The sequence below is a fragment of the Intestinibacillus sp. Marseille-P6563 genome (genome assembly GCF_900604335.1).
In the GTDB taxonomy this organism is placed as follows: Bacteria; Bacillota; Clostridia; order Oscillospirales; family Butyricicoccaceae; genus Butyricicoccus_B.
This window is the reverse complement of sequence record NZ_UWOD01000001.1, coordinates 1,105,245-1,215,337: the sequence shown is the minus strand read 5'-3', so window position 1 is coordinate 1,215,337 and position 110,093 is coordinate 1,105,245. Positions and strand designations below refer to the sequence as shown.

Below are 110,093 nucleotides of genomic sequence, written 5' to 3'. Positions count from 1 at the left end.
GGTGGCGATGAACGTCAGGCCGCGCGGACAATAATAGATGTACTTGCCATCCCAGCGTTCGGCTTCATACGCACCGTACAGATGGGTGTTGTAGGCGCTGCAGCCGGACGGAGTGAGACTGCAATCGAGATGAAAGGGCGGCATACAAAATTCCTGTTTGCCGATATCAAGCAGCGTGGTATGGACGCCGGTCAGGGTTTGGATATGCCGGCACAGATGCAGGCAGCGATCGTATAGTTCCATAAGAGGGGCCTCGCTTGGTCCAGAGATGAGAAAGAAAGCGGCATGACGCACAGGCATCATGCCGCCATGGTCCAAAGGCTTTTACTTGTGATAGAGTTTTTTGGTCTGGTGCACGGGCGAACAGGTCAGGTTCATGCCCAGCTTTTTAAACACACCGTCATCGACCTGGGCCAGAATGACCGAAGAATGCACTTCGGAGCCCTTGAGCGCGCTGAGCTGCTGGATAGCCAGGTCAGCCGCCGGGTTGGTGGCCGCCGAGATGGACAGGGCAATGAGCACTTCGTCGGTGTGCAGGCGGGGGTTATGGTTGCCCAGACCGCGGGTTTTCAGCCGCTGGATGGGTTCGATGATGAGCGGCGGCAGCAGATGCAGTTCATCGGGCAGACCAGCCAGATGCTTGAGGGCGTTGAGCAGCGCCGCTGCCGACGCACCCAGCAGCGACGAGGTGCGGCCGGTGACGATCGTGCCGTCGGGCAGTTCGATGGCCGCCGCCGGGCTGCCGGTCTCCTCGGCCTTCTTTTCAGCCACGGCGATGACCGGACGGTCGGCCGGTGTGATCTTGGCCTGGTTCATGAGCAGTTCGATCTTATGCGCACAGCTTTCATCGGCACGGCCCATGCGGGCATCGCACCGGGCCTGGTAATAGCGGCGGATGATCTCCTGGCAGGAGGCCGCGCGGCAGATCTCATCGTCAAAGATGCACTTGCCCGCCATGTTGACGCCCATATCGGTCGGCGAATGGTAGGGGCTTTTGCCCGCGATCTTTTCAAAGATGGCATTGACCACCGGGAAAATCTCAACGTCGCGGTTGTAGTTGACCGTTGTGATGCCGTAGGTCTCCAGATGGAAGGGGTCGATCATGTTGACGTCGTTGAGGTCCGCCGTGGCCGCTTCATAGGCCAGGTTGACCGGATGCTTTAAAGGCAGGTTCCAGATCGGGAAGGTCTCGAACTTGGCGTAACCAGCCGAAACGCCGCGCTTATATTCATGGTAGAGCTGGGACAGGCAGGTCGCCATTTTGCCCGAGCCCGGACCGGGTGCGGTGACCACCACGAGCGGGCGGGTGGTTTCAATGTATTCGTTGCGGCCATAACCCTCGTCGGATACGATCAGGGGGACATTGCTCGGATACCCGGCGATCGGATAATGGGTGTAGACCGGCACGCCCAGTGCGGTCAGCCGCTTTTTGAAAGCATCGGCGGCAGCCTGTCCAGAGTACTGGGTGATGGCTACACTGCCGACATACAGCCCGATGCCGCGGAAAGCGTCGATCAGGCGCAGTACGTCCATGTCGTAGGTGATGCCGATGTCGGCGCGCACCTTGTTCTTTTCGATGTCGCCCGCCGAAATGACGATGACGATTTCGGCGTCGTCTTTGAGCTGGGTCAGCATGCGCACCTTGCTGTCGGGTGCAAAGCCGGGCAGCACGCGGGAAGCATGATAATCGTCAAACAGCTTGCCGCCAAACTCCAGATAAAGTTTGCCGCCAAACTGCGCGATGCGCTCCTTGATGTGCGCCGACTGCATGGCGAGGTATTTGTCATTATCAAAACCGATTTGTTTCATACGCGTTCCCCCTGCGGTCTTCAAATTTATTCTCACCTTCTATTGTAATGAAATTTGTGTCCAAAGACAATGACCCGTGTAAAATTTTTATGTCCTTTGCAGGATTTCGTGGAACATGACAAAAGCCGCCCCCAAATGGAAGCGGCTCTTGCGCAAGAAATAAAGAGATAGAGAAAGAACGAATCCGTCGAAGTTTTATCGATCCTTACGGGATTATTATAGGTCTTTCTCCGATTTTCCGCCACTCGAATCTTGCGAAGTTTATGGGTAATTTCCGCCGATATAGGATACTTTGTGGGCGGAGGCTTGTTATATCTTGTTACTCTTTGCCGTAATCGGGATGAGGCGGCATGATCCAGCCTTCGTGATCGGTATGCAGCAGGTGCTCGGCCCGTTCGGACAGAGGCTGACCCAGATACTCTTCATACAGGGCGCCGACCGCCGGGTTTTCATGCGAGAAACGTAGTTCGGAAACCTTGTCCAGCCCATAGAGGACCTGACCGCGGACCAGCGCGCGCTCTTCGCCGTCGTGGATGGGCTGTCCGCCGCCGCCGGCGCAGCCGCCGCGGCAGGCCATGATCTCGACGAAATCATACTGCTTTTCGCCCGACAAGATCGCCTTGCACAGCGCGCGGGCATTGCCGAGTCCGCTGGCGACCGCGACACGCACCGGGGTGTCCTTGAGGTCAAAGGTCGCCTCCCGCCAGCCGCGGCCCAGCGTATGCAGTCCCAGCACATCGTCGTTCATCACTTCGCGCACATCGTGGAAGGAGTTGACCGACGGATTGTGGCCGGTGACCAGATAATAAGCCGAACGCAGCGCGGCTTCCATTACGCCGCCGGTCGCGCCAAAGATGACGCCTGCGCCCGTGCCTTCGCCCAAGGGCGAGTCGAGCGGCTCGTCGGGCATGTTGGCCGGGTCCAGTTGGTCGGCGCGCAGCATGCGCGTGATCTCACGCACGGTGAGCACCAGGTCGACGTCTTGGCCATAGGCTTCGTCCTGCATGGTCGGCAGGTCGCATTCGGCCTTCTTGGCAAGACACGGCATGATCGAGATGCAGAACAGCTTTTTGGGGTCTAAGCCCATCTTTTCGGCAAACCAGGTCTTGGACACCGCGCCGAACATCTGCTGCGGGGACTTGGAGGTGGACAGCCAATGGGTCAGTTCGGGATACTGGCTCTTTAAGAACCGCACCCAACCCGGACAGCACGACGTGAACATCGGGTATTTTTGCAGATCGCCCTTTTGCAGGCGCTCCAAAAATTCCGAGCCTTCCTCCATGATGGTCAGGTCGGCCGAGAAGGTGGTGTCAAAGACATAGTCAAAGCCCATGCGGCGCAGCGCAGCCGCCAGACGGCCGACGGTCGCCTTTTCGGGCGGCAGGCCAAAGGCTTCGCCCCAGGCCGTGCGCACCGCAGGCGCGATTTGGACAACCGTGATCTTGTCCGGGTCGGACAGGGCCGAGAAGGCGCGGACGGTATCATCGCGTTCGCGCAGCGCGCCCACCGGACAATGGGTGATGCACTGGCCGCACAGAGCACAGTCGGCGTCCTTGATGCGGCGGTTGAAGGAAACGTCGATGGTCGAACGGCTGCCCGAGCTGGTCAGCTCCCAGATGCTCAGGCTCTGCACTTTATCGCACACCTGCACGCACCGCATGCACTTGATGCACTTGGCCGCGTCGCGGAACAGGGGGAAGGTGGTGGTCCACTTGCTCTTGATGCCGCGCGGCAGATCTTCCTGATAGGGATTGACCAGAATGCCCAGATCGTTGGACAGGGTCTGCAATTTGCAGTTGCCCGAGCGCACACAGGTCGCGCAATGGCAATCATGCTGCGACAGGATGAGTTCCACATTGACCCGCCGCGTTTCGCGGGCGCGGGGCGAATTGGTGTGGATGACCATGCCTTCCTGCACCGGGTTGTTGCACGAGGGCACCATGCGCTGTTCGCCTTCGATTTCGACACAGCACACCCGGCAGGCGCCAATTTCGTTTAAGTCTTTCAGATAACACAGCGAGGGGATCGTGATGCCCACGCTTTCCGCGGCCTGCTTGATGGTCGTACCGTTTGCGACACGGACCGCGATTCCGTCGATGGTTGCATTTACCATTTTTCCTGCCGCCCTCCTTTAAAGTTGCCGTAGCCGAAGTGATCGCACCGCAGGCAGCGGGACGATTCCTGCATGGCCTCGTTTTCGGTCATGCTGAGCGTGGCCAGCCCAAAATCGCATGCGCGTTCCTGCGCCGGACGGCTGCCCGGCGAAACGCGGCCGCAGGCCGGCGTGGTGGACAGGCGTGCAGGCGGGATGTAGACCCCGGACTTGATTTCGTGCGAGAAGCCCAGGAAGTTATCAATATTCGCCGCCGCGACCTTACCGGCCTGAATGGCGCGGATCACGGTCGCCGGACCGGTGACCGCGTCGCCGCCGGCAAAGACGTTGGGCTTTCCTTTGACGAACGAATCGGGCAGGGCCGAGATGGCGCCGCGCACGGTGGGTACGCCGGCTTCGGCAAAGGCCGACGAATCGATGCCCTGGCCGATGGCCACAATGACAATATCGCAGGGGGTGATGCGGTCGGGTTCGCCGTTGTTCTGCGGACGTGGGCGGCCGTCGCTGCCCACCGGACCGATCATCTGCGGGCGGGTGACGATGGCGGCAACCCGTCCGTTTTCGTCCGGCTGGATGGCAACCGGCGCTTGCAGCGGCATGATCTCGCATCCTTCGGCCGCTGCATCTTCGATTTCCTCGGCCAGCGCGGTCATATCCTCGACCCGGCGACGGTACATGCAGGTGACCGAAGCCGCGCCCAGGCGCTTGGCCGTGCGGGTGGCGTCCATGGATACGTTGCCGCCGCCGATGACGACCACGCGCTTGCCGGTAAAGTCGGGCTTGTGGCCGTCGCCCATGTCGCGCAGCAGCTCCACGGCGCTCATGACGCCCACGCTGTCCTCACCGGGGATACCGATCTTCTTGTCGTTGTGCGCGCCGATCGAAATGTAGATGGCGTCAAATTCTTTCTCGATGTCCTCAAACGGTACATCCTTGCCGATGGTCACGCCCATGCGGGTCTCGACACCCGTGGACAGGATGGCGTTGATGTCCTGGTCGAGGATCTCGGGCGGCAGACGGTAATCCGGGATGCCGTAACGCAGCATGCCGCCCAGTTTTTTCAGCCGGTCGAATACGACCACCTTGTGGCCCATGAGGCTCAGGTAATAGGCCGCCGACAGGCCGCCCGGGCCGCCGCCGATGACAGCGACACGCTTGCCGGTGGATTCGGCGCAGACCGGAGCGGGCACAACGCCCGCCTGCTCGACCGCATAGCGTTTCAGGCCGCAGATGTTGACCGCGTTGTCCACCATATTACGGCGGCAGCGCGCTTCACAGGGATGTTCGCAGACGAAGGCACAAGCCGAAGGGAAGGGATTGTCTTTGCGGATGAGACGGACCGCATCGGCGTATTTTTTGTCGTGGATCAGGGCAATGTAGCCGGGGATATCGACATGCGCCGGACACATGGACACACACGGCACCGGCTGGGTCAGCCCAGTGATGCAGCGGTGGTTGACAATATGTTCGACATAGTCGTCGCGGAAGCCGCGCACGCCGCGCAGCACCATGGCGGCCGCTTCGAAACCGATCGCGCAGTCCGCCGAATCAGCGATGACGCGGGCGGTCTTTTCGATGCGGTCCAGGGTACTCATGTCGGCCTCGTCGTCGAGCACGCGCTCGAGGAGGGTGGCCAGCTGTCCCAGACCGATGCGGCAGGGCACACATTTGCCGCAGGTCTGCGCGTGACACAGCTTGAGGAACGAGAGCGCCATGTCCACCGGACACAGCCCCGGAGGGCTGGCCGCAATACGCCGTTCCACATCCCGGTACAGGCCCTCAATGACCGTTTGGGCCTGACTGGGTGTTTCGATGTACAGTCTGCTCATTTTGCTACTTCCTTCCTTTCACGGAGCATGGGGCGACAGCCGCTCCGCTGTTGTTGCACCCGGCAAAAAGAAAGGTGCAGCGGCCCGAAAAGGGCCGGCCGCACGGGGTTTCCAGATGCCGGGAAAATCTTGTTCCTCTGATGGTAAAAGATTTCGAAGCCCTTGTCAAATGGTTAAAAAGGACCGCAAGATTCTAAAAAAACCGCATTCCCGGCGCAATATCACGAAAAGCGGACCGAATGGGATGAAAAAACGAAAAAATCAAGAAAAATGCACAAAAAAGCGATTTTTTACACAAAAATATGTTACATTCTTAACAAAGTTTGCGGCAGAAGTTTTGGGCGAACAACCAAGAAAATTTCGCAGGGAGCCTGTAAGCGGATGACAACTCCGAGCGATTTTGTTATAATACAGATAGCAAAACAAAAGAGGTGAAGCGGATGCGAAAAAAAGAAGCGATGCCTGAAGAAAGTACGGAAGAACGCATTTTGGATGCGGCGTTTGATGTGTTGCAGGAAAAGACCCTCAGCGGCGTGCGCATGGCGCTTGTCGCCGAAAAGGCCGGGCTGTTTCAGTCCAACATCCACTACTACTATAAATCCAAACACGAGTTGCTGCTGGCGGTGCAGAAAAAAGTCTTGCAGCACTGCATCGAACTGCGCCGCGCACTGGGCGGCGAGGGCGGCGCGCTAGAAAGCCAGCTCGAGGCTTTTTGGGGGCAGAAGAAGAACTTCATCCTAAAAGAGCCCAAATATGACTATGCCGAGATCGAGTTTTGGGCGCAGGCGCGCGTGGATGCCGCGATGCGGGATGAAATCCGCGCTTCGTTCCGCAACTGGCGCGAGGAAGTAGGCGCCATGCTGGACGCCTTTGCCGCCCATCTGACCGAGGACAAGCGGCGTCTGCTCGCCGCCGTCATGGTGTCCATGATGGAGGGAGCCAGCCTGCAATATCTGGTCGAACCGGCGGCTTTTGACTTGGATGCCTATTTTGATTACTGCACCGAACTGGTGCTGCGGGAGGTAAAGGCATGAAAGAGATCGAAACCATCCATGCAGTCGGCCACGTGCTGTGCCACGACCTGACCCAGATCATTCCGGGACAATACAAAGGCGCGCGCTTCCGTAAGGGGCATGTGGTCACCGAGGAGGACATCCCGGTGCTGCTGTCCATGGGCAAGGAGCATCTGTTCGTCTGGGAAAAGCCCGAAGGCTTCCTGCACGAGGACGAGGGCGCAGCGCGTCTGGCCGCTCTGTGCGAAAACGAACACATGACCAAAAGCGAAGCGCGCGAAGGCAAGATCGAGCTGTTCGCCGCGTGTGACGGCCTGTTCCAGGTGCGCTCGGATGCCCTCAAACGGGTCAATGCGCTGGGCGAAATCATGATTGCTACCCGCCACGGCAATACGCCGGTCAAAAAGGGCGACAAGCTGCTCGGCACGCGCGTCATCCCGCTGGTCATCGATGAAAAGAAGCTGGACGCGGCCGCCGAAGCCGCGGGCGGTCAGCCGCTGTGCGCGGTGCGTCCCTTTTTAAAGAAGCGTGCCGGCATTGTTGTCACCGGCAGCGAGGTCGAAAAGGGCCTCATCGAGGACAAATTCACCCCCGTGGTGCGGGATAAGTTCGCCGAATACGGGGCCGAGGTGCTGGGAGAAATCCGCGTTGGGGACGACCCAGCCCGCGGCACCAGGGCCATTTTGGACCTCATTGAACAGGGTGCAGACATCGTCGTATGCACGGGCGGTATGAGCGTGGACCCGGACGATAAAACCCCGCTGGCCATCAAGAACACCGGGGCGGACATTGTCAGCTACGGCGCGCCCGTGCTGCCCGGGGCTATGTTCCTGCTGGCCTACTACGGCGAGCAGCGGGTGCCGGTGTGCGGCCTGCCCGGCTGCGTGATGTATGCTGGACGCACGATTTTTGACCTTATTTTGCCGCACCTGATGGCCGATGACCCGGTCACGGCTGACGATTTGGCTGCGCTGGGTGAGGGCGGGCTGTGCCTGAACTGCCCGGTGTGCATTTACCCCAATTGCGGGTTCGGAAAGGGAAAATGATGGAACAAAAACTGACCCATTTTAATGCGGCAGGCGAAGCGCATATGGTCGATGTGGGCGGCAAGGCGGTCACCGGGCGGGAAGCCGTGGCCGAGGGCTGCATCCATTTGGGCGAGGACGCCTTTCGCGCCGTGGCCGCAGGCACCGCGAAAAAGGGCGACGTGCTGGGCGTGGCGCGCATTGCGGGCATTATGGCCGCCAAGCGCACGGCGGATATCATCCCGCTGTGCCACCCGATTGCGATGAGCCATTGCGCGGTCGAGTTTGCGCTCGACGAGCATACCCACACGGTGCGCTGCACCTGCACGACCCGCTGCGCCGGGCAAACCGGCGTGGAGATGGAAGCCCTGCACGGGGTGTCGGCTGCCCTGCTGACCATTTATGATATGTGCAAGGCCATCGACCGGGGCATGGAGATCACCGACATCCGGCTGCTGCATAAGGCGGGCGGCAAGTCAGGTGTGTGGAATCGCAAGGAGGAACTCACCAATGGGAACGATTGAAGCCGTTTGCATGAGCCCGGAACGGGGTACGCAAAAGACCTGCTATCCCCGGGCGTACTGCAAGGAAAACTGGGGGCTGGTGGGCGACGCCCACGCCGGGGACTGGCACCGGCAGGTCAGCCTGTTAAGCGCGGACAAAGTCGATGATTTCAATGCCCGTGGTGCGGGGGTCGAGGACGGCGCGTTTGGGGAAAACCTGCTCGTACGGGGTATCGACTTGGCGGCGCTGCCGGTCGGCTCGTGTCTCAAATGCGGGGATGCCCTGCTGGAGATCACCCAGATCGGCAAGGAATGCCACCACGGCTGTGCCATCCGTGAGCGGGTGGGTGACTGCATCATGCCGCGTGAGGGCGTGTTCGCCAAGGTGCTGCAAAGCGGCTGGGTGGAGCCGGGGATGGAGATTCGGCCGGTCTACCGGGTCGGCGTGCTGACCGCGAGCGACAAGGGCGCAGCCGGCGCCCGGGAGGACAAGAGCGGCCCGCGCATTGCCGAGCTGCTGCCGGATAGCTTCACGGTCACGAATTATCGGGTGCTGCCCGACGACAAAGACCGTTTGATGGAAGAACTGTGCTACCTGTGCGACCGGGCTGGATGTGATCTGGTGCTGACGACAGGCGGCACCGGGTTTTCGCCCCGCGATGTGACGCCCGAGGCGACGCTGGCCGTCGCCGAGCGGCAGGTGCCCGGCATTGCCGAGGCCATCCGTGCCGAAAGCCTGAAAATTACGCCCCGCGCCATGCTTAGCCGCGGCGTGAGTGTCATCCGCGGCAAAACCTTGATTGTCAACCTGCCCGGAAGCCTCAAGGCGGTCGAAGAAAGCTTGGCCGTGTTTGTGGACGTTATCGGCCATGGGCTCGATGTGCTGCGCGGCGTGGGCGGCGAATGCGCAAGATAAACGAAAAAGACTGGTGCCGAATGCACCAGTCTTTTTCTATATGTATGGAGAAGGAATTAGATGGGCGATTTACATGCTCTCGTGGAAAGTCCGGGAGATGACTTCTTCCTGCTGCTCGCGGGACAGGCGGTTGAAGTTGACCGCATAGCCGGATACGCGGATGGTCAGGGTCGGATACTTTTCCGGATGGTCCATGGCGTCGAGCAGGGTGTCGCGGTTCATGACATTGACGTTCAGATGGTGTGCACCCTGGCAGAAGTAACCGTCCAGAATGGCGACCAGATTGCGGGTGCGCTCGTCCGGGGTCTTGCCCAGCGCGTCGGGCACGATCGAAAAGGTGTTGGACACACCGTCCTGGCAGACATTACGGTAGGGGATCTTGGCGACCGAGTTGAGGGATGCCAGCGCGCCGTTCAAGTCGCGGCAGTGCATCGGGTTTGCGCCCGGCGCCAGCGGTTCGCCCGCCTTGCGGCCGTCCGGGGTGGTGCCGGTCTTTTTGCCGTACATGACGTTCGAGGTGATGGTCAGCGCCGACAGGGTGTGCTTGGCGCCGCGGTAGAACGGATGCTTTTTCAGTTCCCCCGAGAACTTGGTGACAATGTAGACCGCTTCGTCATCGGCACGGTCGTCGTCGTTGCCATACTTCGGGAAGTCGCCGATGGTCTCAAAGTCCACAGCCAGACCCTGCTCGTTGCGGATGGGTTTGACAGTAGCGTAGCGGATGGCCGAAAGCGAGTCGGCTGCCACCGATAGACCCGCGATGCCGTAAGCGGTCAGGCGCTCGACATGGGTGTCGTGCAGCGCCATCTGGCTGGCTTCGTAGGCGTATTTATCGTGCATGAAGTGGATGATGTTGAGTGTATCGGTGTAAAGTTCGGCGTTGTAGGCCAGCACCTTGTCGTAGTTGGCGCGCACCTTTTCGTAGTCGAGTACGTCGTCCGTGATCGGCTCGATGCCGGGCACGACCACGGTGCCCTTCTTTTCGTCCACGCCGCCGTTGATGGCGTACAGCAGGCTCTTGGCCATGTTGCAGCGTGCGCCGAAGAACTGCATCTGCTTGCCGACCTGCATGGCCGATACACAGCAGGCAATGGCGTAGTCGTCGCCGTAGATCGGGCGCATCACGTCGTCGTTTTCGTACTGGATGGAGTCGGTGTCGATCGACATCTGCGCGCAGTATGCCTTGAAGGTTTCGGGCAAATGTTCCGACCACAGAACGGTCAGGTTGGGTTCGGGCGCGGTGCCGAGGTTGGTCAGCGTGTGCAGGTAGCGGAACGAGTTCTTGGTGACGAGCGGGCGGCCGTGGATGTCCACACCGCCGATCGATTCGGTGACCCAGGTCGGGTCGCCGCCGAACAGTTCGTTGTATTCCGGGGTACGCAGATGGCGCACCAGACGCAGCTTGATGATGAACTGGTCGATCAGTTCCTGTGCGCCTTCTTCGTCCAGGATACCGGCGTCCAGGTCGCGCTGGATGTAGATGTCGAGGAAAGTCGAGGTGCGGCCGAGCGAGGTCGCGGCGCCGTTGTTTTCCTTGATACCGGCAAGGTAGGCCATATAGGTAAACTGAACGGCTTCGCGGGCGTCCTTGGCCGGGCGGGACAGATCGACACCGTATTTTGCGGCCATGGATTTGATTTCGCCGAGCGCGCGAATCTGCATGGAAACTTCCTCGCGCAGGCGGATGCGCTCCTCGTCCATCGGGCCGTCGATTTCGTCGAGGTCGGCCTTCTTAAACTCGATCAGCTGGTCGATGCCGTAGAGCGCCACGCGGCGATAGTCGCCGATGATGCGGCCGCGGCCATAGGCATCCGGCAGACCGGTCAGCAGGCCGGCCGAGCGCGCCAGACGGGTGCGCTTGGGGTAAGCGTCAAATACGCCTTCGTTGTGGGTCTTGCGGTACTCAGAAAAGTGACGGTCAATGGTCGGGTCGAGGGTGTAGCCGTACTGCTCGAGCGAGGACTTGGCCATGCGCAGGCCGCCGTAGAGGTTGACGATGCGCTTTAAGGGCGCGTCGGTCTGCAAGCCGACGATGACTTCGTTATCTTTGTCAATGTAGCCGGGCGCAAAATTGTCGATGCCCGAGATGATATGGGTTTCCACATCGAGGATGCCCTTTTTCAGTTCTTCGAGCAGCAGTTTTTCACACTTGGACCAGACGGCCTGGGTGCGGGCGGTCGGCCCGGCCAGGAAAGAGGCGTCGCCTTCGTAGAGGGTGTAGTTTTTCTGAATGAAGCTGCGCACGTCGATTTCGCGCTGCCAGTTGCCTTCGCGGAAGCCGTTCCATTCGGTATATTGCATCATGGTTATTCTCCTCCTAGATCTCCGAAAAATTCCTGTTGCAAAGACGCGCAGCGCGCCTTGTCCATCGGCGGGGTACCCGTCAGGGGATAGGGAATCCCCAGCACGTTATATTTGTTTTCGCCCAGTTTGTGATAGGGCAGCAATTCCACTTTGTGTACGTTCGGCAGCGTATCGACATAAGCGCGCAGCGCACGCAGATGGTCGGCGCTGTCGGTGCGTCCGGGGACGACCACATGCCGTACCCACATCGGCGTGCCGCTTTGGCGGACCGCTTCGACAAAGCGCAGCGTTTGGTCCATCGGCCGGCCGGTCAGGGCCTCATAGGACACCGGGTCGTGGTGCTTGACATCGTAGAGCACCAGGTCGGTATATTTGAGGATGTCCGCATAATCACCCCGCCCCACGCCCGCAGTGTCGATGCAGGTGTGGATGCCGGCGTCATGGCACAGCCGCAGGCAGTCGAGCAGGAAATCGGGCTGCATGAGCGGTTCGCCGCCCGAAAAGGTCACGCCGCCGCCCGATTTCTGATAGTAACTGCGAAAGCGGGACAGCTTGCGCACCAGCGCTTCGGGCTCGGTCGGCGTGCCGCCGGTCAGCCCCCAGGTGTCCGGGTTGTGACAGAAGGCGCAGCGCAGGCAGCAGCCTTGTAAAAATACAACCGAACGGATACCGGGGCCATCCACCAGCCCCATGGATTCGAAAGAATGGATGTATCCGACCGCCATTGGCAAAACCTCCTTTTGCAGGACATAAAAAGCCCCTGGATGGTGTCCAGGGGCAAAAAAATACGCCTGGGCACAAGAAAGACTTGCCCAGACGGCCGGCGCACTATTGGTCATACTCCATGTGGTATATCTCCACGGTTCCGTCAGTCATATGACCCTCTATCTTGGTTTCATCATACGGGCTTCCGCGCAAAAAGTCAACCGGTTTTTGCGGCAAATTTTCTTTTTCGGCACCCGGCACAATCCCGCGTGCATTCTGCTTAAACTTTTTGGCAAAAACCGCGCTTTGGGTACAAATGGTCTTGCAGGAAGCGGCACGCGGTTGACGGACGGGCTGTTTGCGCATATAATGAATAAGTATGTATCTGTGATTCTTTGGGATTGGAGTCGATTCCTATGATTTATAATAATATTCTGGACGCTATGGGACATACCCCCATGGTGCGTTTGAACCACATGGCGCCCGAAGGGGCAGCCGAAATTCTGGTCAAGTTCGAAGGCCTGAACGTCGGCGGGTCGATCAAAACGCGCACAGCGTATAACATGATCGCGGACGCCGAAGCGCGTGGCCTGCTGCACGACGATTCGATCATCGTCGAGCCGACCAGCGGCAACCAGGGCATCGGCCTGGCGCTCATTGGCGCGGTCAAGGGCTATAAGACCATCATCATCATGCCCGACTCGGTATCTGAGGAGCGGCGCAAGCTGGTGCGGCACTACGGCGCCGAAGTGATTTTGGTGCATGACGCGGGCGACATCGGCGCCTGCATCCAGGAATGCCTGGACACCGCTCTGAAAATGGCGGCCGAAGACCCCAAGGTGTTTGTGCCCCAGCAGTTTGAAAATCCGGCCAATCCGCTGGTGCATCGTTACCATACCGGCATTGAGGTCTTGTCTCAGGTGGAAGGACCTATCCATGGTTTCTGCTCGGGCATTGGCACCGGCGGCACGATCACCGGCATCGGCGGCGTGCTCAAGGCGCAGAACCCCGACATGACCATCTGGGCGGTCGAGCCCGAACACGCGGCCATTTTGTCGGGCGGCTCGATCGGTACCCACATCCAGATGGGCATTGGCGACGGCGTCATCCCGGCCATTCTGGACCGTGAGATTTACGACGACATCTATATCGTCACCGACGACGAAGCCTTGCAGACCGCCAAGGATTTGGCACGCAAGGAGGGCCTGATGTGCGGCATTTCGTCGGGCACCAACGTAGCGGCGGCCATCCAGCTGGCCAAGAAGCTGGGGCCGGGCAAGCGGGTCGTGACCGTCCTGCCGGATACGGCCGAGCGGTATTTCTCCACACCCCTGTTTGAAGACTAAAAAAAGCGTTCCCGTTTTTTCGGGAACGCTTTTTTCTTTAGCCGAGCGGATAGGAAGGGCAGATGGAGGCCAGGCAGCATTTTTCGCACTGGGCCGAGCGGGCGGTGCACACTTCGCGGCCATGCAGCACTAGCCGGTGGCAGAAGTCGGACGACTCAGCTGGAGGAATAAGCGCGCGCAGCGCGGTTTCCACCTTAACCGGGTCCTTGACGTTCTTGACAAACCCCAGCCGGTTGGACAGCCGGATGCAATGAGTGTCGGTGACAATGGCGGGCTGGCCGAAGATGTCGCCCAAAATGAGGTTAGCCGTTTTGCGGCCCACGCCGGGCAGGCGCAGAAGGTCAGCCATGTTGTCCGGTACCTTGCCGCCAAAGTCAGTCAGCAGCATCTGAGCGCAGGCCTTGAGGTCGCGCGCCTTGGTGCGGAACAGGCCGCAGGTCTTGATGCCGTCCTCAATGTCCTCCACCGGCGCTTCGGCAAAGCTTTCCAGCGTCGGAAAACGGATAAACAGGTCTTTGGTCACGATATTGACGCGCGCGTCGGTGCACTGGGCCGACAGGCGGGTGGCAAACAGAAGTTCATAATCGTGGGTGTATTGCAGCGCGCAGGTGGCGTCCGGATAGGCCTGCCGCAGCAGGTCCACGGCCGCTTTGGCGCGGTCTTTTTTTGTCATCAGTCGAAACCTCCCGGTTTTTTTCTATCATAGCACGCGCAGGGCGGGAAACACAAGATGCTTTTGCGGGTATCGGGGCAGCCCGATGCGGTTAAGATAACCGATAGCCAGACTGCTTCTGTGACCAGACCGGCGTTTCCACAAGACGACGCCAAATCTGGTAGAAATGATGAAAAAAGGATGCAGGATGGCAAAAGGAAAAGTATAGTGTGCTGAAAAATAAAAAAGTTCGGCTACAAGGTTGCAAAATCTTGAAAATGTGTTTTAATTTTAATAGAAGATTTTTTGCTTCATATTAGGAATTTTATCATAAGTGGGAGGGTTTTTGAATGATCGTTGGGGATGCAATGAATTTTGTCCGCCAATATGACCCGGAAGTCGGCGCAATGATCCGTCAGGAATACGACCGACAGTGCCGCAACATTGAGCTGATTGCGTCGGAAAATATCGTCAGCGAAGCGGTCATGGCTGCCATGGGCTCGGTCCTGACCAATAAATATGCAGAAGGGTATCCGGGCAAGCGCTATTATGGTGGCTGCGAATGTGTGGACGAAGTCGAGCGTCTGGCCATTGCCCGTGTCTGCAAGCTGTTTGGCGCAGAATATGCCAATGTACAGCCGCACTCGGGTGCACAGGCCAATATGGCGGTGTATCAGGCGCTGGTAAAGCCGGGCGATACCGTTTTGGGTATGAGCCTGGACAACGGCGGCCATCTGACCCATGGCTCTCCGGTCAATCAGTCGGGCCTTCTGTATCATATCGTACCCTATGGCGTGGATGAAAACGGCTACATCGATTACAATGCCGTCGAGGCGCTGGCCAAGAAGGAACAGCCCAAGATGATCATCGCCGGTGCATCGGCTTATCCGCGCGCCATCGATTTTGAAAAGTTCGCACAGATCGCGCACAGCGTGGGCGCATATCTGTTTGTCGATATGGCGCATATCGCAGGTCTGGTCGCTGCTGGTCTGCACATGAATCCGCTGCCGTATGCCGACGTTGTCACCACCACTACCCATAAGACCCTGCGTGGTCCCCGCGGCGGTGTGATCCTGACCAACAACGAGGAGATCGCCAAGAAGATGAACAAGGCCATCTTCCCGGGCACCCAGGGCGGTCCGCTCATGCACGTCATCGCAGCCAAGGCGGTTTGCTTTGGTGAAGCACTCAAGCCGGAGTTCAAGGCTTACCAGACCAATGTGGCACGCAATGCCAAGGTTCTGGCACAGGCCCTGCTGGACCAGGGCTTTGACCTGGTTTCGGGCGGCACCGACAACCATCTGATGCTGGTTGACCTGCGCAAGGCAGGCGTGACCGGTAAGGTGCTGCAAAACCGTCTGGACGAAGTCTATATCACGGCCAACAAGAACGCCATCCCCAACGATCCGGAAAGCCCGTTTGTCACCTCCGGCCTGCGTGTCGGCACCCCGGCGGTTACGACTCGCGGCTTTGGTGAACCCGAAATGCTGCGCATTGCCGGCTTTATCTGGCAGGCAGCAACCGATTTCGATGCAAAGGCAGACGAGATTCGTGCCAATGTGACCGAAATGTGCTCCCGTTTCCCGATTTATCGCTAAATTCCCACACAAGCTGCCCACGGGCAGCTTGTTTTTTGTCAAGATTCGTCGCATTGCTGGTCAGATGTCTCAAAATATGGTATACTATATCCAAAGCAGAGAAACCTTTGAAATGTGCCGTGCGGCCGCTTCAAAGACCTCCTGCTCGGGATTGAGAAAAACGAAGGATAAGGTGGTTAAAAAATGGCAATGGAATTGAAAACAACTGGATTGGCCGGGTTTGTAGAAGACTACGAAGTCAAACAAATGGCTCCCATGTTGCAGACGGCAGAGGGTATGCTCCAAGACCATACCGGCGCCGGAAACGACTATCATGGCTGGATCGATCTGCCGGTCAACTATGACAAGGAAGAGTTTGCACGCATCCAGGCGGCTGCCAAGCGCATCCAGGGCCACAGCGACGTGCTGGTTGTCATCGGCATTGGCGGCTCCTATCTGGGCGCCCGCGCGGCAATCGAATTCGTCAAGGGCCAGATGTATAACAACGTGCGTCCCGAAGGCATCCCGGAAGTATATTTTGTTGGCAACAACATTTCTTCGTCCTATATCAACGACATCATTCAAATCATCGGCGACCGTGACTTTAGCGTGAACGTCATCTCCAAGTCGGGCACTACGACCGAACCGGCGATTGCATTCCGCGTATTCCGCAAGCTCGCCGAGCAGAAATACGGCAAGGAAGGCGCCAAGGCGCATATCTTTGCTACGACCGACCGTGCCCGCGGCGCGCTCAAGCAGCTCGCAGATGACGAAGGCTACGAAACCTTTGTGGTACCGGACGATGTTGGCGGCCGTTTCTCGGTGCTGACTGCGGTTGGTCTGCTGCCCATGGCAGTTGCCGGTGTAGACATCGCCGAAGCCATGCGCGGCGCAGCCGAAGCACGTGCTGACTTCCAGAAGGACGACAACGCTTGCACGAAATATGCGACGCTGCGCAACCTGCTGTACCGCAAGGGCAAGGCGATTGAGATTCTGGTCAACTATGAGCCGTCCCTCGTCATGATGGGCGAGTGGTTCAAGCAGCTTTACAACGAATCCGAAGGCAAGGACCACAAGGGCATCTTTGCAACTTCGGCCAACTTCTCGACCGACCTGCACTCGATCGGTCAGTATATCCAGGACGGCACCCGCAACGTCTTTGAAACCGTGGTTTGGGTCAAGAAGCCGCGCAGCGAAAGCGTTATTGAAGCGTGGGAGGACGATATCGACGGCCTGAACTATCTGGCAGGCAAGAGCGTCCAGTTCGTCAACTCCAAGGCGTATGCTGGTACGCTGATCGCCCACATGGACGGCGGCACGCCCAACATCCTGCTCGAGATCGACGAAGCAGACGCATACCACTTCGGTTACCTGACCTATTTCTTTGAAAAGGCCTGCGGCCTGTCGGGGTACCTGCTGGGCGTCAATCCGTTTGACCAGCCGGGTGTGGAAGCGTACAAGAAGAACATGTTTGCCCTGCTGGGCAAGCCGGGGTTCGAAGAACGCCGCAAGAAGCTGGAAGAAAGACTGTAAAAAGAAAAAGGGCGGGAAAACCGCCCTTTTTTTTAAAAAGAGAGTTTATGGGGAAAAGAAAATTTATCGCCGGGTTCCTGTGCTTTCTGGCCTATTCGTTTTTGGGATGGTGCTATGAAGTGTTCCTGGAAACTGTGGTGTACCGCTGGGGATTTTCCAACCGGGGGTTTTTGTGGGGACCCTATCTGCCGGTGTATGGAGTAGGCGTGTTGCTGCTGCTCACCTGTCTGCGCGGATGGTCGCGCCGCAAGCTTTTGATCGGGCGGCTCAATCTGATGCCGGTGGTGGTATTTCTGGCTGTCGTCGTCTTGACCACAACGGTCGAACTAGCCGCCAGCTATATCCTGGAATGGAAAACCGGCGGCTGGCTGTGGGACTATACCCGGTATACTTACCAGTGGCAGGGGCGCATCTGTTTGAGCGCCAGTATGCGCTTTGGCCTGGGCGGCATGGTCATTTTGTATGGCTTGCAGCCGCTTTTGGAACGCAGCCTTATCTGGCTGGGGGAAAACCGGCAGAAGATGCTCTATATGATTTTGATGCCCCTGTTCTGCCTGGACCTGGTGATTCATGTCTGGATGGTATAAAATCGTATTTTTATAAAAATGCGGGCGGCCTGTAACAGGGCCGCCCGTTTGCTTTCCGGAATCCGGCGGGTTTCCGCAAAACCTGGCAGCCTTCGTGGGGCATAAGCCGGTCGGCGGTCGGCCACAATAAGTCCCGGTGATGTTTTATGAAAGGGATGCGGCAAACCGTTGGACTTTTTTTCCTCGGCGGCGCCGGTTATGCGGCGCTTGAAATTTTTTGGCGCGGTTATACCCATTGGACCATGGCGCTGACCGGGGGACTGGTGTTTGTCGGGCTGTGGCTGCTCGAAGGGCGTTTGTGCGGCCGGAGCACCAGCCTGCGCTGCCTGGCCGGAGCGGCCTGGGTGACCGGCGCCGAACTGCTGGTCGGGCTGAGCGTCAACCGTGGTTTTCAAATGAATGTGTGGGACTACTCGGCCGAGTGGGGCAATGTTTTGGGGCAGGTCTGTCCCAAGTATGTGGTGTTTTGGTTTCTTTTATGTGGCCTTGCCATGCCATTGGCACGAGTGAGCGCAAAACTGCTTGCAAACCCGCGCCGTAGGGAGTATAATGCAAAGGATGAACTGCCTGAAATGAGGTTTTTGGAATATGCTGCTTGCGCTCGACATTGGGAACAGTCACGTGCGGCTGGGCGGTTTCTGCGGGGACGACTTGCAATTTGTCGCCTCGATAGCAACCGACGACCGGCTGACTGCCGAACAATATGCCTGCCAGCTGCGCGACGTATGCGGCCTGTATGGGGTCGAACTGACGCACATGGAAGGCGTAGTGTTCTGTTCGGTGGTCCCAGCGGTGACCCCAATCGTCCAGCGGGCAGTCCAGATGCTTACCGGCTGCACGGCCCTGGGTGTGGGCTCGGGTGTACGGACTGGGCTCAATCTCAAGATTGACCAGCCGCGCGCACTGGGCAGCGACCTGGTCGCCAATGCAGTCTGGGCCGCCCAGCGGGGCAAATTGCCCTGCGTGGTGGTGGATATGGGCACGGTGACGACGTTTACCGTGCTCAGCCGGGACGGCGTGCTGATCGGCACGGCCATTGCGCCCGGCGTGAAGGCTTCGCTCGATATGCTCAAGAGTGTGGCGGCGCAGCTTCCGTCGATTCGAATGGAAGCGCCCACCCGCAGCGTTTTGGGCCGTAACACCGTGGACGCCATGAAGGCCGGCACCATGTTTGGGGCGGCTGCCATGGTGGATGGGATGCTGGCACGCATCGCGGCCGAACTGGGCGAAGCGCCGCAGGTTTTGCTCACCGGCGGCACAGGCGCCCTGATCGCGCCCCATCTGACCACCCCGGTGGAATACGACCCCTGTGTGACCCTGCGGGGCCTGGTGACCATCTGGAATCGAAATCGAAAAAACGGGTAAGGCATCACAATAATTGCGCTGTACTTCCAAGGAAGACGGCAGCAGGAGGTAAAACTACATATGAAACAGAAGAAAATGGACGTGCGCTATATGGCGCAGCTCGCACTCATGGCAGCTATTGTCATCCTGCTCGCAAACACGCCGCTCGGGATGATTCAACTGCCCATCATCAAGGCGACCACCGTGCACATCCCGGTCATCCTGGGCGCTATCCTGCTCGGACCCATGGCTGGCGGCATTTTGGGCGCAGTATTCGGCATCTGTTCGCTGGTGTCCAATACCCTGGCCCCGACGCTGCTCTCGTTTGCATTCTCTCCGTTCTTGAGCACCACCGGCCTGCCCGGTGCGGTCAAGGCGGTTTGGATCAGCGTGGGCTGCCGTGTGCTGATCGGCGTGGCCGCTGGCTGGCTGTGGATCTTGCTCAGCAAGCTACAGGTTCCGTCGCTCGTAGCGCTGCCGATCACCGGTTTTGTGGGCGCGATGGTCAATACCGTGACCGTTATGGGCAGCATCTATCTGCTGTTTGCCCAGCAGTATGCGGAGGCGCAGAACGTGGCGCTGACTGCGGTCTTTGGTCTGGTCATGGGTACGGTTACCGCATCCGGTATCCCGGAAGCCATTGCAGCTGCTGTGCTGGTCGCTGTAATCGGCAAAGCCCTGCTGCTCGCCCTGCGCAAGCAGTTTGTGAAGGCACAAGGATAATCCATTTTTGTGATAGACCGAAACCGGCCTGCTTTTTAAAAGCAGGCCGGTTTTTTGGCATCTTTTGTGTAAATATGCCAAAAATATATTTGCAAGCATCCAATAAGGTGATATAATGACGGTGCCGGTTGCAATCTACAAGAATCGACAGCCGAACGGAGGAACAATGTGAAAAAAACAAGAATCTTGGCGTTTTTTGTAAGCCTGACCCTGCTGCTGGCTTCGTGTGGCCAATCGGAACCCGAGGCTCCGGCCGAGACCGAGTGGAAGCCCGAAAGCGATGCCGTGGTTTCCGAGGCAGCGCCTGAGCCCATTACAGCCACGTTGGCCGTCTGTGGCGATACGATGAGCCATATGCCCCAGACCAACGACGCTTGGGACGAAGCACAGGGCAAATATGACTATGCGCCTATGTTATCCGGCGCACGGGCCTGGACCGAAGCGGCCGATTTTGCGGTGGCCAATCTGGAAACCACCTTTGCAGGCGGCCCGGATTATTCGGGTTATCCGGCCTTTAACACACCAGATGACCTGGCCGATAACCTCAAGGAAATGGGATTTGACCTGCTGCTGACCGCCAACAATCACTGCATGGACCGTGGGTATGACGGTCTGGTGCGCACGCTTGACGTGCTGGACGAACGCGGCTTCCAGCATGTGGGCACCTACCGTACCCAGGAGGAACGCGACCAGAACAGCGGCATCGTGGTCGCTGACGTCGGCGGCATTTCGGTGGCCTTTTTGGGATATACCTATGGCACCAACGGCATCCCGGTCGCGTCCGACCGCAGCTATTCGGTCAATCTGTTCAACACCGATTATATGGATGCCTGCTCGACGCCGGACACCGCACGCATTGAGGCCGACATGGCCGCCGCCCGCGAACTGGACGCCGACCTGATCGCCGTCATGATTCACTGGGGTATCGAATACCAGACCCAGCAAAACGATTATCAGGAGCAGATCGCTCAGTTATTCTTTGACCAGGGCGCGGATATTATTCTGGGCGGCCATCCGCATGTCTTGCAGCCCATGGAACTGCGCACCCTGACCGATGAAGAAGGCAACACCAAGCAGGGCTTTGTCTGCTATTCGCTCGGCAATTTTATCTCCGCGCAGAATGACCAGTACACCGATACGACTGTGGTGCTCAATTTACAGCTGACCAAGGACCCGGAGACCGGCAAAACCGAGGTCAGCGGCTACAATTACGTACCGCTGCTCATGCTCGACCGGGAAAAGGGGGCCGATGTACGGTTTGAACTGCTGGACGCCTATCAGACCTTGGCCGATGGTACGGCTCCGGAAGACGTGGCTGCCAAGCTTCAGCAGGCCATCGCCGACTGCCATACCATTCTGGGTTCGGAAGGCGACCTCAAGGCCGCAGCCTAAGAAAAAAGCAGCATCGTTTGGATGCTGCTTTTCTTTAATCGCGGTTAAACAGGCGCAGGATGTAAAGGAACAGGTTGATAAAGTCCAGATACAGCTGCAACGCAGCGAAGATGGACACCCGCGCCAGCATGGACGGGTCATGGCTGTACGCTGCATGCAGCGCCTTGATCTTCTGGGTATCATACGCCGTAAAGCCCAGGAACAGGGCGACGCCGGCAAAGCACAGCAGGCGTTCCATGCCGCCAAAGCCGAAGAAGATGCCCAGAACATTCAGGACAATAATCAAAATCAGGCCGCCGATCAGCAGGGGCTGCAAGCGGGACAGATCGACTTTGGTAAAGTAACCCACGCCAGCCATCACGCCAAAGTATAGCGATGTCACGCCAAAGGCGAGCATGAGCGAAGAAACGTGGAAATATAGGAAATAGGTCGAAAAGACCAGCCCGTTCAAGATCGCATAGAAGAAGAACAGGGCGCGCGAAGCGCCGACCGACATTTTCCCCACACGTGCCGAAAGCACGATGACCGTGCCCAGTTCAGCAGCTGCCAGAATGAACAGCACCGGAGTGGACATCATGAAGAAGACCGCGCCCGAATAATAGGTGGCCATCATCACGCCAAAGGTCACGGCGAGTCCCAGGAACATCCATCCGAACGTCTTGGCGGTATACCGCTTGAGCGATTCAGCCTGTGCCACAGGTTCAAAGTTGAACATCATAATACAATCACCTCCAGCGTCATTGTAGCACGGAAGGATGGCGGCTGTCTAGCAAATTGGTGTGAAAAAAAGTAAATTCGCACAGAACGATGCAACAAGGATGCATGGAAGGGCGCAGATGCCGATAAATTTAAACCGTTTGTTAATTTTGGACCGGATTCGCGACGCTGGCACGGTTTTGTGGTATGATAGAGGCAGACAGGAATTTGATCGGGAAGGGTTGATGGTATGAATATCAAATGTACCCAAAATATGTTTAAAAGTGCAAACGGCGTTTCCCAGATCACTTATTATATCCTGGCGCCCGAGGGCGTGGAACCGCGCGGCATCGTGCAGATCGCACACGGCATGTGCGAATACTTTTCGCGCTATACCGTGTTTGCCAAATATCTTTGCAGCCTGGGCTTTATCGTCTGCGGCAATGACCACCTGGGGCATGGCGCCTCAGTGTCCCGTGAAAACGAACTCGGATTTTTTGCGCCCCAAAACGGCTGGGAGTATCTGATTCAGGATGTCAAACAACTGACCGATATTATGCGCAAGCGCTATCCCGACCTGCCGTATTTTATGTTTGGACATTCCATGGGTTCGCTGCTCGCCCGGCTGTACCTGCCGTCGTACGGCGCCGAACTGGATGGATGTATCCTGTGCGGCACGGTCGGTCCGACCCCCTTTGCACGCACCGGCGTACGGCTGGCCGATTCGGTCGCCCATACCCGCGGCATGACCTATCGTTCGGCGATGCTGTCGCGTTTGGCCTTTAACAATTTTAATCGTAAGATCGCAGGCCCGCATTCCATGTTCGCCTGGCTCACTCGCGATGAACACATCGTCGAACTGTTCCAGTCGGATAATAAATGCAACTTTGTCTTTACCGCCACCGGTTTCCGCGATTTGTTCACCCTGGTTCATCGGGCCAACCATGTCCGCTGTTTCCGGACCACACCCCATGATCTGCCGATTCTGCTCATCGCTGGGGATAAGGACCCGGTGGGCGGCTATGGCGACGGGGTGCGCAGTGTGGCGCGTATGTATCAGGCAGCTGGACAAAAGGATGTGGATGTGATCTTTTATAAGGATGGCCGGCATGAGATCCTGAACGAACTCAACCACTTGGATGTATTTGGTGATGTATCCCGCTGGCTGGAAGCCCACCTGTCGAAAAAGCAGCCGGGAGAAAGTGCATAAAATGCAGAGCTGTCCGAAAGATTTTTTCGGACGGCTTTTCTTTTGAAAGGCTTTGCGTTTTTCAACCAGATATTGTATGATAGTTTACAAACCAGACAAAACCGTTTGGCCGCAAGGCCATGGACCATAGAAGGAGGAGCTTGGATGAAACAGACAAAGCGTATGCTGATGCGGGGCAGTGCCTTTGCGGCGGGGCTCTTGGCCGCTGTCACGGTATGGCAGAATGTCCGAGTGAAAACCACCCGCTACCGGCTGATTGCTGACCATCTGCCGAGCAGCTTTTATGGATTTCGTATCGCGCTGTTATCCGATATCCACAGCCGGAATTTTGGCGAAAAGCAGGAGCAGCTTTTGCGGCGTGTGCGTGCCATCAAGCCGGATTTGATTTTGATTGCTGGTGACTGGGTGGATGCCAAGCACGGCAATCTGGAGGATTGCCTGGAACAGGCGCGGCTGCTGCGCCGCATCGCACCGGTCTGCGGCGTGTATGGAAACCATGAGCGGCGGCGCATTCAGCGGGAAGGCCGAGATCTGCTGGCAGCGGCTTTTGCCAAGGCAGGGGTGCAGATGCTGCATACCTCGGGCACGCGGGTCGAAAAAGACGGCATGTACATCAACCTCATTGGAGTCGAAGACCCGGCCACCTTGCCGGAAAAGCCCAGCCGCAAGCAGATAGTGCAGGCCATGGAAGAAATGCTTGCACGCGTGACGCATGGCATTGGCCCGGATGAGTTTACCATTTTGGTGTCCCACCGGCCGGAATTTTTGACCGTATACGCCAACTATCCGATCGACCTGGTCGTCGCCGGGCATGCCCATGGCGGACAGGTGCGTCTGCCGGGCGTGGGCGGTCTGTTTGCCCCCGGACAGGGCTTGTTCCCCAAATACACCGGCGGGCGGTATGATGAACAGGATACAGCCATGATCGTCAGCCGCGGGCTGGGCGGTCATGCGCCGGTGCGGATTTTTAACATGCCCGAACTGGTGGTCATCACCCTGGGACCAGCCCAAAAGAGACAAAAAAAGTGACAGCCTTTGGCTGCCACTTTTTTTAATTTTCTTAGTATGCAATTCCCTGCCACAGCATAGCATCGCAAACCTTTTCGAAGCCGCCGATGTTGGCACCAGCGACCAGGTTGCCGTCCATGCCGTAACGAGCAGCCGAATCCTTGCAGCACTTGTAGATGTTTACCATGATCTGGTGCAGCTTAGCATCGACTTCCTCGAAGGTCCAGCTCAGACGCTGGCTGTTCTGGCTCATTTCCAGACCAGAGGTTGCAACGCCGCCTGCGTTTGCAGCCTTGGCCGGGCCAAAGGCAACACCAGCTGCCTGGAATGCTTCCACAGCTTCCGGGGTGCAGGGCATGTTCGCGCCTTCTGCAACTGCCTTACAGCCGTTGGCGATCAGGGTCTTAGCTTCTTCGCCATTGAGTTCGTTCTGTGTTGCGCACGGCAGAGCGATGTCACACGGTACGCTCCAGATGCCGCGGCAGCCTTCTACATACTTTGCGCTCGGCACATAGTCCAGATAGGTCTTGATGCGGGCACGCTTGACTTCCTTGATTTCCTTCATGAGCTTGAAATCAATGCCGTTTTCGTCCACGATATAGCCGTTGGAGTCGCTCATGGCAATGACCTTGCCGCCCAGCTGGGTTGCCTTCTGGTTTGCATAGATCGCAACATTACCCGAACCGGAAATGACAACGCGCTTGCCTTCGAACGAGGTGTTCATATCCTTGAGCATTTCGTTCATGAAGTAGCATACGCCGTAGCCGGTTGCTTCGGTACGAGCCAGCGAACCGCCGTAGGACAGGCCCTTACCGGTCAGTACGCCGGTGAACTCGTTGCGCAGGCGCTTGTACTGGCCAAACATATAACCGATCTCACGTGCGCCGGTGCCGATGTCGCCAGCCGGTACGTCGGTGTCTGCGCCGATGTGACGCTGCAGCTCGGTCATAAAGGACTGGCAGAAACGCATGATTTCGTTATCGCTCTTGCCCTTGGGGTCAAAGTCGGAACCGCCCTTGCCGCCGCCCATGGGCAGGCCGGTCAGGCTGTTCTTGAAGATCTGCTCAAAGCCGAGGAACTTGATGATCGACTGGTTAACCGACGGATGCAGACGCAGGCCGCCCTTGTAGGGGCCGATCGCCGAGTTGAACTGGATACGCCAGCCGCGGTTGACCTGCACCTTGCCAGCGTCGTCCATCCACGAAACGCGGAAATTGACGATGCGCTCGGGCTCTACGATGCGCTCCATGATACCGTTGGCTTCGATCTCCGGACGAGCGTTTACAACCGGCTCGAGAGATTCGAAAACTTCCAAAACTGCCTGCAGAAATTCAGGCTCGTGTGCGTTGCGCTGCTGGAGTCCCGCGTAAACGCGCTTGAGATACTCATTTTTCAGTTCCATTGGTGAAATCTTCCCTTCATCACAACAAAGATAGGTGCACACGGCACACAATCCATGAATTATTTGAACGCGTATATTTTACCATCAATTTTTCAGGATTGCAAGCAGGTGTCGTATATAAATTCATAGAAAATTTGTCCGCCACACAAGGAAAATTGTCTTTTTCGACAGGTCAATAAATTGCAGAACTTAAATTAAAACATAAATAAATAGGGCAATGCAGGAAGAAATGCAGGATAAGTGCCGAATACATGGGAGAATGCGCAAAAACTAGTGATTTAGTAGGTGAACATCTGCGTCCAGTAGGTCACGCCGTTTTTGACTGTATAACCAACGCCGATCTTTGTATATTTATTACTCAGGATGTTGGCGCGATGGCCGGAGGAATTCATCCAGGCCTGCATGACAGCCTCGGGAGAACGCTGCCCGTACGCGATATTTTCGCCTGCGCCGGAATACGAAGCGCCCGCTTCACGCAGCGCCGTAAAGCACGAACGTCCATCCGGACGGGTGTGAGAGAAGGACTGATACAGTTCCCCAGCGCGCACCTGCGCGGCCGCAGTGACCGAACTGTCCATGGTCAAAGCCGACAGACCATATTTTGCGCGTTCTGCATTGACCAGCGAGACGACCTGCGCGGCATACGATGTCTGGGACGAGCCACTGCCTGAACCAGAGCCGGGGTTCTGGGACGAGCCACCGCCCGAGCCGGAATCCGGGGTTTCGGACGAGCCGCCACCCGAACCAGAGCCGGGATTCTGGGACGAACCGCCGCCGGTGCCCGGTTTTTGCACAGGCGAATCATTCCCGATGGAAATATCAAATTTTTCGAATAAGTACTGCAAGATCTCATCTTTATTCATGCCTTGCACTTCCGAGGAAGAGATCCAACCTTTCATATTTGCCGAAGCTGGCTGCACAGCTGCACCAGCTGTCATACCCATTGCTAACATCGAGGCAAGAGAAAAACTCACCAAACGTTTCATTTTTTTCACACTCCTTCGTCATTTTACCCCGGCGGCAAGCTCTGCCACACCGGGTAAACCCAGTATATCGATTTTGTTCCCTTTTGCACAGTGGTATATGCTGCGCATCCACCCAAATAACGCTAAAAAGCAGGTGGTTTTTGTAAAAACCACCTGCTTTTCCGAAAATTAAACCACCTTTTTGATGGCATATTGACTGCACAGCACCATCCAAAGCTGTGGAAAATACCGCATGATGTTCCACACACCGATGCCGCGCAGTCCAAATTCCCGCGCAAGATTGAGTTTGGCCTGGATGCTCCGCGCGTCTTCAAACCACACCTCATGCTGTACGCGATCCCGATAATATTGGTAATGAGGCGTTTGGGCAGTCTCGTCGTATTCGATGTCTGCGCCCTGGTTGATGGCCTGCTCTACGGCTTCCACATTGCCGATGGTCCGTGCCACCGATTGGCCGGGCACATGGGGAAGGGTCCAGTCATAGCCATAATTCGGAATGCCAAGGAAGATCTTATCGGTGGGGATGACCGAGGCAGCATACCGCACCACGGCACGCACCTGGTCGAGCGGCGCTACGGCCATGGGCTCCGAGCGCGAGTATCCCCATTCGTAAGTCATTGTATTTTATATATCTATCTGCCTATCTGCGGATTAGGAATTAGAGGAACAAGGTCTAAGTCCAAACAAAATTTACGTTTTCCATCGCTTTCTTGTGGAAATTTTCGATAGTTAATTCTTTGCAACACACTGCGTAGTAAATGGTTCTTTTCTTCGGCGCTGCGAGCAGATGGATAGGCTCGAAGTACAGCTTCGATGCGGGGGATTAAACTTTCGTGCATTGTGTAGGTCGCGCGGTACTCTTGCAAAGCCTGCTCTTGGATAGCCACTTGGGTGGTAAGTTCCTTTTTTCGACTGGTCAATACTCTTTGACGATCGACAAATTGTTCTGGTGTATAGATGCCCTGCTCGACCAAGTCAAAAGCACGCTGAAGCTGATCGTCCATACGTTCCAGTTCTTTGTGAAGCAAGATAACCGACTCTTGCAGTTCAGTTTCTTTGTTGTCCTCGGGTGGGCCTTTGGATATCCTGGTTTTATAATTTTCCAGCCAAGTGCATAAAGCGGCCTGCACCGCTTGCTCTAGTGCTGGAAGGCGGGAGGATACTACATTGCAATGCGGCCAGGGGCACATCATGCCATAATTGGGCTTTCCGTCGCGTGTTGTTGTGTTTAATGTCATGGCGTGACCACACTCTGCGCAATAAAGCAAGCCAATAAACGGATTGCGCATGGTGTAATCGGTGCGGATTTTAAAGCCAGGGGTTGTTTTTAGTCTGTGCTGCACGGCATCCCAATCTTCCTCAGGTATGATGGCTTCATGACGGCCACGTACCTTGATGTAATTCTCGGAAAAGTAACGCTTTTTGGTGACCCGGCCTGCGTCAACCGTTTTTTTTGTGGTTTTATGGCCCCATGTCACATATCCGCAGTAAAGAGGATTTCGCAGCAGCGCAGAGATGCTGGCCATGCTCCAATCTTGTCCAACGCGCGTTTTGGAGCCAATGACTTTCAGGTGCTTTGCAATGGTGCGTGTACTTTCTCCATTCAGATACCAGTAAAAAATCTTTCGGACGATTTCGGCCTGTTCGGGTACAATAGCAAGCGTCCAGCCCTTTTCGTTCTCAAGTTTGACGCGACGGTAGCCGAAGGGGTCGACCTTTCCCATATATTTGCCCTCTTTAACCGATGCAATACGTCCGGCGATCATGCGGCGTTTGATGGTTTGATATTCACGGCGGCTCATAAAAAGGCCAAATTCCAAATATTCCTCGTCGAACTCGTTCGATGGGTCGTAGGTTTTTAACGGCGTTATGATTTTCGTGCCGGAAAATTTAAACGCTTGGGACACGATGCCCTGATCAATGCTGTCACCGCGGGCCAGGCGTTCGACTTCCATGACCAGCACGCCTTGCCATCGGCCTTCCCCGACTTCGGACAAGAGCTTTTGCATCTGCGGCCGGGCGGCAATCGTTTCACCGGATACGATTTCTTCATAGATGGCCCCGACCTCCAGGTGCTGCCGTTTGGCCAGTTCGAGCAGCGTGCGCCGGTGGCGGGACAAGGTTTCCCCCACACCGGAAGCCTCGGCTTCCAGATCAGCTTGGGATTTTCTCAAATAGATGGCGTAGGACATCATGCACCTCGGTTTCTGTCGATTTAGAACTAATGTTCGGTTATGAGCGTGAAATTTTTCCCGCCCATGAATCGGGCGGGATTTTTGTTGTCGAAGGTGGAGATATGAATATTAGACAAACCTTAGGCAGAATGGATTGTTTCAAAGATACGGTCAATATTTACAGAATAGGGTGGAATATCTCCAGCCGCATATCGGTCCAAATACGCCTGGCATTCCTGAACGATTTGTTTCTGATTCTGCGAAATAATGTTTTGATACAAAACATAGGATTTGTTTTCTCCCACCCAAAATTTTTGCTGATAATCCTTGGTGATGGGAAACATTTTTATGTAATGCAACCCATGGCGGTGCTTCGGCTTGGTTGTTGCCCGCGGAGGAAGAGGAAAATACTCTGTTCTGGGCGCAGATGGCGGGATGTTGGAACGGAGTGGAACAGCAAAATTTGCGCGCTTCCCTTTGTAGGTCAGGGACAGGACGAGCACATGCGGCCTTCGATTGCCCTTCTGCAAAAGTTCAGAGTCGCTGCATTTTTCATAAAACGCGGACGATATAGTAACAAATTTCATTTATCTTTATCCCCTAAAATAGAAGCGCCCGCATTGCAAAATCAGCAATGCGGGCCTTACGAATGGATGATATTCTACGCTGACGCACCCCGTCATCCACGGAAGTAAAACATACGAATGAAAGATATTCTGCCCGTCTTTCTCGGCGAAGGAATTCCCTTCACCTTTAGTATATGCAGTTTTTTTTTAAATGTCAATGGAATATACTTGAAATCATAAACCACAAGTCACCAAAGCAAAGAGTTTGTATGTCCTCATCGGTTATTATTTTGGATAGCGCCCTCCCGGTAACTCATAGATTGCACAAGTTATTACAGCACTGGTGAACTGATACTTATCTATCCGGGGATCGTTCTCATCCAGATCCCAACCTCCTACCTGAATGTATGTTGTATGGTCAAGGCGTGCCAAGACTTCCATCCCATGACAGAGACGTTTAAAAATCATTTGTTTTGCTTTACTTTCATCAAGGGAAATATTGCTTTGGGGTAACCAACCAATATATTGTCCATTATAAAGAACCTTGACAGCTGTCTCATCATACTTATTTTTGGAATCGGCTTGCAAAGTAAGCCATTGTCCTTTCATGCCTGGTTTGATAACTTTTTGCGGGTCAGAGCCATCGTGTTTATGGTTTACTCCAGATAGTGTAAAGGTAACCGTTTTCATGATTTTTGTACCATCTTTCCCGATAGGCGGAAACTCTGGAAGATGACTTGCAAGTCTGGATTTTGTGCTATTTCCTTTGCCTTCAGCTTCTTGGGAAGAACGAAAAATACCGCTGAAAATAGACTTGAACATTGTATTCCCTCCTGTGTCCAAATTGAACACGAAAATTTTCTAATCGCTTGAATTGTTTGACTTGACAAAATGGAAAAACCGCCCTATTATTTTAGATACAACGCAGAACGCATGTTCGACAAATAAGGGGCGGTGCATATGAATTACGAGAAAGCGTTATTGGAATTCATCGAGAGTTTGGGGGGGCCCAAAGCGCTGGTCGAAGCGCTTATTCTCCGCGCCGCTGAGATGCAAGGTATTTGCCATACCGATACAGTTCTTCCTGCTGCTGCGGAGAAAGCGCCTTAACAAGCTCCCGCAATTTTTGCAGTTCTTCTTCGCTTGCCCGATCGGGGGCAGGCGAATTTTTTTTGTCTGGAAGTCCGAGCAGGTAGTCCAAAGATACATTGAAAAGTTTTGCAAGCTCGATTTGCTTATCGAAGTCGGGCTTTGTTTTCCCAGTTTCCCAATAACTTACACTTGTTTGGTCAACAAAAAGTTTTTCTGCCAGTTGTTTTTGGGTCATTTTAGAGGCTTTTCTCAATTCTTTTAATCTTTCGGGAAACATGTTCTCACCTACCTATTTTCTATTATATGAATATAGTTCATAAATGTAAAGAAACAAAAAAGAAAAATGATAAACTTTCATAAAAGTTCTTGACAAATAATTTAAACTCATATAATATATGAATATAACTCATATATAAGAAATACTCATAAAAGGAGGAACGAACATGAAGCGGATTAAAGCGTTGCGCGAATTACGTGGGCTATCCCAAGGGGATATTGCAAAAGAAGTAAATGTAAGCCAAAGCTGTGTTGCCAAATGGGAATCTGGCGGCGTTTACCCGCGTGCGCAGCTTCTGCCCAAGTTGGCGAAATCCCTTGGCTGCACAATCGACCAGCTGTTCGAAGATGAAGTAACCCTATTGTCCGATGCAATGTAGAAAAGAGGTGCACGCTTCGATGGGAATAGCGATGTTTTTCCTTGCACTATCCAATTTGTATTATATTGCATGGAAAATAACGAATAGTAAAGCATTCCTTTGGCGGGTCAAGTTTTACACCGTCTTGGCTGGTATTTGCATCTTACTCCAAATATTCATCAAGTACATCGTGAACTAACAAAGGGGGCAGCAATGGATGCAGCTACTGAAATTACAATGCATTTTGAGCATAGGCGGCTGGTTGAAGTTCTCATCAACAGCGAAAAGCTTCCGAGCCTGAAAACCTTTTCGGTGGAGGGCCGAGCCGGAGAACCTGCAATCTGTCATGCGACGTTTTTTGTCGGCAGTATGTTCCCTGAAAGATAGCAAGCAATAACAAGGAAGTGAAAAAGGACAACTCAACCTCGCATAGATTGGAAAAGAGGTGATTGCAATGGCAGTATTATTAACACTCAAGTACAAATGCGGCAACATGGATGTCACCGCTCGATTCCATGATGACGCCTTGGTTGGGGTTCCGCAAGACGAGATCAATCGACGCATCGCGCATATGAAAGAAGTGGCGAGGCGGATTTTGGTCAATGCTGAACTACGCAAGTTAAAAGAAGAAAGCCTTGCGTCTGAATCTAAGTTATCACAAAAAAAGGAGGTTTACCAGGATGCAATCTGCCCGGAATATCTACCAGACCAGCCGGGAGCAGGCCGGTTTGACCCAGGAAGCGGCTGCCGAACGGCTCAGCCTGTCGGTCGAGAGCCTGCGGCGATATGAAACCGGTCGCACCCGGCCATCGGATGAAACCGTGCTTCGGATGGTGCAGGTTTATAACGACCGCTATTTGGGGTACCGGCATTTGCAGCAAAGTCCACTGGCCGGATGTCTGCCAGCTATACCGCTCACCGGCATCCAGCAGGCAGCTATGCGCATTGTGCGGCTGATCGGGAAATTTGTCCGTGACCAAAGGGTCGAGCAGCTTCTGGATATTGCCGAGGACGGCGTGATCGATGAAAATGAACAACCGGTCTTTCGGGAGATCATGAACGAGCTGCGCCAGATCGCGCAGTCGGTACTCACACTAGGCTTTTGCGAAAAAGAAAAAACGCCCGGATGTGCGGCTACACATTCGAGCGTCAGACGTTAGACTTTTCGCCTGTCTACGTCTATTCTAACGCAATTTTGCAGAATGTCAACACTATTTTGCACAGGCTGGGGAAACTTTCCCGGCTGGTCGCGGCGTGCCCAATTTGGACACGGGAAAGGACGTTTATGAAACAGAAATTTTATGCCCTGGGGGCGGTCGTGTGCTTTATGATGCTGCTTGGCACCGCCGGACAGGCCGATGCGTTTGCGCTGAATGGACGGGCGCTGGTGGAGCAGGCCGCCTTGCAGGTGGTCGGCTTTTGCGCCTGCATCCGCGGCGCAGGGGGGTGAAATCATGGAAAATCCGAGTTATTGGGCGGTCGTTCCCGCGTCGGTGCGATATGATAAAAAACTGCGCGCCAATGCAAAACTGCTCTATGCCGAGATCACGGCGCTCTGCAACAAGCAGGGCTATTGCTCAGCCAGCAATGAGTATTTTGCGGGTCTGTATGACCTGTCCAAAAAGACGATCGGGGAGCTGATCAGCCAGCTTGCCCGGTGCGGTTATGTGCGGCTCGACATTGTGCGGGATGAGCGCCAGGTGGTCGTGGAACGGCGCATCTGGTGCGCCATCGAAAGCCCATTTTTACCGGCTGACCCTCCCCCGAAAAATCAGGGTACCTCCCCCGAAAATTCCGGGGACCCTCCCCCGAAAAATCGGGAGTATATAAAGGAGAATAAGACAAGTATAAATAATACCCCCTTACCCCCAACGGGGGCAGGCATATTTGCCGCTTACGCGGGAGAACATGCTGGGCTGCTGGAAGCCTTGCAGGGCTTTGAAGAAATGCGCAAGGCAAAGCGCAAACCCATGACCGACCGGGCGCGCGGTATGCTGCTGCGGCGTCTGCAAGACTTGGCGCCGAATGACCCGGCCATGCAGGTGCGGATTTTAGACCAGTCGACCTTCAAATGCTGGCTCACGGTCTTTCCGCTGGACACGGACAAGCCCGCAGCCCCCAACCCTCAAAACGACAGGAGGCAAGTGACCAATGGGTGGATTGATTGACGAACGGCCGGTGTATCTGGAAGCCGAATGGGGCGTGCTGGGCGCGCTGATCGTGGACGCAGCCTATTGCGCAGCCGAGATTTTTCTGGATGTCCGGGCGGATGAATTTTTACATAGCGACTGCCGGACGGTGTTCGAGGCCGCAGCGGGTCTGTACCATGAGGGCGCACCCATCACCCGCCTGACCCTGTGCACCAAGTTGGGCGAAGAATACCGGGATTTTGTCGAGCAGCTCGAACAGGTCACGCCGACCGCGACCACGTTTCGCGCGTCGGTGTCTGCCCTCAAGCGCGAAGCGCGCCGCATCCAGGCTTTTGAACTTGCGCAATCGATCGCCGATGCGCTGCGGTTTGGCGGCGACCCGGACGAAACCCAGCCGGATGCCGAAAAGCTGCTGGAGGTGCTCAGCAAGACCGGACAAGCCCGCGGCACCAGCATCCAGAACATGGCGGTGCGGTACTTTTCCGGCATGGGCGAAAAGAAGGTCTTTTTCGATTGGGGCTTTGACAAGTTTAACCGCATCCTGCTGTGCCGCAAGGGGACAAACGTCATTTTGGCGGCCCGGCCATCGGTCGGCAAGACCGCTCTGGCCTTGCAGCTGGCTTTGCATTTTGCCAAAAAACATCGGGTCGCGTTTTACTCGTTTGAGATGGGCGAGGAGGAAGCCATGGAGCGCATGATGGCCAATCTGTCGTTTGTCGATTACACCAAGATTCAGCGCGGCGAACTGAACGACGCCGAACAGCTCGCCCAGATTCGCGCCAAAGACAAGCTGCAAGCCATGCAGCTGCGCTTCGTGGATGCAAATGGCTGGACGGTGCACCAAATCCGGGCCGATGCCGTGCGGCATCAGATCGAGGTCGTGTTCATCGACTATTTGCAGCTCATTTCCCATCCGGATGCAAAAATCGATTCCAATGATTTTACCCGCGTGACTGAGGTGAGCCGGTCCATCCAAAGCCTGGCCAAAAACCACAAGATGATGACCGTATCGCTCAGCCAGTTTTCCCGCGGCGGCGAGGATACCCGCCCGCAGCTCAAAGACCTGCGTTCCTCCGGGCAGATCGAACAGGATGCCGATGTGGTCGCCTTTCTGTACCGGCCTTCCGAGCAGGGTTTGACCGGTGAACAAATGGCCGATTATGACAATCTGCGCGAGTTCAAGATCGCCAAAAACCGCAACGGCCAACTGGGAAAGATGCGGCTGTGGTTCCAGGGGCAGTATCAGCACTTCATGCAGGAATGGGACCATTTCTACGATACGCAGCCCCAGCCGATGCCGCCCGGACGGCCACCGGAACAACTCAAGCTGGGAGGGCAAAGCGCATGAGCAGACTGGGAAAGACCTACACCTTTCGCCCCGGCTACGGCGGCGCACCTGACCACCCGGTCACGGGTAAAGTCATCTGGGAGCATCCCGCGGGACGGTTCGTGGTGCTCGAATACGAAGCGCCGTCGCCGTTCGGCGCGCGGCGGCTGCGCGAGAGCGTGAAAACCGTCCAGGGCGCGCTGTATGGCGTATCGATTGACCCAGGGCGTACAGGGATACAGCCAAAGCCGCAGACGCGCGCTGCGGCCCGGAAACGACACAGGAGGAGCAAATGAAAACCATTGCGATCTGTAATTTGAAGGGCGGCGTCGGCAAGACAACGACTGCGCTCAATCTAGGGGCCGTGCTGGCCGCCAACGCACGGGTGCTGCTCATCGACGCGGACAGTCAGTACAATCTGAGCCTGCACCTGCGGGCCGACTGCACGGGCGCAACGCTCGCCAGCCTGTTCGAAGGGGAAAGCTATTACGACAACCTCATCCAGCCGACCTATTTGCGGCAGGTGGACATCATCCCCGCGTCGTTCGATCTGATGGCCTATGATTTAAGCATGCTCACCGGCGGGCGGGCCAACCGCTACGCCCTGCGCGACCTTTGCACCGCGCTGGCCGAGGACGAAGCCTATGATTATGTCCTAATCGACTGCCCGCCCAGCTTTTCGGCAGCGTGTGCGGCTGCCCTGGCCGCGGCCGATGAAGTCATCCTGCCGACCACGGTGGGCGCGTATGAGCAGGAGGGCGCGCGGAACCTGCTGCGTCAGATCGGCGGCATGCGGCAGATCAATCCGGAGCTCCATGTGGCCGGGGTGCTCATCACCCGCTATTATCAGGAGGTCATGATCGTCGAGGGGCGCAAGAACGGCAAGACGACCGAGTGCGCCGCGCTCGAGATCGACCTGCTGGTCAACGACAACGAAGGCGCACCCGAGATTTATTCCATTGCGACCAAGCGCGAGCAAGCGGCCAAGTCGTATACCGCCTGCGTCAACATGCGCAAACAGTCACCCGAGCTGTTCCGCGCCATCCGCAAGCGGCAGGGCGATCTGTATTATCCGGCAAACCTCGGCACGCTCTCGGCGCTGGCATCGGCGGCTAACAGTCTGGACGGCCTGAACGCCCATGGCGTGCTGGTCGACGAGCTGGCCGCCATCAAAAACCGCGCGATCTACGACGACATGAAACAATCCATGTCCGCCCGCGAGCAACCGCTGCTGTTCTCGATCTCGACCAATGGCTTTGTGCGCGAGTGCATCTTCGACGCGCAGTATGCCTATGCGGCGGGCGTCTTGGAGGGCACGATCATAGACGATCATTTCCTGCCGTGGATTTACGAGCTGGACGAGCGGGAGGAATACAAGAACGAAAAGTGCTGGGTGAAGGCCAACCCCGGCCTCGGCACGATCAAGAAAGTCGAATACCTGCGGCAGATGGTCAAAAAGGCCAGCGCCGACCCGTCTTTCCTGCCGACCGTGCTGGTCAAGGACTTCAACGTCAAGGAGAATGCCGCGACCGCATGGCTGACCTGGGCCGAGTGTTCCAACCCGGCGACCTTCGATATCGCGTTCGACTACTGCATCGGCGGCATGGACGCGGCCGACAGCATCGACCTGTGCGCCGCGACAGCCATCTGCCAGCGGCCGGGCGACCCGAAAATCTACCGGCGCAGCATGTACTGGCTGCCGCAAAGCGTCCTGGACACGGACGCGGCTTCCGGAAACCGCCGCGAGCGTGACAGCGCTCCCTATTCGCTTTGGGTCAAACGCGGCCTGATGCGCGCCGTACCGGGCAACAAGGTCGACAAGCAGGTGCTGCTCGACTGGTTCATCGAGCTGCGCGATGAGGACGATCTGTATGTGCGCTACATCGGGTACGACCCGTGGCACATCGACGACAGCCTGCTCGACCGCTTCAAGGCTGAGTTTGGCGCGGGGTGCATGATTCCCGTGCGGCAGGGCACGCTGTCGCTTTCCCAGCCGATGAAAGACCTCAAGGCCGATCTGGCCGCGGGCCTAGTAGTGGACAACAACAATCCAGTCGATAAATGGTGCCTGGTCAATACCGAAGTGCGCACCGACATCAATGGCAATATTCAGCCGGTCAAGATGTCCGACGGACGCCGCCGCATCGACGGCACGGTCGCGCTGATCTGCGCCTACAAGGTCTTGCAGGACAAGCGCGACGATTATGTGAACATGAACGAGGAGGCATGACATGGGGCTTTTTGAAAAGCTATTTCATCGGCCGCCGCCGGGCGGGGATATGCGGGCGTACTTCAAGACGCTCACCGCCTATCAGCCGGTCTACACGACCTACCGCGGCGGGCTGTATGAGATGGAGCTGACGCGCGCAGCGATTGCGACCTTTGCCAGACATTGCAGCAAGCTGCATCTGGAACTGGTGGGCGACGCGCGGCCGGAGCTTAAGCACGTACTCGGGCAGCAGCCCAACCCGTGGATGGATGCCAGCAAGTTCCTCGCGCGGCTCGCCACCATCTACATGGTGCAGAACAACGCCTTTATCGTGCCGGTGGAGGACACGGCGGGCAGGCTCGTCGGGTATTTCCCCGTCCTGCCGCAGCAGTCCAGCATCCGCGAGGTAAGCGGCGAGCCGTATCTGCTGTACCACTTCTGGGGCGGGCAGAGCGCGGCGATCGAACTGTCCCGCGCGGGGATTTTGACCCAGCACCAGTACGAGGACGACTTTTTCGGGTCGGATAACCGTCCGCTGACCCCGACCTTGCAGGTCATGCACACACAGGATGAGGGCATTATCAACGGCATCAAAAACGCGACTACGATACGCTTTCTCGCGCGGATTACGGGCAATGTCAAGCCCAAAGACATTGACGCGGAGCGCAAACGCTTTGCCGCGGACAACCTCGCAGGAAACGACACGGGCGTGATGATGTTTGACAACAAGTATGCGGATGTCAAGCAGATCGAGAGCACGGCGCTGGTGGTCAACCCACGTCAGCAAGAGCTGATTCGGCAGAGCGTGTTCAGCTATTTCGGCACGAATGAGAAAATCCTGACCAACACCTACACCGAGGACGAGTGGAACGCCTACTACGAGGGCAGCATCGAGCCGTTTGCCATCCAGCTTTCGCTCGTGCTGACCGCGATGACCTTTACGCCCGCCGAGATCGCGCAGGGCGCGGGCATCATCGCAACGGCCAACCGCCTGCAATACGCGAGCAACAACACCAAGCTGAATATCGTGACGCAGCTGTTTGACCGCGGCTTTTTGACCCACAACATGGGCCTGGAAATCTTCAACATGCCGCCAGTCAAGGACGGCGACCGGTATTTTATCCGCAAGGAATATGCAGAGGTGTCGGACGTGTCCAAATTGAACACCGAACCAAAGGAGGACGACGACAATGGCGATCACGCCGGAAACCCGTGATTACCGTACCTTTGAGGTGCGGGCGCTGCCGCAGGAAGGCGGCGACGGGCAAAAACAATGCCGTGTCGAAGGATACGCTGCGGTTTTCGACCAGGAAACCGTGCTGTACGAGTATGACGGCATCCAGTACAAAGAAGTCATCGACCGAAACGCATTTTCGGGAGCGGAAATGCGCGATGTCGTGATGAATTTTAACCACGGGGGCAAACCCGTAGCGCGGACGAAGAATGGCACGCTAAGCAGCTCGAAGCGTGTAGTAGTGAAAGCGAACGCAACCGGCTGATTATGGACACCATGCTGGGGCTATACAACGATTCGGCGCATGCGTTCTATGCGAACAACGACGCCATGATGGACAGCCGGGAGCACAGTTTGGATTTACAGAAATCCCTGTCAAAACTGGGCGATGCGTCAGTCAAAGCCAAAAACGGAATTTTGGAGATGCTCGGCGCCCAGGAAGGTGGTGGATTCCGAGAAGGGTCGGCGCTTGCGATCTTGACCGAGCAGGCAGAAGCCTTTGCGTCCTGGACCCAGTCGGCCGATTTTTCAGCCTTTGCGGCCAAAGTCGACCAGGGTGTTGCCAAAGGCCTGGAACTGGCAAAGCAGGGCTTTCAATGGGTTTTGGATAACCGGGAGATGCTTGCAGGGGCGATTCAAAAAATCGCTGTGGCCTTTGCTGGCATGAAGCTTTTAAAGTTTGGCAGCGATACGGCCAGCGCCATCATGACCCTTGGTAGGTTCGGCAAGACGATCGCCACCTTGGCGGGCAACCCGTTGCCCAAATTGCTGAGCGTTATGAAAGGCGGCTTGGATACGGCGCTGACCGGTTTGACCCAAGGCATCGGCTCGGCCGGAGGCGGCCTTTTGAAAATGGGAAGCGCCGCTGGGGGTGCAATCAAAGCCCTGATGGGCCTACTTGCTGCAAATCCGGTGATTCTGATTGTAGTTGGTGCGATTGCGGCCCTGGTCGCCATCGGCATCGCCATCTACAAAAATTGGGACACCATCAAAGCAGGAGCGCTGGCCCTGTGGGAAACGGTGAAGGAGAAATTCCAGGGCATCAAAGATGCGATTACCAACGCATTTAATTCCGTTCTCGAATGGGCCGGGAAACTCAAAGACTTTTTTGTAGATACCTTCCTTGGTGCGGTCAACAAGGTCAAGGAAACATTCGACAAGGTCAAAGATGCGGTCGGCGGCCTCATCAATAAGGTCAAGGACTTCCTTGGCATGGACACCAACAAAGAGGTCAAGGTCACGACCAAATATGACGACAGCCATGGGCACAACGCCCTGGGCACGAGTTACTGGCGCGGCGGCCCGACCGCCGTACACGAGCGCGGCGGTGAGATTATCGACCTGCCGAACGGCACGCGCATCATCCCGCATGACGTGTCCGAGAAGATGGCAGGCGGGCGCAATATAAACCTCTATGTCATCGTGCAGGGCAACGTGATCGGCAACCGGCAGTATGCCGACGAGCTGGGCGAGATCGTCGTGGGTAAGGTGCTGCGCGCGATAGACAATGTGTAAAACAAAAGCCGCCCCAAAGGGCGGCTGGTAGACAAAGAACGACAGCGTATGCTATAATCAGGGCGGACGCTGTTACATAATGGCGGTCAAGACCCACCTTTCCCCGGCGCATTTTACCGCGAGGGGAGGTGGTGCGTATGGGAAAAAAGGCTTTTCAGCTTTTGATGTGTGCAGCCATGCTGCTGTACATATTCACCATAAAAGCGCGTTGACCGCTCAGCTGCATCCGAGCGGTCAACATTTAGATTGACTAAACTCCGGGTCTGACTGCTGTAACAGCGTCCCTTTGTATCTGTATTATAGCGCGCGCGCTCCGTCTTTGTCAAGTTGGCAGAGATGGGGCGTTTTTTGTTTGGGAAAGGGGGATAAATGGCTTATCAAGTGATTTTCAGTGTCAACAACAACGAGGAAGTCTTTGTGCTGCCCCATGTGCCGGTGGACTTCCCGCTGCCCCAGCCCGAGCAGCACAGCGAAACCTATACCGGTTTAAGCCAGGACTATCGCCGCATCGGCACCATGGGCCTGCGCACGCTTTCCTGGAACAGCTTTTTCCCGGTCGGGCGGCGGTATGGCTTCATGCCCGCCGAAGCGCTCGAGGACGGCTGGGCCTATGTCAGCTTCTTTGAGCGCTGGCGGCAGCGCAAGGTGCCGTTTCGGATGATCGTGCTGGACAGCCAGGGCGTCAGCCGGCTGAACATGGCTTGCACGGTGGATACCTTCGAGCCAAGCGTCAAACGTAACGGCGATATCGCGTACAGCATCGCCGTGACCGAATACCGGTTTATCCAGTAAGGGGGCGGGACGCATGGCAGATCGAGCAGACGACCATCGTGTGCTGCTAGACAGCGGCGGCACGCTGAAAGATATCACACCCCTGGTGGGCGACCTGACCGCGACCGACGACCTGGAAACGCTGGCCGTGGAAGTGGGCTTTACCCTGCTGGTCAGCCCCTGGGACCGGTATGTGCCGACCGGGGTGCTGGAACCGGGCAGCAAGCTGCGCATCCGCAACCATGGCGTCGATGTCTGGTCGGGCGTGGTCGTGACCGTCGGGCTGGACGGCAGCGTCACCGCCTATGACCGGGGCTGGTATCTGGGCAAGAGCCAGGTCGTCTTGCAGGCGCGGGCCGCGCCCGCGGCCGAGGTCATCCGCCGGGCGTGCGCCCTGGCCGGTATCCCGGCGGGCAGCATCGACGTGCCCGCGCAGACGATCACCCAAATCTGGGCGGGCGATACCCCGTCCGACATCATCGGCGACGTGCTGGACGCATGCAGCGCCGCGACCGGCAAGACCTATCATTCGTTCGTGCGGGACGGTGCGCTGCAAGTCGAAACGCTGGGCACGACGCCCATCACCGCCTATCACAAACCGGCCGACAACGTGGCGGCCTTTGATATCACCTGGGCGCTCGGGCAGGTGTCGGGCGAGGACAGCATCACCGACATGGCCAACGCGGTCAAGATCGTGGCCGGGGACGACCAGACGACCTACATCGGCGCGCAGGCCAGCAATGCGGCGAGCATCGCGCAGTATGGCTACTTGCAGACGGTCGAAAGCGTCAGCGAGGACCCCGGCGCGGCCCAGCTCGAAGCCATGGTGCGCAGCTTGCTCGCGCAGAGCGACCGGGTTGCGGCGACGCGCACGGTCAGCGAGATTTGGGGCAGCGATGCAGTCAAAAGCGGCGTGGTGCTCCAGTTCAATTCCCCGGCCTTCGGCATCATGGGCGCTCACCGGGTCACGCGCGTCGTGCATCACTACGGCGGCGCGGGGCACACGATGGAACTGGAACTATCGGCGCTTTCTCAACCGCGGGCCGTGCCGCAGGCAGCCGATACCGTGGAGGTCTACGGCTTTCCGGCGAGCATCGGAGCCGGAAGCGGCACCGGCACCGACAGCACCGGGACCGGCAGCGCATCTGCCTTTGTCCAGACCGCGGCGGGCGAAATCGGATACCGCGAAGGGCCGGGCAACCAAAACAAATATGGGGCCTGGGCGGGCAATGACGGCGTGGCCTGGTGTGCCTATTTCGTGTGCTGGTGCGGCGCACAGGCGGATGCACCCATCCCGACGAACATCGGCAGCGTGAGCGGCCTGCGCGACTGGTTTTCGGCGCGGGGCAAGTATCACACGGTTGCGAGCGGATACCGCCCCAAGACGGGCGACATTATGATTCAAAAGACGGGCGCGAGCCATACCGGCATCGTCGAGAGCGCGAGCGGCAGCCAAGTGCAGACCATTGAGGGCAACTGCTCAGACATGGTGCGGCGCATGACGCGCAGCTTGAGCGAGATCGACGGCTTTTGCTCGCCCTGGGACTAAGGAGGATACGCTTTGAGCAGCTATGATGTAGCGCTGGCGCGCAGGCTCAAGCGCCTGTCCCGCGCGGGGAAAGACCCCGGCTGGCGGGAGCTGCGCTGTGAATCGACCAGCCCACTGACCTTTGCAAGCGGCGACGGCAGCCTGCTTTTTACCGCAGACACCGGCATGGTGCTGACGGCCGCCGCAGCGTCGCGTACCTGGCAGACCGGGGACCGTGCCGCCGTCCTGCTGGCAGGCAGCGGCGCGCTCGTGCTGGACAAGATCGGAGGATAACATGTTTACATGGAACAGCCGGGAAACCATCCCGGCAGACGAGGTGCAGCGCGTACCGGTGTTTGACTTTGACGCACCGGACAAACGGACGGGCGCGTTCCGTCTGGTGGACGGCACCCCGGCCGAATGCACGGGCGCGGAAGCGGTGCGGCGCTGGTTCGCGCTCATGCTGCGGCAGGAGCCAGGCGGCGTGCCCATCTACCGTTTTGAGGGCCAGCAGCAGCCGGGCGTCAGCCGGTCGGTGCTCGGCCAGCGGGCACCGCTCGGCTGGGCACAGGCCGAAATCGAGCGTAACATCCGCGACACGGCGGCCTTTTGTCCGGCCGTGGCGGCGGTGGACAGCTTTGTCTTTACCCGCCTGCGGCGCGGCATGGAGGTAGCCTTTACCGTCCGGCTGCGCACCGGAGAACAAACGGAGGTGAGCGCCTATGTCGGCGGATGAGATTTTACAAAAACTTTTGGACGCGCTGCCGGACAGCTATCAAAAAACGGTCGGCTTCCCGACCTATGACCTGCTGGCAGCGGCTGCGCTGCGCATGGAGGGCACCGACGAGGAGGTCGCCGCCATGCGGGCATCGCTCGACCCGGAGAACCTGACCGGCAGCGACCTGGACCGCTATATCTTCCCGCGCAGCGGCATCGAACGGCGGCAGGCCACCTTTGCCGAGGGCATCGTCCACGTGACCGGCACCGGCACGGTGCAGCAGGGCGACCTGTTTGCATCCGGCGGCGGGGTGGCCTTCCAGGCCGCGCAGACGGTCACTGTCACCGGCGAGGGCGACGTGCCGGTCATCTGCCGGTCGGACGGCGCAGCTGGGAACCTGCCCGCGCACAGCATCACCCAGATGCCGGTGACCATCCAGGGCATTACGGCCTGCGACAACCCGGAACCGATGACCGGCGGCTATGATGAGGAATCGGACGCCGAGTATTATGCGCGCCATCTGCTCAAGGTGCGCACCCCGCCGACCTCGGGCAATGTCTACCATTATCAAAGCTGGGCGCTCGAAGTGGCGGGCGTCGGGCATGCCAAGGTATTCCCCTTGGGGCATGGCGCGAACACGGTGGACGTGGTGCTGGTGGACAGCAACGGCCAGCCCGCCCCCGCGGAGCTGGTGCAGACCGTGCAAGAGTACATCGACCCCGGCAGCACCGGCGAAGGCGCGGGCGAAGCGCCGATCGGCGCGCAGTGCTATGTCAGCGCGGCGAGCGAAAAGAGCATTTCGGTCAGCGCCAGCGTGACCAAATTGGACACGGCAGACGAGGAGAGCGTGACGGCTGCCATCCAGGACGCCGTGAGCGCCTATCTGGCCAGCATCGTGTTTCAGCAGGATTATGTGTCTTTCGGCCAGATCGCGGCTGCGATTTTGGACGCGCCGGGCGTACTCGACTTTGAAAACCTGCAAATAAACGGCGGCACGGCCAACATCTCGGTCGGAGAACGGGAAGCGGCCGTACTTGGGGAGGTGACGCTCAGCTATGCAGGAGCATGATGATATGCTGCAAAGCCTGCCGGTGGCTTACCGGCGCGATGCCTGGGTGGTCGCGTTGCTGTCTGCCCTGGGAGCGCAGGACGAAGCGCAGCGGCAAGCGGCGCGCGATACGGCAGCGCAAGTCTTTCCCGACGCCATGACCTGGGCGCTGGCAATCGAGGAACGCATTGCCGGGCTGACGCCGGGTGAATCCGCCCCCATCGAGGAGCGCCGCAGCGCGCTAATCGCCAAGTGGCGCAGCATGACCGGCAAAAGCGACCTGGAAAAAATCCGTGCGATCTGCGGCTCCTGGCAGGGGGTCGCCGCGCAGGTGGACTATTACGCTCCGGAGTATCGCATCGAGGTGCTGTTTCGCAGCTGGGACGGCATACCCACCAACATGGAAAATGTGCGGCAGGCCCTGCGCGCGGTCATCCCGGCGCATTTGGCGTTTGCCGTCCTGGCACGGCTGATGCGCGAAACGCAGGCGGTGACGCGGCTCGCAGCCGCAGGCGTGCGGGCCAAACATTACGGACAATACGAGGTGAAGTTATGAGCTGGACAAACGCGGTCATTACCGACGCGGGGCATCGCCTGCAAGCGGCGCTGCTTGGCACCGGCAAGGGGCTGGTGTTTACGCGGGCGGTGACCGGTGCCGGACTTGCCGAAGGGGAACTGGCGGCGCAGACCGCTGTGACCGAAGAACGGCAAACGCTGTCGCTCCAACCGGCGACGCCGCTGGAGGACGCCAAGACAAAGGTGCAGGTGCTCTTATCCAATGCCGGGCTGGAAGCCGGGTACACCATGCACCAGCTGGGCTTTTATGCCAAGGCACAGGATGCGGAGGAAGAAATCCTGTATGCGCTTGTGCAGGACGAAACGGGCGACGTCATTCCGGCCGATGCCGAAAGCCCCGGCTTTACGTCCGACTGGTCGTATGTGTTCGCCTACGGCAACGCGGACAGCGTGACGGTCACAGTCGACCCGGCCGGGATGATCACATGGGACAGTTTTCATGCGCACACTGCGGATACCAGCCAACACCTATCCGACGGCGAGCGCGCAGCCTGGAATGCAAAAGGGACTCCGTACCGCACGCAGCTTACGCTGACCACCGGCGGATGGTCGGGGTCTGGGCCGTATACGCAGACGGTCACAGCGACAGGCATCACATCCGATCTGACGCCGGTGGCCGACGTTGTGTTGTCAAGTGATACGGCAGCAGCCAAGCTGCAACTGGAAGCCTGGGGCTGCGTCAGTCGGATGGAAACGCTGAACGGACAGGTCAAAGCGACCTGTCTGGAAAAGAAGCCGGGGGTCAATCTGACCGTGCAGCTGGTGGGCTGCAAAGGAGGCAGCGTATGAGCCAGGCGATACTGACAAGGCGCGGGAGAGAAAGCAGTCCAAAGATGGTTGTTTACTCCAATAATGAGTTTGCGTATGGCTCAGTATGGGAGGTATGCAGTGCGCCCAAACGCGATACGTTGATTGCAGCGCAATTTAGTTACAATACGATCTGTGTTACAGTTTGCGTCTACCATGCGGATACGCAGGAAATAGAATATGTTGCAAATACCAGCTCACGTCTTGAGTTCTCGTTACGTGAAGGGAAAATATTCATAAAACAAACCGCAGAAAATTCGCCAATGCGTGGGAAAGTCGTACTAATGGAATGACCGGACAAAACAATAGATAGGTCAGTAATAAGGAGATAAAAACATGAAAAATGTGAAAATTTTCGGGGGGGGGGTACTAAAATCCAAGGTTTTAGTGCGTCCTGCGTGTAAAAAACACACGGAAGGCGGTGACCTTCATGGGTAACTGCCTGATCACGCGACGGGGCGGCGGCAGCTCCGGTTTACCCAAACCAGGGGATGGACAACTGATCTATAATACAGCTCTGCCGGAAGAGGGTATGTCGGTAAAAGATTATTCGGTGATTGCTGGCCCATATGATAGTGGCGGCTACTACATCATTTTCATTCAAGAAAACCTTTTATTGCGGGCAGGTGGTAATGCGGCATATGCTCCGTTAGTGAGAAAACTTGGAGATTCGGAAAGCGTTAGTTTTAACGCGTATTGTCTTTATTACGCGGACACAAAAATCATCAAAAGTACAACGAACAGCAGCAAATATTTCTTTCTATACAAATAGCAGCAATAAAAAAGCCGCCCCTTGAGGGCGGCAGGACAACTTGATATCGGGCAGCGCAGCGTGATAGAATAAGACGGGCGCTGTCGTTCCCAGCGGCGGGCGGTTGACCACTCCTTCGAGAGAGGGGGTGATCGTTTGTGAGAATGAAACTATTTCGTTTCTTCGTATGCATGGTCTTTTGGCTCTACATACTTTCCATAAACGCGAAATAACCGCCCCATCGACCAAAATGTAGCGGTTATTCCATAACTTCTATATAGGGTCAGCCGCCTGCCGACAGCGCCCCTTTGTATTGATATTATATCGTGTTTGCTCTGCCTATGTCAAGGCAGGGCTTTTTTCTTACCCTTTTGAGGTTCATTTTCCGCAGATTTGCGGGAGTAAGTACCAAATAAATTTTAAGGCCACAAGGCCGGAAAGGACAAAATTATGAAAAACATCTACATCCAGAATCACGAGGAAATCAAAGCCATCTGCGCCGGAAAGAACGACGAAAAGCGCAAATATGACGTGAATGTCGGGCTGGACATCTTTGATAAGCGCTGCGGCCTGAAATATGATGGCAAGGCGCGTGCCGAGTACAAACAGTACTGTGGCCTGCCGCTGAGCGTCAAGGACAAGGACCTGCTGGGCCTGTAAGGGGAAAGGGGGTGACGGGGCGGGCTTTCCCGCCCCATTGAATCCATGCAAACTGAAATTATTGTATCCCTTATCACCGGAGGTCTGGCGCTGATCGGCGTGATTCTGTCCAACCGGGCGGCCGGGAATCGCACGGATGAAGCCATCCGTACCGCGCAGGCGGTCACGGACGCCAAATTAGAGGCTTTGACCCGCGAGGTGCGCGAGCACAACAACTTCGCCCGGCGGATGCCGGTGGTCGAGGAGCAGATAAAAGTCATCAACCATCGAATCAAGGACTTGGAACAGGAGGAATGAGGCCATGAACATTACCAAAGGAACGCTGGCACGGACGATCATCCTGGCGCTGGCGCTGATCAACCAGATTTTGAGCGTGTGCGGCATTGCCGTGCTGCCGATCGAGGACGGCCAGATCGAAACGCTGGTTTCCACGGCTTGGACGGTTGCAGCCGCAGTCGCCGCCTGGTGGAAGAACAATAGCTTCACGAGGGCAGCCATCGCCGCCGATCAGGCGCGGAAGGAGGGGCAGTTTGGAGATTAAAAGCAAAGCCTGCAACCCTGGGAACTACGGCGGGACGCTGAAAAATGTTCAGTACATTGTCGTACACTGGACCAGCAACCAGGGCGACACGGCGAAGAACAATGCCGATTATTTTGCGCGGGAAGTGGTGAAAGCCAGCGCCCATTATTTCGTGGACGAAAACGAGGTTTGGAACAGCGTGCCGCCGGACCGGCAGGCATGGCATGTAGGTGCAAAAAGCTATGTGCATCCGTATTGCCGGAATTCGAACAGCATCGGCGTGGAGATGTGCCTGACCGGCAAGGGCTATGTGCTGCGACGCGGCACGATCGAACGCGCGGTGAAACTGGTGCGTGAGCTGATGCAGAAATACGACGTCCCGTTGGATCATGTGCTGATGCACCACGACGTAACCGGAAAATACTGCCCCGGCCCGTTTGTCGATCAGCCCAGTTTGTGGGACGATTTCAAAGCGGCGCTGGCCGCAGAACCGGAGGAGAAAATGAAAGTTTATAAGTATGTGCCCGAGATGCCCACCTGGGCGCAGGGTACCTTTACCCGACTGGTACAGTCCGGGTACATCGCCAAGGATGAAAAAGGCGAGATCGAGGTGCAGGAGTGCAGCTTGCAGCCGCTTGTCTACATGGACCGGCTGCTCGGCGGGAAAATTGAGAAACTGCCGGAACTGATGCAGAATATTTGTAAATAAGAAAATGCCCCAGCCAATGCTGGGGCATTTTGTTTACGCCTTTCAATGATAATCGTATATAAAATACAATGACTTATTCGTAAGTCATCAATAAGACGTCGTTGACTGCCTGGCCGATGAGTGCATAATCATGCGCTTCATGCAGCAGCCCCTTTTGCGCGGCCGAGGTTTTGGCCGCCAGTGCCGCCATGACCGTCAATCCAACCGCATTTAACCGGGTGGTCAGGTTGGATAAAAACGCTGCATACCGCTCGCGGTCGGCCGGGGGAATGAATTCAAAATCGACATCCACTCCGCCGTATCCACGCTTTTGCAGGCAGTCGATCAGATTGTCGATGAGTTTTTCCTGTGCATCTGGGTTGTTCAGAAACTGGCTGGCCCGTTCGCCGGAGAACGAACCATCTTCGGCCAGCGTGGTCAACACCATCAAGGGGACGGCGCCAAATTCCCGCGCCGCTTCGGGCAGGCCGCGATCATCGATGTAAACCAGGCTGCCATCTGGCTGCACGCCAAAGGAAAAGACGGCTAAGTACGTTAAATAGGGCAGCGTTTTTCGCAGGATGGCGCGATCGATGTTGGGATACGCATAGCCTTTGACGGCAAATACCCCTTTTTTCACGCCGTCATATTCGATCACAAGCTGTTGCCCCGGATAGATGCGGTCGTTGCCGCCAAGCTGTGGATTGTTCTGCCAGAGCTGAAACACCGTGACACCGGTGCGGCTGGCGATGTTGCCCAGGGTATCCCCAGCCTGTACGGTATAGACCCGTTTGGGCTTTAGGATGACCAAGGTTTGGCCGGGCGTCAAACGCGCCGGTTCCTGCAAACCATTGTCCACAACAATGCGCCGCATGGGAACGTCGTGCATCCGGGCAATGGAATACACGGTATCGCCAGGTTTTACCACATGGATCGTCATACACAAACCACCTTTCACTTTGCAGGATATGCCGCGGGCCGGAAAGATGTGACAATCCAAAAGACTAAGTTTGCATTTGTGCAAAAATTTTGAAGAATGCGGCTTTGCAAGACCGTGTGTTCGTGCTATGATTAGAATAATTGACGGAAGGCGTTTTTTACGCCCGAATGAGGGGAGAAAGAAATTTATGGCAGATATTTTGCAGCATCTGAGAGATAATCGTGAATGGGGCAACCTGTATCATGAGCTCCATGGACTGACGATTTTGTCCTTGTCGGACGGTTATGCAGAAGTTTACTTACCCGCGCGGCCGGAAGTGCTCAATCCCATGGGCAAATTCCACGGCGGTGCGATCTATACACTGTGCGATGTGGCAGCCGGTACGGCGGCGGCAGCGCGCGGACGGCTTGCGGTCACCCTGTCCAGCTCCATGAGCTACATGCGTCCGGGCCACAACGAGGAAGGCCTGACCGCCAAAACCACCGAACTGAAATATGGTAAAACCACAGCGGTATACAGTGTGGATGTTTATCAGGGTGACCGGCTGATCGCCAACGGACAATTTACCATGTTCTTCACCGGACAAGAGATGGGAGAAACTACATGACCTCAGGCTTTGTCCAGCCTTTGCTCGACTGGTATGAAGTGCATCAGCGCCGCCTGCCCTGGCGGCGCGATCAGGATGCCTACCATGTCTGGCTCAGCGAGATCATGCTCCAGCAAACACGGGTCGAAGCCGTTATTCCTTATTATGAACGGTTTTTGGATGCCTGCCCGACCGTACGCGACCTGGCCGCCCTGCCCGAAGAAAAGCTGCTCAAACTTTGGGAAGGACTTGGCTATTACAGCCGCGCCCGCAACCTGCACAAAGCCGCGCGCGTGGTCTGCGAACAGTACGACGGCCAGTTTCCGGCCGATTATGCTGCGTTGCGCGCCTTGCCCGGCGTGGGCGACTATACCGCCGGGGCGGTCGGCTCGATCGCCTTTGGCCTGCCCGTCCCGGCGGTGGACGGCAATGTCCTGCGTGTGACTGCGCGGCTGACCAATGACGCCCGGCCCATCGACGATACCCGCGTCAAGCGGGAGATGACCGAAACCGTCCGTGCCGTCCTGCCCGAAGGGCAGAGCGGCACCTTTAATCAGGCGCTCATGGAATTGGGCGCCACGATTTGTTTGCCAAACGGCGCGCCCAAATGCGCCGACTGTCCCTGCCTGCCCTGGTGTGAAGGGTATGCCCAAGGGTCAGCCGCTATGCTGCCCGCGCGCACGCCCAAAAAGGCGCGGCGCATCGAAGAACGTACGGTCCTCGTGCTGCACGATGGCGACCGGGTGGGCCTGCGCCGCCGTCCGGCGCGCGGCCTGCTGGCCGGGCTGTGGGAATTTCCGGCCTACGAAGGCAAACTATCCCCGGCACAGACCCGCGAAAAACTGGAACAGGATGGGTTTCAGGTGCGGGAAATGCTGTCCCTCCGGCCGGCTAAGCATGTATTCAGCCATGTCGAATGGCACATGACCGGCTATGATATCGACCTGGCGACCGCGGGCGAAGGACTCACGTGGGTGACGCCTGCGCGGCTGCGCGGGGAATATGCGCTGCCCTCGGCCTTTCGGGCCTTTCTGGACGGATTGGAGGATGCCTGATGGAATACGAACGTGTGGTGCATCCGTTTGGTCCGCTGTATGACGCCGAGAGCCGGGTGCTGATTTTGGGGTCCATTCCAAGTCCCAAGTCGCGGGAAGTGAATTTCTTTTACGGTCATCCGCAAAATCGGTTTTGGCCGGTGCTGGCCGCTGTGTTCGGCGAACCGGCGCCGCAGACGATCGAAGAAAAACGCGCGCTGGCGCTGCGGCATCATATTGCCTTGTGGGACACCTTGGCTTCGTGTGAGATTCGCGGCGCATCCGATGCCGCCATCCGCAACCCGGTGGCAAACGACATCGCGGCGCTGCTGCCCAAAACCAAAATTCGTGCGGTGTTCTGTACTGGTGCAGTGTCGCACAAGTGGTATACCAAGCTGTGTCAGCCGTCGACTGGCATCCCGGCGGGCAAATTGCCCTCGACCAGCCCGGCCAATGCCGCCTGGTCGTTTGACCGGTTGCTGGAAGCGTACCGGGTGATTGGCGAGGTTGTTTCGGTTGACTAACCCGAATAGGGTACGGTATGATAAACGTACTCATGCGGGAGTAGTACACGCAGGATTTGCGTGATCCGTCAACATACTGGTCTGGCTTCGGCCGCCTGGCGGGTCTTAATGAACGAGACGCATGTATGGCAGAAATGCTATACATGCGTCTTTTTTTGTGGTCAAAACGCATAGAGTAAGAGGACGAAATCCATGATAAGAACCAAGGATGGAGGAAGAACAACATGGGATTTTGGGGCATTTTTGCAATCGCCGTCGGGCTGTCGATGGATGCGTTTGCGGTATCGGTCAGCAAGGGTCTGGCCACGCCGCGCTACCAGGCGCGGCAGTCGCTCATCTGCGGCCTGTGGTTCGGTGGGTTCCAGATGCTCATGCCGCTCATCGGCTGCTTTTTGGGCACCCAGTTTGCCGGGTATATCCAGGCCATCGACCACTGGATCGCCTTTGTGCTGCTGGCGCTTATTGGCGGCAATATGATTCGCGAAGCGGTGGGCGGCGAAGAAGAAGCGGCGGACAGTTCGTATGCACCCAGCCGCATGCTGCCGCTCGCCATTGCCACGGCCATCGATGCGCTGGCCATTGGCGTGACGTTTGCATTTTTGCATGTCAACATCTGGACGGCAGTGCTCGAAATTGGCGTGACGACGTTTGTGCTTTCGGCTGCTGGTGTGCGTATTGGCTCGGTATTTGGGGAAAAATATGCCGCGCGTGCCGAGATTGCAGGCGGCGCCATTCTGGTGCTGATGGGTCTGCGTATATTGCTGGAACATCTGGGGATTTTTTGAGGCCAAATTTTGAAAAAATTGCCGGAAAAGGACGGAAATTGCCCGGATAGACTTGCACTTGTGCCGCAAATGATGTAAAATTTCTTTACGAATTCTGAACGGGTTCGCAATTTCAGGGGAAAAAAGGAGAACAACCATGAGCGGTACTTTTTGGGCGGTTCTGCCGCCTGTCATCGCCATCGCGCTGGCCCTGCTGACAAGAGAAGTGTATTCTTCTCTGTTCATTGGTATTTTTGTCGGCGCGCTTATGTTCACCGGCCTGCATCCGCTCGCAGCGACCGAAACGACGTTTTCGATCATGAGCGAAAAGGTTTCCGGCAACATGAGTATCATTTTATTTTTGGTTATGCTGGGCATTTTGGTGTCTCTCATCACCAAATCGGGTGCCTCGCGCGCCTACGGTGAATGGGCTACCCGGCACATCAAATACCGGCGCGGTGCGTCCTTTGCAACTTCGGCGCTGGGCGCGTTGATTTTTGTGGATGACTACTTCAACTGCCTGACCGTTGGCACGGTCATGCGCCCGATCACCGACCGGCAGAAGATCACCCGTGCAAAATTAGCGTATATCATCGATGCGACCGCAGCGCCGGTGTGCATCATTGCGCCGATCTCCTCGTGGGCGGCTGCGGTTTCGTCCTCGCTGCCCGAGGACGCGGGCATCAACGGCTTTTCGCTGTTTTTGCAGACCATCCCGTTTAATCTGTATGCCCTGCTGACGCTGGCTTTCCTCATTTGGGTGTCGGCGGCCGATATCGATTTCTTCGCGATGGACAAGTATAACCAGAAGGTGCGCGAAAGCGGCAAGATCGACTCCAACGGCGAGGAAGCGACCGTTATTGTCGGCCGCGGCCAGGTCAAAGACCTGCTCATCCCGATCTTGTTCCTGATTGCCGTATGCGTGCTGGCTATGTTCTATAACGGCGGCGGCTTTGCAGGCAAGAACCCCATCGATGCCTTTGCCGACTGTACGGCAGCCGATGCGCTGGTGCTCGGTTCGTTTGCAACGCTGGTATTTACCTTCCTGATGTATGTGCCGCGCGGCATTTTGAGCTTTGGTCAGTTCTGTGAATCGTTCACCGAAGGCTTTAAGGCCATGGTTCCGGCGATCTTTATTTTGACCTTTGCCTGGACGCTGTCGGGCATCTGCTCGGAGGAATATCTCGATCTGCGCGGCTTTGTCGCGCACCATATTGGCACCGGCAACACCGGCCTGCTGATGTTTATGCCCGCCATCTTCTTTGTGGTGGCGCTCGGCATTGCGTTTGCGACCGGCACCTCGTGGGGTACGTTCGGTATCCTGATTCCGGTTGCGTTCTCCATCTTTGGCACAGGCAACATGCTGGCGATCACCGTGGCGGCTTGCCTGGCAGGCGCGGTTTGCGGCGACCACATTTCGCCCATTTCGGATACCACCATTCTGGCGTCTGCGGGCGCACAGTGCAAGCACCTCGACCATGTATCTACCCAGATTCCCTATGCGATGAGCGTTGCGGCGATGAGCTTTGTCGGCTATATCGTGGCAGGCGTCACGCAGAACGGCTGGCTGGGTCTGGCGACCGGTGCGGTACTCCTGTTTGTGTTTGCGGTCGTGATGACCAAAAAACAAAAGGCGAAAAAGTAAATCCTTTGAAAACGGCACGGACGACAATCCGTGCTGTTTTTTTTGCGTTGCCAACCGGGTGCATGTGCCGTATAATGAAACCACGCATGGAAGGAGAACCCCTATGGATCAGATTATCAAAACCCTGGCAAAAGAGCTGGGACAACGGGAAAATTATGTCGAAAACGTCGTCAAACTCCTGGACGAAGGCAATACCGTGCCCTTTATCGCGCGGTACCGCAAGGAGATGCACGGCACCATGGACGACCAGACCATCCGTGAGCTGGCCGACCGGCTGCAATATCTGCGCAATCTGGATGCGCGCCGCGCTGAAGTACGCGAAGCGATTGCCGCGCAGGACAAGCTGACGCCTGCGCTCGAGCAAGCGCTGGCTGGCGCGGCCACCTTGGCCGAAATCGAGGACATTTACCGTCCTTATCGCCCCAAGCGGCGCACCCGCGCGTCGATCGCACGGGAAAAGGGGCTGGAACCGCTGGCCGCCCTGCTGCGCGATACCCATGGCAAGGCCGTGCCGGCGCTGGAAGCGGCCCAGCCGTTCGTGCAGCCGGACAAGGGCGTGGAGAGCGCCGATGATGCACTGGCCGGGGCGCGGGACATCCTGGCCGAGGAACTGAGCGACGATGCTGCGGTGCGCGGCCGTCTGCGCGCGCTGCTCATGCGCACTGGGGTACTGCACACGGTAGGCACCGACGAAACCGACACGGTCTATACCATGTACCATGACTTTTCCGAGCCGGTGCGGCGCATGCAGAGCCACCGCATTTTGGCCATCGGCCGCGGCGAGAAGGAAGGCAAACTCAAGGTCACGCTCACCGGCGATGGGGACGAAGCGCTGGTCATCCTGCGGCGGGCGCTGGTCCATCCCAAGAGCGCCTATGCGGACGAGCTGCGCGCCGTGTGTGAGGACAGCTATGCCCGGCTGATTTTCCCCTCGCTCGAGCGGGAGATTCGCAGCGACCTGACCGACCGCGCCAATGAGCAGGCCATCCATACCTTTGCGCTCAATCTGCGGCCGCTGCTCTTGCAGCCGCCCGTCCGTGGCCGGGTCATGCTGGGCTTTGACCCGGCGTACCGCACCGGCTGCAAGCTGGCCGTCGTCGACCCGACCGGCAAGGTGCTCGAAACCGCGGTCATTTATCCCACGCCACCGCACAAGAAGATCGAAGAATCCAAAAAGGTTATGCACAGGTTGTGCAAAACTCATGGGGTTACGTGCATTGCCATCGGCAACGGGACCGCGTCCAAGGAATCCGAGATTTTTGTGGCCGATTTCATCCGCGAATATGGCGGCGGGGTGCAGTATATGGTCGTGTCCGAAGCCGGGGCGTCGGTCTATTCGGCATCCAAGCTGGGCGCCGAAGAATTTCCGGACTTCGATGTGTCGCTGCGCTCGGCGGTGTCGATTGCCCGGCGCTTGCAGGACCCGCTGGCCGAACTGGTTAAAATCGACCCCAAGTCGATCGGTGTGGGCCAGTATCAGCACGACATGCCGCAGGCCAGACTGGGCGAAACACTGGACGGCGTGGTCGAGGACTGCGTTAGTTCGGTGGGTGTGGACCTCAACACGGCATCGCCCGCGCTGCTTAGCCGGGTGGCTGGTGTGAGCAAGACGGTATCCAAGAACATCACGGCCTACCGCGAACAAAATGGCAGCTTCCAAAACCGCAAACAACTGCTCAAAGTCAAGGGCCTGGGACCCAAGGCCTATGAGCAGTGCGCCGGTTTTCTGCGCGTGCCGGGCAGCGATGAACTGCTCGACCGCACCGCCGTGCACCCGGAATCGTATGAAGCCGCGCGCACCTTGCTGATGCTGTGCGGCTATACCGAAGCCGACGCCGCCCGCGGGCAGGTGGGCGAACTCGCGGCCCGCCTGCAAACCTTTGGCGCCGCCGAAGCTGCGGCCCGCTGCGGGGTGGGTGTGCCGACCTTGCAGGACATTGCCGCCGAGCTGCAAAAGCCCGGACGGGACATCCGTGACGAACTGCCGCAGCCGGTGCTGCGCTCGGACATCCTGGACGTCAAGGACTTAAAGCCGGGCATGGACCTAAACGGCACGGTGCGCAACGTGACCGACTTTGGCGCGTTCGTGGACATCGGTGTCCACCAGGATGGGCTGGTGCATGTGTCCGAACTGTCGAATAAATTTGTCCGTCATCCGTCCGAAGTGGTCACAGTCGGGGATGCGGTGCGCGTGCGCGTGCTGTCGGCCGACGCCAAGACCGGCCGTATTTCGCTGTCCATCAAACAGGCCGAAAAGGGCGAATAATACCCGGTTTCGTCCGATGCAACCCAAAGTTTACATGGGTTTCGGCAAATGCAACACAAACATGATAGCCGTAGACCGCCTGTCCATGCTATCCTGAGAACAGAAAAAATAAAGTGAGGTGGACACGATGGCATTTCCAGAAAATTTACAATACCTACGGGCACGGGACAGCCTGACCCAGGAACAACTTGCCGAACGGCTGGGGGTATCGCGCCAGTCGGTCAGCAAATGGGAGTCGGGAGTTTCACATAATTAAAGATACCACACCAATCCCATGCTGACTTTTGCTCAACCGATACAGCCGGAGGGCTGGATAACAAGAAAAGGCGGTATGCGCCCCGTGGAGGGGGAGCGTACCGCCTTTTCTTGTGGGGGTTTCCAAAGGGGGCAAAGCCCCCATTTGGCACACGACTTTGCGAAGCAAAGTGTAGTGTGTTATACCTGCTGGCGTGGCTGACGGGGGAAACGGGGTGCGGTGCTTTTTGCGCCCCGTTTGCTCCGGCAGGAAAACAGGCTGAATTTTTGTGAATGGGAATGAACAAAAAATCGGGCTGGTTTCAGAGAACGGCGGCAGGTATATGAAAGCCCCGTCCCTCGTCCTACGCTCCGACTTGTGGACAAAATGTCCCGAAGCTGTGGCCACACTCCCGGAAAAGTAGCAGGACAGCGGGCAACCGTCAAGGCTGAAATGAACGGTTTTATACCCGGCCTTGACCGCCGCCCTCCGTCCCGCTGAACGGGCAGACAAGGCGGCCAATCCCTCAAAGTGCTTGGCCGCACTTTTTTTAATTTGGGAGCGTTCTCCCTTGCAAAATTGAAATGGGCGGGAAGCCATTTTGTGGCTTTCCCGCCTTGATTACCTTTTGCAAAGACGGGCGGGGCTGTCAACGGCGGCGCATGAAATGTGAACTGCACCCCAAAAGTTGGACAAGAAAGTCAACGAAAGGGGTGCAGAAATCTATGGGAAAAGAATTGTTCAGTGAGGAATTAAAATTAGCAGTTGTTCAGTATGTACTGGAAGGGCATACACGCAAAGAGGCATCCGAGAAATTTTGCGTATCCTGTACGCCGATTGAAAAATGGGTAAACTTGTATAAGCTGCATGGTGCAAAAGGACTTCTAAGCAGAAATCTGGTTGGCCGACAAAAAGGCTTTGATGGCGAGTTTCGCCTAAAAGTGTTACAATACAAGCAGGAACATCACTTATCCTGTACACAGACAGCTATGCACTTTTGCCTTGATGTTGTAACAGTGTGCCGGTGGGAGAAGAAATTCCAAAAGGAAGGTGCACGGGGACTTATGAAAAAGCAGGCGACAAAAGGTAGCGAAAAACGACAAAAGAAGCAGGAACAGTCGGAGCTGCAACAGGAAAACAAGCGGCTGTCAGAAGAAAATTACCGGTTGAGAATGGAGAATGATTACCTAAAAAAATTAAACGCCTTAATTCAGAAGCGGGAAGAACCCGAATAAGCGATGTTGTGGCTGCTGTTACAGAATTAAGGCGTGATTATCCTCTGGCAGCATTACTTAAACTGGCCGGCATTCCCCGAAGTACATACTACTATCATTCCCGGAAAGCCAATGCTGTGGATAAATACGCAAAAGAAAGGGCGGAAATCATAGCAATTTATCAGGAGAATCAAGGCCGGTACGGGTATCGGCGGATTGGTATGGAATTACGCAACAGAGGCTTTTGTCTGAACCACAAGACGGTACAAAAGCTGATGAAGGAGTCAGGCCTAAAATGTATGGTACGAATGAAAAAGTATCGTTCTTACCGTGGAGAAGTCGGCAAGATTGCACCAAATCTACTGGCTAGAGATTTCCATGCGGAAAGGCCGAATCAGAAATGGGTAACTGATGTGACTGAGTTTTCCCTGTTTGGAAACAAACTTTATCTTTCTCCTGTGCTTGACCTGTATAATGGTGAGATCATCAGCTATGCCATCAGTGAACGGGCTAATTACCGCCAGGTGGATGAGATGCTGGATAAAGCATTCTCCCGGCTCCCGGACAGCAGCGGGCTGATCCTTCATTCGGATCAGGGCTGGCAATATCAGAACGTCAGGTATCAAAAAAGACTGTTAGAAAAAGGCATTCGGCAAAGTATGTCCAGAAAGGGAAACTGTCTGGACAATGCGGTTATGGAAAACTTCTTCGGACTGTTAAAATCGGAACTGCTATACCTGCGGACGTTCCAATCATTAGACGAGTTCTGCCAGGAACTGATCGCTTATCTTGAATACTATAACCATAACCGAATCAAAGAAAAATTGAATGGGTTAAGTCCTGTCCAATACAGAATTCAAAATGGCTTTGCCGCATAACTTTTGTCCAACTTTTGGGGAGCACTTCACGGCCCGTTCATCTTGATCGTTGACTGGCTCGGCTGATCTTGCTATTCGGCAGCCAGGCAAATGCTTTTTGTCGCCATGTTATTTCTGAATGCAAGATCATGTTCTACGAAGATCATTGTAGGAGAAAATTCCCTAATCAGATTTTCAATTTGCATTCGAGAATAGATGTCAATATAGTTAAGAGGTTCATCCCACACATACAGATGTGCTTGTTCACAAAGGCTTTTTGCTATCAACACTTTTTTCTTTTGTCCCGCTGAAAAATCTTCCATTTTCTTTTCAAACTGTATTCGTGAAAAATCCATTTTCCGTAAGATTGCCTTAAACAAACTTTCATCAACACGATTGGCTTCCGCGAACTCTGATAACGAACCGTTCAGCATAGAAGTATCTTGAGGTACATAGGACAATATCATGCCAGAACCTATTGCAACTGTCCCACGATGTTCTATTTGTTGCCCGACCAGTAGCTTTAGAAGGCTCGTTTTCCCAGAACCATTTTTTCCATCAAGGGCAATGCGTTCTCCCTGTTTTACTGTAAACGAGATTGGCTGGCAGACATTTTTACCGTCAAAAATCGGTACAACATCAGAGAAAGTCACTAAGGTATCTGAAAAATAGAGAAGCGGAGCTATTTTCAAATCTTCTACGGTTTCCAAATTTTTGAGAAGGCCGGACTTTTCCTCGATTGCCCGTTGCTGCCGCACTTCGATAGCCTTTGAGCGTTTCATCATTTTGGCAGATTTGTGACCAATATACCCTCGGTCAACCGGGCCGTTCCCATATTTTGACGCTTCAATTCGGTCTGACCAGACAGAAGTTCTTTTAGCGGCCTTTTGCATATTATCAATGCTTTTTTTCAGCTTCACATTTTGAGAGAGTTCAAATTCTTGTTGACGCTGGAAGTTGGTGAACCAAGTAGAAAAATTTCCACTTTGCACTTCGATGTTTGACCGATTGATCGACAGGATATGGTCAACACAGCCATCTAAAAAACAGCGATCATGAGAGACTAAGATAAATCCCTTTTTCCGTTTCAGGTATGCTGAAACGGTTTCTCTGGCTTTCATATCCAAATGGTTTGTCGGTTCATCAATCAGTAAAAAGTGTCCATCATTCAGAAATAGAGCGGCAAGCAGCACCTTGGTCTGCTCTCCATTGGAAAGCGTAAAAAATGGCCTCCAAAGTACATCATCACGGACTTCCAGATAGGATAGTTCTCTCAACAGCTCCCACTCTTCCGCCAGCGGGCAGACTTCCGAGAGAATATCCGTAGTTAATCTGTTTTTGTTGTTCACAGGATATGGAAAGTAATCAAATTGCACAGAGGCTTGTATTTTCCCGTGGTATTCATACTTTCCAAGCAAGAGATTTAGAAAAGTTGTTTTCCCTCTACCGTTTCTTCCAACAAACCCAAGTTTCCAATCTGTATCAATTTGAAAATTGACATTTTCAAAAATGTTATCATAGCTGGATGGATAGGCAAAGGTAAGGTTCTCGACTCGGATCATCGACATATCGCATTCCTCCTTTATTCCGGGGATAAAGAACATAAAATAAGAGCTGCAAGAAAGTCAATTCTTGCAGCTCGTCACAGCATAATAGTACCACTCCTATCAAGAGTGATACGCCTACGATATATCGAGTGAATAGACTTTTAACTTTCTTGCAATGGGTACAATGGTACTGTAAAACACAGTATCACTGTATATTCCAATTTATTTGCAAGAAAAGTTAATCATCTTTCCACCTCACCTCTAATTTTATGTATGTTAGTGTATCACAAAGACACAAGCAAGTCAAGGAAAAGGGCAATGATGATAATGAGTATAAGGCAGGGTACTTTCTGTTTTTGCTTCTCTGCGGGATATGAGATTTCGTAAAATCCGATTTAGATGTTAAGGCTCATGTATAAAAGCGGATAAGGATTGCCCTGTTCGTCAAGGTCTGTCCTTTTATAAACCTGAAAGCCCATGTGTTCATAAAAGCCCTTGGCCTGTGGGTTTTGCTCATTCACAGCCACCCGCTCTACGGCATAGGTTTTAATCCCATATTGGAGCAGGCGCTTTCCGAGCCCCTTTCCTCTTTCTTCCGGGGAAATGAACAGCATTTCCAAGGTGCCGTCCTTGATCCCCATAAAAGCCCCGGGGCAGCCCCTATCATCTTCTGCGATCATCAAATGCGCAATTCCAGCGAGCGCCTGCGGTACATATTCTTTTATCTTTTTGATTTCACTGTCCGACAGAAACAGGTGTGTCGCTCTTACAGAACTTTCCCATACCGTCAGCAGCCGATTTATGAAATCCGCCGTCCTGTTTTTGGTTTCTACTTCAATGAATCTCATTTTTCCTTTTTGCATATCTAATTTCTCATTTTCTTCCCCGCTGCGGGTTTGGATTTTTCAGCAAGTCCGACTTCTGTGCAATCCTTTTCAGCCATTTCTTTTCCTCCTCCGACAGCTTCCCATAGTTCAGTTTGAGCCGCTTGCAGATAAAGGCCATCGCAGCCTGTTCCGGGTCGCTGTTTGGGCTGGCGGCTTCTTCGGCGGTCTGCAAGAAATCTTCCAGAGGATTGTCCTCCGGGACACTGAAAAAATCGTCCTTGTGGGCTTTCCGCAGGTCAAGGGCTATCTTGTTTATATCCTGCTGTATCACATGGCGGCAAAAGCTGTCATCGTCAATGTGGGCGGCGATCAGCTGCCTTAACTGCGGGTCGGTCAGACCGGGATTGTGCTGCTTCATAATAGTTGCGCTCACAGCGTCCACAATGGCGTTTGCCCCCTGTACCTGCTTTGCCGCTATGCCGTTTACATAGATTTCAAGGTCAGCCATGAGCCGGGGAAAATCCGGGTGCGTCGCCAGTTCACACAGGAGGGCATTATCCACCAGCCTGCTTTTCAAAAATTCAATCATATCATCACTCAAACGCAGGTCTGCAAGATCGGCGTTTGGGTGATTTTTTGTTTCAGAACGGCACAGCAGATAATCAACGGACACTTCGTAAAACTTTGCCAGCTGGATAAGGGCATAGTGGCTGATGTCCTTGAACTTGTCCCCCTCATAGCTGCCTAACGCAGACTTGGAGAGATGGGTTTCTTCCGCAAGCTGCTCCAGCGTCAGGCCACGCTCCACACGCAGGTCTTTCAGGCGTTCTTGTATGGATAGTTCCATGTTCTCCCTCCTTGTCTGCTCGACAAACTGGAATTGCCTAAAGCAGTAAAGCAGTACCCCTTACAATTTTTTCTTTTACTGCTGATACAGTATCTTTGACTGAGTGCGTAGTTGTATCAATAACATTTGATTCATAGATTCCTAAATTGGAAAATTGTTCCCACATCGTTTCAACTAATTCAATATTTGTTTCTCTGTCTAACTTTGAGCGTTTGATAGCTCTCTTCATAGTTTCTTCTTTACTTGCTCTTAAAACGATATAGTGTACTTCATAATGCTCTTGAACAATGTTGAGCCACGGCTCTAAAAACCACGGTCCTACAATACCATCTACAATTACATCATATCCACCACGAGCATATCGCTTCGCGGCTTCTAAAAATGCTTCAATGACAATCAAATTTTGCTCATTTGATTCTGGCAAATATGGTGGTATTGCCCCTTTACTCAAATAATGATAAAAGTCATCTGTGTGCATATGCACAGATTTTTCCAAATCCGATTCTTTTGCAACAGTAGATGCCGTTGTAGTTTTCCCCGTCCCCGGCGAACCTGTGATTACAATAATTCTACCTTGATCCATCTATGTGTTACCTCCACAACTTCAAATTTACTGTTCAGTTTCTTCCATTCTACCACAATTCCGAGAGCGTGGAAATGGGGGGATTTTCAGGCAGATTTCCCACCTTTCGGATATACGGGACGGGCGGTCATTTCGGTGTAGACTTAGGTTAGTTCATCGATGGACAGCACCTTGAAAACCGAATGACCGTCCGAAAAGGAATACCCCCGGCTGGGGAAGCACCGCAAGGAGCCGACTTCTGGACACTTTGTCCAGAGGTCACTTTGGGACAAGTTGTCCCGAAGTTATGGTGAGCGTGCCAACGCCGGAACACGCCGCAGGAATGGGGCAGGAAGCCTTTTCGGGGAGAACGGCAGCGGAAAGCAAAACGGAGGGAACGCATGAAAAATAATCCCTACAAAGACTTGCCGCCGCTGGAATGCAGGCCGGACGGTTCCCTTTACCGCATGACCCCGGCGCAGCGGAAACGGGCAAGCGCCCTGATACGCCGGGAGTGCTGTTGCTGTGAGGACGGCAACTGCATTGCCCTTGACGATGGGGACACCTGCACCTGCCCGCAGACGATTTCTTTCTCGGTCTGCTGTAAGTGGTTCCGCTGGGCGGTCTTGCCGCTGGACGGGACGCTGGAAGCGGAAATTTTCCGGGATAAGGACTTGAAACGCTGTGCGGTCTGCGGCGGTGTGTTCGTCCCCAAATCCAACCGGGCAAAATACTGCCCCGGCTGTGCCGCCAGAGTTCACAGGCGGCAGAAAACAGAAAGTGAACGGAAAAGGAGGTCTGCTGTGGACAGTTAGGAGCGAAAAAAGCCTTGATTTATCAGGCTTTGCAAGCCCCAAACCGGGGCAGGTGGTATAAAGTATCGCCCGCCCCGGAAAACGGGCTTCTAACCGTCCACAAAACGAACTATGACAAATACCATCTATATCCACCAGCCGGAAAAGGCGTTCAGCTTCACCCGGCTCCCGAATTTTCTCTTTGAAGCCCCCACATTCAAGCCCCTGTCCAACGAGGCAAAGGTTCTGTACGCCTTTATCCTGCGCCGGACAGAGTTATCCCGCAAGAATGGGTGGGCGGATGACTGCGGACGGATTTTCCTGTATTACCCTATCTGTGAAGTGGTCACACTGCTCCATTGTGGGCGGCAGAAAGCGGTGAATACCCTGCGGGAACTGCAATACGCCGGACTGGTGGAGATCCAGAAGCAGGGCTGTGGAAAACCCAACCGCATTTTCCCAAAATCCTATGAAGCGGTTCCAAACACCGACTTTAAGAAATCCCGTTCTGGTACACCGGAGGACTGAAAACCGTACCCATGAAGTACGGAAATCACTCCTGAGACGTACGAAAACCGGACGGTATATAGAAATACAAAGATAAAAAGACTGATTTATATTCTATCCATTCCAATCCTATCCGAGCTATTTTCTGCGGGATTTTCCCTGTGGAAAACCCCGGATAGGAAAGGAATGGGGAAAGGAGCAGAATGGCACAACACGCAATTTTACGGTTTGAGAAGCACAAGGGCAACCCGGCAAGGCCGCTGGAAGCCCATCACGAAAGACAGAAAGAACAGTATGCCAGCAATCCCGACATTGACACAAGCCGGAGCAAATACAACTTCCATATCGTCAAGCCGGAGGGACGCTATTACCACTTCATTCAGAGCCGGATTGAGCAGGCCGGGTGCCGAACCCGCAAGGACAGCACACGGTTTGTCGATACGCTGGTAACTGCCAGCCCGGAGTTTTTCAAGGGGAAATCCCCAAAGGAGATACAGGCGTTTTTCCAGAGGGCGGCGGACTTCCTCATTGGCCGGGTAGGACGGGAAAATATCGTGTCGGCGGTGGTACACATGGACGAGAAAACGCCCCACCTGCATTTGACCTTTGTTCCGCTGACAAAGGACAACCGCCTGTGTGCAAAGGAGATTATCGGCAACCGGGCAAACCTGACGAAGTGGCAGGACGATTTTCACGCCTATATGGTGGAGAAATATCCTGACTTGGAGCGTGGGGAGAGCGCCAGCAGGACAGGCCGGAAGCATATCCCCACCCGGCTTTTCAAACAGGCGGTTTCCCTCTCCCGGCAGGCAAGAGCCATTGAAGCCACACTGGACGGCATTAACCCGCTGAACGCCGGAAAGAAAAAAGAGGAAGCCCTCTCCATGCTGAAAAAGTGGTTCCCGCAGATGGAGAATTTCTCCGGGCAGTTGAAAAAGTACAAGGTCACAATCAATGACCTGCTGGCGGAGAATGAGAAGTTGGAAGCAAGGGCAAAGGCCAGCGAAAAAGGAAAGATGAAAGATACGATGGAACGGGCAAAGCTGAAAAGCGAACTGGACAATTTACAGCGGCTGGTTGACCGTATCCCGCCGGAAGTGCTGGCGGAGCTGAAACGGCAGCAGCGAACAAGAGGGAGGTAAACGCTATGAACAGAAATTCAAGCTGCATGATGAAAAATAATCATACGGAGGACACTGGATGGTAAAAAGCGAAAGCGACATTATTGATACAATACACACCGGGCAGGTCATTACTGACGAGAACGGCACACAGTATTTTGTATGTGGGAAAAACCGTATCAAAATCTCCGAACATTTTGCCGCTGGCGGTCGTCCGATTGGCGATCTGATTGTGGATGTCGTCCGGCACACGGCGGCAAGGGCAGCTTCTTCGTGACCCATCGTTGATACACGCCCACGCTTATGATATAATTGCCATAGAGCAAAAGTATTGTAAGCGTGGGTTGTTTCTTTAGAAGGAGGATTTTTACGGTGAAACAACCTTACAATACTACCATTTACAACACGGCTCTTTATATGCGGTTAAGCCGTGACGATGAAAGCTATGGTGACAGCGTAAGCATTGAAACGCAGCGGACAATCCTGCAACAGTACGCAAGGGAGCAGGGGCTTCATGTGGTCGGGGAATATGTGGACGATGGGTGGAGTGGGACAAACTTCGAGCGTCCGAGTTTCCAGCGCATGATGGACGATGTGGAAGCCGGAAAAGTAAACTGCATTGTCACCAAAGACCTGTCCCGTTTCGGGCGGGAGCATGTGATGATGGACTACTATCTGGAATTTCTGTTCCCGGAAAAACGGGTGCGGTACATCGCCGTTGCGGAGAATGAGGACACAGAAAAGGGACTGTCCGATTTTGTGCCATTCAAAAACCTGTTCAACGAATGGTTCGCAAAGGACACCAGCCGCAAGGTAAAAACTGCTTTCAAGGCAAAGTTTGCCGCCGGACAGCGTATCAGCGCCTATGCTCCCCTCGGGTACAAGAAGCACCCGGAAATCAAGAACAAGCTGATAATCGACGAGGAAACCCGCTGGATCGTGGAGAAGATTTTTGACCTTGCTATTCACGGCAAAGGGGCGGCCAGCATTACAAGGATATTGATTGCGGAAAAAGTACCGACGCCGGGATTTATCAACTTCCAGCGTGACGGGACTTTCGCCAATATCTATGCTGGCGCACCAGAGGAAAAAGGCTACGCATGGACGATAGCGCAGGTCAAAAGCATTATGAAAGATGAAACCTACATCGGCCATACCATCCACTACCGGGAGACCAATATTTCCTTTAAGAACAAGCGGAGGATACGCAAGCCCCAAAGCGAATGGGTGCGGGTGGAGAACACGCAGGAGCCGATTATCAGCGAACAGGTTTTCCGGCAGGTACAGGAGCAGATCGCAAGCCGCCGGAGGGAGCGCAAGAATGGCACGACACAGATTTTTGCGGGGCTGATAAAGTGTGCGGACTGCGGCTGGTCGCTGGCCTACGAGGAGAACAGACAGAACAGCAAGCCCTATGGCTACTACCATTGTAGCAAGAACGGGCAAGGCACACGCCAATGCTCCATGCACTACATCCGCTATGATGTGCTTTACGCCTATGTCCTCTCCCGTCTGCAATACTGGTCGGCGCTGGTACAGCACGATGAAGAACAGCTTTTGAAACGGCTGCTGAACGCCAATGACAAAGGACAGGCCGCCGCAAGAAAAAAACAGGCTGCTGAACTGAAAAAAGCGGAGAAGCGGAAAGCCGAGGTCGATACCCTGTTTGCCCGGATGTATGAGGACTGGGCGGCGGGGCGTATCACAGAATACAACTTCAATATGCTGTCCGGGAAGTACCAAAGCGAACAGGCGGAACTGGAAGAAAAGATTGAACAGCTTCAATCTGCTATTGCCGCTGAAAGCCAGAGTGCCGCAGACGCAGAAAAATGGATTGCCTTGATGAAAGAGTGCGTCAATCCCACGGAACTCACCGCTGAACTCTTGAACACGCTGATTGAAAAAATCCTTGTCCATGAGGCGGTCAAGAACGAGGACGGAAGCCGGGAACAGGAGGTAGAAATCTTCTACCGCTTCATCGGCAAAATTGATTGAATGACACCAATATCTTTAAGTATGTGATACCGGTGCAAGCTTTCCCGAGATGGACAAATTACTGGAATTGTGCGACCTGTTTTCCTGCAATCTGGATGGTCTGCTGCGCGGCGATCTGGCGGCTGCCGGCGCCGGGGATGCGGCCGGGTATGACGCGCACATGAACTGGTTTTCCAAGATTATTCCGGTCGGCATTGCGATCATCATCGGCGGACGGGCACTGTTCAAAATTTTACAGGGCGTGGGCATTGACAAGTCCCTGGGCAAAGCGGCATTTTTTCTGGCGCTCATCCCTGGGGTACTGCTGCTGATTGTGGGCGGCATGCAGCACAGCCAATTCCTTAAAAAGCATCCGCACATCGAGCCGTTCTATTCCGAAGCGCAGGAAGAAGCCGGACAGCGGCGGTTCGTGGTATGGATTGCAACCGGGGTCGGGGTGATTTTATGCGGCATGCTGGTAAACATTATGACAGATGTGCTGCCGCTGCCGCCCGGCGGCAATGAGGCGCTGTATGACGGCGTTTTTCTGGCCTCAGTTGCGTTGGGCGTGGCGGCGCTGGTTCACGGCGGCCTCCAGAAAAGAAAATATAACATTCCTAGCTATAATGAAGCGCGGCAGGAGACCACGTTGTCGGGAAAAAAGGAAAATCCGCTCATCGGCAAGCTGTGCGGTATCATTATGTTGGTAGCGACGCTGCTGTTTATGGGTTCTCTGTTTCTGTTTGAGTGGGAAAACGCCTGGGTCGTCTTTCCATTGGGAGGCATTTTGTGCGCAATCGTTTCAATCGCGCTGGAAAAAGAAGAATAAATGGCATCCCGTCTGCTATCAGGCGGGATGTTTTGTATCATTCTTGTAAAAAATAGGACTGACCAAGAAAAAATAGCAAAATTTCCCCGCAAGAAACCCGAACTATGGTATAATAACCAAAAGACCCAAAAGCGGTTTGAAAAACATAAAGGAGGTTTTTTCTACTATGGCAAATATTTTCATCAGCCCGAGCAAATATGTCCAGGGCCCGGGTGAGATGGCGAAATTGGGCGAATATGCGCTGGTTTATGGCAAGAAAGCGCTGGTTGTTATCAGCGAAAATGGATATAAGCGCAGCGGTAAGACCATTGAAGACAGCTTTGCCCAGGCAGGCGGCGCTTGCACGTTTGAGTATTTCCATGGCGAATGCAGCATGACCGAGATCAACCGTCTGCTCGATGTCGTGAAGGCTGCTGGCGCGGATATGGTCATCGGCGTAGGCGGCGGTAAGATCTTTGACACCGCCAAGGCAGTTGCACATTATGCAAGTGTACCGGTTGTCATCTGCCCGACCATCGCATCCACCGATGCGCCGTGTTCGGCGCTGTCGGTCATCTATACCGACGATGGCGTGTTCGAAAAATATCTGTTCCTGCCCGCCAATCCCAATCTGGTGCTTATGGATACCGACATCATTGCCGCAAGCCCCATGCGCCTGACGGTTGCCGGCATGGGCGATGCGCTGGCGACGTACTTTGAAGCGCGTGCCTGTGCAGCATCGGGTGCAACCACCTGTGCAGGCGGCACGGTGGGACAGGCAGCTCTGGCGCTGGCCAAGCTGTGCTTTGATACGCTGATGGCTGAAGGCCTGAAGGCCAAGAGCGCACTGAGCGCCCATGCCTGCACACCGGCGGTGGAAAAGGTCATCGAAGCCAATACGCTGCTGTCGGGCATCGGATTTGAGTCGGGCGGTCTGGCAGGTGCGCATGCGATCCACAACGGTCTGACTGTTCTGGAAGAGTGCCATCATATGTATCATGGCGAAAAGGTCGCATTTGGTACGCTGACCCAGCTGATGCTCGAAGACATTCCCAAGGAAGAACTGGACGAGATCGCAGTTTGGTGCATTGAACTGGGTCTGCCGGTCACGCTGCGGGAGCTGGGCGTGAAGGAGATCACGCCTGAAAAGATCATGGCAGTCGCCGAAGCAGCTTGTGCACCGGGCGACACCATGGGCAATATGCCGATGCCGGTCGACGCGAAAAAGGTCTACCACGCCATTTTGGCGGCCGATGCCTATGGCCGCAGCCTGCTGGGAGCATAAAAAAACATTGCACCGAATGGGGAAGAGAAACACCATAGAGACTCATAATTTTTTTGAGTGCTTAATCAGGCAGTTCGATATTGATAAAATCCCTCTTTGGTTTCTTAATTACCAAAGAGGGATTTGACAGATCGAAGTTTGGGGGAACTTCGATAATATTATACAAGATTGACACAAGTTGTCAATCGGATGGAGGAAAAAATATGAAAAAGAGCAAATGTCTACTTGTGTCCTGGATTTTGGGTGTTTTATATTCCCTCTATATTATAGTGTACTTTTTTGGGAATACTGTATCTCAGACAGATGCCGCCTCAGCAATTGGTGCAGGGATTGCAACTGCTATTGTTATGCCGCATATGTTGTGCACAGTGCTTGCAACCATCTTTAATATTTTAGGATGGGCCATGAATAAGCGTGGATTTGCACTTACAGGTGCAATTTTGTATGCAGTGGCAATGGTAATGTTCCCATTTTATTTCTTCTTTGTTGTTGTACAAATGATTCTTTCGTTCGTCGGCTTTGCAAAGCTAAAAACCATTAACGCTGAGAAGTAAAAATTCTGTTTGGCCTGTCGATCGTCAACTACTGCATCATGCAGAGCACGATCAACGACCGCGCATAAAAACAAGAAGGGAGGCAAGCAACGCTTGCCTCCCTTTTGCAGTCCGGGGGATTTAGCCCTCGTAATCGTCTTCGTTTTCCCAGTTGTGCCAAACCGCCTGGACATCGTCGTTATCTTCCAGGTTGTCGAGCAGCTTGCGCATCTGCGCCATATCTTCTTCTTTTTCCAGCGTGATATAGTTCTGCGGAACCATTTCGACTTCGGCCTGCACAAATTCCAGACCAGCCTTTTCCAGCGCTTCACGAACCGTGCCGAAATCCGCCGGAGCCGTATAGATTTCAAAGGTCTCCTCGTCGGCTTGGAAATCCTCTGCGCCGGCATCCAGTGCCAGCATCATGGTTTCATCCTCGTCCAGTTCGCCCTTTTCCAGGATGAGGACACCCTTTTGGTCGAACTGCCAGCCGACACAACCGGTTGCACCCATGCCAGCACCATATTTGTCCAGCAGATGGCGGACATCCGAAGCCGTACGGTTGCGGTTATCGGTCAGAGTCTCGACGATGACGGCAACACCGCCTACCCCATAGCCTTCATAGGTGATGGCTTCGTATTCCACGGTTCCGTTTGCGCCCGAGTATTTGTCCAGCGTACGCTTGATGTTATCGTTGGGCATGTTGTTGGCCTTCGCCTTGGCAATTACATCGCGCAGACGGGAGTTGTTATCCGGATTGGCCGAACCGCCTTCTTTGATCGCGATTGCCATTTCACGGCCGATCTTGGTGAAAATCTTGGCTTTTTTTGCATCGTTTGCGCCTTTGCGCTTGGCAATATTATGCCATTTGGAATGTCCACTCATATCCATTCGCTCCTTATATCTAGGAAAGATTATAGTCTGTTATTTATTGTATCAAAGAACCGCTCAAAACGCAAGAGGGTGTTGAAATCGCCCGGAACGGTCACTGTAGGAGTACAATACATCTTGGACAGTTAAATAAAAAGGGATGAAGGATAGGGCCTCATCGGTTAAAGTTGAAGTTGCGGACAACAACTTGACGAGAGGAGGCCATATCCTTCATGAGCAAGAGTATAACACAGGACATGGCATATCGGCAATCCCTGATGAAATACGCAGAGAAATACGGTGTCAGCCGTGCCAGCCGGAAATACAACAAGAGTCGGTCGTACATCTACTTCTGGAAGGCCCGCTGGGATGGGAGCGTGACATCCCTGGCCTGCCAGTCCCGGCGGCCCCATGGCCATCCCAATCAGCACACAGAGGCGGAGCTGAAGCTGATCCGGGACATGCGCCGCCGCAACCCCAACCTGGGCATGGTGGAGTTGTGGCATCGGCTGCGGAAGCGCGGCTACACCCGCCGCCCGGAGAGCCTGTTCCGCCTTCTGCGTAAATTGGGGCTGTTTCCTGCCCCCGAGAAGAAGAAAGCATACAAACCCAAGCCTTACGAGCAGATGACCTATCCCGGTCAGCGGGTCCAGGTGGACGTGAAGGTGGTGCCCCGCAGATGTATTGCGGACCCGGAACTCCGGCTGTTCCAGTACACTGCCATTGATGAGTTCACTCGCCTGCGCTTCCTGGATGCCTACCCGGAACAGAGCACCTACTCCTCCGCCGACTTTTTGAAAAGGTTGTTTCAGTGGTACGCCCGCCGGGGCATCCGGGTGGAGTGCGTCCAGACCGACAATGGCTTTGAGTTCACCAACCGTTTTTCCAGCAGCAGACGGGATCTGCCGACTCTGTTTGAGGCCGCTGCCGCCCAACTTGGTGTACGGCATAAGCTCATCCGTCCCTACACGCCACGCCACAACGGTAAAGTGGAACGCAGCCACCGGGAGGACCAGAAACGCTTTTACTCCTCCCACAGCTTTTATTCCCTGGATGATTTCGTAAAGCAGCTTGCTGTCCATAACCGCCGCTCCAACAACTTCCCTATGAGGCCTCTTGGCTGGCTTTCTCCCTCAGAATTCACTGTCCAATATGTTTGACAAACCTACAGTGTTGAAATCGCCCGGAACGGTCACAAACCCGGAGACAAGGGCACCAAATCCAGAATTGACAGATATCTATTTTGCTGGTATACTTAATTGTACGCCGCCATGGCGGAACTGGTAGACGCAAGGGACTTAAAATCCCTCGGTAGCAATACCGTGCCGGTTCGATTCCGGCTGGCGGCACCAACAAAAGCCCCGTATTTTTGATGATACGGGGCAATTTTTGCAACTTTTTTAAATTTACATTTTTAAACATCTGCGAAATGGTGTTTATTTGGTGTTTATTTCTCAAATTGGCTATCGCGGACTAGGCCTTTTTGCGTGGGCGCGAAAGGACGCCCTGCAGGGCTTCTGCCGCAGCCGCCTCTGCCGATTTGATTGCGTGAGCATAGATATTTCCGGTTGTTGCTATCGTAGCGTGTCCGAGGTGCGCGGATACCGTCTTTACATTAACGCCGGCCGCTATGAGAAGCGTTGCATTTGTATGACGCAGGCTGTGCGCCGTTATATCCGGCAGGCCTGCGCGCTTTATGAACGATGAAAACCATTTAGAAAATACATCAGGATGTATCGGGCTACCGTCCCATGAGGTAAATAATCTGTCGTGATCGTGCCAACGGTCGCCGAGCTGTAATCGCTGCATAGCTTGGCGCCTTTTTCTCGTTTTTAGTATCTCAATCGCATCATCTGTAAGCTTGATAACGCGGCGCGAACTCATCGTCTTTGTGTCATCCGTGAATACACCTGTTCCGGGCACATACAGGGACGACCTGCGAACGGACAGCAATCCGGTATCGAAATCGACATCTTTCCATTCCAGGCCGCACAATTCGCCGCGGCGCAGGCCGGTAAGCAGAAGGATGATAACCATAGCCCTGTACTGCTCTGGCGCGTCGTCAAGCGCGTCAAGGAGCTTAATTGCCTGTTCTTCATCCAAATACTTGGCTTCTCTCCGCTCGATTTTTGGCGGCTCCACGCGCTCGCATGGATTTGAGAAAATCACCTGCCATTTGACGGCGGTAGACAGGATGGACGAGATCAATCTATGATAATGCTGCACGGAGTTGCCGCTTAGCTTCCCGGATTCGCGCACAAATATATCGTCGATTCCGCACCCTAACGCGTCAGCGATCCTTTCCGCATTCGCCGCGTGCAGGCCTGCTCCGTGTGCTGCACGTGATATCTTGCTCGCGTCTACGCCGCTTACATCCGCAAGCTGCGACTGCGTAAATCCTTTTTGCCGAATGATTGTTTTCCAGTCGTCGCGGAATTTGTAGATGCAGTTTTCCCGCATCCCATCCTCGGATAGATTGCCGTAAAACGCCATCAGGTGGTTTGGCCGCAGGCGATCAAGACGGATGTGCCCGATCGCCGGGAGGATGCGCTTCATGAGCCGCCGATATCCGGCGACCGTCGTTGGACGAAGCTGCTTTTCTGCATATTCTTTAAACCACTTTTCGGCAAAGTCGGCAAATTTAATATTTCCCTCGAGCACTTGCCCGGTATGGCATTTTTCTTCAAACAGCACTTTCTGGCGTTCCAGCTCTTTGTCAATTTGCCGGGCGGTCATTCCAGGCCTTGGCGTCCATGTCATAGAGCGCCGGATCTGCTTGCCGTACATATCATATCCGCAGGACACGACTATCTTATACCCGTTTCCGTGCTTTTGAATTGTGGCCATAGCGAACCCTCCTTTCTACCTTAAAAGCAAAGGCAGGCCGTGTGTGACCTGCCCAGATATAATCCCAAAATCGGCGGGATTTTTATTCCAGCTCGATTGTTTGGGTTTTTCCTTCTTCATATCCTTCAATCACAACATCATCGCCGCCGGAAAGTATGAATCTAAATGATTCTGTTATATCCCCAACCGAAATTCCATCCTCAACCAAAGATACGCTGATTCGATATCCATTCGCGTCGAAAAGCTTACATGTACCTTCCTCTACAGTATCTACCATTTCGTTTATATACCTAATGCTCGGGTCTAACATTCCTGCGGATTCACAAATTGCGCCAATATATTCTTGAGCAAAAAGCGGTAATGCGGTTTGTACCATCATACCTTGGTCATCGATGACTATTTTTCCAATGATATTATCATTCTCGCTGTCGGTTGTTTTCATATAAAGGTCAGCTAAATAGTGTGTTTTACCATTGTAATCAAATTCAGTAAATTCCGTTACCGTTGATTCCGTTGCGTCTACAGCTTGAATAGCTTCCATGATTGCATGTTCTGATGGAATATCAATACCTGATTTGTGTTCCTGATTTGCATCACTTACTGCAGCATTCTTTGAACTGTCTGTTTTTTCATCTTCCTGGTTGCCGCATGCCGATAACATAAGCAACACGACAAATGCAATGAACAAACTCCTCTTTTTCATTGTTACTCCTTTGTAGATACGCTCGACAAACTCATTCAACCATGTCAGGTTTTTATGCTTGCATACACACATTTCGTGTGGTATAATACACACATAAAAATCGAACACATGTTCGTATATTGTGAGTAGTTCCAACAAAAATGTTTGTTTTTGTAAATTTCACCCATATCTTTTTTATCGAACCGGCGCATAATCATAACACGTCCCAGCGGAGAAAGCGAGATCGAAATGAAAACTGAAAAACTGATTGACGCCATTATGAATATCCTGAAACACGCAGACGAAAAAACGCTGAATTACATATACAATTTCGTTTTACATGCAACAAGATAATGATGAGCGCCGACCGACCGTTATTGGTCGGTCTTTTTTTTTGCGCATTCTTCCATCAGGTTGTCTGCAATCTGCTCAAGCAACTTCCACTGATCTGCGTTTAGGCGTGATAGTGCGGCGATAAAGCGGGCGCGGAAATCAGGCTCACCACTGAGCACATCCCCAAAAAAAGCGGCTATTTCGTCGCTCCGACTGAGCTTCCGGAACATTTCACCCTTCCCAGTGCGCAGCCATTCTTCATTTACATCGAACTCACGGCAAATGTCAAGAATGGTGCGATCGCTTGGCGTTCCGGTCTTTATCAGTTTTGATACATATTGTTGCGAAACATTAATCTTTTCTCCAAAAGCAGTTTTAGATAATCCGCTTTTTTCTACAATTATGCCAATTCTATCATTTATCGATTCCATGTTCTTCACCTCACTTTGCCTAGTTATATTAAAGCACATGAAAGAAAATAAGTCAAGAAAAAACACAACTGAGTTGTGAAAAAACATTGACTTTACAACTTAGTAGTGATATAATACAACCAAGATGTGAAAGCGAGGTGATACCATGAGCAAAGAGGAAAAGCAGCTTGCCAAGAAGCTGGCAGAAACCGTCAAGGCGCTTCCGCCTGAGAAGCGTGAATTCTTGATCGGATTTGCCGAGGGTGTTGCGGCTGCGACATCCAAGCCAGAACCCGAAGAACCGGAAAAGCCCGCGTCCTGAGCGGCGCGGGAAAGCATAAGAGGAGGAACCCATGGAAAATGCAAAGCTGCCTCGCATCCGCAGCGCGCGAGAAGCGGCGGCAGAACTCAAGCGAATCGATCCAGGAACGCGAATCAAGGAACGCCATATCAGGGCGCTCATGTGCGCCGGATGCATTCCGGTCATATCGGTCGGCCGGCGCAAATTCACGAACCTGGACATGCTGATTGAATACCTGATCGATCATCCGAGCATCGACATTGCAGATGTCATGCAAACGGGCGTCCGTAAAATACCGGAAAGGATGTGGTGATGTGAAAAAACAAATGATTTTGGCCGGCCGGTATGCGCTGCTGATGCTGATTGCGCTGGCGGTATGCGTGGGCGCTGTGGTATCGGCAATCATGCCGCAGGATGTGGCGGTTGCTGGCGGCGTGATCGGCGCAGGCTGGTGGGCCGTGAGATATATTGCATGGAGGTGTTACCGGTGACGAAACTGGAAATCAAGCAGGCTTTGGAGCTGCATGAAAAATGGCTGAATGGCGAAAATGATGGAGAACGCGCAAACCTGATCGGCGCAAACCTGAGAGGCGCAAACCTGAGCGGCGCAAACCTGATCGGCGCAAACCTGAGCGACGCAAAACTGATCGGCGCAAACCTGAGCGGCGCAAACCTGATCGGCGCAAACCTGAGCGGCGCAAACCTGATCGGCGCAAACCTGAGCGGCGCAAAACTGATCGGCGCAAACCTGAGCGACGCAAAACTGAGCGGCGCAAACCTGAGCGGCGCAAACCTGAGAGGCGCAAACCTGAGCGGCGCAAACCTGATCGACGCAAACCTGAGCGGCGCAAAACTGATCGACGCAAACCTGAGCGGCGCAAACCTGAGCGGCGCAAAACTGAGCGGCGCAAACCTGAGCGGCGCAAACCTGAGCGGCGCAAAACTGAGCGGATGCACTGGGCTTATCAATCCGATCGATTTTATCCGAAAAAATTTCGAGCACACGGATGATGGGATCATTGTATATAAAACATTCGACAGCACTTATTCTCACCCTGACAGATGGGATATATCCGAAAATTCCGTGATTACAGAAACGGTGAATTTTGACCGTTGCACTACGTGTGGATGCGGGATCAATGTTGCACCGCTCGAGTGGGTAAGAAATCATAATGGCAAATTCAGAAATATATGGAAATGCCTGATTGAGTGGGAATGGATGGCTGGTATCTGTGTACCGTACAACACGGACGGGAAAATCCGGTGCTCCATGGTGCGTTTGCTTGGGGTGGTCGAATGAGAGTATCCAAAAAGCAGACGCGCCGCGAAAACATGCGGCGATCGGTTGAAATCGCCATGCGGGAGTATGACGGCATCATCGAGCACCGGCGGCAGAAGTATCTGAAATGGCTGAAGGAGAAGCACCATGAAAAGCAAAGCGGCAGCAGAAGCGCTTGAAATGTACCGAGAGGGCGCAACGCTTCGTGAGGTCGGCGAGATGTTCGGCGTTTCATCCGAAACCATCCGACGGCTTGTTTTCTCCGACCGAAACCGCGTACCGTACCCGAATCTGATGGAGTGGATGCGCCGTTATCGGTATTCCATCGCTGCCATGGCATACGACCTGGGCGAAGACGAGCAGGCAATGCGGACGTGGCTCGAGGATGACACGATGCCCAAACGCGTGGTAGATAAGGTGCTGCGGCTGACCGGCGTGACGTATGAAATGGCATTTAAGAGATGAAAAAGCCGCCCCAGAACGGCAATTCCAATTGGGCGGCAAACAAAAATAACCACTTACATAATACCCGTTTGGAGGCGGGAAGTCAATGAGAACAATCAAACTGATGCAATTATCCATCCAAGATTTTAAGAGCATTTCCCAGCGTGACATCGACTTTTCCGGACAGGATGCTGTCATTACCGGGCGCAATGGCCAGGGCAAAACATCCATCTATGACGCCTTGTGCTGGCTGCTCACCGGCAAGGATGCCCGCGGGAACCAGCCGGAAAGCGAAGGTTTCGAGATCAAGCCGCGCGACCGCACCGGGCGCGTGCGTGACGGCGTAATGCCCACGGTGATTGGCGTTTTCCAAGTAGACGGCGAAACGATCACCTTTAAAAAGACGTTCAAGGAACGCTGGGAAAAGCCGCGCGGCGCAGCGGAGGCACGTTTTTCCGGCCACACGACCGAATATGAAGTCGATCATATCCCGCGCAAGGAAAGCGAGTACAAGCGAATCGTGGGCGAACTGGTCGGTGATGATGTTTTCCGAATTTTGACCGACGTTTACCGGTTCCCGGCGGCCATGAAGTGGCAGGAGCGGCGAAAACTGTTGTTCGAACTGTGCGGCGTGCAGAGCGATGCCGAGATTTTGGCCGGCAATGCAAAATTCAAACCTTTGCAAGAGGCCGCTGGCCGCTGGTCGGTCGATGAATACAAGCAAAGCATCCGCAGCCAGCGAAAGGCTGTAAACGGCAGCCTGGAACTGCTGCCTAGATAAATAGTTTGATTGTTGAAAGGTTTATCAAGGTGAACTGATATGGATGAATATATCACTCCTAAATATGAAACCATCGGAAATGAGGAAAAGCGTAAGCTATTAGAACTCATGAATTCAAGTTTGATTCACGCCTTTTCGCCCGATGATTATTACGCTGTTATGGGAGTGTTCAGCAGGATTGTAAACAGATTGGAGGAATAAGCATGTATGGGTCTTTCATCGATGACTGGAAAACACCAGATGAATACATCAGCAAAAAAGCGGCAGTAAATGCCATTTCAGCCGTAATTCCAAGCATGAGCACGCCGGACGGTTCGGGAGAAAATGACCATCTGATTTTAGCTGCACAGGAAATGTGCGTTGATGCAATCAAGGCCGTGCGTGATGTTCCAGCAGCGGACGTTGAGCCAGTGGTGCATGCAAAATGGAAATCTGTATATGGTACACATCGTCCAAGGGTTGCATGTACGAACTGCAAGTACGACGTAAAATCGCAACTCAAATATTATAAGCGTTGCCCGAACTGCGGCGCAAAAATGGATGGAGGTACACCGTGAGCGAAAATATAGCAAAAGCAATTACAAGCGTGGCGTTATGCGCATGTGCGGCTTATACAGCAGCATGCGAGTACGGAGAGATTATGTGCATTTTTGCATTAGCTTTGGTTTGTGCAATTTGGATTGATTAAGGAGGAAAACCATGAAATTCAGAAACCCGAAAACCGGAGAAGTTTACGAAAATTCTGTGAAAAATGATGATTTCTGTGGCAAATACAGTGAAGAAAGTTGTTTTGATTGCCCTATATGGAACGAAGCCGTACGTTTGATGGGCTACGAAGTCATTGATGACGATCAAGACAAGCCCACTCGTGCATCCATCCTTGAAGAAGCCAAGCGCTGTGTGTGCGGCCAGCGCGAACAGGACTATGGAAAAGCGGAGGACAATTTCAGTCTGATCGCCAGCCTGTGGGAACCATACATCCGTACACGGTGCGTGAGTGATGGTGCGGACGTAAGCATCAGGCCGGAGGACGTTGCTATGCTCATGGCGTTGCTCAAAATCGCGCGGATTTGCAGCGGGACCGGAACGCAGGATAGCTTTGTCGATTGCTGTGGTTATATGGCGTGTGGAGGTGAAATCGTTGGAAGAAATATGGAAACCAGCAAAGGGATTTGAAGGATATCTAGAAGTATCTACGAAAGGAAACGTCCGAAGCGTAGATAGAGTTATCACCGTTAAAGACGGATCACGCATATATAATAAGCCTGTAAAAGGAAAAGAAAAAGCAAAAAACAAAAATGTGCAAACTGGATATTTCTAGATTGGAGTAGGACATAAAGGGAAAATTACAGTCCATAGATTAGTTGCAGAAACATTTATACCTAATCCGAATAACCTTCCTCAAGTAAATCATAAAAATTTTGACAGAACTGACAACAGGGTTGAAAATTTGGAATGGTGTACGAATGGAGAAAACACAATCCATAGTATGTATTCAAAGCCTGATACACGATTACGTCCGTGCATATCACTTACAGATGGGAAATTTTATAAAAGCCAGGCAGATGCAGCAAAGGCAATAGGAGACCATCAATCAAATATATCTCGCTCGTGTAGGTCTAATGGAATCAAAAAAGTAAAAGGACACTGTTTCGTTTATGCCGCATGCGGTGGAGAGATTGCAGGAGGTGCAGAATGAACGCAGTAGAAAATCAGGTACGCGAACTGGTCGCGGTCGAATTGGAATCGGCAAACCGTCAGTTTCCGCAGTTTCACAGTACGCACGAAGGTTGGGCGGTGATACGAGAAGAAGTAGTAGAAATGAAACGAGCAGCAAAGGCGACAAATTCATTCTCGAAAGCATTGTTTTACGCGATAATGGCAAATGATACGATGCACAGCCAGAAAAACACGGCATCAATTATACTGGAAGAAGCTATTCATACCGCATGTGAAGCAATCCAAGTCGCGGCAATGGCACAAAAATATCTGGACATGCCTGATAAGGAGGAAAGCCCATGAAAATGACGCTATGCGCGGCATGCGCGAAGAAGCTGGACGGGAAGAACCCGGAGAACAGCAAAAAGGACAAATGCCAGTGCTGTGGCAAGGTGCGCTGGTGTACGAGGTGGGACGTTGAGGTATAGTGATGAAATCAGACGATACATACAATGGCGGTACGGCGATGGACGGATTTGCAGAGCGCCTGCAAAAGCTGAGAATAGAGAGGAAGCCTGTCAGGGCACGCCATATCGTGTCACATCTATGCGGATTACCGGACGATGCGATCAGGAGATACGAGCGCGGAGAGTCCAGACCGACGATGGAAGCGCTTACCAAGATTGCAGACTATTATGAGGTCTCGCTGGACTATCTGGTTGGCCGAATTCCGTATCGATAAAAAAATAAAAATTTTTTTGAAATTCCCCTTAAAAGGGGAAAACGCAAATCCAGACAAGCTATAATTGAATTGTAGGCATACACCTGAAATCCTCTTTATCCTCCTTCCCTTCTATACCCTCCCTGCAATCGTGGGGAGGGATATGCCGCCACAAGGTTGCATGAGACCAAGGCGGCACCAGTCCGAAAGGGCACCCGCCAAAAGTCACAGGTAAAGGGCAGCAGTATTTTGTAAGCCTGTTTCTATCATAAACATGCCGGGCAATCCGGCAATTCGGTTCCATAGTTCACTAGGCGAGAACAGGCGGCTCATAACCGCCCGGGCACGGTTCGAATCCGTGGGGAACCACCAGAGGTGATTTTGTGTTTTGCTATAACGATACCAAGTGGAAGCGTATTGCAGAACGTGTAAAGCGTCGAGACGGGTATAAGTGTCAGATATCTGCGAGGTACGGGAAAAGTGTTCCGGCAGAAGTTGTACATCATATATACCCTGTTGAGGATTATCCTCAATATGCGTATTGCTCGTGGAATTTGATATCATTGTGTAGAGCAAAGCACAATGAGTTGCATGATCGCAACACAAATGCATTGACAGAAAAAGGAGTTGCGTTGATGAGGAGGACAAAAAAGCCAAATGATAAATAAAATAAATAATCGGTTTTGGTTTTGTTGTCCGAAATGCGGGCAGAAAATTCATCCTGTGGCTCCTGGGGCACGTGGTGTATATGTCACATGCAAAGGAAAAGCATGTACGTGGTCTGGTGAAATAAGATGGGACGTAAAACCAAAAATACCGCTCAAGCCGGGCGGTGGATATTATTGAGCCGTTGAGCCGTTGAGTATTAAAAAATACTTGGCGGCTTTTTGTTTTAAAACGTGTCCCCCCCTCTTCGTGATGATCGAATCATTCAAAAAGGTAATGGCGTGGGTAACTTTTTCCAACTCTGACGATAATTTTGGAAAGAAGGTGCAGATTTGACCGCAAAACAATGGAAAACTCAAATAAATAAAGCGTTGTCTGCACTGGGACAGACGGAGAAAGCATACAATCATGTGATTGCAACGCTGGCAGATAACGTCGTTAATTGGTAAACTTACCGATTTATCCGATTCAACACAGGAATATAGGCGTATAATTGCGTCACTTGAAAATTCTAGCCAAAGCGCAGGATATACCGCAGAACAGACCGCTGCAAGCTATCAGCAATTATATGGCGTTTTGGCGGATGAGCAAACTACTGCAACGACTGTTGCAAATTTGCAGGCGCTTGGATTATCGCAAGAACAGCTTGCAAATATCACCGACGCCACCATAGGGGCATGGGCACGTTATGGGGATAGCATCCCTATCGACGGATTGGCCGAAAGCATCAATGAGACTTTGCGCAGCGGGCAGGTCACAGGCACTTTCGCCGACGTATTGAATTGGGGCGCGGACGCCGGTGAGAAATTCGGTGTAGCACTGAAAGAAAATATTGAAGTCAATGAAGAGTGGAATAAATCGGTGGAAGAAGCCGAAACAGCTGAAGATTATTTCAACTTAGCATTACAGGAAGCAAAAACGCCGGCAGAACGCCTGAACAAAGTTATGGAAGCGCTTTCAAAGCAAGGGCTTGCAGAATCGGGTAAAGCTTGGCGAGAGAATAACGCTGATTTAGTCGAATCCAACCAAAAAACAGCAGAAATTACGTCGCAAATGGCAAAACTTGCAGAGCAAGTAACGCCGGCAGCGAACGCGCTGAAAGATCTTGCGGCGAACGGCCTTGGCATGCTTTCAAGCGCAATCGAGTTTGCGAAAAATAACATGACAGGACTGATAACGGTGTTATCTGGCGCTGGTGCTGTTGTAGGCGGCGTGAAAATTGCGTCACTCGCGACGGATCTTGCTGGCGTAGTAAATGCTGCAAAAGCGGGAAGTGCAGCCCTTGCAGCGTATCAGACTGCTACAAATGGCGCAGCAATCGCACAAGGCGCTCTTTCTGCGGCGATGGCATTAACTCCTGCAGGAGCATTGGCGCTTGGAATTACTGGTGTTGTCACAGCCTTGGCAGTCTATGCAAACCAAGCAGAGCTTTCAAAGACCGAAACCGATGAACTCATCGAACAGACTGATGAACTAAATGCCAAATATCAGGAGCAGCAAGCAGAACTTGAAGCCGTCGCAGAGCGCAGAGATGCACAGCTTGAAGGCTCTATGGCTGAGATCAACCATGTTCAAAGCATGGTCAATGAACTTGGTCTTTTGGTTGATGCAAATGGCCGTGTAAAGACTGGCGAGGAAGAGCGTGCGGCAGTGCTGGCAAGCCTAATCAATGATGTCTATCCAAACTCTGTTAAGCTTACGCAAGACCAGAAGGACACATATATCGAAACGGCAGATGCGCTCGATTCATTGATTCAAAAAGAGCAGTTAAAAGCGTGGCTTGAAGCGAACGGAGAAAGCTATCAAACCGCGATTGCGAATCAGCAGAGTTATATCCAAGGCATCACGGATACAAGCGCAAAGATCGAAGAGCTTTCCCAACATCTTATTGACCTGCAAACACAGCAGGAAAATGCCAGAAATGAAGGGAACATTGAGCAATTCGATTTGCTTGGAATGCAGATTGATGAAACCAAGGCCGCAATTGATGAAGCAAAAATCGCGCTCCAAGGGTATGAAGATGCTTATATTGATGCATCTAATACAATTGCCATGAATGATTCTGCAAATGCAGCCTTAATTTCTGGAAACAAAGATAAAATCAATGAGGCACTTAAAAAGTTACAATTAGGATTGCAGGAATATACCGGAAACAATCTTGCTGAGCTTCAAAAGCAAGCTGCTGATGCAGAAGCAAATTATCAGACGCAGATTGAAATGTCAAAGAAATATCCTAAAACGGTTACTGAAAATCAGCTCAATGAAGCTAAATCACGCGCCGAGCAAGCTAAGGTCATAGCCGAACAAGCTGGCAAGGAAGAAATGCAAGCAAATGCAGCAGGTATTGCGAGTGAAATCATGACAGTGACCAATGCTGTGCAATCTGTCACAAATACGGCTCTTACCAATCTGGATAAGAGCCAACAAGCGGAAACTTCGGGTGGCAATTTCACACGAGGATTTGCAAAAGGTATGATAGGCGACGCGCTGAATTCTGTTGTCACAGCAGCGCAAACGGTTGCACAAAAGGCTTTGAGTTCAGTCAACAAGGCGCAGGACAGTCACTCTCCGGCACGAAAAGCGATGAAGCCAGGCAAGTGGTTTACTCAAGGATACATGATAGGTATCTTAGGCGCAGCCCCAGCACTCAATACGAACGTGCGTGGTATGGTCATGGACCTGATTTCTACGACAACAGACACGGCAGAAACGCATATTGAAAAATCAAACCAGATTATTCAAAGTGCAATAACGTCCGAACTTGACCGGCTCAATAAAAAAGTCTCTGATATGGAAGAAAAAGCCGCAGATGAACAGGCGGCTAAAGAACTTGCTCAGTATCAGGAAAATATCAAGAAAAAGTATGATGAACTGGAAAAGGCTGAAACATCTAAGAAGCAAGATATCCTTGACCAGATTGCCGAACTGGAAGATAGCTGGAACGAAAAACAGCTACAAAAGCAGCAGGAAGCCGAGAAAGACAAGCTTGAGGCACAAATTGATACGCTGGAACAATTCCAGAAGGAATATGAAAGTGCTATGGAAGCAATCCAAAAGTCGCAAGAATCCATGGCGGAGAAGCTTGCAAACTTTGGAGATCTTTTTGAAACTGTAAAAACAGAAACGAGTGAGTATTTGCAGCTTGGTGACTTGCAAGATGAAATTGATGCGATCAACGCTTACGGTGATGCGCTTGAATCACTCAAGGCGCGTGGTGTATCTGATACCCTCATGGACGAGATTATCGGTATGAGCGTGGAGGATGCAACTGCGTACACGGAAAAGCTCCTTTCGATGACGGATGACCAGTATGCGGAGTATATGGCGCTGTGGGAAGAAAAACAGGCTAAGGCGCAAGAAATTGCGAAGAAGTTTTATTCTGACGAAATGGAAGCGCTGCAAGATGAGTTTGTTGACAAAATCCCAGAAGAACTGTCAGGTGTCAAGGACGAGATGCGCTCCATTGGCGTTGACGGAATTCAAGGCATGGTAAACGGCATGTATTCGCAATCCGGTTTTTTGTATTCTGCCGCGGCGTCTATTGTATCACAGGCAATAGCTGCGATGCGAGCGGCAGCTGACATCAACAGTCCGTCAAAAATGACGGAAAAGCTTGTTGGCGCACCGATGGGACAAGGAGTTGCGGTTGGTTTCTTGGATGCTATGAAAAAATCGCGTGCGACTATCGATAACGCGATAATGGCGCCTTTTTCCGGCATAACATCGGACGATTTGTATAATGCGGCAGCGGCTACTGTAAATAGCATAGGCGTGCAGGCTTCCGGTGCAACTGGTGCGCAGACTATCATTATACCGGTCAATCTCAATGCTAAACAGATTGCAGAGGTTGTTTACGACCCTCTCAAGCAGGTGGGCCGTCAAAGGGGGCAATGATATGGACAACATCATCATCGGTGGCATTGCGATGCCATGCACTCGGTCCTTGGAGATCGGGGGCTACTATGAGAGCAAGGAGGCCATCATGGCTTCCGGTAAGACAGTGCGGGACGTCCTGGGCTGGCGAGTGGAGCTCACCGCCTCCTGGGAGTGGGTCCCCGCCGGTCTCCTTGCCCAGCTCGTACCATTGGTACGGGGAGGGGTCTTCGTGTCCATCGACTATCCCGATTCAACCGGGGCCACAGCTACTGGCACTTTTGCCGTGGAAATCGGAAGCCAAAAGATTTTCAAGTTTGTGGACGGTGAGCCCATGTGGTATGGAGTGGAGCTCACGGCAACCGCACAGACCGTCATCCCTGCATCGCAGGGGGCGCAGATATCGAGGGTGGTGTAATGGTACCTATGCCCAGCACATACGCCCCGTACACGGATACGCGGCGCGTAGAGCTATCCTTTACATTCGGCGTCATAGCGCCGGACGCTGCGGCGCTGGCCATCCCCAGTTCTTCGGCCCAGTCCGTGGTCTCGCAGATTGCACAGACCACGGATGAAGTGGAGGAAATGAGCGGCAATTACACGTCGCTGGAGCTCAACATGTGGACCCTGGACGGGTCCCGGCAGCTCTACCCAGGGGCACAAGTCGGGTGGAATAGCGCGGACCTGTCCGGCGATGATGGGGCGTATACCACGCCCCCGTGGCTGGAATTCTCATTTCCGAGTAACCAGGACAGCTATGGGTTTACCCTGATTTTTGACAACACGCAGCCGGACAACTACCCGTCACAGGTTTTGACCGAAACCTGGGACGAGAATGGGAGCCCAATAGGGTCTAAGACTACCAGCCCGGACGGCTATTTTCATATTGTAAACCTGCCGACGCAGAATTACCGGCGCGTCCGGTTTACCTTCAACGGCTCCAGCATACCACACCGGCGCGTCCGTGTGTGCGGCGTCCGGTTCGGCATCAAGTATGACTATGACGCCGACAGTATATCGGGGGTTGAGGTACGGCAGTCTGTCTCCCCGTGGGCTGAGAGCCTACCGTCCGCCGAGGTAGACGCCACGGTGGACAACCAGGAGCAACTGTACAACATGATAAACCCGAGCGGCTTGTATGCGTACCTCCAGGACGGCCAGTACATGCAATGGACCATCACCGTGAATGGCCAGGATGTGTACATGGGAAGATCGTATTTCACTACCGCAGAGAGCGAGGACGGCGGCCTTACGGCGTCTATCACTTTCAACGATTGGCTGTATGTGCTGGACAACGTGGAGTATACCGGGGCCGGTACCGGCACGTGGACCCTACAGGAGGCAGTCACGGCACTGCTGGCCGCCGCGTCGGCGGAGTTTACAGCAGTGTACGAGGGCAGCCTGTCGTCCGTGGTGATTGCCAACACGATACCAGAAGGCACCAGCGTCCGGGAGGGTCTGCGGCTGTGCGCCCAGGCCGCCATGTGCACCTGCTACGTGGACCGCGATAACGCCCTGCACTTTTTCCAGCCAGCCCTCGCCGCCCAGGCCGACACGTGGAGTCTGGACGTGCAGCACGGAGACGCGCAGGTCAAAGTTGGGCAGCTCTACAACGTAGTAAAGCTCGTGACCGGCGTAGACGCGGAGGGCGAGGATATCGTCTATTATGCTAAGAACGTGGCCACCGACGACATGGAGCGCATGTATGAGGTTTCCAATCCTTGCGTCACCGCCGCCATGGGCGACCAGGTGGCCACCTGGATACTCGGCTGGATACAGCGCCGGGTCTCGTACGAGACGACGGTCCGGGGAAACCCTGCCGTGGACCTGCTGGACACGGTGCAGATCAATGATGTGTACGGCGTCAATGGCGACGCGGTTGTTACACAGCTCAATTATAGCTATGATGGGGGGCTGACATGCGATGCCGCAGCAATTAGGTAATCTCATTTTCGACCGGACCGAGCTTGACGTGGCGGAGCTCCAGGCCGTCACGGCTAAGCTGGTAGCGGGCACGGCGACGACGACGGAGCGGGCCGCGTTCCTGGACGGGATGAAAGGCGCGTATAACTACACGGACATAAACCGCGTAGGGGCCGCTGTAGAGTATCTCACGGCGCTGCTGTACTCGTTGGGATACAACGTGCCCACGGTCCCGGTGACTGATTGGCAGGAAAGCAGCATTCAGTTTTCCGCTCAGATGGAGCAATATCTGACCAACGTCGCGTCGCTACGGGATCGTCTGCCCTACGTTGCGCCGGACGCCCCGGGAAGCATGGAGGGGCTCACCTATCAAGAGGCCAACGACATAGAGGAAATCCTGTACACCCTGGAGGACGTGCTGGAGGCCATGCAGGCGGCCTTTCTCACGCGCCAGGCCAACACATTGTTTATGATTGCAGGAGGTGTATTCAATAATGTATGATAGACTGCCAACACCCGGAAAGGAAAACAGAGTGCGGATTACGCAAGACGATGGAACGATAGTGGAAGGCGTTCTTTCCTATGCTGACGACGCTACACAGGAGGGCAGCCACTATACCAAGGGAAACGTGCTGCCGGACGATGTGTGCGGCATACTTGGGATAGACCCCGATACATCGGAGCCCAAGGATGCATGGCTTGGCGTAATCGCTGCTATGGGGTTTGCCATTGTGACAATATCGGTTTCTCAGGTGGACGGGAGCCCATTAAGCGGGTTTGTTATAGACGGGATTCCCGATGTTATAACGGAAAAGTTGACAACGGACGAAAACGGGAAAGTATATCTTATAATAGCTGAGGGCTCGTATTCGCTTAGTATACCTACGGCGGAAACGCTGGACTCTACCTATGGAACAAAAGCTGTGGAGATAAAGGCGGGCCAGCAGCAGACTATAGATTGGAAAGCGTCCAGCAATGGGACAAGCCGGTCTTTCTCTTCTTCTCAGTCCGGGCTAAAATTCAGTAGCGCCGTGGATACCGTTGACGTGTTCTGTTGTGGCGGCGGCGGAGGAGGCGGCGTTGGTTATGGTAGCAGCGATGGTAGAAGCGGCGGCGGAGGTGGTGGTGGATACACAAAAACCGCATTAGACGTTAGATTTACACCATTCGCAACCTTTAGTGTCTCTATAGGCAGCGGTGGAAGTGGCGGATCAGGAACTTCCTCAGGTAGTCCCGGAGGATCAACATCGTGCTTAGGTGTTAGCGCAGCGGGCGGAAGAGGAGGCTATGCCGGGTGGATTGATTCTGGAGAGCCAAATGGTAACGGTGGTGATGGTGGATCAGGCGGTGGTGGTGGTAGCTACGAGACGGCCGCTAGGGCTTCTGGTGGATCCGATGGGTCTGATGGTGAAAATGGTAGACGAACAACAGGCGGTAAAGGACAAGGAAGTACCACCCGCGTATTTGGTACCGGAACGCTTTGCAGCGGCGGTGGCGGCGGTGGTGGTATAAATAGTAACAGCACCAGTGGGCCTGATGGTTCAGGATACTACGGACAAGGTGGCACTGGTGGGTGGGCGCAGACAGGTGTGTACCCTGGAAACGAAGGAAATGGAGAACCAGGAATCAGTGGATACGCAGAGTTGAGGTGGACTTTTAAATCATGAGGTATGCAACTATTGACGAAACCCGCATCATAACCAACATTATAGAAGTCGAGCCAGACCTTGCCGCAGACTTTGACGCGCATTATCTCGGTAACAATCCTCTTGGGATTGGCGACACCTACCCAGACGAGGATTTAACCCCGCCTGTGCCGCTGACGGAAACGCAAATTTTCAGCCAGCGACTCACCGATATGCAGCTGGCCAGCATCGCCCAGGGGCAGCGGCAGACAGACCTGGAGCTTGCTACCATTGAGCAGGGCCAGAAGATCACCGACGTAGAATTGGAGGCGTTGAAAAATGTATGATGACATCCTTGATCGGTACCGGAAAGGGTATATTACCGATGACCAGCTGGCAGAGTATGCGCGGCTGAAGGTCATTACAAAGGAGCAACAAGATGCTATTCTTAATGATGGTACTGCTTTGACTTTGGACGAATCAAAAAAAAAGTGCATCGCGCAATCTAAATCCGATCTTGAAACCTACCTGCTGGAACACCCGTTGCTTTGGACGGACGGCGAATACTACGCGATCACCGCCGAGAAGCAGAACCAGTTGACAAGTAAGATCATGGCGGCTACGATGGCGCAAACCATGTCGACGGACTATACGCTGACATGGAACAGCACGGGCGAGGTGTGCAAGGAATGGGCGCTGCCTGACCTGTACGCGCTGGCGTTTGCGATCGACGCGCGGGTTACTGCCCTTGTGACGTACCAGCAGACAAAGGAAGTCGCCATGCGCAACGCAGAAACGATGGAAGAACTGGAAGCAATCACGGTGAATTATGACGAGGTTGTATAACGTCCTGCTGCACGTCCTGATGGGCGTATTTGGCGGTATGATCTACATGGGCATTGAACTGCTTTGGCGCGGTCACACGCACTGGACAATGGGCGTTATCGGCGGGCTGTGCTTTGTTCTGATCGGTATGCTGGACGAGTGGCAGGATCACCCGCCGCTGCTGTGGCAGATGATACAGGGCGCGATCATCGTGACCGCCGTCGAACTGGTGACGGGGCTGGTGATAAACTGTTGGCTCGGCCTGGGCGTCTGGGACTACTCAGACATGCCCGGCAATATCCTGGGGCAGATTTGCCCGCAATTTGCAGCGGCGTGGTTCTTCCTTTCGGCGGCTGCCGTGAAGGTCGAGAACCTGCTGCACAAAATTACGAAAACCTGACCGCATGAGCGGTGGGAAATAAAACGAAAGGCCATAAGGCCGGAAAGGAAAAGTTATGAAAAACATCTACATCCAGAACCACGAGGAAATCAAAGCCATCTGTGCAGGCAAGAACGACGAAAAGCGCAAGTACGACGTGAACGTCGGCATGGACATTTATGACAAGAAACACGGTCTTAAGTACGACGGCAAGGCGCGCGCCGAGTACAAGCAGTTCTGCGGTCTGCCGCTCAGCGTGAAGGACAAGGACCTGCTCGGCCTGTAAGACGAAAGGGGGTGACGGGGCGGGTAGAACCGCCCCGGATTGCCTATGGCACAATGTATCAAAGATTCCGAGCATGAATGCATCGGATTGGCACATACAAAAATTCTCGAGCAAAAGATCAACCAGCTTGAGGAACAGCAAAAACGCAATTACGATGAAAACCGAGTTGCGCACAAGGAATTTTACACCCGCCTTGAGTTTGGAGAAAAGGCGCAGGCCGTAACGCAAAACCAGCTGGCGCAAATCTTGGCAGACACGAGCGAAACCAAGGGAATGCTTGGGGATTTAAGTGCAAAAATCAATGAAATCCTACAAAAACCTGCGAAACACTGGGACGCGGCGATTGGCGCTGGGATTGTGGTTGTGGTTGGCTTCATCCTCAAAAGCATCGGAATTTTTTGAAAGGAGTATCCAACATGAGCGAAAAAACGAAAAAGTGGCTTCATGCCGCTGGTGTGCGTGCGGTCAAGACGGTCGCCCAGGCCGCGATTGGCTGCATCGGTGCAGCAACAGCAATGGGCGGCGTAAACTGGCCTCTGGTGGCGTCTACGGCTGTTTTGGCTGGCGTAGTATCGCTGCTGACCAGCATTGCCGGTTTGCCGGAGGTCAAAACCGATGGAAATTAAAAGCAAAGCCTGCAACCATGGGAATTACGGTGGCACGCTGAAAAATGTTCAGTATATCGTCGTACACTGGACCAGCAACCAGGGCGACACGGCGAAGAACAACGCCGACTATTTTGCGCGGGAAGTGGTGAAAGCCAGCGCGCATTACTTCGTGGATGAAAATGAGGTCTGGAACAGCGTGCCGCCGGACCGGCAGGCATGGCATGTGGGCGCGAAACGCTATGTGCATCCGACCTGCCGCAATTCGAACAGCATCGGTGTGGAGATGTGCCTGACCGGCAAGGGCTATGTGCTGCGCCGTGGCACGATCGAGCGCACAGTGACGCTGGTACGCGAGCTGATGGCGCGGTATGGCGTGCCCATTCAAAATGTCGTGCGGCATTACGACGTGACAGGGAAGGACTGCCCGGCGCCGTTCGTTGAGCAGTCCAGCTTATGGGACGATTTCAAAGCGGCACTGGCCGCAGAACCGGAGGAAGAAATGCGCTATAAATATTATGACGACATGCCGGACTGGGCAAAGCCCACCATCTCGAAGTTGGTCAAGCAAGGATGCCTTCAAGGCGAGGGCGACGGCGTACTGAACCTGTCCGAGGATGCGCTTAAAATTTTTGTAGTCAATGATCGTGCGGGTCTGTACGGCTGAGATGACCGGAGGGGGGCGTGAGAACGCCCCCCTCTTTTTTGGTGTTTATTTGGTGTTTATTCTGGTGTTTTGGTGTTTACGGTATTCCGAAATACGTAATATTTCGAACTAATTTTGCGTATAAAACGAACAATAGACGATAAAACGCTATATTTCAAACAAATCTATTGACTTAAAATCCCTCGGTAGCAATACCGTGCCGGTTCGATTCCGGCTGGCGGCACCAACAAAAGCCCCGTATTCTGTATGGATACGGGGCTTTTGCTTTGACTAATCGGCATGTGACCTTGTCACGGAAATTTTGCCAAATTCCATCTATGATAATGCCATCAAAAGGACAGCAAGCATTGCGATAGTCCAATCCATGTGTGCAAAAAGGAGTGCAGATCATATGAAACAAACCGATTTCGTTGTTACCCTGTTTGAAGGGAAAGAGAACCCGAATAATTTGACGGTTGCGGTAGTGATGGGTGTCAATGCACTGAAGCAAGGGCATAGCGCGAGCATTATTCTGATGGTGCATGCAGTTGCGTTGGGACAGCCCGGCGCCGCAAATGGTGTGGACATCGGCGCGCCGTTCCCGGAAGTAGGAGGCCAGTTGGAAGAATTCCTGAAATTGGGCGGCCAGGTCTGCATCTGTAATGCGTGCATGGAGCATAATGGATTCCAGGCAGACCAGATGGATCCCCGGTATGTTCTCATCAATGCACCCGACGTTGTACGGTTGCTGATGGGTGCCAAGGGATCGTTGCAGATCACCTGATACGAGCGGTGCGGGCAATCGGAAAAACCGGAGGTTTTGTATGGACTTGTCGGATGTTATGAAGCAGAGATCCTTTGTTGTGGTCGGAAATACACACGATCCGGAAAAATATGCTTATAAAATCAAGCAGGCGATGCTGGTGCACGAATATCAAGTCGATGCAGTTGGCAGCGAATACAAATCGATCAATGAAGTGCCCGGAGAGATTGATATCATTGATTTATGTATTCGTGCGGATCGGGGACTGGAACTGCTCAAAGAATGCAAAAAGCCTTTTCGAGGGGTTGTTATTCAGCCGGGCGCATCCAGCGAAGCGCTGCTGCGTTATCTCGAGGACAAACAGATTCCCTATCTTCAGGGATGTTTGCTCCGAGGACTTCAATTATATAAAGAATAAAACGCCTTTTTGTTCCGATATGCGGCCTGTAAAAAGAGTACTGCAGCTTGTAAGCTGCAGTACTCTTTTTTATGATACAGCTTCTATGGAGGGTTAAAAATACGCATATTTTTGGTAAGGATATATAAAAATAACGCTTTCTTTTCGATGGATGGTGGCACAGAATCTGTGCCAAATATTTGGCACACTGGCTTTGACAAGGATGTTTTTCTTTGCGTTGAATCCATGTTTTTGGGTTTGTTATAATGAATTCACCAAAAAGAAATGGCCCGAAGGAGGTGGACAAAGATGCAGCTTGACCCACGTACCAGTCAGATTTTATTTATTTTATTAGAAGCCAAGCATCCCATCAGTGTGGATCAGATTGCCACGCAGTTGTCCATCAGCCGGCGTACACTGTATCGGGAACTGAAAAACATGACCCCGGTTTTGGAAGCGTGGCATCTGAAAATGGAAACCATCGCCGGGCAGGGGATCAGTCTGATCGGAGCGGATGCTGACCGGGAAGGACTGCTTACCCAGATTCAGCAATCGGATGCCTTTGATCCCCGCAATCGAAAGGCACGGCAGACTTTGCTGGCTGCGTTGCTGCTGCGGCAAACCAGTCCCAGCAAGATCTTGGCTTTTGCTTCTGCCTTACAGGTCAGTGAATCTACGATCAGCAATGATCTACAAGACTTGGAAGCTTGGTTCGATCCACATCACTTGGAAATCTGTAAACGTCCGGGGTATGGCATTGATCTGGCGGGAGAAGAAAAGGATTTTCGTCTGGCTTGCCTGCATCTGGCGCAGGAGCTTCGAGAGAATGACTTTATCCATGCCGTACAGGTCGATTTTATTGTGACGACCTTCCCGCTGGATCTGTCCGAAAAAAAGGTCTTACGGGTGCATCCCATTTTGACCGATGCCGATATGGCGCAGATTCATCAATATATTTCGTTTTATGCACTGCAACCGGACGAGCCGGATAGCGGTGAGGATGTACAGCACCTAACGGATTCCATCCATCATCTGTCCACCATCAGCCGGGATGCAAGTATTTTGCTCCATCGGTTTGCTGTGCATCATGTGCCATCTAGTACCGGCTTTTGCGGATTGACGAGGTTCTTTGGCCAGCAATTTGGCCAGACACCTGAACAACAGCAACAGATCGATCAGGATATCTTCAAGCGGGAACAAGTCTTTACCCAGATCATCCCGCAATATCGCTTGGCCTTCCTGCATGCTCGCACGACCGGCGCCCGGGAACCGGGTTTTCAGATCGCCTATCCCGAGGGGGATGTCTTCACCGACCCGTATATGCAGGATTGTACGGTGGCAATCGGTATGGTGGTACCGGTGGAAGCCGAACGCAGTGAGGTCATTGGCGCTGTGAGCGATATGCTGTTTTCCCGTGATGATTTGCTGGACGCCATTTTACAGCGCCGGGAAGATGAAATTCCGCGCATCTTCCAGAAGCTTATGAAAGAGTATTTAAAAAGCCATATACAAACAATTTTTGAATAGAAAGGACCATTCCTATGTTAGAACAAGCATTTTGCAACCGTATTGCTGTCGTTGATCGAGCCGCTGATTGGAAGGATGCTATCCGCCTGTCGGTGGAACCCCTGATCGCAGATGGGCTGGCCGAGCCGCGCTATCTGGACGGCATTTACCAAAACATTGCGAAGAACGGCGATTACATCATCATTGCGCCCGGTCTGGCCATCCCCCATGCACGCCCGGAAACCGGGGCAAAGGGCACCGGATTTTCTATGATTAAGCTCAATCAGCCGGTGCAGTTTTCCAGCGGGGAAGAAGTTGGGCTGCTGGTAGCGCTGGTGGCGGCGGATGCCGATGCGCATCTGGATATGTTATCGGAACTGACCGATTTGTTTGTGGACGATAGCGTGATGGAACACATTCACCAAGCAAAAACCACCAAAGAATTGCAGGAGATCTTGCAATGAGCGGCGTACCAAAGCCCTTTCAGATGACCGTGAACGGGCTGATGACCGAAATTTTTTACCCACAGCAAACCATGGATACGGTATTTTTGCCGCTTCTGCGGCGATGGACGGCGCTGTGGGAGCAGAAAAAGCGACGCGTGATCGTTTATTTGGCCGCACCTCCGGGTGTGGGAAAGACGACAACCGCTTTGTTTTTAGAGCAGCTTTCCCGGCAGACCGCGGGGGTGCACCCAGTGCAGGCCATCGGTTTGGACGGTTTCCATTACCATCAGGAATATATTTTGTCCCACACAGTATGGGACGGGGAACGCGAGGTTCCCATGCGCGATATTAAAGGTTGTCCGGAAACCTTTGATATAGAAAAACTGCACCGCAAGCTGGTGGCCTTGCAGACACAGGACGTAAAGTGGCCAATTTACGACCGAACGCTGCATGATGTGGTCGAGGACAGCTTGCATGTGACGGGAGACATCGTTCTGCTTGAGGGGAACTGGCTGTTGCTGGACGAAGGCCGGTGGGCTGCATTGACCGCCTACTGTGATGACACGGTTTTCATCGAGGCGCAAGCAGATTTGCTGGAGGAACGGCTCATCCGCCGCAAGATTCAAGGGGGACTGTGTCCTGCCGACGCCCGCGCCTTTTATGAACGCAGCGACCGCAAAAATGTAGAACGTGTACTCGGCGGCCACAAAAAGGCAAATATTTGCCTGCGTATGGAGGAGGATGGCAGCTATACCATGCTGCCATAAAAAAGAGGAGGTTTATTTCATGCGAAGCAAGTTACAGGCCTTTGGCGGCTTTTTGACCGCCATGGTCATCCCTAACATGAGCGCATTCATCGCTTGGGGATTCATCACGGCACTGTTTTTGGAGACTGGCTGGGTGCCGAATGAACATCTGGCGCAGTTGATCGCCCCAATGCTGAACTATCTGTTGCCCTTGTTGCTGGCTTATACCGGCGGCTGCCTGATTTATGATAAGCGCGGCGGTGTGGCAGGTGCGATCGGCACCATTGGCCTGATCATTGGCGCTGATATCGCCATGTTCCTGGGTGCAATGATTATGGGTCCCCTGAGTGCCTGGATCATCAAAAAGTTCGACAAAATGGTAGAGAAGAAGATTCCGACCGGCTTGGAAATGGTCATCAATAACTTCTCCCTGGGCATTATTGGTTTCTTCCTGTGCATTGGTTCGTTCTTGTTCATCGGGCCGCTGATCGAACAGGCCAACACCCTGGTTTCGTTCCTGATTCAGCAGCTTGTTAAAACCGGGTTCCTGCCCATCCTTTCTCTGGTCAACGAACCGGCCAAGGTTCTGTTCCTCAATAACGTCATCGACCAGGGTATCTATTATCCGTTGGGCATGCAGCAGACCATGGAGTTTGGCAAATCCATTTACTTTATGGTTGCGTCCAACCCGGGTGCGGGTCTTGGTCTGCTCATCGCCTATGCGATGTTCGGCAAGGGTGACGCCAAGCGTTCGGCGCCTGGTGCTATGATCGTCCACTTCCTGGGCGGCATTCACGAGATCTATTTCCCCTATGTGCTGATGAATCCGATACTTATTGTTGCGATGATCCTCGGCAACGGCGCTGGTACGCTGGTGTTCTCGCTGCTGGATGTCGGCTTGGTTGCTGGTCCCAGCCCTGGATCGATCTTCGCTTATCTGATGCTCACTCCCAAGGGCGATTTCCTTGGCGTGGCAGCTGGTGTCATTGTGGCTATTGTTGTCAGCTTCCTGGTGGCATCGGCCATTCTCAAAATGTCCCGCGAAACCACCGACGAACAGCTTGCTGCTTCGCGTGCCCAGTCCAAGGCTATGAAGCAGGAGGGCAAGGATCTGTTAAACGATGCTTTGAAGACGCAGACGCCGGTAGCCGTCCAGGCACCTGTACATTTTATTGCCTTTGCCTGCGATGCCGGTATGGGAAGCAGCAGCATGGGCGCAAATACCTTCCGCAAAAAGCTGGCAGCAGCCGGGGTCGAAAATCTGGAGGTCAAACATTTTGCGATTGAGCATGTACCTTCGGAAGCTGATGTGATCGTGGTGCATGAAAATCTGGTTGATCGTGTACGAATGACTTGGCCCAACAAACGCATTGTGTCGATCAAGACCTATATGGGAGATAAGGCGCTCGATGCACTGTTGCAAGAATTGGTGGCCCAGCAAAAAGAGGGGGTTTCCTCATGAAAACCAGAGCTGCGGTCTTAGCGGGCAAACAAGACATTTACATCCGAGAATTTGAGCTGCCGCCCATCGGGGAAGAGGAATTGCTGGTCAAGGTCATCTCCAACAGCGTTTGCCTTTCCACGTATAAAGCGGCGTTACAAGGTCCTGAACACAAACGGGTGCCGCCCGATATTGCCGAGCATCCGGCCATCACTGGCCATGAGTTTTGCGGCATCATCGAACAGGTCGGCAGTGCGTTGACCGGTCGCTTCCGCAAGGGCGAAAAGTTCGTGCTCCAACCCGCTATGGGTCTGGAATCCGGCTATTCGGCTGGGTACAGCTATGAAACCTTTGGCGGCAATGCGACCTACTGCATCATTCCCAAAATTGCCATTGACCTTAACTGTGTGCTGCCGTATGAGGGGTCGTATTATGCCAATGCGTCCCTGGCCGAGCCGATGAGCTGTATCATCGGGACCTATCACGCCATGTACCACACCACCCAGTACGTCTATGAGCACCGCATGGGTATCCGTCCGGGCGGCAAGCTGGCACTGCTGGGCTGCGGTGGCCCGATGGGGATTGGAGCGATCAATTACGCTGTGCACGGCCCCATTCAGCCGGGTCTCGTGGTAGTTGTAGACATGGATGAAGCACGCCTGTCCCGCGCTGCGGCGCTGATCCCCCCGGAACAGGCCGCTGCGCAGGGCATTCAGCTGGTGTACCTCAATACACGCGATATCGACGGCGTGGCCGCTTTGCAGGAACTGGCCGGTGGGAAAGGCTATGACGATGTTTTTGTCTTTGCACCGGTTGGCCCGCTGGTTGAAATGGGCGATGCGATCCTGGGCAATGACGGATGTCTGAACTTCTTTGCTGGCCCGACCGATCATCAATTTAAGGTGCCGTTCAATTTCTACAATGTGCATTATGAAGGCACACATATTGTGGGCACATCGGGCGGTTCGCCTGAGGATATGCTGGAATCGCTGCGTCTGTCGCAGGAGGGTAAGATCAATCCTTCGTTTATGGTCACGCACATTGGCGGCCTGGACGCGGCGCCCGATACCATCCTGAACCTACCCAAAATCCCGGGCGGTAAGAAAGTCATTTATCCCCACCTCGATCTGCCGTTGACGGCAATCGATGACTTTGCCGAGCGGGGCAAGACCGATCCGCGCTTTGCGCGCTTGGATGAGATTTGTCGCAAGCATCGTGGCATTTGGTGTGAAGAAGCTGAGCAATATTTGCTGAAACATTTTCAAAAAACAGAAGAATAACGTAACGGCTGCCCGTACCCGAAGTGGTACGGGTAGTCGTTTTTGTGTAGAGACGGCATTCTTTCAAACAGCCTGCAGAGAGGAAAGAAAACGCAAGAAATCATGCAACTTAGATAAACGGACGTCGGTTTTTTGTACGCTTCGGCGAGGGAAGATAGAAAAGGATGCAAGTACTTTCAGAAGAATAGAGATTGCTTGAAATTTATTTCAAAAGCGTTATACTGGACCCATCAACAAAGGAGGCGCACTCGGATGAAAGAAACCATCGAGCAACTGAAAGGCAAACTGATCGTATCCTGTCAGGCATTGCCGCACGAACCTCTGCATTCTTCTTTTATTATGGGACGAATGGCAAAAGCAGCTTTGGAAGGCGGTGCAGCTGGCATCCGCGCCAATACTCCGGAAGACATTCGCGAGATTCAAACGCAAGTTAATCTGCCGGTCATTGGTATCATCAAGCGCGATTATGATGACAGCGCGGTCTACATCACCCCGACTCTGCGGGAGGTTGACGAACTGATGGCCGTTCATCCGGATATCATCGCTTTGGATGCAACCTGCCGGCTGCGGCCGGGCGGCGTGACACTGGATGACTTTTTCAAAACCATCAAGGAAAAGTATCCCGATCAGCTTTGGATGGCCGATTGTTCGACCGTCGAAGAAGCGCTGCATGCCGATGCACTCGGTTTTGACTTTATCGGTACCACGATGGTCGGTTACACCGAAGAAAGCCAGGGCATGCACATCGAAGCCGATGATTTTGCTATTTTGCGCCGCATTGTAGAGAAAGCAGTGCATCCGGTCATTGCCGAAGGCAACATCAACACACCGGAAAAAGCCCGGAGAGTGATCGAGCTGGGCGCGTTCAGCGTCGTCGTAGGCTCTATCATTACCCGTCCCCAGGTCATCACCAAAATGTTCACACAGGCACTCGAACAGCATTGAGAGAAAGGATCTTAAAAATGAGAAATCTGGACAAGTACAAGGGCGTTATTCCTGCATTTTACGCATGTTATGATCACAAGGGCGACATCAATCCGGAAGGCGTACAGGCGCTGACCGAATACTTCATCCGCAAGGGCGTCAAGGGTGTGTATGTCAACGGTTCGTCGGGTGAATGCATTTACCAGAGCGTCGAGGACCGCAAGATCGTTCTGGAAAATGTGATGAAGGTCGCCAAGGGCAAGCTGACCGTCATTGCACACGTGGCTTGCAACAGCACCCGCGACAGCGTAGAGCTGGCACGCCATGCCGAAAGCCTGGGCGTAGATGCGATCGCTGCCATCCCGCCGATCTACTTCCGTCTGCCGGAATATGCGATTGCGCAGTATTGGAACGACATCAGCGCAGCGGCTCCCAACACCGATTTTGTCATCTATAACATCCCGCAGCTGGCCGGTGTAGCGCTGACCATGAACCTGTTTGCCGAAATGCGCAAGAATCCGCGCGTGATTGGCGTCAAGAACTCCTCCATGCCGGTGCAGGACATTCAGATGTTCAAGCAGGCCGGCGGCGCAGATTACATCATCTTCAACGGTCCGGACGAGCAGTTCATCAGCGGCCGTGTGATTGGTGCCGAAGGCGCGATCGGCGGCACTTATGGCGTCATGCCCGACCTGTTCCTCAAGATGGACGAACTGGTCAAGGCTGGCCGCATGGAAGAAGCATGCGAAATCCAGTATGCCGTCAACGAAGTGATCTATAAGATGTGCTCGGCACGCGGCAACATGTATGGCGTCATCAAGGCGATTTTGAAGCGCAACGAAGGCCTGGATCTGGGCAGCGTGCGCGAACCGCTGTTCCCGCTGGTGGAAAGCGATGCAGCCATTGTGGAAGAAGCGGCCAAGATGATCGAAGCCGCCCGCGCAAAATACCTGGCATAAGCCGGTATTGGAGAGAAGGAGAGAGGGACAATGCAAGGATTTACGACCATCGACCTGGTGATCCTGATCGTCTATTTGGCGGCGGTCCTGTTTGCCGGTCTGCATTTTTCCAAAAAGGAAATGAAGGGCAAGGAGTATTTTAAGAGCGATGGCACGGTGCCGTGGTGGGTCACCTCGGTATCTATCTTCGCAACGCTGCTCAGTCCGATTTCCTTTTTGTCGCTGGCTGGCAACTCGTTTGCCGGGACCTGGATCATGTGGTTTGCCCAGCTCGGTATGCTGCTGGCCATCCCGCTGACCATCAAGTTCTTCCTGCCGATTTACAGCAAGCTGGATATTGACACCGCATATCATTATCTGGAACTGCGTTTTGGCAGCCGTGGCCTGCGCGTTTTGGGCGCAGTTATGTTCATCATCTACCAGATCGGCCGTATGTCGATCATCATGTATCTGCCCTGCATGGTGCTGGGCAACCTAACCGGTATCAGCGTCAATCTGCTGATTATCATCATGGGCGTCATCGCCATCATCTACTCGTACACCGGCGGCCTGAAATCGGTCCTGTGGACCGACTTTATCCAGGGTTCGGTGCTGCTCATCGGCGTTACCGCTGCGCTGGTCTTCCTGATCGCCCACATCAACGGCGGTTTCGGCGAAGTTATGACCGCACTGACCGAAGGCCACAAGTTCTTGGCTCCGGACCAGCCGATCTTTAACATCAACCTGCTCAAGGACAGCGTATTCCTGATGATCGTTGGCGCAGGCTTCAACACCATGGGTTCGTATGTATCCAGCCAGGACATCGTACAGCGTTTCACCACCACGACCGATACGCGCAAGCTCAACAAGATGATGCTCACCAACGGTGCGCTGTCCATCTTCATCGCTACGGTATTCTACCTGATCGGTACGGGTCTGTATGTCTTCTACCAGCAGAATGCTCTGCCCCCGGCTGCGGCACAGGACCAGATCTTTGCATCGTACATCGCATTCGAACTGCCGGTTGGCGTGACCGGCCTGCTACTCGCAGCGATTTATGCCGCTTCCCAGTCCACCCTGTCTACGGGCCTGAACTCGGTTGCTGCCAGCTGGACCATGGACATCCAGGCACGTCTGAGCCGCAAGGAAATCAGCATGGAAAAGCAGACCAAGATCGGCCAGTATGTTTCGCTGATCGTCGGCATCTTCTCGATCGTGGTTGCCATCGTGCTGGCAAACGGCGGCGTCAAGAGTGCATATGAATGGTTCAACGGCTTTATGGGTCTGGTGCTCGGTATCCTGATCGGTACCTTTATCCTGGGCGCTTTCACCAAGTGCGCCAACACCTTTGGTGCGACCCTGGCCTTCATCGCTGCTTCGGCTGTGATGATCGGCATCAAGTATTTCGTACCGGCAACGTCGGTTTCCATCTGGTCGTACTCGATCATTTCCATCGTGGTTTCGCTGGTTGTCGGCATCCCGGCCAGCCTGATCTGGCGCAAGGTCAAGGGCGACAACACCGCGCCGGCCCCGAACACCACCATTTATCACGAGTAACGGAGGCCTCCTATGATTTTCGGAAATGTACGCAATCTGCATGAATATCCCTTCCTGGAGCAGGCCGTCCAGGCGTGCTTTGAGTATGCCAAGACCCATGACCTTCGCGCCATGGAAAAAGGCAGCCATCCCATCCAGGGTGACGACCTGTTCGTCAATCTGGTGGAATACACCACGACCGATGCGGACAAGCGCTTCTGGGAGGCGCACCGCCAATATCTCGACCTGCATTTCATGCTGCAAGGCGAAGAACAGATCGACCTGAACTTCATCGAAAATCTGGAACAGGGCGAATTTGTTCCCAAGGATGATTTTCTGCCGCTGCAAGGCGAGAAAAACAGCCAGGTCGTTTTGCGGGAAGGGGATTTCCTCCTTTGTTTCCCGCACGATGCCCACCGGACCGCGGTTGCCGTCCAGCAGCCGTGTGCCATCCGCAAGGCAATTTTCAAAATCAAGATCTAACCATGTAGAACAGCAAGGCATTGACGGAGGCGAACAGAGATGGAACTCTGATCGCCTCCTGTGCTATAATAAGAAAAAGTGCAGGAGGACCGGCATGAAAAAATACATCAGCATTGACATTGGAGGCACGGCCATCAAATATGGCATCATCGGGGAAGATGCCACGGTGTTCAGCCGGGACGAGACCCCGACCCGGGCAGAACAAGGCGGTCCGGCCATTTTGCAGCGGGTGATCGACCTGACCGAAGCGCTGCTGCAAACCACCCCGGCCAGCGGCATCTGCATTTCGACGGCAGGCATGGTGGACCCGGTGCGCGGGGAGATTTTTTATGCCGCGCCGCTCATCCCGAACTATGCCGGGACCTGCTTTAAACAGGTGCTGGAAACCAAGTTCGGGCTGCCCTGTGAGGTGGAAAACGATGTCAACTGTGCCGGTCTGGCCGAATACCGTTCGGGCGCAGCCCAGGGAAGCCGCTCGATGGTCATGCTGACCATTGGCACCGGCATTGGCGGCTGTGCGGTGCTGGATGGGCACATCCTGCATGGCGCGGGCAACAGCGCCTGTGAAATCGGCTATCTGCGCATGCGCGGTAGCGACTTTCAGACGCTCGGGGCCGCTTCGGTGTTGAGCGCACGGGTGGCCGAACGCAAGGGCGACCCGGCAGAGGCCTGGGATGGCCGCCGCATTTTTGCGGGGGCGCAGGCCGGGGATGCGGTCTGCCAGGAGGAAATCGACAATATGGTCGATGTGCTGGGCGAAGGCATTGCCAACCTGTGCTATGTGCTCGACCCCGAGATCGTCGTGCTCGGCGGTGGCATCATGGCGCAGGAAGCTTATCTGCGCGGCCGCCTGGAAACCGCCATCCGGCGGTATCTGATTGACAGCATTGCCTCGCATGTGCGGCTGGCTTTTGCCGCCCACCGCAACGATGCAGGCATGCTGGGCGCGTTCTATCATTTTATCAGCCGCCACCCGGTATAACCAGGAGGGATGCCGCATGGAATATTACGTCAAGTCCATCATACCGATTCTCAAGATGAATTATGACAAATTTACGCCCCTGGAAAAGAACATCGCCGATTTCTTTATCGGCAACAAGGAGCGTGTCGACCTGTCTTCCAAAGCTGTGGCCGAACGGCTGTATATTTCCGAGGCATCCCTGTCCCGATTCGCCAAAAAATGCGGATATCGCGGGTATCGGGAGTTTATTTATCAATATGAATCCACCTTTGTGGGCAACCGGGAATCCATGACCGGCAATACCCGCATGATTTTAAACGCCTATCAGGAGCTGCTCAACAAAACATACAGCATGATTGACGAAACTCAAATCGATCGCATCAGCCGGGCCATGGACAAGGCTGAGCGGGTTGTGGTGGGCGGTTCAGGTAGTTCCGGACAGGCCGCCGCCGAAATGGAGATGCGTTTTATGCGCATTGGCGTCAATATCGACTCCATTCAGGATGGTGACCTGATGCGGATGCGCGCGGTGTTTCAAGACGCACGCAGTCTGGTGTTTGGCATCAGCGTGAGCGGTGAAACCGATTCGGTACTGTATCTGCTGCGTGAGTCGCATTGGCGCGGGGCCAAGACCGTGCTCATTACGGCTGAGAAAAAGGAGGAATTCAGCGAATTTTGCAACGAGGTCGTGTGCATGCCCTCGCTGCGGTATTTGAATCAGGGCAACCTGATTTCGCCGCAGTTTCCCATTTTGGTGATGGTCGATATTTTGTATGCACACTATGCAGCGCTGGACAAAGGCAAAAAAGAGCTGCTGCATGACGATACGCTGCGCGCCCTGGATGGCGGCAAGCGGCGGCAGCCGATTTCGGGCGTCAAATGAATATCGGGTATAAGAAAAAACCTCCGCAACCGGTATGGGTTGTCGGAGGTTTTTTGTGCTCAAAGGCAAGCAAATCCCGGCATGGGATTTTTCCACATGCCGGGATGCTCCGAGAAAATAGAATGGGAAGAAGAGAGGAGAAAGCTTATTGTCCGTTTGGGAAAATAATCACACGGCACGCCTCTTTTTTGCGCATGGCATCCAGACCTTGATGGATGTCCTCCAGAGAAAGGCGATGGGTGATGAATTTTTTGAGATGCAAATCGGGCGATTGCAGCATCTCGAGCGCAGAGGGGAAGTCCTTCCCCAGGACGCCAAAGACCGACAGTTCATTAAGTGTAAAAATCGCGGGCGAGAGCGTCGTGCGCGCATTGTTATCCAGCCCGAACAGCACCAGACGACCCTTAGGGTTCATCAGCGGCAGGGCTTCGGATAAAATCGGGCCGCGACCGACTGCATCGATCACCAGATCGGCGCCATAAGGCCAATGAGCACGCATGACTTGTTCGACCTGCTCAGTTTCGGTATCCACCACAACATCAGCACCGCAGGCTTTGGCCTCCTGCACACGCTGGGCGCCTTTAGCGGTGACGATCAGATGGCGGATGCCAAACAGTTTGAGAACGCGGATAAAGGTCAGACCGATTGGGCCGGCGCCATATAGCAGCACCGAATCGACCGGGGACGGGTGCGTCTGTCCAATGGCGTTCATCACACAGGCGAGTGGTTCGGTTTGGGCTAAGATTTCGGGCGGAATGGAGGGATCGGCGTGATACAGCTGGCTGGCGTCGACCAGTGCATATTGGGCAAAGCCGCCATCCCCAGTTTGTCCGTAATGATAGGAATTGGAGCACAAATCGCCCTTGTTATGGGTACATTCATAACAGGTCCCGCAGCGTACGCGCGGGTTGACTGCGACCCGTTCGCCGATCGAAAAACCCTGCACGGCATCCCCCATCTGGACGATCGTGCCGCAAAATTCATGGCCATAGATGATGCCGGGTTTCATATACTGGCCGGGCGGCACCGCCAGGCCGTGCAGATCGCTGCCGCAGATGCTGGCAGCATCCACGCGCAAAAGCAGCTGGGTATCCCGCTGGATTTGAGGAATTGGAACGGTTTTAACGGTTAAAACGCCGTTGCCTTCAAAAATGGCGGCGCGCATGGTTTCACTCATGATGGATCTCCTTTCCCGGTGTTCCGAATATCGCGGACAGAGGAACGCTCAACAAGTTCCGGTGACCGCAAGAACAAATTGTTATCTTTGGATAGGAATGTACATTCTTTTCATATTATTTTAACATGCCTATCCTATGAAAACAATGTGATTTCACACATGCGAGCATCCGGCATTTTATGCAAAATAGGCATGGCAGGCAATACACGAAAGGTATTTTACATTTTTTCGCTGAGGCCGTACAATAAAGAAAAAGAACGGTCGGCACAATCAGCCGATCGGTATGTTACGACCAGCAAGCGAAAGAAGGAACTGTCATGAAACAAAAAATTTTGGTGGCCTATTTTTCGGCAAGCGGAATCACAGCCCAGGTGGCGCAGACCCTGGCGCAGGCGGCTTCGGCGGATGTATATGAAATCAAACCGGCTGTTCCATACAGCGCAGCCGATCTGGATTGGATGAATCCAAAAAGCCGCAGCAGCGTGGAGATGAAAGATCCGTCCTCGCGTCCGGCCATCAGCGGCCAGGTAGCCAACATGGCCGATTATGATGTGATTTTTGTCGGTTTTCCCATTTGGTGGTATGTGGCGCCGACCATCATCCAGACCTTTTTGGAAAGCTATGATTTTTCCGGCAAAACTATCATCCCCTTTGCCACCTCGGGCGGCAGCGGACTCGGGCGCACCAACGAAAAATTGCAGCAAAGCTGTCCGGGCGCGACCCTGCGGCCCGGCAAGCTGCTCAACGGTCGTCCATCCGCCGCAGAGCTGAAAAAATGGGTGGAATCTCTGAATCTGTAACAAAGAAAGAACCCGGACGAAAAAACGTCCGGGTTCTTTTTATCAATCGTCGAGATCTTGGCCATTGGTGCGAATGACCTTTTGATACCAGTAGAACGAATCCTTGCGATGCCGGGACAGATCGCCGGTGCCGTCGTCATGCTTGTCTACATAAATCATGCCATACCGCTTGCGCATTTCACCCGTGCTGGCCGATACCAGATCGATGCAGCCCCAAGGGGTGTAGCCGATCAAATCCACACCGTCGCCGATGGCTTCTCCCATGGCTTGGATGTGCTGGCGCAGATAGTCGATGCGGTAGGGGTCGTGGATGCTGCCATCCTCTGCTCGTTCATCGATAGCACCCAGGCCGTTTTCCACGACCATCAGCGGAATCTGATAGCGGTCATACAGGTGGTTGAGCACCCAGCGCAGACCCAGCGGGTCGATCTGCCAGCCCCATTCGGTGGCCTGCAAGTAGGGGTTGCGCAGGCCGCCCAGGGCGCCGTTGCCGGTTGAGGGGTCCCCCTCCTGGCGGGTGCCGACGCAACGGGAATCGTAATAGCTGAACGTGTAGAAGTCCACCGTGCCTTCGCGCAAGTCGGCCGCATCTTCGGGGGAGATGTCCAGCGTCACGCCCTGCTCTTGCAGCAGACGCTTGGCATAGGACGGGTATTCACCACGCACATGCACATCGCCTGCTAGCAGGTTGTGCAGCCGGTCGACCGAAAGCTGGGTCAGCTGGTCTTCGGGCGAACAGGTACGGGGATAGACGCACATATAGGCGATCATGCAGCCCATCTGGTTTTCCGGGTCGATCTCGTGCGCCAGGCGTACCGTGCGCGCCGAAGCCACGAGCTGATTGTGCAGCGCCTGCCAGCGATCCTGCGCGGTGCAGGTTTCGGGCAGCATGCCGCCCGCGATAAAGCTGCCGAACGGCACGGACAGCATGTTGATCTCGTTGAAGGTCAGCCAGCGGCGCACCTTGCCGCGATAATGGCGCAGTACGGTTTCGGCGTAGCGCAGGAAACAGTCGATCAGCTTGCGGTTTTTCCATCCGCCGTAGGCGGTAGTCAGATGGAGCGGATTTTCATAGTGCGAGAGCGTCACCAGCGGCTCGATGCCATACTTATGCAACTCGTCCAGCACGGCATCGTAAAAGGCCAGGCCTTCGGCGTTGGGCTCCTCCTCGTCCCCGTTGGGGAAGATGCGCGACCAGGAAATCGACATGCGATATACCTTGAAGCCCATTTCGGCAAACAGGGCAATGTCCTCTTTCCAGTGGTGATAAAAGTCGGTCGCTTCGTGGTTGGGATAAAAAGCGCCGGGTTCAGGCGGGATGGTGATGCGGCGCGGGGTGTTTACATTGCCGCCCGTAAATACGTCGTCGATTGACGGGCCGCGGCCACCGGCATCCCAGCCGCCTTCATACTGGTTGGCGGCCGTCGCGCCGCCCCATAAGAAATCTTTCGGAAACGAGATGGGCATGATCATTCCTCCTAGGCTTATAAAATGGTCAGCAGACGGTCGCCATGGGTCACATCCGGCTGCTGCACGGGTACGACTTCCAAAAATTCATCGGTGTTGGTCACGACAATCGGGGTCGTGACATCATAGCCTTCGGCGCGCAGCGCATCCAGATCGCAGGACAGCAGGCGCTGGCCCTTTTTCACGGTATCGCCCTCCTGCACATGGGCGGTGAAATGCTTGCCTTGCAGAGCAACCGTATCGCGGCCGATGTGGATGAGCAGTTCCACGCCGTCCGTGCTGCGCAGACCGACAGCATGGTGGGAATCGAGCAGGGTTTCGACTGTGCCGTCAAACGGGGCATAGACTGTGCCGTCAGCCGGGGCGAGCGCAACACCGGCACCCAGAACGCCCGACGCAAAGGTCTCGTCCGATACTTCGGACAGGGGAACCAGATGGCCGTCCATTGGGCTGTCGATCAGATGGCGTTCGGCCGAAAGAGATGCAGCGGCAGCAGCCGGCTTGGCAGGAGCAGCAGCCGGGGCGCTTTCCGGGTCACGGAAGCCCAAAATCATGGTCAGGATGAACGAAACGGCAACCGCAATCAGGCAGGTCAGAGCAATGTACAAAATGGAGATCGGGCGGTCGGATTCAATGTACTGGATGGTGGTGACCAGGCCGGGGCAGGCGGTCGAGAAGCTCTTGAGCTGCATCAGACCGGCAAAGCAGCCCGATGCAAAGGAGGCCGCGAGGACCGCGATAAACGGACGCTTGAGGCGCAGGGTGACACCGTACATCGCCGGTTCGGTGATACCGGCAACCAGTGCGGAAAATCCGGCAGCAGCTGCGGTCTGGCGCATGTTCTTGTTCTTGGAACGCAGGGCAACCGCCATGGAAGCGCCGCCCTGGGCGAGGTTTGCGCCAAGCTGTGCGACCATGACAATGGTTTCATAGCCGAGTGAGCTGAGGGATGCAATGGCAATCGGGGTCAGGACGTGGTGCATGCCGAACAGTACGAGCACCGGATAAATACCGCCGATGATGCCGACGGCCAGCCAGCCCAGGTTTTCCTGAATCCAGACCAGAGCGCCCGACAGCGCATCGCCGGCAATCGCACCAGCAGGGCCAACGACCCAAAGAGCAATCGGGGCACAGATGAGCAGGATGAGCATGGGGTCGAGGAAGGTCTTGGTGATCGCCGGGGTGATGCGGTCCACCGCCTTTTCGACCTTGGACAAAATCCAGGCCATAATGATGGCCGGCAGGATGGAATAGGGATAATTGGCCGCCGTGACCGGGATGGCGAACAGCGAAACCGGGTCACCTTCGGCAAACAGGGCTTGCAGCGAAGGATGGACCAAAATACCGGCAATGGTGATGCTCAAAAACAGGTTGGCGTTAAAATACCGGGCTGCCGACGCGGCAACCAGCATGGGCAGGAAATAGAACGAACCGTCGCCAATGATGGTCAGTACCTGATAGGTCATGCTGTCGGTTTGCAGCAGACCGATCATGGGCAGCAGCACGAGCAGCACCTTCATCATGGCGCAGCCGATGACTGCCGGGATGACCGGCGTCATGGAGCCAAGCAGGGCGTCCATCATGCGGGCCGGGATGCTTTTCTTCTTCTTTTCGGGCGCTGGAGCAGCCGTCTGGTCGAGGATACCGAGCTCCTGCAAGGCTTTAAAGACCACCGGGACCCGGTTGCCGATGATGATTTGATATTGTCCGCTGGCATGGACAACGCTGATGACGCCCGGAATAGCCGATACAGCCTCGTCATTGGCCAGGCTTTCGTCGGCCAGGGTCAGACGCAGGCGGGTGGTGCAATAGGTAGCGCCGCGGATGTTGGCCTTTCCGCCAACGTTTTCCGCGATTTGCGCGGCAGTTTGTTTCCAATCCATGATTGATTCTACCCTTTCTTCATGCTTTTGTTTTTATCAAAAACCGGCTTCTCCGCGCGCTTGAGAGGCGGGCTTTTTGCTTAAGGTTTGGTGACCCGTGCGATGTGCACGGTCAGATACAGTTCTTCTTCTTCGCCCAGATGCTGGCCCCGGGTGCTGGCGATATACGCCGCAATCTCCTGGGTGCAGGCATAGGCTTCGGGATATTTGCTGCGGACGGCCAAAAGCAGTTCGCTGTCGTCGTCGCCGTAGTAGGTGCCCAGCATCAGCCGCTGGGCAAAGAATTTGACATGGGTCAAAAACCGGCAGTATGCCAGAGAAGTGATATCAAAATCCATTGCAAAATGGCGGTGTACAATGTCGCAAATGGCGTGGATGAGTTCAGTCACCTCATACATCTGGCCGATTTCGATGCCGGTTTGGGCGTTGACAAAGTGCAGCGCCATAAAGGCGGCTTCGTCTTCGGCAAACGGCACGGACAGAGCCTCGCGGATCATCTGCGCCGCCTGTAAACCGACCGCATATTCATCCGGATAATACCGCTGGATTTCCCAGCGCATGGTATTGCGGATGACCAGACCGTTTTGATAACGCTGTACAGCCGAATAGATGTGATCGGTGATGGTGATATAGATATTTTCATCCAGCGGTTTGCCCAGGCGTTCGCTGGCCATCTGGATGATTTTTTCGCTCAGTACCGCATAGTTCATGGGAATGCGGGCGACCAGTTCCTGAAAGCGGCTGGTGTTTTCCTGGGACAGCTGAAAGACTTGCTCGGCTCTTGCATGAGGGACTCGGTCGCCGGCCTTCTTTTGAAACGCAATCCCTTTTCCCATGACCACGATCTCCTGACCGTTTGCATTCGTGGAAACAAAGGCGTTATTATTTAAAATACGTCGGATGATATAGTTCCCCACAAAAATCCCCCTCGTTTTCGTGAAAAATACAAAAAAAGCAGGCACCACAATAAAAACCTATGTTTGCTAGGTTTTATAGCGGTCTTGCCTGCTTTACCAGTGACAATCCAAGTATTTGATTACTGTAAACAGTATATGCACTTTTCCGGCGGTTGTCTACAAAGATTCTACACAAATATCTTGAAGGATTTTTGTGCGCTTTGTATAAGACCGCCGCAAATCCCTCAGCGCAGCTGGCCGCTGCGGCGTTTGCGGTCGCAATATTGCAGATAGCGCAAAGCCAGAAATTCGTTGATCTGGAACAGCAGATTGGACGGCCAATATTCCACCCCCATGCCGTTTTCCACGCGATGGGTAAAGAAGGGAATGTTGATGTCGCTTAGGTAGATCAGCCGGTTGCTCTGGATGCGGCAGATGGACACCACCAGACCGCCGTTTGCCTTGATCTGTTCGGCCATCTGATTGACAAACACATTGTCGCCCGACAGCGAAATCAGGATAATTAAATCATTTTCGCCGATGCGTTCGGCCAGTTTGCGCATTTCCTCTTCGCCTTCGATGACGTGCATCAGCTTGTTGCCGGTAAAAAATTTCTGTTTCAGGTCCACCGCAGCCAGCTGCTGCACACTGCCCGAGCCATAGAGATAGATCTTGCCTGCGCGGTCGATGAGCGTAAATAGGTCGGTCAGCTCGACCGAGGAGATGTATTCCAGGTTCTGCTGGTAATCCTGCATGGTACGCTCGATTTCGTCCTGTTGAAAGCCACCCTCTGTGGGCTCCTGCCATTTGAGGATGACTTTCAGTTCGCTGAATCCTTTGAGCCCCAGCTTTTTGGCAAAGCGCAGGATGGTGGTATGGGAAATGTTGCAGGCCTCGGCCAGATGGTCGATGGAGATGTCCCGGCACTGGGCCGGATGGTGCCGGATATAGTCCCAGATGTACAATTCATTTTCGCTGAGTTTATGGTAGTTTTGTTCGATCAGGTTTTCCAGCCTCATGGTTGCCTCCCTGGTTGTGATAGGCCATATATTTCAAAAACAGCAGTTCGACCAGGATAAAAAACGATGTGGTCGATTGATATTCGGCGCCAAGGGTATGGGTATCCATTTCGATCGTGCTGGCATACAGGCGCAGGCCGCAAAGCTGCGCCAGGGTATTTTTCCGGCGGCGGGTGATGGATACAGCGGGAATGTTGCGCACTTTCAGGGCGCGGGCCAGTTCCAGCACATGCGGCGATTCGCCGGACACCGACAAAATGATGACCAGATCGCGCTCGGTCACGTTGTGCAGCAGCACCTCGGCTTCGGTGCCCGCATGGATGGTATAGAACCACTTGCCGCAGGCCAGAAACGCCCGGCAAAGTTCACGCGCAACCGCGTCTTGCAGCATGCCGGAACTGAATACATACAGGTTTTCGGCCTGGTCGATGCGGCGGAACAGGGGGGTGTAATCTTTTGCGCGGATGTCCTCGATCATGCTGGCATAGACCGCGCAGGTCTGCTCGATGTAATCGGGCGAGGTTTCCGGTTTTTCCTCCATGCGCAGCAGCACTTTCAGTTCGCTGAAGCCGTGCAGCCCCAGCTTGCGCGCAAAGCGTAAAATGGTCGTGCGCGACACATGGCACCGCTGTCCGAGCGCTTCGATCGACAGTTCAGCGCATTCCTTCCGGTGTGCGGACACGTAATTCCAGATATGCAGATCGTTTTCCCCCAGCTTGGCTCGATGCGCATTGAACAGTTCATCCAGATTCACAAGCACCGCCCCCTTTCTGTTTCCAGTATATCGAACGCCGACCAGTTTGTCCAGCAAATGGAACTTGCGCCGCATAAAAAAGAGCGCGCCGCAGGGGAAAGTTCCCTTGCGGCGCGACAAAAAAGG

General features: G+C 54.3%; 127 protein-coding genes, 2 tRNA genes, 1 pseudogene and 1 riboswitch (1 of these 131 only partly in view). Of the genes and pseudogenes, 100 read left to right on the top strand and 30 right to left on the bottom strand.

The features are described 5' to 3' along the window. From EFB11_RS06390 to EFB11_RS06375, 4 genes are all read right to left on the bottom strand, one after another. Window positions 1-243, bottom strand: the start of a protein-coding gene (locus EFB11_RS06390; protein WP_164706637.1) for a helix-turn-helix domain-containing protein. The gene continues 951 nt to the left of window position 1, outside the view; the window shows 243 of its 1,194 coding nt (coding positions 1-243); it begins with the start codon at window positions 241-243; the stop codon falls past the left edge of the window. 81 nt (window positions 244-324) lie between these two features. Further along, window positions 325-1,809: a DUF1846 domain-containing protein gene (locus tag EFB11_RS06385; protein WP_122789435.1), complete on the bottom strand. Its 1,485-nt coding sequence runs from the start codon at window positions 1,807-1,809 to the stop codon at window positions 325-327. A gap of 319 nt (window positions 1,810-2,128) precedes the next feature. Further along, on the bottom strand, window positions 2,129-3,922 hold the full coding sequence (locus tag EFB11_RS06380; RefSeq protein ID WP_122789434.1) for a [FeFe] hydrogenase, group A: 1,794 nt from the start codon (window positions 3,920-3,922) through the stop codon (window positions 2,129-2,131). Next, entirely contained in the window at window positions 3,916-5,751 is a 1,836-nt protein-coding gene (locus tag EFB11_RS06375; protein ID WP_122789433.1) for an NAD(P)-binding protein, read from the bottom strand. Before EFB11_RS06375 ends, EFB11_RS06380 begins: the two co-directional genes overlap by 7 nt. On the opposite strand from EFB11_RS06375, the gene EFB11_RS16810 reads away from it, so the two are divergent. From EFB11_RS16810 to EFB11_RS06355, 5 genes are read left to right on the top strand one after another with little or no spacing between them, the layout of a single operon-like run. Continuing rightward, window positions 5,735-6,136, top strand: a complete 402-nt coding sequence (locus EFB11_RS16810) for a hypothetical protein (RefSeq protein ID WP_164706636.1) — start codon at window positions 5,735-5,737, stop codon at window positions 6,134-6,136. The genes EFB11_RS06375 and EFB11_RS16810 overlap by 17 nt on opposite strands. 55 nt (window positions 6,137-6,191) lie before the next feature. Beyond that, the gene (locus EFB11_RS06370; RefSeq protein ID WP_122789432.1) at window positions 6,192-6,785 is read left to right on the top strand and encodes a TetR/AcrR family transcriptional regulator; all 594 of its coding nucleotides are present in this window, start codon (window positions 6,192-6,194) and stop codon (window positions 6,783-6,785) included. Next, window positions 6,782-7,810 carry a molybdopterin-binding protein gene (locus EFB11_RS06365; RefSeq protein ID WP_122789431.1) on the top strand — a complete coding sequence of 343 codons (1,029 nt, stop codon included), beginning with the start codon at window positions 6,782-6,784 and terminating at the stop codon, window positions 7,808-7,810. Before EFB11_RS06370 ends, EFB11_RS06365 begins: the two co-directional genes overlap by 4 nt. Continuing rightward, window positions 7,810-8,313: a cyclic pyranopterin monophosphate synthase MoaC gene (moaC, locus tag EFB11_RS06360; protein ID WP_122789728.1), complete on the top strand. Its 504-nt coding sequence runs from the start codon at window positions 7,810-7,812 to the stop codon at window positions 8,311-8,313. Before EFB11_RS06365 ends, moaC begins: the two co-directional genes overlap by 1 nt. Beyond that, window positions 8,300-9,208 carry an MOSC domain-containing protein gene (locus tag EFB11_RS06355; RefSeq protein ID WP_122789430.1) on the top strand — a complete coding sequence of 303 codons (909 nt, stop codon included), beginning with the start codon at window positions 8,300-8,302 and terminating at the stop codon, window positions 9,206-9,208. The genes moaC and EFB11_RS06355 overlap by 14 nt, the downstream gene beginning before the upstream one ends. 69 nt (window positions 9,209-9,277) lie before the next feature. On the opposite strand, the gene pflB is transcribed toward EFB11_RS06355, so the two are convergent. Then, window positions 9,278-11,512: a formate C-acetyltransferase gene (gene pflB / locus EFB11_RS06350; protein ID WP_122789429.1), complete on the bottom strand. Its 2,235-nt coding sequence runs from the start codon at window positions 11,510-11,512 to the stop codon at window positions 9,278-9,280. A 2-nt stretch (window positions 11,513-11,514) separates the two neighbouring features. Beyond that, window positions 11,515-12,237 (bottom strand): pyruvate formate-lyase-activating protein, encoded by a 723-nt coding sequence (gene pflA, locus EFB11_RS06345; RefSeq protein ID WP_122789428.1) that lies wholly within the window; start codon window positions 12,235-12,237, stop codon window positions 11,515-11,517. 78 nt (window positions 12,238-12,315) lie between these two features. Further along, a riboswitch (ZMP/ZTP riboswitch) is annotated at window positions 12,316-12,398 on the bottom strand. A gap of 235 nt (window positions 12,399-12,633) precedes the next feature. On the opposite strand from pflA, the gene cysK reads away from it, so the two are divergent. Beyond that, on the top strand, window positions 12,634-13,563 hold the full coding sequence (gene cysK, locus EFB11_RS06335) for a cysteine synthase A (RefSeq protein WP_122789426.1): 930 nt from the start codon (window positions 12,634-12,636) through the stop codon (window positions 13,561-13,563). Between the two features lie 37 nt (window positions 13,564-13,600). On the opposite strand, the gene nth is transcribed toward cysK, so the two are convergent. Then, window positions 13,601-14,236, bottom strand: coding sequence for an endonuclease III (gene nth / locus EFB11_RS06330; protein WP_122789425.1), 636 nt, complete (start codon window positions 14,234-14,236; stop codon window positions 13,601-13,603). A 329-nt stretch (window positions 14,237-14,565) separates the two neighbouring features. Here nth and glyA point away from each other — a divergent pair, with 329 nt between their 5' ends. The 7 genes and pseudogenes from glyA (at window position 14,566) to EFB11_RS06295 (ending at window position 21,371) form a co-directional block, all read left to right on the top strand. Then, window positions 14,566-15,813 (top strand): serine hydroxymethyltransferase, encoded by a 1,248-nt coding sequence (glyA, locus tag EFB11_RS06325; RefSeq protein ID WP_122789424.1) that lies wholly within the window; start codon window positions 14,566-14,568, stop codon window positions 15,811-15,813. A 183-nt stretch (window positions 15,814-15,996) separates the two neighbouring features. After that, window positions 15,997-17,325 (top strand): glucose-6-phosphate isomerase, encoded by a 1,329-nt coding sequence (locus EFB11_RS06320; protein ID WP_122789423.1) that lies wholly within the window; start codon window positions 15,997-15,999, stop codon window positions 17,323-17,325. Window positions 17,326-17,372: 47 nt separating this feature from the next. Next, entirely contained in the window at window positions 17,373-17,912 is a 540-nt protein-coding gene (locus tag EFB11_RS06315; RefSeq protein ID WP_122789422.1) for a putative ABC transporter permease, read from the top strand. Between the two features lie 146 nt (window positions 17,913-18,058). Further along, window positions 18,059-18,352, top strand: a pseudogene (locus EFB11_RS17535) (putative ABC transporter permease); the annotation flags it as partial. A gap of 148 nt (window positions 18,353-18,500) precedes the next feature. Beyond that, entirely contained in the window at window positions 18,501-19,277 is a 777-nt protein-coding gene (locus EFB11_RS06305) for a type III pantothenate kinase (protein ID WP_122789421.1), read from the top strand. A 60-nt stretch (window positions 19,278-19,337) separates the two neighbouring features. After that, complete coding sequence (locus EFB11_RS06300) at window positions 19,338-19,979, top strand: ECF transporter S component (protein ID WP_122789420.1); 642 nt, start codon at window positions 19,338-19,340, stop codon at window positions 19,977-19,979. Window positions 19,980-20,147: 168 nt separating this feature from the next. Next, window positions 20,148-21,371, top strand: a complete 1,224-nt coding sequence (locus EFB11_RS06295; RefSeq protein WP_122789419.1) for a CapA family protein — start codon at window positions 20,148-20,150, stop codon at window positions 21,369-21,371. Between the two features lie 34 nt (window positions 21,372-21,405). On the opposite strand, the gene EFB11_RS06290 is transcribed toward EFB11_RS06295, so the two are convergent. Next, entirely contained in the window at window positions 21,406-22,089 is a 684-nt protein-coding gene (locus EFB11_RS06290; RefSeq protein WP_122789418.1) for a Bax inhibitor-1/YccA family protein, read from the bottom strand. Between the two features lie 228 nt (window positions 22,090-22,317). Between EFB11_RS06290 and EFB11_RS06285 the strand changes: the two genes are divergently transcribed. Together EFB11_RS06285 and EFB11_RS06280 are read left to right on the top strand one after the other, a co-directional pair. Then, window positions 22,318-23,277 carry an alpha/beta fold hydrolase gene (locus EFB11_RS06285; RefSeq protein ID WP_122789417.1) on the top strand — a complete coding sequence of 320 codons (960 nt, stop codon included), beginning with the start codon at window positions 22,318-22,320 and terminating at the stop codon, window positions 23,275-23,277. Between the two features lie 144 nt (window positions 23,278-23,421). Continuing rightward, entirely contained in the window at window positions 23,422-24,306 is an 885-nt protein-coding gene (locus EFB11_RS06280; RefSeq protein ID WP_122789416.1) for a metallophosphoesterase, read from the top strand. Window positions 24,307-24,337: 31 nt separating this feature from the next. Here EFB11_RS06280 and gdhA read toward each other — a convergent pair whose 3' ends face one another. The 7 genes from gdhA to EFB11_RS06245 form a co-directional block, all read right to left on the bottom strand. After that, a complete protein-coding gene (gene gdhA, locus EFB11_RS06275) occupies window positions 24,338-25,687 on the bottom strand; it encodes an NADP-specific glutamate dehydrogenase (RefSeq protein ID WP_122789415.1) in 1,350 nt (449 codons plus the stop codon). A gap of 278 nt (window positions 25,688-25,965) precedes the next feature. Continuing rightward, a complete protein-coding gene (locus EFB11_RS06270; protein WP_206424148.1) occupies window positions 25,966-26,673 on the bottom strand; it encodes a CAP domain-containing protein in 708 nt (235 codons plus the stop codon). Window positions 26,674-26,841: 168 nt separating this feature from the next. Further along, window positions 26,842-27,291 carry a glycosyl hydrolase family 18 protein gene (locus EFB11_RS06265; protein WP_122789414.1) on the bottom strand — a complete coding sequence of 150 codons (450 nt, stop codon included), beginning with the start codon at window positions 27,289-27,291 and terminating at the stop codon, window positions 26,842-26,844. Window positions 27,292-27,305: 14 nt separating this feature from the next. Continuing rightward, on the bottom strand, window positions 27,306-28,865 hold the full coding sequence (locus tag EFB11_RS06260; RefSeq protein WP_164706634.1) for a recombinase family protein: 1,560 nt from the start codon (window positions 28,863-28,865) through the stop codon (window positions 27,306-27,308). Window positions 28,866-28,987: 122 nt separating this feature from the next. Further along, a complete protein-coding gene (locus tag EFB11_RS06255) occupies window positions 28,988-29,434 on the bottom strand; it encodes a hypothetical protein (RefSeq protein WP_122789412.1) in 447 nt (148 codons plus the stop codon). Between the two features lie 264 nt (window positions 29,435-29,698). Next, window positions 29,699-30,235, bottom strand: a complete 537-nt coding sequence (locus EFB11_RS06250; RefSeq protein ID WP_122789411.1) for a hypothetical protein — start codon at window positions 30,233-30,235, stop codon at window positions 29,699-29,701. Between the two features lie 208 nt (window positions 30,236-30,443). Beyond that, complete coding sequence (locus tag EFB11_RS06245; RefSeq protein WP_122789410.1) at window positions 30,444-30,782, bottom strand: helix-turn-helix domain-containing protein; 339 nt, start codon at window positions 30,780-30,782, stop codon at window positions 30,444-30,446. 166 nt (window positions 30,783-30,948) lie between these two features. Between EFB11_RS06245 and EFB11_RS06240 the strand changes: the two genes are divergently transcribed. The 25 genes from EFB11_RS06240 (at window position 30,949) to EFB11_RS06135 (ending at window position 47,663) form a co-directional block, all read left to right on the top strand. Next, a complete protein-coding gene (locus EFB11_RS06240) occupies window positions 30,949-31,161 on the top strand; it encodes a helix-turn-helix transcriptional regulator (RefSeq protein WP_122789409.1) in 213 nt (70 codons plus the stop codon). 192 nt (window positions 31,162-31,353) lie between these two features. Further along, on the top strand, window positions 31,354-31,527 hold the full coding sequence (locus EFB11_RS16800; protein ID WP_164706633.1) for a hypothetical protein: 174 nt from the start codon (window positions 31,354-31,356) through the stop codon (window positions 31,525-31,527). Between the two features lie 67 nt (window positions 31,528-31,594). Further along, on the top strand, window positions 31,595-31,930 hold the full coding sequence (locus EFB11_RS16795; RefSeq protein WP_164706632.1) for a hypothetical protein: 336 nt from the start codon (window positions 31,595-31,597) through the stop codon (window positions 31,928-31,930). Beyond that, the gene (locus EFB11_RS06235) at window positions 31,821-32,300 is read left to right on the top strand and encodes a helix-turn-helix domain-containing protein (RefSeq protein WP_122789408.1); all 480 of its coding nucleotides are present in this window, start codon (window positions 31,821-31,823) and stop codon (window positions 32,298-32,300) included. The genes EFB11_RS16795 and EFB11_RS06235 overlap by 110 nt, the downstream gene beginning before the upstream one ends. A gap of 125 nt (window positions 32,301-32,425) precedes the next feature. After that, on the top strand, window positions 32,426-32,590 hold the full coding sequence (locus tag EFB11_RS16790; protein WP_164706631.1) for a hypothetical protein: 165 nt from the start codon (window positions 32,426-32,428) through the stop codon (window positions 32,588-32,590). A gap of 4 nt (window positions 32,591-32,594) precedes the next feature. Next, entirely contained in the window at window positions 32,595-33,308 is a 714-nt protein-coding gene (locus EFB11_RS06230; RefSeq protein WP_164706630.1) for a helix-turn-helix domain-containing protein, read from the top strand. Then, window positions 33,292-34,638 carry a replicative DNA helicase gene (locus EFB11_RS06225; RefSeq protein ID WP_122789406.1) on the top strand — a complete coding sequence of 449 codons (1,347 nt, stop codon included), beginning with the start codon at window positions 33,292-33,294 and terminating at the stop codon, window positions 34,636-34,638. The genes EFB11_RS06230 and EFB11_RS06225 overlap by 17 nt, the downstream gene beginning before the upstream one ends. Then, the gene (locus EFB11_RS06220; RefSeq protein ID WP_122789405.1) at window positions 34,635-34,913 is read left to right on the top strand and encodes a hypothetical protein; all 279 of its coding nucleotides are present in this window, start codon (window positions 34,635-34,637) and stop codon (window positions 34,911-34,913) included. Before EFB11_RS06225 ends, EFB11_RS06220 begins: the two co-directional genes overlap by 4 nt. Next, window positions 34,910-36,847: a terminase TerL endonuclease subunit gene (locus EFB11_RS06215; protein ID WP_122789404.1), complete on the top strand. Its 1,938-nt coding sequence runs from the start codon at window positions 34,910-34,912 to the stop codon at window positions 36,845-36,847. The genes EFB11_RS06220 and EFB11_RS06215 overlap by 4 nt, the downstream gene beginning before the upstream one ends. 1 nt (window position 36,848) lies before the next feature. Then, a complete protein-coding gene (locus EFB11_RS06210; protein WP_122789403.1) occupies window positions 36,849-38,042 on the top strand; it encodes a phage portal protein in 1,194 nt (397 codons plus the stop codon). Next, window positions 38,017-38,325 carry an HK97 family phage prohead protease gene (locus EFB11_RS06205; RefSeq protein WP_122789402.1) on the top strand — a complete coding sequence of 103 codons (309 nt, stop codon included), beginning with the start codon at window positions 38,017-38,019 and terminating at the stop codon, window positions 38,323-38,325. Before EFB11_RS06210 ends, EFB11_RS06205 begins: the two co-directional genes overlap by 26 nt. A gap of 2 nt (window positions 38,326-38,327) precedes the next feature. After that, a complete protein-coding gene (locus tag EFB11_RS06200) occupies window positions 38,328-39,575 on the top strand; it encodes a hypothetical protein (RefSeq protein WP_122789401.1) in 1,248 nt (415 codons plus the stop codon). Window positions 39,576-39,944: 369 nt separating this feature from the next. Then, entirely contained in the window at window positions 39,945-40,367 is a 423-nt protein-coding gene (locus EFB11_RS06195; protein WP_122789400.1) for a phage portal protein, read from the top strand. Between the two features lie 13 nt (window positions 40,368-40,380). Further along, the gene (locus EFB11_RS06190) at window positions 40,381-41,895 is read left to right on the top strand and encodes a CHAP domain-containing protein (RefSeq protein ID WP_122789399.1); all 1,515 of its coding nucleotides are present in this window, start codon (window positions 40,381-40,383) and stop codon (window positions 41,893-41,895) included. Window positions 41,896-41,907: 12 nt separating this feature from the next. Continuing rightward, on the top strand, window positions 41,908-42,168 hold the full coding sequence (locus tag EFB11_RS06185; RefSeq protein ID WP_122789398.1) for a hypothetical protein: 261 nt from the start codon (window positions 41,908-41,910) through the stop codon (window positions 42,166-42,168). A gap of 1 nt (window position 42,169) precedes the next feature. Next, window positions 42,170-42,610, top strand: coding sequence for a DUF2634 domain-containing protein (locus tag EFB11_RS06180; RefSeq protein WP_122789397.1), 441 nt, complete (start codon window positions 42,170-42,172; stop codon window positions 42,608-42,610). Continuing rightward, window positions 42,597-43,661: a baseplate J/gp47 family protein gene (locus EFB11_RS06175; RefSeq protein ID WP_122789396.1), complete on the top strand. Its 1,065-nt coding sequence runs from the start codon at window positions 42,597-42,599 to the stop codon at window positions 43,659-43,661. The genes EFB11_RS06180 and EFB11_RS06175 overlap by 14 nt, the downstream gene beginning before the upstream one ends. After that, on the top strand, window positions 43,648-44,196 hold the full coding sequence (locus EFB11_RS06170) for a putative phage tail protein (RefSeq protein WP_122789395.1): 549 nt from the start codon (window positions 43,648-43,650) through the stop codon (window positions 44,194-44,196). The genes EFB11_RS06175 and EFB11_RS06170 overlap by 14 nt, the downstream gene beginning before the upstream one ends. Continuing rightward, the gene (locus EFB11_RS06165) at window positions 44,193-45,005 is read left to right on the top strand and encodes a hypothetical protein (RefSeq protein ID WP_122789394.1); all 813 of its coding nucleotides are present in this window, start codon (window positions 44,193-44,195) and stop codon (window positions 45,003-45,005) included. The genes EFB11_RS06170 and EFB11_RS06165 overlap by 4 nt, the downstream gene beginning before the upstream one ends. After that, window positions 45,002-45,316 (top strand): hypothetical protein, encoded by a 315-nt coding sequence (locus tag EFB11_RS06160; RefSeq protein WP_122789393.1) that lies wholly within the window; start codon window positions 45,002-45,004, stop codon window positions 45,314-45,316. The genes EFB11_RS06165 and EFB11_RS06160 overlap by 4 nt, the downstream gene beginning before the upstream one ends. 137 nt (window positions 45,317-45,453) lie before the next feature. After that, window positions 45,454-45,795, top strand: a complete 342-nt coding sequence (locus EFB11_RS06155; protein ID WP_122789392.1) for a hypothetical protein — start codon at window positions 45,454-45,456, stop codon at window positions 45,793-45,795. 429 nt (window positions 45,796-46,224) lie between these two features. Beyond that, complete coding sequence (locus tag EFB11_RS06150; RefSeq protein WP_122789391.1) at window positions 46,225-46,434, top strand: hypothetical protein; 210 nt, start codon at window positions 46,225-46,227, stop codon at window positions 46,432-46,434. A 45-nt stretch (window positions 46,435-46,479) separates the two neighbouring features. Continuing rightward, window positions 46,480-46,731: a hypothetical protein gene (locus tag EFB11_RS06145; protein ID WP_122789149.1), complete on the top strand. Its 252-nt coding sequence runs from the start codon at window positions 46,480-46,482 to the stop codon at window positions 46,729-46,731. A gap of 4 nt (window positions 46,732-46,735) precedes the next feature. Beyond that, complete coding sequence (locus EFB11_RS06140; protein WP_122789390.1) at window positions 46,736-46,975, top strand: phage holin; 240 nt, start codon at window positions 46,736-46,738, stop codon at window positions 46,973-46,975. Then, window positions 46,965-47,663, top strand: coding sequence for a peptidoglycan recognition protein family protein (locus EFB11_RS06135; RefSeq protein ID WP_164706629.1), 699 nt, complete (start codon window positions 46,965-46,967; stop codon window positions 47,661-47,663). Before EFB11_RS06140 ends, EFB11_RS06135 begins: the two co-directional genes overlap by 11 nt. A gap of 73 nt (window positions 47,664-47,736) precedes the next feature. Here EFB11_RS06135 and EFB11_RS06130 read toward each other — a convergent pair whose 3' ends face one another. Then, a complete protein-coding gene (locus EFB11_RS06130) occupies window positions 47,737-48,582 on the bottom strand; it encodes a LysM peptidoglycan-binding domain-containing protein (protein WP_122789388.1) in 846 nt (281 codons plus the stop codon). Window positions 48,583-48,769: 187 nt separating this feature from the next. Here EFB11_RS06130 and EFB11_RS06125 point away from each other — a divergent pair, with 187 nt between their 5' ends. The 8 genes from EFB11_RS06125 to EFB11_RS06085 all read left to right on the top strand — a co-directional run bounded on the left by EFB11_RS06125 (window position 48,770) and on the right by EFB11_RS06085 (window position 57,728). Then, the gene (locus EFB11_RS06125) at window positions 48,770-49,189 is read left to right on the top strand and encodes a PaaI family thioesterase (protein ID WP_164706628.1); all 420 of its coding nucleotides are present in this window, start codon (window positions 48,770-48,772) and stop codon (window positions 49,187-49,189) included. Beyond that, window positions 49,186-50,223 carry an A/G-specific adenine glycosylase gene (gene mutY / locus EFB11_RS06120; protein WP_122789386.1) on the top strand — a complete coding sequence of 346 codons (1,038 nt, stop codon included), beginning with the start codon at window positions 49,186-49,188 and terminating at the stop codon, window positions 50,221-50,223. Before EFB11_RS06125 ends, mutY begins: the two co-directional genes overlap by 4 nt. Further along, window positions 50,223-50,726: a DNA-deoxyinosine glycosylase gene (locus tag EFB11_RS06115; protein ID WP_122789385.1), complete on the top strand. Its 504-nt coding sequence runs from the start codon at window positions 50,223-50,225 to the stop codon at window positions 50,724-50,726. The genes mutY and EFB11_RS06115 overlap by 1 nt, the downstream gene beginning before the upstream one ends. A 224-nt stretch (window positions 50,727-50,950) precedes the next feature. Then, complete coding sequence (locus tag EFB11_RS06110; protein ID WP_122789384.1) at window positions 50,951-51,511, top strand: manganese efflux pump MntP; 561 nt, start codon at window positions 50,951-50,953, stop codon at window positions 51,509-51,511. Window positions 51,512-51,647: 136 nt separating this feature from the next. Next, window positions 51,648-53,135 (top strand): Na+/H+ antiporter NhaC family protein, encoded by a 1,488-nt coding sequence (locus EFB11_RS06105; protein WP_122789383.1) that lies wholly within the window; start codon window positions 51,648-51,650, stop codon window positions 53,133-53,135. A 103-nt stretch (window positions 53,136-53,238) separates the two neighbouring features. Continuing rightward, window positions 53,239-55,401: a Tex family protein gene (locus EFB11_RS06100; protein WP_122789382.1), complete on the top strand. Its 2,163-nt coding sequence runs from the start codon at window positions 53,239-53,241 to the stop codon at window positions 55,399-55,401. 127 nt (window positions 55,402-55,528) lie between these two features. Next, window positions 55,529-55,657, top strand: a complete 129-nt coding sequence (locus tag EFB11_RS06095) for a helix-turn-helix domain-containing protein (RefSeq protein ID WP_122789381.1) — start codon at window positions 55,529-55,531, stop codon at window positions 55,655-55,657. Window positions 55,658-56,361: 704 nt separating this feature from the next. After that, window positions 56,362-57,728, top strand: a protein-coding gene (locus tag EFB11_RS06085; protein ID WP_122789290.1) for an IS3 family transposase whose coding sequence is annotated in 2 segments (ribosomal slippage) — window positions 56,362-56,863 and window positions 56,863-57,728 — 1,368 coding nt in all. Because the reading frame shifts where the segments join, the coding sequence is not laid out codon by codon here. 71 nt (window positions 57,729-57,799) lie between these two features. Here the strand turns inward: EFB11_RS06085 and abc-f are convergent. From abc-f to EFB11_RS06065, 4 genes are all read right to left on the bottom strand, one after another. After that, window positions 57,800-59,275, bottom strand: a complete 1,476-nt coding sequence (gene abc-f / locus EFB11_RS06080) for a ribosomal protection-like ABC-F family protein (RefSeq protein ID WP_075876764.1) — start codon at window positions 59,273-59,275, stop codon at window positions 57,800-57,802. Between the two features lie 374 nt (window positions 59,276-59,649). After that, window positions 59,650-60,102 (bottom strand): GNAT family N-acetyltransferase, encoded by a 453-nt coding sequence (locus EFB11_RS06075; RefSeq protein WP_021391067.1) that lies wholly within the window; start codon window positions 60,100-60,102, stop codon window positions 59,650-59,652. 25 nt (window positions 60,103-60,127) lie between these two features. Next, the gene (locus tag EFB11_RS06070; protein ID WP_021391066.1) at window positions 60,128-60,928 is read right to left on the bottom strand and encodes a helix-turn-helix domain-containing protein; all 801 of its coding nucleotides are present in this window, start codon (window positions 60,926-60,928) and stop codon (window positions 60,128-60,130) included. Window positions 60,929-60,965: 37 nt separating this feature from the next. Then, window positions 60,966-61,511: an AAA family ATPase gene (locus tag EFB11_RS06065; protein ID WP_021391068.1), complete on the bottom strand. Its 546-nt coding sequence runs from the start codon at window positions 61,509-61,511 to the stop codon at window positions 60,966-60,968. A gap of 380 nt (window positions 61,512-61,891) precedes the next feature. Here EFB11_RS06065 and EFB11_RS06055 point away from each other — a divergent pair, with 380 nt between their 5' ends. The 8 genes from EFB11_RS06055 (at window position 61,892) to EFB11_RS06015 (ending at window position 68,533) form a co-directional block, all read left to right on the top strand. After that, window positions 61,892-62,305, top strand: coding sequence for a cysteine-rich VLP domain-containing protein (locus EFB11_RS06055; RefSeq protein ID WP_032548360.1), 414 nt, complete (start codon window positions 61,892-61,894; stop codon window positions 62,303-62,305). Window positions 62,306-62,416: 111 nt separating this feature from the next. Then, the gene (locus EFB11_RS06050) at window positions 62,417-62,812 is read left to right on the top strand and encodes a replication initiator protein A (RefSeq protein WP_008666017.1); all 396 of its coding nucleotides are present in this window, start codon (window positions 62,417-62,419) and stop codon (window positions 62,810-62,812) included. A 182-nt stretch (window positions 62,813-62,994) separates the two neighbouring features. Continuing rightward, entirely contained in the window at window positions 62,995-63,933 is a 939-nt protein-coding gene (gene mobV / locus EFB11_RS06040) for a MobV family relaxase (RefSeq protein ID WP_032548363.1), read from the top strand. Window positions 63,934-63,991: 58 nt separating this feature from the next. Beyond that, a complete protein-coding gene (locus tag EFB11_RS06035; protein ID WP_032548367.1) occupies window positions 63,992-64,189 on the top strand; it encodes a hypothetical protein in 198 nt (65 codons plus the stop codon). A 95-nt stretch (window positions 64,190-64,284) separates the two neighbouring features. Next, entirely contained in the window at window positions 64,285-65,907 is a 1,623-nt protein-coding gene (locus EFB11_RS06030; RefSeq protein WP_442906830.1) for a DUF4368 domain-containing protein, read from the top strand. A 49-nt stretch (window positions 65,908-65,956) separates the two neighbouring features. Continuing rightward, window positions 65,957-66,715, top strand: a complete 759-nt coding sequence (locus EFB11_RS06025) for an XRE family transcriptional regulator (protein ID WP_122789380.1) — start codon at window positions 65,957-65,959, stop codon at window positions 66,713-66,715. 166 nt (window positions 66,716-66,881) lie between these two features. Beyond that, on the top strand, window positions 66,882-67,979 hold the full coding sequence (locus EFB11_RS06020; protein ID WP_122789379.1) for a glycerol dehydrogenase: 1,098 nt from the start codon (window positions 66,882-66,884) through the stop codon (window positions 67,977-67,979). A 203-nt stretch (window positions 67,980-68,182) separates the two neighbouring features. Next, on the top strand, window positions 68,183-68,533 hold the full coding sequence (locus EFB11_RS06015) for a hypothetical protein (protein WP_122789378.1): 351 nt from the start codon (window positions 68,183-68,185) through the stop codon (window positions 68,531-68,533). 120 nt (window positions 68,534-68,653) lie between these two features. Here EFB11_RS06015 and EFB11_RS06010 read toward each other — a convergent pair whose 3' ends face one another. Beyond that, complete coding sequence (locus EFB11_RS06010) at window positions 68,654-69,397, bottom strand: YebC/PmpR family DNA-binding transcriptional regulator (RefSeq protein WP_122789377.1); 744 nt, start codon at window positions 69,395-69,397, stop codon at window positions 68,654-68,656. Window positions 69,398-69,615: 218 nt separating this feature from the next. On the opposite strand from EFB11_RS06010, the gene EFB11_RS06005 reads away from it, so the two are divergent. Further along, window positions 69,616-70,542: a DDE-type integrase/transposase/recombinase gene (locus EFB11_RS06005; protein ID WP_122789376.1), complete on the top strand. Its 927-nt coding sequence runs from the start codon at window positions 69,616-69,618 to the stop codon at window positions 70,540-70,542. 105 nt (window positions 70,543-70,647) lie between these two features. Further along, window positions 70,648-70,734, top strand: a tRNA-Leu gene (locus EFB11_RS06000). A gap of 121 nt (window positions 70,735-70,855) precedes the next feature. Here the strand turns inward: EFB11_RS06000 and EFB11_RS05995 are convergent. The 3 genes from EFB11_RS05995 to EFB11_RS05985 form a co-directional block, all read right to left on the bottom strand. Beyond that, window positions 70,856-72,229, bottom strand: coding sequence for a tyrosine-type recombinase/integrase (locus tag EFB11_RS05995; protein WP_122789375.1), 1,374 nt, complete (start codon window positions 72,227-72,229; stop codon window positions 70,856-70,858). 82 nt (window positions 72,230-72,311) lie between these two features. Then, window positions 72,312-72,932, bottom strand: coding sequence for a hypothetical protein (locus EFB11_RS05990; RefSeq protein ID WP_122789374.1), 621 nt, complete (start codon window positions 72,930-72,932; stop codon window positions 72,312-72,314). Window positions 72,933-73,285: 353 nt separating this feature from the next. Continuing rightward, window positions 73,286-73,675, bottom strand: a complete 390-nt coding sequence (locus EFB11_RS05985; RefSeq protein WP_164706627.1) for a helix-turn-helix domain-containing protein — start codon at window positions 73,673-73,675, stop codon at window positions 73,286-73,288. Window positions 73,676-73,820: 145 nt separating this feature from the next. Here EFB11_RS05985 and EFB11_RS16785 point away from each other — a divergent pair, with 145 nt between their 5' ends. From EFB11_RS16785 to EFB11_RS05800, 41 genes are all read left to right on the top strand, one after another. After that, complete coding sequence (locus EFB11_RS16785; RefSeq protein WP_164706626.1) at window positions 73,821-73,976, top strand: hypothetical protein; 156 nt, start codon at window positions 73,821-73,823, stop codon at window positions 73,974-73,976. Window positions 73,977-74,007: 31 nt separating this feature from the next. Continuing rightward, window positions 74,008-74,268 carry a hypothetical protein gene (locus tag EFB11_RS05980; RefSeq protein WP_122789372.1) on the top strand — a complete coding sequence of 87 codons (261 nt, stop codon included), beginning with the start codon at window positions 74,008-74,010 and terminating at the stop codon, window positions 74,266-74,268. A gap of 1 nt (window position 74,269) precedes the next feature. Further along, on the top strand, window positions 74,270-74,446 hold the full coding sequence (locus EFB11_RS17005) for a hypothetical protein (protein WP_206424146.1): 177 nt from the start codon (window positions 74,270-74,272) through the stop codon (window positions 74,444-74,446). After that, complete coding sequence (locus tag EFB11_RS05975; RefSeq protein WP_206424145.1) at window positions 74,443-75,255, top strand: pentapeptide repeat-containing protein; 813 nt, start codon at window positions 74,443-74,445, stop codon at window positions 75,253-75,255. Before EFB11_RS17005 ends, EFB11_RS05975 begins: the two co-directional genes overlap by 4 nt. After that, complete coding sequence (locus EFB11_RS16780) at window positions 75,252-75,413, top strand: hypothetical protein (RefSeq protein WP_164706625.1); 162 nt, start codon at window positions 75,252-75,254, stop codon at window positions 75,411-75,413. The genes EFB11_RS05975 and EFB11_RS16780 overlap by 4 nt, the downstream gene beginning before the upstream one ends. After that, window positions 75,382-75,699: a helix-turn-helix domain-containing protein gene (locus tag EFB11_RS05970; RefSeq protein WP_122789370.1), complete on the top strand. Its 318-nt coding sequence runs from the start codon at window positions 75,382-75,384 to the stop codon at window positions 75,697-75,699. Before EFB11_RS16780 ends, EFB11_RS05970 begins: the two co-directional genes overlap by 32 nt. 85 nt (window positions 75,700-75,784) lie before the next feature. Beyond that, a complete protein-coding gene (locus EFB11_RS05965; RefSeq protein ID WP_122789369.1) occupies window positions 75,785-76,459 on the top strand; it encodes an ATP-binding protein in 675 nt (224 codons plus the stop codon). A gap of 39 nt (window positions 76,460-76,498) precedes the next feature. Continuing rightward, window positions 76,499-76,660, top strand: coding sequence for a hypothetical protein (locus tag EFB11_RS16775; RefSeq protein ID WP_164706624.1), 162 nt, complete (start codon window positions 76,499-76,501; stop codon window positions 76,658-76,660). Window positions 76,661-76,662: 2 nt separating this feature from the next. Next, on the top strand, window positions 76,663-77,016 hold the full coding sequence (locus tag EFB11_RS05960) for a hypothetical protein (RefSeq protein WP_122789368.1): 354 nt from the start codon (window positions 76,663-76,665) through the stop codon (window positions 77,014-77,016). A gap of 142 nt (window positions 77,017-77,158) precedes the next feature. After that, a complete protein-coding gene (locus EFB11_RS05955) occupies window positions 77,159-77,635 on the top strand; it encodes a DUF6378 domain-containing protein (RefSeq protein WP_206424144.1) in 477 nt (158 codons plus the stop codon). Next, window positions 77,571-77,780, top strand: a complete 210-nt coding sequence (locus tag EFB11_RS17530) for an NUMOD4 domain-containing protein (RefSeq protein WP_442906849.1) — start codon at window positions 77,571-77,573, stop codon at window positions 77,778-77,780. Before EFB11_RS05955 ends, EFB11_RS17530 begins: the two co-directional genes overlap by 65 nt. Beyond that, window positions 77,781-78,158 (top strand): HNH endonuclease, encoded by a 378-nt coding sequence (locus tag EFB11_RS17525; protein ID WP_122789366.1) that lies wholly within the window; start codon window positions 77,781-77,783, stop codon window positions 78,156-78,158. It begins immediately after the preceding gene. Then, window positions 78,155-78,481 (top strand): hypothetical protein, encoded by a 327-nt coding sequence (locus EFB11_RS05940; RefSeq protein WP_122789365.1) that lies wholly within the window; start codon window positions 78,155-78,157, stop codon window positions 78,479-78,481. The genes EFB11_RS17525 and EFB11_RS05940 overlap by 4 nt, the downstream gene beginning before the upstream one ends. Continuing rightward, a complete protein-coding gene (locus tag EFB11_RS17345; protein ID WP_279220530.1) occupies window positions 78,478-78,606 on the top strand; it encodes a hypothetical protein in 129 nt (42 codons plus the stop codon). The genes EFB11_RS05940 and EFB11_RS17345 overlap by 4 nt, the downstream gene beginning before the upstream one ends. A gap of 2 nt (window positions 78,607-78,608) precedes the next feature. Further along, complete coding sequence (locus EFB11_RS05935; protein WP_122789364.1) at window positions 78,609-78,860, top strand: helix-turn-helix domain-containing protein; 252 nt, start codon at window positions 78,609-78,611, stop codon at window positions 78,858-78,860. Window positions 78,861-79,135: 275 nt separating this feature from the next. After that, window positions 79,136-79,211: transfer RNA gene (locus EFB11_RS05930), tRNA-Ile, on the top strand. A 708-nt stretch (window positions 79,212-79,919) separates the two neighbouring features. Beyond that, window positions 79,920-83,399, top strand: a complete 3,480-nt coding sequence (locus EFB11_RS05920) for a hypothetical protein (RefSeq protein WP_122789362.1) — start codon at window positions 79,920-79,922, stop codon at window positions 83,397-83,399. Window position 83,400: 1 nt separating this feature from the next. Beyond that, the gene (locus EFB11_RS05915) at window positions 83,401-83,796 is read left to right on the top strand and encodes a hypothetical protein (protein ID WP_122789361.1); all 396 of its coding nucleotides are present in this window, start codon (window positions 83,401-83,403) and stop codon (window positions 83,794-83,796) included. 8 nt (window positions 83,797-83,804) lie between these two features. Beyond that, complete coding sequence (locus EFB11_RS05910) at window positions 83,805-85,322, top strand: hypothetical protein (protein ID WP_122789360.1); 1,518 nt, start codon at window positions 83,805-83,807, stop codon at window positions 85,320-85,322. After that, a complete protein-coding gene (locus tag EFB11_RS05905) occupies window positions 85,303-85,803 on the top strand; it encodes a hypothetical protein (RefSeq protein ID WP_122789359.1) in 501 nt (166 codons plus the stop codon). Before EFB11_RS05910 ends, EFB11_RS05905 begins: the two co-directional genes overlap by 20 nt. Next, window positions 85,796-86,968 carry a glycine-rich domain-containing protein gene (locus tag EFB11_RS05900; protein ID WP_122789358.1) on the top strand — a complete coding sequence of 391 codons (1,173 nt, stop codon included), beginning with the start codon at window positions 85,796-85,798 and terminating at the stop codon, window positions 86,966-86,968. The genes EFB11_RS05905 and EFB11_RS05900 overlap by 8 nt, the downstream gene beginning before the upstream one ends. Then, window positions 86,965-87,273: a hypothetical protein gene (locus tag EFB11_RS05895; protein WP_122789357.1), complete on the top strand. Its 309-nt coding sequence runs from the start codon at window positions 86,965-86,967 to the stop codon at window positions 87,271-87,273. The genes EFB11_RS05900 and EFB11_RS05895 overlap by 4 nt, the downstream gene beginning before the upstream one ends. After that, window positions 87,266-87,772 (top strand): hypothetical protein, encoded by a 507-nt coding sequence (locus tag EFB11_RS05890; protein WP_122789356.1) that lies wholly within the window; start codon window positions 87,266-87,268, stop codon window positions 87,770-87,772. Before EFB11_RS05895 ends, EFB11_RS05890 begins: the two co-directional genes overlap by 8 nt. Beyond that, the gene (locus EFB11_RS05885) at window positions 87,756-88,151 is read left to right on the top strand and encodes a putative ABC transporter permease (protein ID WP_122789355.1); all 396 of its coding nucleotides are present in this window, start codon (window positions 87,756-87,758) and stop codon (window positions 88,149-88,151) included. Before EFB11_RS05890 ends, EFB11_RS05885 begins: the two co-directional genes overlap by 17 nt. Before the next feature lie 55 nt (window positions 88,152-88,206). Continuing rightward, window positions 88,207-88,416 (top strand): hypothetical protein, encoded by a 210-nt coding sequence (locus EFB11_RS05880; protein WP_122789354.1) that lies wholly within the window; start codon window positions 88,207-88,209, stop codon window positions 88,414-88,416. 87 nt (window positions 88,417-88,503) lie between these two features. Further along, window positions 88,504-88,818: a hypothetical protein gene (locus EFB11_RS05875; protein ID WP_164706622.1), complete on the top strand. Its 315-nt coding sequence runs from the start codon at window positions 88,504-88,506 to the stop codon at window positions 88,816-88,818. A gap of 14 nt (window positions 88,819-88,832) precedes the next feature. Continuing rightward, window positions 88,833-89,042 carry a holin gene (locus tag EFB11_RS05870; RefSeq protein WP_122789352.1) on the top strand — a complete coding sequence of 70 codons (210 nt, stop codon included), beginning with the start codon at window positions 88,833-88,835 and terminating at the stop codon, window positions 89,040-89,042. Further along, the gene (locus EFB11_RS05865) at window positions 89,032-89,688 is read left to right on the top strand and encodes a peptidoglycan recognition protein family protein (RefSeq protein ID WP_122789351.1); all 657 of its coding nucleotides are present in this window, start codon (window positions 89,032-89,034) and stop codon (window positions 89,686-89,688) included. Before EFB11_RS05870 ends, EFB11_RS05865 begins: the two co-directional genes overlap by 11 nt. A gap of 391 nt (window positions 89,689-90,079) precedes the next feature. Continuing rightward, window positions 90,080-90,451: a sulfur reduction protein DsrE gene (locus tag EFB11_RS05860; protein WP_122789350.1), complete on the top strand. Its 372-nt coding sequence runs from the start codon at window positions 90,080-90,082 to the stop codon at window positions 90,449-90,451. Between the two features lie 40 nt (window positions 90,452-90,491). Further along, a complete protein-coding gene (locus EFB11_RS05855) occupies window positions 90,492-90,848 on the top strand; it encodes a CoA-binding protein (RefSeq protein ID WP_122789349.1) in 357 nt (118 codons plus the stop codon). A 288-nt stretch (window positions 90,849-91,136) separates the two neighbouring features. Beyond that, a complete protein-coding gene (locus EFB11_RS05850; protein ID WP_164706621.1) occupies window positions 91,137-92,354 on the top strand; it encodes a BglG family transcription antiterminator in 1,218 nt (405 codons plus the stop codon). A gap of 14 nt (window positions 92,355-92,368) precedes the next feature. Then, window positions 92,369-92,797 (top strand): PTS sugar transporter subunit IIA, encoded by a 429-nt coding sequence (locus EFB11_RS05845; RefSeq protein WP_122789347.1) that lies wholly within the window; start codon window positions 92,369-92,371, stop codon window positions 92,795-92,797. Then, a complete protein-coding gene (locus EFB11_RS05840) occupies window positions 92,794-93,546 on the top strand; it encodes a nucleoside/nucleotide kinase family protein (protein WP_122789346.1) in 753 nt (250 codons plus the stop codon). Before EFB11_RS05845 ends, EFB11_RS05840 begins: the two co-directional genes overlap by 4 nt. A gap of 19 nt (window positions 93,547-93,565) precedes the next feature. Beyond that, window positions 93,566-94,987: a PTS mannitol transporter subunit IICB gene (locus EFB11_RS05835; RefSeq protein ID WP_164706620.1), complete on the top strand. Its 1,422-nt coding sequence runs from the start codon at window positions 93,566-93,568 to the stop codon at window positions 94,985-94,987. Next, entirely contained in the window at window positions 94,984-96,246 is a 1,263-nt protein-coding gene (locus tag EFB11_RS05830) for a zinc-binding dehydrogenase (RefSeq protein WP_122789344.1), read from the top strand. The genes EFB11_RS05835 and EFB11_RS05830 overlap by 4 nt, the downstream gene beginning before the upstream one ends. A gap of 252 nt (window positions 96,247-96,498) precedes the next feature. After that, window positions 96,499-97,191, top strand: coding sequence for an N-acetylmannosamine-6-phosphate 2-epimerase (locus EFB11_RS05825; protein WP_122789343.1), 693 nt, complete (start codon window positions 96,499-96,501; stop codon window positions 97,189-97,191). A 17-nt stretch (window positions 97,192-97,208) separates the two neighbouring features. Then, window positions 97,209-98,129 carry a dihydrodipicolinate synthase family protein gene (locus EFB11_RS05820; RefSeq protein WP_122789342.1) on the top strand — a complete coding sequence of 307 codons (921 nt, stop codon included), beginning with the start codon at window positions 97,209-97,211 and terminating at the stop codon, window positions 98,127-98,129. A gap of 30 nt (window positions 98,130-98,159) precedes the next feature. Then, window positions 98,160-99,665, top strand: a complete 1,506-nt coding sequence (locus EFB11_RS05815) for a sodium:solute symporter (protein WP_122789341.1) — start codon at window positions 98,160-98,162, stop codon at window positions 99,663-99,665. 12 nt (window positions 99,666-99,677) lie between these two features. After that, window positions 99,678-100,127 (top strand): YhcH/YjgK/YiaL family protein, encoded by a 450-nt coding sequence (locus EFB11_RS05810; RefSeq protein ID WP_122789340.1) that lies wholly within the window; start codon window positions 99,678-99,680, stop codon window positions 100,125-100,127. 94 nt (window positions 100,128-100,221) lie between these two features. Then, entirely contained in the window at window positions 100,222-101,109 is an 888-nt protein-coding gene (locus tag EFB11_RS05805) for an ROK family protein (RefSeq protein ID WP_122789339.1), read from the top strand. A 16-nt stretch (window positions 101,110-101,125) separates the two neighbouring features. Next, on the top strand, window positions 101,126-101,971 hold the full coding sequence (locus tag EFB11_RS05800; RefSeq protein WP_122789338.1) for a MurR/RpiR family transcriptional regulator: 846 nt from the start codon (window positions 101,126-101,128) through the stop codon (window positions 101,969-101,971). 145 nt (window positions 101,972-102,116) lie between these two features. Here the strand turns inward: EFB11_RS05800 and EFB11_RS05795 are convergent, their stop codons facing one another. Then, the gene (locus EFB11_RS05795) at window positions 102,117-103,148 is read right to left on the bottom strand and encodes a zinc-dependent alcohol dehydrogenase (RefSeq protein ID WP_122789337.1); all 1,032 of its coding nucleotides are present in this window, start codon (window positions 103,146-103,148) and stop codon (window positions 102,117-102,119) included. A 317-nt stretch (window positions 103,149-103,465) separates the two neighbouring features. Between EFB11_RS05795 and EFB11_RS05790 the strand changes: the two genes are divergently transcribed. Next, complete coding sequence (locus tag EFB11_RS05790; protein WP_122789336.1) at window positions 103,466-103,948, top strand: flavodoxin; 483 nt, start codon at window positions 103,466-103,468, stop codon at window positions 103,946-103,948. Between the two features lie 42 nt (window positions 103,949-103,990). Here the strand turns inward: EFB11_RS05790 and EFB11_RS05785 are convergent, their stop codons facing one another. The 5 genes from EFB11_RS05785 to EFB11_RS05765 all read right to left on the bottom strand — a co-directional run bounded on the left by EFB11_RS05785 (window position 103,991) and on the right by EFB11_RS05765 (window position 109,967). Next, on the bottom strand, window positions 103,991-105,415 hold the full coding sequence (locus tag EFB11_RS05785) for a glycoside hydrolase family 1 protein (protein ID WP_122789335.1): 1,425 nt from the start codon (window positions 105,413-105,415) through the stop codon (window positions 103,991-103,993). Between the two features lie 17 nt (window positions 105,416-105,432). After that, window positions 105,433-107,298, bottom strand: a complete 1,866-nt coding sequence (locus tag EFB11_RS05780) for a beta-glucoside-specific PTS transporter subunit IIABC (RefSeq protein ID WP_122789334.1) — start codon at window positions 107,296-107,298, stop codon at window positions 105,433-105,435. Between the two features lie 80 nt (window positions 107,299-107,378). Next, window positions 107,379-108,215, bottom strand: a complete 837-nt coding sequence (licT, locus tag EFB11_RS05775) for a BglG family transcription antiterminator LicT (RefSeq protein ID WP_243115168.1) — start codon at window positions 108,213-108,215, stop codon at window positions 107,379-107,381. Between the two features lie 224 nt (window positions 108,216-108,439). After that, window positions 108,440-109,213, bottom strand: a complete 774-nt coding sequence (locus tag EFB11_RS05770; RefSeq protein WP_122789332.1) for a MurR/RpiR family transcriptional regulator — start codon at window positions 109,211-109,213, stop codon at window positions 108,440-108,442. Beyond that, on the bottom strand, window positions 109,176-109,967 hold the full coding sequence (locus EFB11_RS05765; protein WP_164706619.1) for a MurR/RpiR family transcriptional regulator: 792 nt from the start codon (window positions 109,965-109,967) through the stop codon (window positions 109,176-109,178). Before EFB11_RS05765 ends, EFB11_RS05770 begins: the two co-directional genes overlap by 38 nt. Window positions 109,968-110,093: the final 126 nt, after the last annotated feature.

What these genes read in the sequence shown, in the direction of transcription:
- EFB11_RS06385 (WP_122789435.1), bottom strand. Translation starts at nt 1,809, where the DNA reads ATGAAACAAATCGGTTTTGATAATGACAAATACCTCGCCATGCAGTCG.
- EFB11_RS06380 (WP_122789434.1), bottom strand. Translation starts at nt 3,922, where the DNA reads ATGGTAAATGCAACCATCGACGGAATCGCGGTCCGTGTCGCAAACGGT.
- EFB11_RS16810 (WP_164706636.1), top strand. Translation starts at nt 5,735, where the DNA reads ATGTACAGTCTGCTCATTTTGCTACTTCCTTCCTTTCACGGAGCATGG.
- EFB11_RS06375 (WP_122789433.1), bottom strand. Translation starts at nt 5,751, where the DNA reads ATGAGCAGACTGTACATCGAAACACCCAGTCAGGCCCAAACGGTCATT.
- EFB11_RS06370 (WP_122789432.1), top strand. Translation starts at nt 6,192, where the DNA reads ATGCGAAAAAAAGAAGCGATGCCTGAAGAAAGTACGGAAGAACGCATT.
- EFB11_RS06365 (WP_122789431.1), top strand. Translation starts at nt 6,782, where the DNA reads ATGAAAGAGATCGAAACCATCCATGCAGTCGGCCACGTGCTGTGCCAC.
- moaC (WP_122789728.1), top strand. Translation starts at nt 7,810, where the DNA reads ATGGAACAAAAACTGACCCATTTTAATGCGGCAGGCGAAGCGCATATG.
- EFB11_RS06355 (WP_122789430.1), top strand. Translation starts at nt 8,300, where the DNA reads ATGGGAACGATTGAAGCCGTTTGCATGAGCCCGGAACGGGGTACGCAA.
- pflB (WP_122789429.1), bottom strand. Translation starts at nt 11,512, where the DNA reads ATGATGCAATATACCGAATGGAACGGCTTCCGCGAAGGCAACTGGCAG.
- pflA (WP_122789428.1), bottom strand. Translation starts at nt 12,237, where the DNA reads ATGGCGGTCGGATACATCCATTCTTTCGAATCCATGGGGCTGGTGGAT.
- cysK (WP_122789426.1), top strand. Translation starts at nt 12,634, where the DNA reads ATGATTTATAATAATATTCTGGACGCTATGGGACATACCCCCATGGTG.
- nth (WP_122789425.1), bottom strand. Translation starts at nt 14,236, where the DNA reads ATGACAAAAAAAGACCGCGCCAAAGCGGCCGTGGACCTGCTGCGGCAG.
- glyA (WP_122789424.1), top strand. Translation starts at nt 14,566, where the DNA reads ATGATCGTTGGGGATGCAATGAATTTTGTCCGCCAATATGACCCGGAA.
- EFB11_RS06320 (WP_122789423.1), top strand. Translation starts at nt 15,997, where the DNA reads ATGGCAATGGAATTGAAAACAACTGGATTGGCCGGGTTTGTAGAAGAC.
- EFB11_RS06315 (WP_122789422.1), top strand. Translation starts at nt 17,373, where the DNA reads ATGGGGAAAAGAAAATTTATCGCCGGGTTCCTGTGCTTTCTGGCCTAT.
- EFB11_RS06305 (WP_122789421.1), top strand. Translation starts at nt 18,501, where the DNA reads ATGCTGCTTGCGCTCGACATTGGGAACAGTCACGTGCGGCTGGGCGGT.
- EFB11_RS06300 (WP_122789420.1), top strand. Translation starts at nt 19,338, where the DNA reads ATGAAACAGAAGAAAATGGACGTGCGCTATATGGCGCAGCTCGCACTC.
- EFB11_RS06290 (WP_122789418.1), bottom strand. Translation starts at nt 22,089, where the DNA reads ATGATGTTCAACTTTGAACCTGTGGCACAGGCTGAATCGCTCAAGCGG.
- EFB11_RS06285 (WP_122789417.1), top strand. Translation starts at nt 22,318, where the DNA reads ATGAATATCAAATGTACCCAAAATATGTTTAAAAGTGCAAACGGCGTT.
- EFB11_RS06280 (WP_122789416.1), top strand. Translation starts at nt 23,422, where the DNA reads ATGAAACAGACAAAGCGTATGCTGATGCGGGGCAGTGCCTTTGCGGCG.
- gdhA (WP_122789415.1), bottom strand. Translation starts at nt 25,687, where the DNA reads ATGGAACTGAAAAATGAGTATCTCAAGCGCGTTTACGCGGGACTCCAG.
- EFB11_RS06270 (WP_206424148.1), bottom strand. Translation starts at nt 26,673, where the DNA reads ATGAAACGTTTGGTGAGTTTTTCTCTTGCCTCGATGTTAGCAATGGGT.
- EFB11_RS06265 (WP_122789414.1), bottom strand. Translation starts at nt 27,291, where the DNA reads ATGACTTACGAATGGGGATACTCGCGCTCGGAGCCCATGGCCGTAGCG.
- EFB11_RS06260 (WP_164706634.1), bottom strand. Translation starts at nt 28,865, where the DNA reads ATGTCCTACGCCATCTATTTGAGAAAATCCCAAGCTGATCTGGAAGCC.
- EFB11_RS06255 (WP_122789412.1), bottom strand. Translation starts at nt 29,434, where the DNA reads ATGAAATTTGTTACTATATCGTCCGCGTTTTATGAAAAATGCAGCGAC.
- EFB11_RS06250 (WP_122789411.1), bottom strand. Translation starts at nt 30,235, where the DNA reads ATGTTCAAGTCTATTTTCAGCGGTATTTTTCGTTCTTCCCAAGAAGCT.
- EFB11_RS06245 (WP_122789410.1), bottom strand. Translation starts at nt 30,782, where the DNA reads ATGTTTCCCGAAAGATTAAAAGAATTGAGAAAAGCCTCTAAAATGACC.
- EFB11_RS06240 (WP_122789409.1), top strand. Translation starts at nt 30,949, where the DNA reads ATGAAGCGGATTAAAGCGTTGCGCGAATTACGTGGGCTATCCCAAGGG.
- EFB11_RS16800 (WP_164706633.1), top strand. Translation starts at nt 31,354, where the DNA reads ATGGATGCAGCTACTGAAATTACAATGCATTTTGAGCATAGGCGGCTG.
- EFB11_RS16795 (WP_164706632.1), top strand. Translation starts at nt 31,595, where the DNA reads ATGGCAGTATTATTAACACTCAAGTACAAATGCGGCAACATGGATGTC.
- EFB11_RS06235 (WP_122789408.1), top strand. Translation starts at nt 31,821, where the DNA reads ATGCAATCTGCCCGGAATATCTACCAGACCAGCCGGGAGCAGGCCGGT.
- EFB11_RS16790 (WP_164706631.1), top strand. Translation starts at nt 32,426, where the DNA reads ATGAAACAGAAATTTTATGCCCTGGGGGCGGTCGTGTGCTTTATGATG.
- EFB11_RS06230 (WP_164706630.1), top strand. Translation starts at nt 32,595, where the DNA reads ATGGAAAATCCGAGTTATTGGGCGGTCGTTCCCGCGTCGGTGCGATAT.
- EFB11_RS06225 (WP_122789406.1), top strand. Translation starts at nt 33,292, where the DNA reads ATGGGTGGATTGATTGACGAACGGCCGGTGTATCTGGAAGCCGAATGG.
- EFB11_RS06220 (WP_122789405.1), top strand. Translation starts at nt 34,635, where the DNA reads ATGAGCAGACTGGGAAAGACCTACACCTTTCGCCCCGGCTACGGCGGC.
- EFB11_RS06215 (WP_122789404.1), top strand. Translation starts at nt 34,910, where the DNA reads ATGAAAACCATTGCGATCTGTAATTTGAAGGGCGGCGTCGGCAAGACA.
- EFB11_RS06210 (WP_122789403.1), top strand. Translation starts at nt 36,849, where the DNA reads ATGGGGCTTTTTGAAAAGCTATTTCATCGGCCGCCGCCGGGCGGGGAT.
- EFB11_RS06205 (WP_122789402.1), top strand. Translation starts at nt 38,017, where the DNA reads ATGGCGATCACGCCGGAAACCCGTGATTACCGTACCTTTGAGGTGCGG.
- EFB11_RS06200 (WP_122789401.1), top strand. Translation starts at nt 38,328, where the DNA reads ATGGACACCATGCTGGGGCTATACAACGATTCGGCGCATGCGTTCTAT.
- EFB11_RS06195 (WP_122789400.1), top strand. Translation starts at nt 39,945, where the DNA reads ATGGCTTATCAAGTGATTTTCAGTGTCAACAACAACGAGGAAGTCTTT.
- EFB11_RS06190 (WP_122789399.1), top strand. Translation starts at nt 40,381, where the DNA reads ATGGCAGATCGAGCAGACGACCATCGTGTGCTGCTAGACAGCGGCGGC.
- EFB11_RS06180 (WP_122789397.1), top strand. Translation starts at nt 42,170, where the DNA reads ATGTTTACATGGAACAGCCGGGAAACCATCCCGGCAGACGAGGTGCAG.
- EFB11_RS06175 (WP_122789396.1), top strand. Translation starts at nt 42,597, where the DNA reads ATGTCGGCGGATGAGATTTTACAAAAACTTTTGGACGCGCTGCCGGAC.
- EFB11_RS06170 (WP_122789395.1), top strand. Translation starts at nt 43,648, where the DNA reads ATGCAGGAGCATGATGATATGCTGCAAAGCCTGCCGGTGGCTTACCGG.
- EFB11_RS06165 (WP_122789394.1), top strand. Translation starts at nt 44,193, where the DNA reads ATGAGCTGGACAAACGCGGTCATTACCGACGCGGGGCATCGCCTGCAA.
- EFB11_RS06160 (WP_122789393.1), top strand. Translation starts at nt 45,002, where the DNA reads ATGAGCCAGGCGATACTGACAAGGCGCGGGAGAGAAAGCAGTCCAAAG.
- EFB11_RS06155 (WP_122789392.1), top strand. Translation starts at nt 45,454, where the DNA reads ATGGGTAACTGCCTGATCACGCGACGGGGCGGCGGCAGCTCCGGTTTA.
- EFB11_RS06150 (WP_122789391.1), top strand. Translation starts at nt 46,225, where the DNA reads ATGAAAAACATCTACATCCAGAATCACGAGGAAATCAAAGCCATCTGC.
- EFB11_RS06145 (WP_122789149.1), top strand. Translation starts at nt 46,480, where the DNA reads ATGCAAACTGAAATTATTGTATCCCTTATCACCGGAGGTCTGGCGCTG.
- EFB11_RS06140 (WP_122789390.1), top strand. Translation starts at nt 46,736, where the DNA reads ATGAACATTACCAAAGGAACGCTGGCACGGACGATCATCCTGGCGCTG.
- EFB11_RS06130 (WP_122789388.1), bottom strand. Translation starts at nt 48,582, where the DNA reads ATGACGATCCATGTGGTAAAACCTGGCGATACCGTGTATTCCATTGCC.
- EFB11_RS06125 (WP_164706628.1), top strand. Translation starts at nt 48,770, where the DNA reads ATGGCAGATATTTTGCAGCATCTGAGAGATAATCGTGAATGGGGCAAC.
- mutY (WP_122789386.1), top strand. Translation starts at nt 49,186, where the DNA reads ATGACCTCAGGCTTTGTCCAGCCTTTGCTCGACTGGTATGAAGTGCAT.
- EFB11_RS06115 (WP_122789385.1), top strand. Translation starts at nt 50,223, where the DNA reads ATGGAATACGAACGTGTGGTGCATCCGTTTGGTCCGCTGTATGACGCC.
- EFB11_RS06110 (WP_122789384.1), top strand. Translation starts at nt 50,951, where the DNA reads ATGGGATTTTGGGGCATTTTTGCAATCGCCGTCGGGCTGTCGATGGAT.
- EFB11_RS06105 (WP_122789383.1), top strand. Translation starts at nt 51,648, where the DNA reads ATGAGCGGTACTTTTTGGGCGGTTCTGCCGCCTGTCATCGCCATCGCG.
- EFB11_RS06100 (WP_122789382.1), top strand. Translation starts at nt 53,239, where the DNA reads ATGGATCAGATTATCAAAACCCTGGCAAAAGAGCTGGGACAACGGGAA.
- EFB11_RS06095 (WP_122789381.1), top strand. Translation starts at nt 55,529, where the DNA reads ATGGCATTTCCAGAAAATTTACAATACCTACGGGCACGGGACAGCCTG.
- abc-f (WP_075876764.1), bottom strand. Translation starts at nt 59,275, where the DNA reads ATGTCGATGATCCGAGTCGAGAACCTTACCTTTGCCTATCCATCCAGC.
- EFB11_RS06075 (WP_021391067.1), bottom strand. Translation starts at nt 60,102, where the DNA reads ATGAGATTCATTGAAGTAGAAACCAAAAACAGGACGGCGGATTTCATA.
- EFB11_RS06070 (WP_021391066.1), bottom strand. Translation starts at nt 60,928, where the DNA reads ATGGAACTATCCATACAAGAACGCCTGAAAGACCTGCGTGTGGAGCGT.
- EFB11_RS06065 (WP_021391068.1), bottom strand. Translation starts at nt 61,511, where the DNA reads ATGGATCAAGGTAGAATTATTGTAATCACAGGTTCGCCGGGGACGGGG.
- EFB11_RS06055 (WP_032548360.1), top strand. Translation starts at nt 61,892, where the DNA reads ATGAAAAATAATCCCTACAAAGACTTGCCGCCGCTGGAATGCAGGCCG.
- EFB11_RS06050 (WP_008666017.1), top strand. Translation starts at nt 62,417, where the DNA reads ATGACAAATACCATCTATATCCACCAGCCGGAAAAGGCGTTCAGCTTC.
- mobV (WP_032548363.1), top strand. Translation starts at nt 62,995, where the DNA reads ATGGCACAACACGCAATTTTACGGTTTGAGAAGCACAAGGGCAACCCG.
- EFB11_RS06035 (WP_032548367.1), top strand. Translation starts at nt 63,992, where the DNA reads ATGGTAAAAAGCGAAAGCGACATTATTGATACAATACACACCGGGCAG.
- EFB11_RS06025 (WP_122789380.1), top strand. Translation starts at nt 65,957, where the DNA reads ATGGACAAATTACTGGAATTGTGCGACCTGTTTTCCTGCAATCTGGAT.
- EFB11_RS06020 (WP_122789379.1), top strand. Translation starts at nt 66,882, where the DNA reads ATGGCAAATATTTTCATCAGCCCGAGCAAATATGTCCAGGGCCCGGGT.
- EFB11_RS06015 (WP_122789378.1), top strand. Translation starts at nt 68,183, where the DNA reads ATGAAAAAGAGCAAATGTCTACTTGTGTCCTGGATTTTGGGTGTTTTA.
- EFB11_RS06010 (WP_122789377.1), bottom strand. Translation starts at nt 69,397, where the DNA reads ATGAGTGGACATTCCAAATGGCATAATATTGCCAAGCGCAAAGGCGCA.
- EFB11_RS06005 (WP_122789376.1), top strand. Translation starts at nt 69,616, where the DNA reads ATGAGCAAGAGTATAACACAGGACATGGCATATCGGCAATCCCTGATG.
- EFB11_RS05995 (WP_122789375.1), bottom strand. Translation starts at nt 72,229, where the DNA reads ATGGCCACAATTCAAAAGCACGGAAACGGGTATAAGATAGTCGTGTCC.
- EFB11_RS05990 (WP_122789374.1), bottom strand. Translation starts at nt 72,932, where the DNA reads ATGAAAAAGAGGAGTTTGTTCATTGCATTTGTCGTGTTGCTTATGTTA.
- EFB11_RS05985 (WP_164706627.1), bottom strand. Translation starts at nt 73,675, where the DNA reads ATGGAATCGATAAATGATAGAATTGGCATAATTGTAGAAAAAAGCGGA.
- EFB11_RS16785 (WP_164706626.1), top strand. Translation starts at nt 73,821, where the DNA reads ATGAGCAAAGAGGAAAAGCAGCTTGCCAAGAAGCTGGCAGAAACCGTC.
- EFB11_RS05980 (WP_122789372.1), top strand. Translation starts at nt 74,008, where the DNA reads ATGGAAAATGCAAAGCTGCCTCGCATCCGCAGCGCGCGAGAAGCGGCG.
- EFB11_RS16780 (WP_164706625.1), top strand. Translation starts at nt 75,252, where the DNA reads ATGAGAGTATCCAAAAAGCAGACGCGCCGCGAAAACATGCGGCGATCG.
- EFB11_RS05970 (WP_122789370.1), top strand. Translation starts at nt 75,382, where the DNA reads ATGAAAAGCAAAGCGGCAGCAGAAGCGCTTGAAATGTACCGAGAGGGC.
- EFB11_RS05965 (WP_122789369.1), top strand. Translation starts at nt 75,785, where the DNA reads ATGAGAACAATCAAACTGATGCAATTATCCATCCAAGATTTTAAGAGC.
- EFB11_RS16775 (WP_164706624.1), top strand. Translation starts at nt 76,499, where the DNA reads ATGGATGAATATATCACTCCTAAATATGAAACCATCGGAAATGAGGAA.
- EFB11_RS05960 (WP_122789368.1), top strand. Translation starts at nt 76,663, where the DNA reads ATGTATGGGTCTTTCATCGATGACTGGAAAACACCAGATGAATACATC.
- EFB11_RS05955 (WP_206424144.1), top strand. Translation starts at nt 77,159, where the DNA reads ATGAAATTCAGAAACCCGAAAACCGGAGAAGTTTACGAAAATTCTGTG.
- EFB11_RS05940 (WP_122789365.1), top strand. Translation starts at nt 78,155, where the DNA reads ATGAACGCAGTAGAAAATCAGGTACGCGAACTGGTCGCGGTCGAATTG.
- EFB11_RS17345 (WP_279220530.1), top strand. Translation starts at nt 78,478, where the DNA reads ATGAAAATGACGCTATGCGCGGCATGCGCGAAGAAGCTGGACGGGAAG.
- EFB11_RS05935 (WP_122789364.1), top strand. Translation starts at nt 78,609, where the DNA reads ATGAAATCAGACGATACATACAATGGCGGTACGGCGATGGACGGATTT.
- EFB11_RS05915 (WP_122789361.1), top strand. Translation starts at nt 83,401, where the DNA reads ATGGACAACATCATCATCGGTGGCATTGCGATGCCATGCACTCGGTCC.
- EFB11_RS05910 (WP_122789360.1), top strand. Translation starts at nt 83,805, where the DNA reads ATGCCCAGCACATACGCCCCGTACACGGATACGCGGCGCGTAGAGCTA.
- EFB11_RS05905 (WP_122789359.1), top strand. Translation starts at nt 85,303, where the DNA reads ATGCCGCAGCAATTAGGTAATCTCATTTTCGACCGGACCGAGCTTGAC.
- EFB11_RS05900 (WP_122789358.1), top strand. Translation starts at nt 85,796, where the DNA reads ATGTATGATAGACTGCCAACACCCGGAAAGGAAAACAGAGTGCGGATT.
- EFB11_RS05895 (WP_122789357.1), top strand. Translation starts at nt 86,965, where the DNA reads ATGAGGTATGCAACTATTGACGAAACCCGCATCATAACCAACATTATA.
- EFB11_RS05890 (WP_122789356.1), top strand. Translation starts at nt 87,266, where the DNA reads ATGTATGATGACATCCTTGATCGGTACCGGAAAGGGTATATTACCGAT.
- EFB11_RS05885 (WP_122789355.1), top strand. Translation starts at nt 87,756, where the DNA reads ATGACGAGGTTGTATAACGTCCTGCTGCACGTCCTGATGGGCGTATTT.
- EFB11_RS05880 (WP_122789354.1), top strand. Translation starts at nt 88,207, where the DNA reads ATGAAAAACATCTACATCCAGAACCACGAGGAAATCAAAGCCATCTGT.
- EFB11_RS05870 (WP_122789352.1), top strand. Translation starts at nt 88,833, where the DNA reads ATGAGCGAAAAAACGAAAAAGTGGCTTCATGCCGCTGGTGTGCGTGCG.
- EFB11_RS05865 (WP_122789351.1), top strand. Translation starts at nt 89,032, where the DNA reads ATGGAAATTAAAAGCAAAGCCTGCAACCATGGGAATTACGGTGGCACG.
- EFB11_RS05860 (WP_122789350.1), top strand. Translation starts at nt 90,080, where the DNA reads ATGAAACAAACCGATTTCGTTGTTACCCTGTTTGAAGGGAAAGAGAAC.
- EFB11_RS05855 (WP_122789349.1), top strand. Translation starts at nt 90,492, where the DNA reads ATGGACTTGTCGGATGTTATGAAGCAGAGATCCTTTGTTGTGGTCGGA.
- EFB11_RS05850 (WP_164706621.1), top strand. Translation starts at nt 91,137, where the DNA reads ATGCAGCTTGACCCACGTACCAGTCAGATTTTATTTATTTTATTAGAA.
- EFB11_RS05845 (WP_122789347.1), top strand. Translation starts at nt 92,369, where the DNA reads ATGTTAGAACAAGCATTTTGCAACCGTATTGCTGTCGTTGATCGAGCC.
- EFB11_RS05840 (WP_122789346.1), top strand. Translation starts at nt 92,794, where the DNA reads ATGAGCGGCGTACCAAAGCCCTTTCAGATGACCGTGAACGGGCTGATG.
- EFB11_RS05835 (WP_164706620.1), top strand. Translation starts at nt 93,566, where the DNA reads ATGCGAAGCAAGTTACAGGCCTTTGGCGGCTTTTTGACCGCCATGGTC.
- EFB11_RS05830 (WP_122789344.1), top strand. Translation starts at nt 94,984, where the DNA reads ATGAAAACCAGAGCTGCGGTCTTAGCGGGCAAACAAGACATTTACATC.
- EFB11_RS05825 (WP_122789343.1), top strand. Translation starts at nt 96,499, where the DNA reads ATGAAAGAAACCATCGAGCAACTGAAAGGCAAACTGATCGTATCCTGT.
- EFB11_RS05820 (WP_122789342.1), top strand. Translation starts at nt 97,209, where the DNA reads ATGAGAAATCTGGACAAGTACAAGGGCGTTATTCCTGCATTTTACGCA.
- EFB11_RS05815 (WP_122789341.1), top strand. Translation starts at nt 98,160, where the DNA reads ATGCAAGGATTTACGACCATCGACCTGGTGATCCTGATCGTCTATTTG.
- EFB11_RS05810 (WP_122789340.1), top strand. Translation starts at nt 99,678, where the DNA reads ATGATTTTCGGAAATGTACGCAATCTGCATGAATATCCCTTCCTGGAG.
- EFB11_RS05805 (WP_122789339.1), top strand. Translation starts at nt 100,222, where the DNA reads ATGAAAAAATACATCAGCATTGACATTGGAGGCACGGCCATCAAATAT.
- EFB11_RS05800 (WP_122789338.1), top strand. Translation starts at nt 101,126, where the DNA reads ATGGAATATTACGTCAAGTCCATCATACCGATTCTCAAGATGAATTAT.
- EFB11_RS05795 (WP_122789337.1), bottom strand. Translation starts at nt 103,148, where the DNA reads ATGAGTGAAACCATGCGCGCCGCCATTTTTGAAGGCAACGGCGTTTTA.
- EFB11_RS05790 (WP_122789336.1), top strand. Translation starts at nt 103,466, where the DNA reads ATGAAACAAAAAATTTTGGTGGCCTATTTTTCGGCAAGCGGAATCACA.
- EFB11_RS05785 (WP_122789335.1), bottom strand. Translation starts at nt 105,415, where the DNA reads ATGCCCATCTCGTTTCCGAAAGATTTCTTATGGGGCGGCGCGACGGCC.
- EFB11_RS05780 (WP_122789334.1), bottom strand. Translation starts at nt 107,298, where the DNA reads ATGGATTGGAAACAAACTGCCGCGCAAATCGCGGAAAACGTTGGCGGA.
- EFB11_RS05770 (WP_122789332.1), bottom strand. Translation starts at nt 109,213, where the DNA reads ATGAGGCTGGAAAACCTGATCGAACAAAACTACCATAAACTCAGCGAA.